The organism is Clostridium thermarum, assembly GCF_006351925.1.
Taxonomy (GTDB): domain Bacteria; phylum Bacillota; class Clostridia; order Clostridiales; family Clostridiaceae; genus Clostridium_AU; species Clostridium_AU thermarum.
Genome location: NZ_CP040924.1, coordinates 3,708,187 through 3,805,212, shown reverse-complemented (window position 1 = coordinate 3,805,212; position 97,026 = coordinate 3,708,187). Strand labels below are relative to the sequence as shown.

Here is a 97,026-nt window from a genome sequence, read left to right as displayed (position 1 = left end):
TTTTTATCCTCCAGTCTAAAAAATAAATATTAACAGATTTATCAACAATTAAATTACATGTTTAAAGTTGTTGACATTTATAAGCAAAACTATTCACATGTGAATAAATTTTGTGTATTAAATATTTATTCACATGTGTTAATAAAAAAATAATAACATTATTCAATTGTGAATAATACTAAGAAATAAGTCAAAAATACTATATGAAATCTGAGAATTCCAAAAGTATTAAACAAGTTATTCACAATATTATCCACAGCTGTGGATAACTTGTACAATATAAAAGTTATTCACAGCTGTATCTTAATAATATCAAAAGGTGCACATGTATTCAAGAAGTTATCCACAAAAAAAGGTTATATTAATAAACATATCAACAGTTAAGGCATCAAACTTAGAAAAATCTTCATTCTTGACATAAATAATGTGTACAGATATAATTATAAGGTAAAACTATAATTATCTAATTTGATAGTAAGATAATTGCTATAAACACCAGCGATAAAGGGGGTGCAGTTAGGATGTTCATGACATATCAACCAAAAAAGAGACAGAGAAAGAAAGAGCATGGTTTCAGAAAGAGAATGAGTACACTATCTGGAAGAAATGTTCTTAAGAGAAGAAGACAAAAAGGTAGAAAAAGATTGACAGCATAAGGGCCGCTTTAGTGGCCTTTTTCTGCAATTGCAGGAAACAAGGAGACGTGAATTCTAGTGAAAATTCAGAAGTTGAAAAAAAATGTGGAGTTCAGGGCAGTATATAGAAGAGGCAAGTCTTTTTCTACAGATATATTGGTTTTATACATATTTAAGAATTATAAAAATGTAATTAATGGAGTACATATAAATAAGGTAGGAATATCCGTTAGTAAAAAGGTAGGTAAAAGTGTTGTTAGAAGTCGTGTCAAAAGACTAATCAGTGAAAGCTATAGGCTAAATAGCGATTCACTAAAGAAAAAATATGACCTGGTATTCGTGGCTAGAACTGCTGCTAAGGATAAGAGTTATTGGGAGATAGAAGCGGCGATGAAAAAGTTATTTAAAAAGGCAGGTCTATATGATGATGAGAAAGATTCTAATTCTAATGATTAGATTTTATAGAAAATACATATCTCCTTTAAAAGGTCCTAGTTGTAGATTTTATCCAACCTGTTCGCAGTACGCCTTAGAGGCAATTGAGCGGTATGGTACTTTCAAAGGTGGTTTTATGGCTATACGTAGAATTTTAAAATGCCATCCATACAACGAGGGAGGATATGACCCGGTTAAATAAATTTCAGGAGGTTTATTAGGTGATAAAGAATTTTTTACTTAGTGTTTTTAATATTGTACTAGGATTTATAGAACTATTTACACAGCAACCAGCATATAAATATGGATTTGCAATAATTTTATTCACTGCTCTAATAAAGTTACTATTACTTCCCATAAATATCAAGCAGACTAAATCTCAAGCTAAGATGCAAGAAATTCAGCCTAAGATGCAAGAGATTCAAAATAAATACAAAAATGACCCCGCTAAAGCTCAGCAGGAGTTATCAAAGTTGTATAAAGAAGCTGGAACCAACCCTTTAGGGGGATGTTTACCATTACTAATACAAATGCCTATATTCTTTGCAATGTATGCTATTATTAGGGAATTACCACTAGCAGATATATCAAAAGAAGGTCATAGATTTTTCTTCATAGATCTAAGCTCAACTGGTAATTATGTATTAGCCATTCTATCAGGTTTATCGTCATATTTTTCAGCGTCTATAATGATGCCCAAAGGAGATAATCCACAAGCCAAGACAACAAATACTACTAATACAGTTATGACTATTTTCTCTGGCTTTATAACCTTGACAGTACCTGCGGGCTTAGGTGTTTATTGGGTAGCCAACAGCTTATTTACTTTATTGCAAAATCTATTAATGAAGAAGCTTGGTTTAATCGGAAAAAGTGCTAAGAAAAATGATGGGGTTGAACATAGCAAGGATATAGTTAAAGAAGTAAGTACCGACAGTTTAGGCTCAAAAGGAAAAAAGAAAGGTAATAAATAAATATACCTTTTAATATAAAAAAGGTGGGTGCGTAGGGTATGAAAACTATTGAAATGACAGGACGAACCGTAGAAGAGGCATTAAAAAATGCTCTAACAGAACTAAAACTATCAGAGGATAAGGTCCAAGTAGAAGTATTAGATGAAGGCAGCAAGGGATTTTTTAAGCTGATTGGTGGAAAGCCTGCTAGGATTAGAGTTAAGGTAAAGCAAGATTATATTTATCAAGCTAAGACCTTTTTAAGGGACGTATTAAATTCCATGGGAATAAAGGCTGAAATAAAAATTAAAGAAGAAGATAACGTTTTAAAAATCAATCTTGTTGGACCGGATATGGGGATAATAATAGGGTATAGAGGAGAGACTTTAGATTCTCTTCAATATCTTGTAAGCTTAGTTGTTAATAAGGATCAAGACACAGAATATAAGAGAGTAGTGCTTGATACTGAGAACTATAGAGCTAAAAGAGAAGAAACACTGAGAAGGCTTGCCAATAAGACTGCTTTTAAAGTAAGAAAAACCGGTAAGAGTTTCAAACTTGAACCGATGAATCCATATGAAAGAAGAATTATACATTCCGCTCTTCAGAATGATCTTTATGTTGAAACCTTCAGCGAAGGTGAAGAGCCTTATAGACGAGTAGTAATTAATTTAAAGAAAGCCTAAAGGGCTTTCTTTTTGAATTATTAAACGATTTAAATTGTATGAACTATGGAAAAATAAAAATACAAGGAACTAGAGTAATGGATAATTGATAATTATGGAGAAATTTTTTTATCTATGAAAAATCAATAAATAGATTTCTATATAACTAGTTATATAGTTGATTAAGTAGAAGAATACTATTATAGAAATTTAACCTTCAGGTTGAATTTGTACCTTAATTATTCATTCTTAATTCTTAAGTATTAAAAAAATAGAGGTGAGTTGATGAAAGAATTTGATACTATTGCTGCTGTAGCAACAGGAATAGGTGAGGGTGGTATTTCTATAATTAGACTTTCTGGGGACAAAGCTTTAAAAATAGCAGACTCTATTTTTCGTGGAAAGAACGGTAGAAGTCTGCTTGATATAAAGACCTATACAATGAGATATGGTCATATTATTGATAAAGATACAGATGAAATTATAGACGAAGTTATCGTAAGTTATATGAAGGGGCCAAAAAGCTTTACGGCGGAGGATACTATAGAAATAAATTGTCATGGTGGAGTTATTGCCACAAATAGAGTTTTAGAGGAAGTAATTAAAGCTGGGGCGAGGGTAGCTGAACCTGGTGAATTCACAAAACGGGCTTTTTTAAACGGAAGAATAGATCTAAGTCAGGCAGAGGCCGTTATAGATATAATCAGAGCAAAAACAGAATTATCAATGAAATCTGCCATAGCACAATCTGAAGGTAGAATTTCCAGGGAAATAACTAATATGAGGAACAGATTATTAGGTGTTATTGCTCATATTGAGGCCACCGTTGATTTTCCAGAAGATGATTTAGAAGAAGCTACCTCTGATAAAATTAAAGTTGATCTTAAAGAAATCATTAGTGATCTAGAGACCTTGATATCTACTGCTAATGAAGGAAAGATTCTTAGAGAAGGTCTAAATGTTGTAATTGTTGGCAAGCCAAATGTGGGAAAATCTTCATTGCTAAATGCTCTGCTTATGGAAAATAGGGCTATTGTTACTGATATCGCAGGAACTACAAGAGATGTTATTGAAGAATATATAAATATAGATGGTATACCAATTAAGATAATCGATACTGCAGGGATCAGAGAAACAGAAGACATAGTAGAAAGGCTTGGGGTTGAAAGATCTAAGCAAAAAATAAATGAAGCAGACTTAATTATTTTAATGCTTGATATCAGCAGCGAGCTTGACAATGAAGATAGGCAAATTATTGAATTTATTAAAGATAAAAAATATATCTTGATACTGAATAAAGTTGATTTAGATGCAAAGCTATCTATGAGTGAAATTGAACAGTTGAATAAAGATCAAATAATAGAAACTTCTGCTTTAAAAGGTACTGGAATAGATAGATTAAAGGATATTATAAAGAATATGTTCTTTAAAGGTGAGGTTGCAGCTAATGGTTTAATGATTACCAATACTAGACATAAGGAGGCTTTAATAAGAGCTAAAGAAAAGTGCACAGCTGCATTAGTTACTTTAGAGTCAGGATTTTCTATTGACTTTGCAAGTATAGATGCCAGAGATGCTTGGACTAGTTTAGGAGAAATCACTGGTGATACTATGGAAGAAGATTTATTGGACAAAATATTCTCAGAATTCTGTATAGGAAAGTAGGTAAGCATATGAAGTACTTTGGTGGAGAATACGATGTTATTGTAATTGGTGCTGGTCATGCCGGTTGCGAGGCTGCTTTAGCATGTGCAAGGATGGGCTGTAAAACCTTAATGTGTACTTTAAATTTAGATAGTATAGCTATGATGCCTTGTAATCCTAATATAGGAGGTACAGCGAAAGGTCATCTTGTAAGGGAAGTGGATGCTTTAGGAGGAGAGATGGGAGTTAATATTGACCATACTTTTCTTCAATCTAGAATGCTTAACACTTCAAAAGGACCGGCTGTACACTCTTTAAGAGCACAGGCAGATAAAAAGAAATATCATGAAAGATTAAAAATGGTATTAGAAAAACAAGAAAATCTATATCTTAGACAACTAGAAGTAATCTCAATTGACGTTGAGAATGGAGAGGTTAAAGGGGTACTTACAAATAATGGAGCTTACTTTATGGCTAAAGCAGTAGTTTTGGCTACTGGTGTATACTTAAAATCTAGGGTTATAATTGGAGAAGTTAGTTATAATAGCGGACCGAATGGCTTATTGCCAGCTAATGAGTTATCAAAGTGTCTAATAGATTTAGGTATATTACTACGAAGATTTAAGACTGGTACTCCTGCAAGAATACATAAAAGATCTGTTGATTTTTCTAAAATGGTAGAGCAAAAAGGTGATGAGAAGATAATTCCATTTTCCTTTATAAGCAAGGAAATTAACAAGGAACAGGTATCGTGCTACCTAACATATACAACTGAGGAAACTCATCAAATAATTCGAGATAACATTGGAAGATCACCTATGTATAATGGAAGTATTGAGGGGGTTGGACCAAGATACTGCCCTTCAATAGAAGATAAGGTAATGAGATTTCCTGATAAGACTCAACATCAGATATTTATAGAACCAGAAGGTGAAAATACAGATGAACTTTATGTTCAAGGTATGTCAAGTTCTTTACCGGAGGAAGTTCAAATACAAATGTTAAGAACTATCCCAGGTTTAGAGAATGTGGAAGTTATGAGAACAGCCTATGCCATTGAGTATGATTGCATAGACCCAACACAATTGAAACTGTCATTAGAATTTAAAAATATAAAGGGATTATTTGGAGCAGGACAAATAAATGGTACCTCAGGTTATGAAGAAGCTGCTGCTCAAGGAATAGTTGCCGGTATAAATGCTGCGTTAAAAATTAAAAATCAAGATCCTTTAATCTTAAAAAGATCTGATGCTTATATAGGAGTTTTAATTGATGACTTAGTAACAAAGGGAACAAACGAACCTTATAGAATTATGACCTCAAGATCAGAATATAGACTATTACTCCGTCAGGATAATGCTGATTTAAGATTGACTGAATATGGATATAAAGTTGGTTTGGTGACTAAAGAGAGATATGATAGATATCTTGAAAGAAAAAATGCTATAGAAAAAGAAATTGAAAGAATTAAGAATGTCCAAGTAACCAACAAAAAGGAAGTTAATGATTTCTTAGCGGGACTTGAATCTGCTGAATTAAAAAAGCCTATTTCTTTATATGAGTTGATAAAGAGACCTGAATTAGATTACTTTAAAGTTAGTAGTTTAGATCCGGAAAGACCTGAACTTGATGAAAGCGTAACCGAACAAGTAAATATTACTGCTAAATATGAAGGTTATATAGAGAAACAGCTAGAGCAGGTAAATCAATTTAAGAAGTTTGAAAATAGAAAATTACCTGAAGATATCAAGTATGAAGAGATAAAAGGATTAAGACTTGAAGCACAGCAAAAACTTTCCAGAATAAGACCTATGAATATAGGTCAGGCATCCAGGATATCAGGGGTTTCTCCAGCAGATATTTCTGTTTTATTAATTTATCTCGAGCAACAACAGAGAAAGGTGAAATAGCATATGGATAAAAACGGAAATTACTATAATATTATGGATAAAGCTTTTGTAAAGGATGGTTTAGAATTTGATCCTGAAAAGTATAGTAAATTTATGACATACATGTCCATGATTAGAGAATGGAATGAAAAGATTAACCTAACTGCTATAACTGAGGAAACCGAAATTGTAAAAAAGCATTTTATAGATAGTATACAGTGCTTCAGATTTTCAGAATTTCGAAATTTTAAAAGTATAATAGACGTTGGAACCGGGGCTGGTTTTCCCGGTATACCGGTTAAGATAGCAGAGCCTAATATAAAAGTTACACTTTTGGATTCTCTAAATAAGCGGATAGTATTTTTAAATGAAGTAATTAAAAATTTAAAGCTACAGAATATTGAGGCTATTCATTCAAGAGCAGAGGATCTGGTACAAAAGGCTGGATATAGAGAAAGTTATGATTGTGTGGTTTCTAGAGCTGTTGCCAATATGGCTGTATTGAGCGAATATTGCTTGCCTTATGCAAAGGTAGGAGGATATTTTATTGCCCTAAAGGGGCCTGCTATTGAAGAAGAAATTTCTGGAGCAAGGAATGCAATTGGAGTCCTCGGAGGGAAGATAGTAGAGATAATTCCTGTAGAAATAGAAGATACAGAGTTAAATCATAATATAGTTATTGTAAAAAAAGTTAAAAATACACCTGTGTCGTATCCTAGAAAAGCAGGTATAATAAGCAAGAAACCAATAACATAATGTAAAAATATGGTAAAAAAATAAGTAATCTGTCTTACGGTTTTATCAACAAAAAAAGAGGATTTGGTTATAAAAAATAGAAGATAATAATGGGAAATAATTTCCTAATGCTAATGTAAAGGGATGGGTTAGTATGCAAAATGAAATAATTTTTATTACTCCTGAGCAAATATTACCAAATATTTATCAGCCTAGAAAAACCTTTGATGATGATACAATTGAAGAGTTAGCTCAATCTATAAAAACATATGGAATTATCCAACCACTTTCAGTTAGAAAAATGGGAAATAATTCTTTTGAGTTAGTGGCAGGGGAGAGAAGGTTGAGGGCTGCTAAAAAAATTGGTTTGGAAAAGGTTCCAGCAATAATCGTAGATATTACCGATAAAGAATCTGCAGCTATTGCATTACTTGAAAATTTACAAAGAGAAGATCTGAATTTTATTGAAGAGGCTGAGGCGTATTTCAACCTAATAAAGGATCACTCCTATACCCAGGAACAATTAGCAGAAGCAATCGGCAAAAAACAGTCAACTATTGCAAATAAGCTTAGACTTCTTAAACTTAGTACAAATATTAGAAGTACATTACTAGAAAATAAGTTGACAGAAAGACATGCTAGAGCACTATTAAAGATATCTGAAGAGGAAAAACAAGTAAAGATATTAAATATAGTTATAGAAAAGAAGTTAAATGTTAAAGAAACTGAAAAATTAATAGAGAGAGAGCTAGCAAAGAATACTTTGAAAGAAGTTGCCGCAGATGGTAGAAAGAAAATAAAAGGAATCTTTTCGCCTAAGCTTTATATAAATACTATCAGAGAGGTTTTTGATAAATTTGGGGTAAATGCTGAATATAAGTCTAAAGAACTTGATGACTTTATTGAAGTAACTATAAAAATACCTAAAAAGTAAATTAATTTGTTTCACGTGAAACAGCTAACAAAATGTTAGCTGTTTTAATTTTATTTTAAAATATTAAATATGTTTAAAAAAGAATATAATGTATCTTTTAAAAATAATAAATAAAATATATAATATTAATGTATGCACAAAGGAGGTGAAGCTCTAAGAAAAAAATTATTCTTATGAGCGCAATAGCATGAAAATTGTTAGTATATTTAATCAAAAAGGTGGAGTTGGAAAAACAACAACAAATATAAATATAAGTTCTTACCTGTCTATGGAAGGATATAAGGTTTTAACAATTGATATAGATCCACAAGGAAATACCACAAGCGGGTTAGGATTCGATAAGAAAAAAATTACTAAATCTATTTATGATGTCATCACAAATAATTCACCTATTGAAACTACAATTAAAGAGTGTGATCTGATAAAAAACTTATATATTGTACCTTCAACAATGGAGTTAGCAGGCGCGGAAGTTGAACTAATAAGTAAGCCAAATAGAGAAATGATCCTTAAGGAACAGTTAGAAAGAATAAGAGGTAAATATGATTATGTATTTATAGATTGCCCACCTTCATTAGGTTTCTTAACTATAAACTCACTATGTGCCTCCGATAGCGTTTTAATACCGATACAATGTGAATTCTATGCATTAGAAGGTGTTGGACAGTTAGTCAATACTATTCAATTAGTAAAGAAGTCCTTAAACAAGGAATTAGAAGTTGAAGGTGTCATAATGAGTATGTATGACAGCAGAACGAACTTATGTAATGATGTAGTTGATGAAGTTAAGAAATATTTTCTTGATAAGGTATATAAGACAACTATACCTAGAAATATAAGATTGGCAGAAGCTCCAAGTTTTGGTTTGCCCATAATGCTTTATGATGATAAATGCAAGGGTGCTGAAGCATATGAGCAACTTACCAGAGAATTTATACAAAGACAAGAGAGGTGATTAGATGGCTGTAAGGAAGCATGGCTTAGGAAAAGGTTTAGGAGCATTAATTCCTGATGAAACAGTTGAAAAGGATGAAGGTATTACTAAAATAGATATAAATATGATTATGGCTAATGAAGAGCAGCCTAGAAAGTATTTTGATGATGAGAAAATAGCCAATTTAGCTCAATCCATAAAGGAACACGGAATAATTCAACCAATTGTATTAAGAAAAGATAAAGATTTTTATACAATAGTTGCCGGAGAGAGAAGATGGCGTGCTGCTAAAAGTATAGGATTAAAAGAAGTGCCGGCTATAGTTATGGATTTGTCCAGTAAACAGGTTTTAGAAATATCATTAATAGAAAATATCCAAAGAGAAGATCTGAATCCAATTGAAGAAGCTATTGCCTATAGAAAGTTAATTGAAGAGTTTGATATTACTCAGGAAGAGTTGGCAATAAAGGTTGGTAAATCTAGAACAGCAATTACTAACTCAATGAGATTATTGAACCTAGATAAAAGAGTACAGGATTATTTAATAGAGGGTATTATAACAGAAGGACACGGCAGAGCAATACTCGGAATATCAGACTATGATAAGCAAAACGAAATAGCTCAGAGAATTATTGATGAGGGGTTAAGTGTAAGACAAGTCGAAGCTTTAATTAAAAGTCTAAATGAAAGTAAAAAAGAAAAGAAAAACATAGTAAAGCAGCAATATGATCCACATATAAATAATGTTAAGGATAAATTAGAGAGTTATTTTGGTACTAAAGTTAATCTATTAAACAACAAAAAGAACAAGGGGAAAATTGAAATAGAGTTTTACTCTACAGAAGACCTAAATAGAATTCTCGAAATTTTAAATATAGATTTATAAGTATTTGTTTCACATGAAACATTAGAAGGAGTGATATTAGTGGGAAACTTATCTTTTAATTTAAATGATTATATGACCTATATTGCTATAGGCCTTGGTATTATAGTACTGATATTAATCATATTAATCTATGTTTTATTTAGAGGTTTAAATAGTCTTGAAAGAAAGTATAAGAAACTTACTAGAGGATTAAATAACAAGAATTTAGAAGAGATTATTCATGGTTATATGGATAAAGTAGATGAATCTCTTGAAATCAGTAATAAAACAAAAGAAGAATTACAGATGGCTGAAAAAAGAATAAATAATTGTATACAAAAGGTTTCTATTGTTAGATATAAGGCTTTTGATGATGTTGGAAGTGATTTGAGCTTTTCAATTGCTTTACTTGACGCAAATAATAATGGAATAATTGTAACAGGTATATTTGGCAGAAATGATAGTACTACTTATGCTAAGCCAATTGATAAGGGAATCTCACGCTATGACTTATCTGAAGAAGAAGAAAGAGTACTAAAAGATGCTATGAATAAATAGTTGAAAGGTAACGATATAATTGTCGTTACCTTTCTTTTTTATGTTTCACATGAAACATTTTTCTGTAAGCATAAAAGTCTAAAAAATGGAGATATTATCATTGAGGGGAGATTATACTATGAATATATATATTGACAATGAATATAAAGACATAAAAATTGCACTACTTGATAGAGGCTATAATGTTATAAATGATAATAGCGTGCCTTGCGATGCTGTTATATGCAATTTAAAAAATTGTGACTTCAGTAATATAAGTGAACAAATAAATTTAAAAAGAGAAGGTGCAATAATTATTGATTGTGGAAGTAAAAATGTAGATGAGATAGATAACATATTAAATAATAGAGCTTATAGTAGCATTTTATAACATAAAAAAATTATAGTAGCAATACTATAATTTTTTAATTACTCATATACTTACGGTTTGATTGTCAGTAACAACTCTTTTGCCACCAACGGTTTTTAGTATAGAATGATAAAGTCCTCTTGAAATAACATCTGCTAATTGCATGACGGTGTATAGACGGGTATTTTGTAGTACCATGAACTCTAATGCACCACTAATATTTACCACTCCGGTAATACTCAGGTTGCCAACCTCAGGTAAGTTTTTGTTCATTGCTGCACCAGGAGTTAAAGGCTTAGTATCAATCATTATTTTACCGACATTATGTATAGAACCCAAGCATGCGTCAACAGCAATTATATATGGATTTACGTGATTAGTATGAATTTTTTCAAGTGTTTCAACTAAATTCTTTGCATGAACAGGAAATTGCAGATTTCCGTATACCGATACTTTATCTCTTGATAGAAATTTTAGCTTTTCTCCTACTAAAGGACCTAGACTATCCCCAGTTGAACGATCTGTACCAATACATAAAAACACTATGTCGCGTCCAATTTTTGCTTCTGGCTTTATATATTCAAAAAGCAAATCTCTCAATAGAAAAGGTGATTTTGGTTCAGATGAATCGATGATTGTTTTGCTAGCTGACATAAAAATACCTCCTCATCTGAATTTTATCCAATTGGGAGGTATTTTATTCTATATAACTTCAACTTTTTTCAAGATATTGTAAAAGACCACGAGGAATAAACAGAATATCATTCCAATTAGTCCATTAGCCTTTAATCCAATAAAGAAGGCTGCTAGAACGGCTACAGGATGAATGCCAAGGGATGAAGATACTATTCTTGGTTCAACGATTTGCCTTACAATAAAAACAAGTACATATAAAACAGTTAGACCCACAGCAAGGAAATAGTTATGCTGTACAAATCCGTATATTAAAATTAATGGGATATACACCATTGGCATTCCTACTACAGGAAGTAAGTCAAGGATTGCACATAATAAGCTGAGAACAAATGCATAATCAACTCCAAGAATTAAGAAGCCTATTAAAGTGATACCAAAGGTAATGGATACTATTAATAAGTAGGATATTAAGTAGTTGGAAAGCATCTTTTTACTTTCATTAAATACATAAATAATCTTTGCAGCATTTTTACTAAAGTGAGATGATAATATTTTCATATTATGGGAAGCTGAAATATCTTTAGTAAAGAAGTAAGTTGAGATTAAAGTAAATATAAATAACATCATTAAGTATGGTATAGATGATAGTATTGAAGTAACAAAGCTCACTGTCCAGTTAACAAGTCCAGTTAACATCTTGCCTGCTTGTGTAGTTATGTTAGATAGATTTTTTTCTAATGCATTTATTATAGTTGGATCTAAGTCATTATAGTACTTTTGCAACTGCTCAAAGGTATCATTAATTGAGAAGTTCTGAGAGTTTATATATTCAGCGATACTTTTACTTAAAGTCACTAATTCGGAAATTAAAGAAGTAACTAAAAGTATTAGTGCTAGAAAGAAGACAAAATAGAAAACTACAGTAGTAATTATAGAAGAGATAGCACTGCTAAGTTTGAACTTATTCATAAGAAATCTTGTTGGCCTTCTCAGCAGTACAGCAAACATTAATGCAATAACGAATGGAATAGTGTAACCTAATGTTTTAAAGAAAACAAAGAAAATAATAGAATAGATTATAAAAAATAAAGCTGTTTTATCTAGCTTTTCAAATATTTTTTCCATAAAAACCTCCAATCAATATTATGTAAACTCGGAAAATATAAGCTATTTATTTAATTATAAATGGAATTTTATTTCATGTCTATTACTAATCAATAAATGTTCACAGTACAAAAAAAATAGTTTATACTATAAATATTAAACAAGCAGGAGGGAAAAATGATAGAATTCTATTTAATAACTTTTCAGAATACAAGTTCTGCTATAAAAGCGGAGGCTTATTTAAAAGAAAAAGGTCATAGCCTTATGATAATGCCAACCCCAACATTCATCACAAAAAGTTGCGGAATTAGCATAAGAGTTCAAGCTGATTCAGCTGAAAAAATTAAAAATATTCTTGTTAATGGTGAAATAGCCTATAAGGCATATTATAAGAAAGAAGATAATAATTATATCCAGGTATTATAATAGCTATGGGGGAAAATGATATGGACTGGTTCAAATTTGATTTTAACTTTGAAGAGGGAGCCATAAGGATAGGAAGGCTAACAATAACATCAGATCAAATAAATGATTTGCTATGGACTATCGCACGGGTAGTACTAATTATTGTCTGTATGTACATTTCAATTAAACTTGGAAGCAAGATTATAGAAAAGACTTTGAATAAGCAAAAAAAACTCAAGTTTTCTTTAGATGAGAAGAAAGCAAGAACTCTTGGAGCCATTCTAAAAAGTATTCTTAGATATTCAGTTTACTTTATTGGAGTCAGTGCAATTCTCAGTATAGTGTTAGGGGGAATAAGTTTAACTCTGGCAGGTATTGGTGGTGTAGCTATAGGTCTTGGAGCACAGAATTTAGTTAAAGATGTGATCAATGGCTTCTTTATATTATTTGAGGACCAATATGCTGTTGGAGATTATATAACGATAGAAGCGAAAAGTGGTATAGTAGAAAGTATAGAATTAAGGATTACAAAGCTTCGAGATTTTAGCGGAGACTTGCACATCATACCCAATGGTTTAATTACAAATGTAACAAACCATTCAAGAGGGAATATGAGAGTTATGGTTGAAGTTGATATTTCATATGAGGAAGATACATATAAGGCAATGGATGTATTGAAAGAAGCATGCAGTCAGTTTGCCAATGAGAATAAAAATATGGTAGAGGGTCCTAAAGTGGTAGGGGTTAGTGCATTGAAGGACAGTGGTGTTACAATAAAAATTGTTGGTAAGGCAAAGGCCATGACTCAATGGGAGTGCGAAAATCAATTGAGGGCAAGGTTGAAAAAGGCCTTGGATGATGCAAATATAGAAATTGCGTATCCTGTAACAAAGATTGTAAACTATAATTTTAGAAAGGAAGTTTAATGTGGAAAAAAACTTTAATTTAGGTGATATAGTTGAACTAAAAAAGCAGCATCCTTGTGGAAGTAAGAATTGGGAAGTTATACGCATGGGTGCTGACATAAAGGTAAAATGCTGTGGCTGCAGCAGAATAGTTATGCTCCCTAGAAGCCAGTTTGAAAAGGACGTAAAAAAAATTGTTAAGAAAGCTGTTACTGAAGAATAGAAATAAAAGACGAAACAAAAGAAATTAAACACGGAAAAAACGGAGTACACTGAAGGATTTTTTATGAGGAGTACCTTCCTTAAACTTAATTCTTGTTTTATTCGTAAGATAGATCTATCAATGTACATGTAGCCAGCCGCAGCAGCGGATTGGCTACATAGTGGAGGTACTATCTAAATTTAAATCAACAAAAAACTTGAAAGTCTTATATTATAGTGTTATAATTATTGCTTGTAGTCCCTGCTGTAGTATATATACTACAGCCGTTAGTCCGGAGGGAGGAGGTGAAATTGATGAGAAAGTATGAAACTATATTCATATTACACCCATCAATGGACGAGGAGAGCGTAAAAGCGAATATCGACAAGTTCAAGGGTGTAATCGAAAATGGTGGAGGTACAGTTGATAACGTTGATTTCTGGGGTAAGAGAAAGCTTGCTTACGAAATAAACAAAATCAATGAAGGCTTCTATACATTAATTAACTTCAGTGCTAGTCCTGAATTACCAAAGGAATTAGACAGAGTATTCAGAATTACTGATGGTGTTATAAGACACATAATCGTTAAGGAAGAAAAATAAGGTGGTGCCATAATTGAATAAAGTTGTTTTAATTGGTAGACTTACAAAGGATCCCGAGTTAAAATTTACTCCAGGCACTGGAACCGCAGTGGCCACCGTTACTTTAGCAGTAGATCGAAGACTTCCTAATAAAGATGGTCAAAGAGAAGCTGACTTCATTCCTGTAGTTATATGGGGAAAAAATGCTGAAAATACAGCTAACTATGTAAGTAAGGGACGTCTTATAGGAGTTAGCGGTAGAATTCAAGTTAGAAGTTATGATGCTAAAGATGGCACTAAGCGTTATGTAACAGAGGTTATTGCTGACGAAGTTCAGTTCCTTGATAGAGGAAATGGAAGTGCTCCTGTTGGCAATAGACCAAGCACTAATAATTCTGAATTTGGTATGGGCGGAGGCTTTGGATCCGACTCATTTGAAACGGATATGACTCCTGTTGATGATGGAGATATCCCATTCTAATAGTAAGGAGGGAAGAGCATGAGTAATGATAGAAAAGATAGAGGAGATGCTAAAAAAGGCGGATCCAGAATGAAAAGAGGCAAGAAGAAAGTTTGTGCTTTCTGTGTAGATAAGGCTGATACTATTGATTACAAGGATATCAATAAGATTAGAAAGTTTGTTACAGAAAGAGGAAAGATTCTTCCAAGAAGAATTTCTGGAAACTGTGCAAAGCACCAGAGAGCTTTAACTGAAGCTGTAAAGAGAGCAAGAAACATAGCATTATTGCCATTTACAACTGAGTAATATATTTAATAAACCACGCAGCCACTGCGTGGTTTAAATTTTTATATAACCATTATTTCTTTTAGAAATTGTACTACAACTTTTTCATACTCAGCTGGATTTTTCCAAACAGACTGCGCGTGGTCAGCTTCTGAAGAAATATATAACTTTTTATATCCCTTTTTAATATTATACATGTCTCTGCTCATGGAATTAGGTATATAGTTATCATTGGCACCATGAATGAATAAAATTGGTGTCTCTACATTTTTTATTGCATTTATAGGACTTGCAGCCTTTAGGGTTGCACCAGTTTTTATTCTATAGAAAAGTCCCGCTAATTGTATAAAGGGGAAAGGGGGCAAATGATAATCTTCTTTGATTCTTATTTTGAGTTCTTCAATGAAGTCTGAGTAAGGACAGTCAGCTATATAAAATGAAATACGATTATCTATTTCAGAATTTTGCAATGCAGTAGCAGCACCCATGGATTCTCCATGCATTCCAACTATTGAGTCTGTACCAATTCTGTTAAATATCCAGTCTGCACAGGCTTTTAAGTCATACTTTTCATAGTATCCGTAAGTACAGTAAGGACCTTCGCTTTTTCCATGAAACCTATGGTCGTATACAAAAACATTAAAGCCCTGTTTATAAAATATGTCCATATATTTAATGGAACCCCAAAGAGAATAGGTCACTCCATGGGCGAAAATAATAGTTTTCTTTGAATCCTTGTTAGGAAAGAAGAAGGCATGAAGTTTGTAGCCATATGGAGAGTCAATAAATAATTCTTCTTTTGGTATGTTATCAAGGTAATCTTCCTTGATACGTTTGGATTGTATTTCATTTATTAAAGTTTCTTCATACTTCCATACCTTTGGATACATAACTATCTTTGCAAACTTATAAGATGCAATGAGCAAAGATAAAATGATAATAAATAGCAAAATAAATAAATAACTCATAACTTTCTCCTTTCAATTAATCTAATATAATTATACTCCTATAAACGGGATAATAAAGCCAGTTATTTGAAATCTAGGTTGCATAATATTCGAAAAATCCTTAAAATAGAGGTATAGGTTTAAAAGGGGTTGGTATCTTGAAGCGAGAGAATTTTAACATAATGTCCGATATAAAAATAATAGAGGACTTAAAGGCTCAGCTTTTATGCGTTATTGGTGAATTTTACAGACTACTGACAAAAGGAAGCAATGTAGCTCAGGAAGCTATATTAGATTCTATTTCCGGGGCAATAATCATACTATACATACTAGCAGACAGGCTTGGATATTCTTATTCTGCAGTAGATGAAAATATACAAAAAAAATTAAAAGTGGGTATAATAGAAGAAGACATAGTGGAAAAGCAAGGGAAAAATCTTAGCAGACTAGCTAGTCATATGGAGGACAGAATGAAATAAAAAGCATTCCACAGTAATGTATTTGGAGGATGAAATGGATAATAGAAATAATACCAGTAAGATTGTTGAAGCAGGATTATTCGCAGCACTAACTATAGTAATATCATTTTTTGTATTTTATGTACCTGTTATTGGCATGGTTGCTTTGGCTGTACTACCAATACCCTTTGCTATATTGTATATAAGGCATGATTTTAAATTGGCTGTGAGTTCATTGGTAGTAAGTATAATATTAGTTGCAGTGACTATGGGGATCCAAATAGCAGTAAGCGTTGGAAGCATATATGGCCCAACGGGCTTAGCATTGGGATATTGCTTTAAAAATAGAGTAAAAATGTCAAGGAGTGTATTCCTATTAGCTATAGTTTATATTATTGGAATGGCATTAAACGTGTCTTTTTATCTGCTCTTTGCAGATAGAAATTTCATTGTAAATACGATAAAAAGTAGTATAGACCTTGTTCGGGAATCCTTTGAACAATCAATCCGCATTACCGGTACTACTGTAGACAGTACTCAGTATGAACAATTGAAGCAGATGATTGAAGCTATAACCCCGGAGATGTTTCTTTATTTACTACCTGGGGGCCTTGTATTATACGGATTTGGTGTAGGTTTTATAAATTTCACAGTAACAAGAAGCATATTAAAGAGATTGAGATATGAGGTTATAGAAATTACACCATTTGAAAGAGTATACATAGATAACAGAATAGGTGCATTAATTATCATAATTACTTGCCTAGGTATAATATTAGATAGGACAAATTTGGATATTGGCAAATACATATTTTCTTCAGCGGTTGTAGTTCTGCAGTTCACTCTATTGCTAATTGGAGCAGCTGTCATATACTATTTTGCTAAAAATAAGTTTAACATGAATAAAACCTCAGCAGTGATAATAACAGTGGCATTGATACTGCCACCTATGAATACTATGGCACTTTATATCGGTTTTGCAGATTTAATTTTTGATTTTAGAAAGGTTGATCCAAACAGATTATTTAAGGGCAGAAATAAAAAATAGGTTTTATAGAGATTTGGAAGGCGGAATTTTATGGATAATAACAGGTATAATTATTTTTCCCCCAGCAACAGGGTATATATGATAATTATAGCTCTATTGACAGCTCTTTTGTTTTACTATGGCCATAATTTTGAAGGAATAGTGGTTTTGATGCTATTTGCTGTATTAGTAGTGTACAATATAAAAAGCTCTGAGGCAAAAAAGGATGAATGGCAGAAATTTATAGAAGACTTCTCTATGAAGCTAGATACTGCTACAAGAAATACCTTGATAAACTTACCCTTTCCATTGATAATAACGGGTAGCCAGGGGAATATTGTTTGGTATAATCAAAATATGTCATCGATTTTGAAGCAAGAGCAAATTCTGGGAAAATCAATAAGTACAATTATTAAGGGCTTAGAAATAAGCGCTATCACAGAATCAAAGGATAATCATTTTGAATATATAAACATCAAAGAAAGATACTATCACGTATATACCAGTATTGTTCATGTTTCAGATAATAAAAATGATAAAGATGATATAATTCTATTTTACTTTTATGATATAACCGAAGCAAAAAAAATATATGACAACAGAGAAAGTGTTATGCTTATAGAAGTAGACAATTTAGATGATATACTAAAGACTGTGGATGATGGGCAAAGACCCCTTTTGGTAGCAGAGATTGAAAGAAATATTAACAACTATGCACAAGGCATTAATGCTCTTGTAAGAAAGTATGCTTCCAATAAATATGTTCTTTCAGTACAAGAAAAATATTTAGAAGAAGAAATTAAGAAAAAGTTTGACATCTTGGATGTAATAAGAGAAATAAGTATGGGTAACAAGCTTTCCGTTACACTTAGTATTGGTGTTGGCCGTGGTGGAAACAGCCCTTTAGAAAATCACAACTTTGCCAACTCTGCTAAAGAATTAGCTCTTGGCAGGGGGGGAGACCAAGTTGTTGTTAAATATGGTGAAAGGCTTTTATTCTTTGGTGGTAAGACTAAGGAAATGGAGAAAAGAACCAGAGTGAGAGCTAGAGTTATAGCTCATGCTCTTAGGGATTTAATAAATGAAAGCAGTACAGTTTTTATTATGGGACATAAAAATCCCGATGTGGATTGTCTTGGTGCGGCTGTAGGTCTAAATAGTATTATAAGAAACCTGAAAAAAGAGAGTTATATAATATTAGAACCTCCTAACAGCGGCGTAAAACAGCTCTTAGAAAAGTTTAAAAAGGACCCTGATTATGAAGATGTATTTATAAACTCTGAGGCTTGCAAAGCAAGGATGGATGAAAACAGTCTGCTTATTATTGTAGACGTTCATAATAAAGGCTACATACTTAATGAAGAATTAGTTAAAGAGATAAAGAGGGTCGTAATAATCGACCATCATAGAAAGTCAGCAGACTACATAGAAAATGCTATACTTAGTTATATGGAACCTTATGCTTCCTCTACCTCCGAACTTATTACGGAGATTATTCAGTATATAATAGATAAGCCAAAGCTAAAGCAGCTGGAGGCCGAATCCTTACTAGCCGGGATTTGTGTGGATACCAAGAACTTTTATTTTAAAACAGGGGTAAGAACCTTTGAAGCTGCCTCATTCTTAAGGAGACTTGGTGCCGACACTGTGGATGTAAAAAAGCTATTCTCAGATGACCTAAATACCTATATACAAAGATCAGAAATTATTAAATCAGCTACTGTGGAAAATAATATTGCAATTGCAGTATGCCCACCTTATATAGAAGATACTGTGTTAGCTGCCCAGGCAGCGGATGAACTGCTAAATATTACAGGTATTCAAGCATCTTTTGTATTTGTTAAAATAGAAAATGATTTATACATTAGTGGAAGATCCCTTGGAGATGTAAATGTGCAGGTAATCATGGAAGCTTTAGGCGGTGGTGGACATATGAATATTGCTGGTACTAAACTTTTTAACACAACGGTTGAAGAAGGTTTAAAGGCTCTCAAAGAAGCCATCGACAAAAACTTAATGGAAGGTGAGAAATAATGAAAGTAATTTTACTGCAAGATATAAAGAACATGGGAAAGAAGGGGGATGTGGTTGAAGCCTCTGACGGATATGCACGTAATTATCTTTTTCCAAGAAAGTTAGCTCAAGAAGCTACAGCAGAAAACCTGCACATAATAAACCAAAAGAAAGAAAATGAAAGAAAAAAGAAATTAGCAGAGATAGAAGAAGCTCAGACTTTAGCTGAGAAGTTAAAAGGTAAAGAAGTAAAAATAGCTGTAAAGTGTGGAGATAACGGAAGACTCTTTGGAGCTATTACAAATAAAGATGTAGCTGATATGATTAAGAAACAATACAACGTTGAAATAGATAAGAAGAAGGTTGTTATAGATACAATAAAACAAACTGGAGTATATGATGTAGAAGTAAAGCTTTATGCTGAAGTTTCTACAAAGATGAAGGTTGTAGTTTCTGAGCAATAGGCACAATACAAGAGGAGGATACACATTGAAATCACAGTTCAAAATATATGAATCCCGACTGGACATAACAGATAAAATGTCATTGGAATCACAGATTAAAGTATTATTTGAGGTAGCAAACAACGTATTAGATCAAGGTGCTGTTAAGGCTAGAACTGTAAAATACAAGCTTCAGAAGTATGTTAATAGTGAAGATATATACAAAAGAATATATGCATTAAATAAAATTGTAAGTGATGGTAAGGGAATTGCCGTCACTGTACCTACAGATGACGAAGTGCATGCTGTGCTTGAAGATATAAATAAATGGCTATCAGAAGCTATAGCTAGAAGATATGTTCAAAATGAAATTGAAGCTCAAGTAGAGCAAGCTCTTATGGATAGACAGGACAAGTATGTGGATGAAGTAAGATTAGGTATTATAAGAAAACAAAAAGGTCCTGAAAATGCAAAGACCTTAAAGAAATATGCTGAGTTAGAGGTATTGGACACTCGAAAGCTTTCAAAAAATGTACAGACACTTTTAAGGCCTGAAAGCTTTTCTGAAATTGTTGGACAAGAAAGAGCTATAAAAGCCTTGTTATCTAAAATAGCATCACCATATCCACAGCATATTATATTATATGGACCTCCAGGGGTTGGAAAAACTACCGCTGCAAGATTAGCCTTAGAGGAAGCAAAGAAACTTTCTTATACACCATTCAGTGATAAAGCTAAATTCGTTGAAGTAGATGGTACAACCCTTAGATGGGACCCAAGAGAAATTACTAATCCATTGTTGGGGTCTGTCCATGATCCAATATATCAGGGAAGCAAGAGAGATTTAGCTGAAATAGGCGTACCTGAACCAAAACCGGGTTTAGTTACAGAAGCACACGGCGGCGTTTTATTCATAGATGAAATAGGAGAACTTGATAGTATTCTTCAAAATAAACTTTTAAAGGTATTAGAGGACAAGCGAGTTGAATTTTCATCCTCATACTATGATCCTGATGATGAGAATACGCCAAAGTATATTAAATATTTGTTTGAAAACGGAGCTCCTGCTGATTTTATTTTAATAGGAGCTACAACAAGAGAACCTGAAGAGATAAATCCGGCTCTAAGGTCAAGATGTACTGAAGTATACTTTGAACCACTTTCTGCAAAAGATATTGAGAATATTGTTTTAAATGCTGCAAAAAAGTTAAATATAGAAATGGAAGATGGTGTAGCAGAGCTTATAAGCAGATATACCATAGAAGGCAGAAAAGCTGTTAATATACTTTCTGATGCCTATGGATATGTTCTATATAATAAGAACCAATTAGCGGAAAATAAGGTTAAGATTACTCTACAAGACATGGAAGAAGTAATATCAATAGGAAGATTAACACCATACGAGCAACTGGATAAAAGCCAAAGCCATGAGGTTGGACATATTTATGGCTTAGGAGTTTCAGGCTACATTGGATCTACCATAGAAATTGAAGCGTCAGTGTTTGAAGCCAGAGAAAAGGGCGCAGGTCAAATGCGATTTAATGATACTGCAGGTTCAATGGCAAAGGACTCTGTATTTAATGCTGCTTCGGTTATAAGAAAAATTACTGATAAGGACATTAAGGACTACGATGTTCATGTCAATGTAATTGGTGGAGGAAGAATAGATGGTCCTTCTGCCGGAGCAGCAATAACAGTATGTATTATAAGCGCACTGTTAAATAAGCCTATAAGGCAAGATGTTGCTATAACCGGAGAAATTTCCCTTAGAGGAAAAATAAAACCTGTAGGCGGAATTTTTGAGAAGGTATATGGTGCTAGGAGAAAGGGAATTAAGCTCGTATTAGTTCCAGAAGATAATTATAAGGAAGTTCCTGTGGGACTTAGAGACATAGAAGTAAAAGCAGTTTCTGATATAGAAGAACTGATGAAATATGTATTTTAAACTATAGTAGTAGGAGAGATTAAGTGTGGAGAATAATCAACAAAATGCCGGCAGTCAGATTAATGCTCAGGTAGCCCCCATACTAAGAAGCCTTCCTCAAAATATAGATGCAGAGCAATCCGTTATTGGCTCAATGATTATTGATAAGGCTTCCATAGCTCAGGCTGTGGAAGTTTTAAAAAGTGAAGATTTTTATAGGGATTCCCACAAGGTTATTTTCTCAGCTATTGTAGAATTGTTCCAAAAGGATACTCCTATAGATTTAGTTACGCTCATTGAACACTTACAAGCTACTGATAGATTAGAGGCAGCAGGGGGAATCACATATATTACGCAAATAAGTGATTCAGTACCAACGACAGCTCATCTACAATCCTATATAAAGATTGTAGAGGAAAAGTCAATGCTAAGAAAATTAATAAGGTCATCTACAGAGATAATAGAGGATTGCTATGCAAGACAGGATGATGTAGAAAGTGTATTAGATCTAGCTGAAAAGAGAATATTTGATATTTCAGAAAAGAGATCTACAAGTGATTTTGAACCTATTAGTGCAGTTTTGGAAAGAGGTTTTTTAGAAATTGAGAGACTGTTCAATAATAAGGGGCAGTTTACAGGAATTGAATCTGGCTTTAGAGATTTAGACAATAAGACCTCTGGTTTCCAAAAGGGCGATATGATTTTGGTAGCAGCAAGACCTTCTATGGGTAAGACAACCTTTTCTCTAAATCTTTGTGAGCATGCAGCTCTTAAGTGCGGAAAAAGTGTGGTTATATTCTCATTAGAAATGTCAAAGGAACAGTTGGCTTATAAATTACTCTGTTCCCAGGCAAATGTTGACTTTCAGAAGCTTAGAACCGGTAACTTAGATGATAAGGACTGGGAAAGCATCGCCAGAGTTTCCGGACCTCTTGCAGCAGCTAAGATATACATTGATGATACTGCCGGAGTTTCTGTTATGGAAATGAGGTCAAAGTGCAGAAGAATAAAGATGGAGCATGGAATTGATCTAATAATGATTGACTACCTTCAGCTTATGTCAGGAAGCCCCGGTAGTGATAACAGACAGCAGGAAGTTTCTGAAATATCCAGATCTATCAAGGCTCTTGCAAAGGAGATGCAGTGTCCCGTTATAGCATTGTCCCAGTTATCCCGTGCTCCTGAACAAAGAGCAGACCACAGACCAATGTTGTCTGACCTTAGAGAATCCGGTTCTATTGAGCAGGATGCTGACGTAGTTATGTTCCTTTATAGAGATGAATATTACAATAAGGAAACTGAGGATAAAAATATTGCTGAAGTCATTATTGCTAAGCAAAGAAATGGCCCGGTAGGTACAGTAAAGCTTGCTTGGCTTGGACAGTATAGTAAATTTGGTAATCTGGATAATGTACACCAAAACTTTTAACCAATAAAAAGTTGCCCAAGAGGGCAACTTTTTTAGAAGTTATCTGCTAATACTTCGAAATAGCCTTGTGGATGTAGGCAAGCTGGGCATGTTTGTGGAGCCGATTCACCAACATGGATGTACCCACAGTTGTTACACTTCCACATTAATTCAGTATCCTTCTTAAACACTTTGTTATTTTCAAGATTTTCTAATAATTTTCTATATCTTTCTTCATGATGCTTTTCAACTTCTGCTATTTTTCTGAAAGCTAGTGCTACTGCAGGGAAGCCTTCTTCATCAGCAACCTTTGCAAATTCTGGGTATAAGTCAACCCATTCTTCATTTTCACCGTTAGCAGCAGCTAACAAATTAGCTTTGGTATCTCCTAGTCCAACTGGATAAGAAGCTGTTATTTCAACCATTTCAGTATTTAAGCTTTCATTTAAGAACTTAAAGAATCTCTTTGCATGTTCCTTTTCATTATCTGCTGTTTCAGTAAAAATGTTTGCTATTTGTACATAGCCTTCCTTCTTTGCTACAGATGCATAATATGTATATCTGTTTCTTGCCTGTGATTCCCCTGCAAATGCCTTCATTAAATTTTCAGCTGTTTTTGTTCCCTTTAAAGATTTCATCACTTAACAACTCCTTCTATGAAATTCTTCCATGTATTAATTCTTCATAAAATCTAAAAGTCCTTCAAAATTTAGATAGAAAATGTTAAAGAATAATCAATGTCAGCATAAATAGAGCACATACACATACATATTAGGATGTGATATAATATTTTTGAAACTATAGAAAGTTCAACTTAGATTGGACATAACTTAGGGGGACAATTAAAAATGCAGCCTAATGGCAATGGATATTTAAAACACATTTATAACAATGAGTACAATAGTAAGTATAGTCATAATATTGTTACATATGAAAGTATGATTTATGACAGATTTAGGACAAAGGAAAAGCTCAATGGTTATTGGAACTTCCTAATCGACCCATATGATACCTTTTTAAGGGCAGAATGGTTCAAAGAAAATTCAAAGGACAAAGAAGGAAGAGAGTTACCTTGTGATTACAGTTTTGATGACTGGGAGAGGGTATATGTACCGGCTTGCTGGAACATGGCTGATGATAAGTATTTTTATTATGAGGGCACAGCGGTTTATACAAGAAAGTTTAAATACTTGAAGAAAAGTGAAGATAGAGTATTCCTAAAGTTTGGTGCAGTGAATTATCAATGCAGGATATTTTTAAATAAAGAATTTATAGCATATCATAAAGGTGGATCTACGCCTTTTTATATAGAAGTAACAGACCGACTTTTAGAGGAAAATAGAATACATGTTGTAGTAAACAATATAAGAAGAAGAGAGAGTATACCTACAGACAACCGAGATTGGTTTAATTATGGTGGTATATACAGGGACGTAGAACTAATAAGATTACCTCAAACCTTTATAAAAACCTTTAGAGCTAATGTGGTAGATGGGACAAACCTTCAAAAAATAAAGATTTCAGTAGAGGTGGATGGTAATAATTTAAACGGGAAGGCATTATTGACTATACCGGATTTGGGAGTAAAAAAGGAGTTTAACGTTAATAACGGTAGAGGTGAAATGGAGCTGAAGGTTCAATTGGAGCCATGGAGTCCGGACAACCCTACCCTCTATACTGTTCAAGTCCAATACGGAGATGACTTTGTAATGGATAAGGTTGGATTTAGAGAAATAAGTGTGAAAGGTACAGAAATTTATCTAAATGGACAAAGTATCTATTTGAAGGGGATATGCTGCCATGAAGACAGTATAGAAAATGGAAAAGCTTTAAGTGAAGAAGAAATAATAGAAAATATAAAATTGGCCAAGGAATTAAACTGCAATTTTGTGCGACTTGCCCACTATCCTCATTCAGAGAAAATAACTGAGGCTGCAGACCAATTTGGAATTATGCTTTGGGAGGAAATTGCGGTTAATTGGGCTGTAGACTTTGATAATTCTGCCACCTTGGAGGATGCAAAGAATCAGTTATGCGAGCTGATGATAAGAGATTATAATAGAGCCAGTGTTATAATATGGTCTATCGGTAATGAAAATATCGATACAGATGCTAGGCTTGTATTCATGAAAGAACTGGTAGATACCGTAAAAAATATGGATGATACAAGACTGGTATCTGCAGGATGCCTAATAAATGCTGAGAAAAATATAATAAGTGACAGGTTGATCCAGTATCTTGATATTATAGGCATAAATGAATATTACGGGTGGTATAATGGTAATTTTAATCTCCTTATAGAAGCCTTTAGGAACAGCAGACCAAACAGACCAGTTATCCTTGCGGAATTTGGAGCAGAAGCATTATCTGGCCACATGGGAACCATAGATGAGTTCTTTACCGAAGATTGTCAGGCAGATGTATATAGAAAGCAGTTGAAAATAATAAAGGATGTTCCCTATATCAGAGGAATTAGTCCATGGATTTTATATGATTTTAGGAGTCCGAGAAGGACAAACCAATATCAAAAGGGATATAATCTGAAAGGTTTGTTATCAGCAGATAAAAAATATAAAAAGTTAGCTTATTATATATTAAAAAAATTTTATAATTACTAAAGGTAGGTCCAGTTTAACTGGACCTTTTGTTTGATAGTAGTAGGTATATCTGATATAATTTAGTTAAAGTTATAAAATAAGGTGGGGTAGTAAAATTATGAAATTCTGCGGGAATTGCGGACAACAATTACAAGAAGGGCAAAGGTTCTGTCAAAGGTGTGGAAAGAATTTAATGGTAGTTGATAATAATGGGCAAGTGCCTCTTTCAGTAGAACCGCAATCAGTACATACAGACAACTTAGGTGATACTCAAAATGTGCCAGTAGAAAATACCTACAACTATCAGCAAAACCCTGTGTCTTTTGGTGGACCTGTACCGGCAATGAACGTTACAAAGATAAAAGCTCCAAGAAAACCTATGGGCCTAGGCCTAAAAATAGCTATATCAGCCATCATTCTAATTTTATTAGGAGGGGGAGCTTTCTTTGGTATAGGTAGATACATAACCAGCGAAGGACAAGTAGTAAAGAAAATTGAAAAAGCCATAAACGAAAATGACGCAAAGGAACTTATAAAATATTTATATTCCTCAGAGGAGGACATGAAAATTGACGAAGCTAGTACAGAGATTCTATTGAAATACATAAATAAAGATGAGTATTTTAAAGAAGAGTTGATAGAAAAATTGTCACAGGGCAGAAAGTTCGAAAACTTTTCCATGACAGAGAATGGAAGAACACTTCTTGTGTTCAAGAAATATGTTATGGAAGTTGAACCGCAATATCTAAAACTGTCTTCAAATTATGAAGGGGTCAATATTAAGTTAAATGGAGTATCTATAGGCAAAAGTCAAAAGGATGGAGTTGTAAAAAAATATGGTCCTTTTATACCTGGAAGTTACAAGTTGGAGTTTGTATATGAAAATGAGTTTGGTAGTTCAGTTATTGAAGAAAAGGTAGAGCTTACGAATAATGAATTTTCCTATTATGCAGACTTTAACCTCAAGACGGTATACTGTTATGCAAGTACAGATAGTTTAAAAGTATCTGTGGATGGTATGGAAACAAACATGGAGATTGGTTTGGAAGGCAGCGAGATAGGACCCTTTCCTGATGATAATAACAGAACAATAGTATTTTCTAAAAAATACCCATGGGGAAACCTCGTTTCAATTGATTATAACTCAGATGACATGTTTTATGATTTTTTCATAGAAGAGTTTAAAATAAAGGATTCAGATTTTATAAAGTCTGCAGCACCCTATATTAAAGATTTTATTGTCTCCTATTATACGGCAAAAAGCTCTCTTAACAAAGACTTATTGGTCAATGCCACAGATAATTGTAAGTATGAGTTTGAAAGGAATAATTATTGGGATATACCAGAGGACTACATCTTTAATAAGGCTTACATAAATGGAGAGGCGTTGTATGTTTATAAGGATAATAACACAGGAAGAGATATGTTTACTATATATGTAGGTGCAGAGTATACTTTTATTGATTATGATAATAGGGATATCCTTACCTTAAATATGTACTATGATGAAGCTACCGGTAAGTGGATGATTGACAGCTACAATACTTATGGGTATTTAGATAATGTGGATTTAATAGACTTACAGTAGTATTAATTTAGAAAAGAGTTGATGATTAGATATTTACTAGTCATTAACTCTTTTTATAGTCTATGATAAAATTCTGTTAAAGCCTAAGTACCTGGTACCTTGAAAAGTAAGGTTACCGAAGTCTCCTTCTACCAACATGCCATATTCATTAGCACTAACTCTAAACTCCATTCTGTCTCCGCTTTGTACTTCAAAGGTAACGTAATATGTGGTGCTGGAGTGATGATGGTGGTGTCCAATGTCATTATGGTTGCTATGATGATAGGTAGAAACATCTGCCCTTTTTGTAACTATTCTTGCCTCAACAGTTAAAACCGGTTGAGAATTATTATAATTCCATTGCTTAGCTCCTTTAATTGCATTGACAATAATCATACCGAAGACAAATATAAAACCTAACATTACAAGTAGGGGCACAATATTAAATATAAACCCAAAGGAAACGGAAAAGACATCATCAGGAAAAAACATAAACAAGCTCCTATCACAATTAATTTATTTACAATACTTTACGGATTAATCATACTTAAAGTTCTATATTTTCAAAAATGGCCTTACCCGTCAATATTATTATACTGATGAATATGATACTATAGGCTATAAAAGAAGAGTATGCTATAATTATATCAATATATTGGAAGATGTACAAGTTAAAGTACTTATAGATAAAATACCTCAGTAGAAGGGGATTGTGAGGATTTTATAACAAGCTTCTTAAAAATATGTTATACTTACATATGTAGATTTAATTTGGTGTTTTTAGTAAAAATGCTTAATTTACTTTTTTCCTACTTATTAATATTGGCATTAAACATTGTAGATAGGGCTAGTATAATTCCTGCTTATGGTGGGAATATTATTTTGTTCATTAATTCATAATTTAGGAGGTAACAAGATGAGTGGAGTTTATGAAAGAAGAAGCATAAGAAGGTATACTGACGAACCGGTATCAGAAGGAGAAATAAAAAAACTGTTGATAGCTGCCATGAGTGCACCTTCCGCATCAAACCAGCAACCTTGGCAGTTTATTGTCATCGACGATAAGAGTATAATGGAGGAAATAATGAAGGTTCATCCATATGCTCAGATGCTTAAGGATGCAAGGTTTGCTATTATTGTTTGCGGAGATTTAGAGAGAGCACCTCTAAAAGAATTCTGGGTACAGGATTGTTCCGCAGCTACAGAAAATATATTAATAGCTGCTCATGAACTGGGCTTAGGAGCTGTATGGGTAGGCATATATCCACAAGAAGAGAGGGTAAAGGCAATACAGCAAATAGAAAACTTACCGGAAAAAATTATACCTTTATGTATCATACCCATAGGCCGTCCCGGAGAGAAAAAGGAGCCTGCCAATAGATACGATGATAATAAAGTACATAGGAATAAGTGGTAATACATATATGAATTTATAAGGAAGAGGCTTGACTTCTATACTGTAGAAGTTAGGCCTTATTAATTTTATTCTGGAATAAATGAGCTAAAGTAGAATAGAATTATAGAACAAGCCTGTATTTATAAGCAATTTATGGGGGGTATTCTTTGAAATTACTAAGTAGACTTCGGGGAAAAGGACAGCAGACTAAAATGCTATTTATAATAGCAATCATTGCAGTACTGGAGATAGGGGTCTATTACTATTTTGTATATTATCTAAACAAGATAGTGAGTATTGATAGCATAAGCATAGAAGTTAAACAACACAGTAACTTTCAACTTCCAAAAACAGTAGAGGCAAGGGTAAAGAGCAGTAAATATAAAAGGATATCAGTAATTTGGGATAAGGAAAATATAGATACAAAGCTGACTGGAAATGTAAACCTAACAGGAAGGGTTAAAGGCTTTAATAAGACAGTAAACTTAAAGGTGAGAATTTCTGAATATATTAAGGCAATAGAGAGACCGCGAAAAGTAATTATAGCCGCTGAAGACGGTAACATCTACAAAGATAAACTAAAGCTTCCGGAATACCTATCAGTTGTATACAGCACCGGCAAAACCGCAAGAACGAAGGTTCAGTGGGATACAAGCACGGTGGATAGAAGCACCATAGGTACCTATGAGATAGAAGGGCAGTTTATTAATGACATGCAGTGTGAACCTAAGATTGTATGCATATTAGAAGTGATAGATAAAGAGGAACTCCTTAAAAGGATTATTGTGCAAAACCGATTTTTGAAAAAACTTGAGGTCAAAGAGGCTTTAGGGAAGATAAAGGAGTTACCTGATTATATATTAGAAACCCTATTAAGTGGTAACATTAAAATAAAATATATTGATGAGAGTATAACAAATATGCCGGAATTTCAAAGCTTAAGGGATAAAGAAGAAAAGAATCTAAAAGTTGTTGGAGTTTTTAGATATCCGCAAATATTAATAGACTACCATACTGCAATTAATTACTTATCTTCAAGTGATATTGATGATCTTTCAACTACAACAATTCATGAGATAGGGCACGCTATTGACTTTCTGTTATCCGGTGGGGAAGGTAAACAACTAGGTATATCTTCTGAAAGTGATTTTTTATCAATTTGGAGCAGTGAAGCTGAGAGCTTATTTAGGCCGGAAGTAACCAATTTGCCGCAGGAGCTTAATGATTATTATAGGGCTTACAGTTATGAATATTTTGCCGAGTGCTTTGCCCTTTATTTTCAAAGTGAAACTTCCAGAAAAATATTAATGGATAATGCGCCAAATACCTATGATTTTATTGCTGTTTTATTTAATTAAAGGCATGATACTTCTTTAAGGGGGATATCATGCCTTTTTACTGAGTTACTTCAAATAATAAAGTTGGTGGTTCCTTTCTCACAACTCTGTCCAGTAAATCAAGCTTCTCCAGTATAGATTTTAGCACCTCTTCAGTTTTTAAAGCTTCATCATAGGAATAGGCAGACATCTCAAGCTCCAATAGTACAGGAAACTCTAAAATTTCACAGTGCATCAGTTTAAGGGAAATTTTAAGTTCTTCATTCCACCCGGTTAGATTATCTCCGGAAAAGGACATAAACCTTTCGTAGCCAAGATCAGACAGAGTGCTGTTTATAGTATGGATATTAACAGAGACATCTTTTCCGGTAAGGGCCTTTAGTATAGTGCTGACTTTCATTTCTGATGTTATTTCTTCATCTAGCTCAGCTCTGATATTACAAATGCTTCCTAAATCCTTATCTTTATAGCCTAGGTAATATTTTTTAGTACCATTATTTATAACTTCTGAAAATCTGAGCAGAATATCAGTTTTAAAAAGCTCTCGGCCGTAGGTATGTGTAGTCCAATCTATTTTTCTGGTTAAATCATTTTTCAAAAAAGGTAATTTTTCAAAGGCTTCCTCAAAACTCTTAAAGTAAACTCTAGTCTCTACCTCGTACACTGTTTCCTTTGACATTTTCAACACTCCATTCTATATATAACCACTATTAACGGCAATTGAAACTTTTATTTGTTATAGCTTCAGGACAATTATTTCCTTAAGGGAAGTTTTATTAATGATAATATAATTATTTATTAGGTACTGGATAAAATCAATGGCTTATTGGAAATTTTATTCGTAAAGTTTTAAAGTATTATATTTTAAAGAAACTTTAATGCATATGAAGTTAGAACAATAAAATAAAGCATAGGCAGGATTATAAACCCTGTCTATGCTTTTACTCCTATTGAATATCAATTCTCTTTCTTCTTCTAACTTCCTTATCAAGCTTTGGGAGATTAACTGTTAGTACGCCATCTTTAAAGTTGGCAGAAATTTTAGATTCATCTATATTGTCAACATAGAAGCTTCTTCTAAACTCACCATAATGACGTTCCCTTCTAACATAGTTATCTTTTTTTTCTTCTACTCTGTCTTCTCGTTTTGCACTTATAGTAAGATAATTTCTTTCATAGTCTATATTAATAGCTTCTTTTGGTACTCCTGGAAGATCAGCTTCTACTATATAGGCATCTTCGGTTTCTCTTAGATCTACCTTAAAGGAGTTTCCCATGAAGGCTGCAGGGGTAAAGAAGTCATCGTCAAAGAAATTGCCTAAGAAGTTATTAAAAAAGTCATCTCCTCTTTTTGATAATCCGTTTCTTTTGAATGGAACCATTTCGAACATAATTAATACCTCCTTTAAAATATATAAATTTTATGTTTGACCATCTTTGACTTTATAATACTACTAAGGTCAAAGAAAGTCAAAGTTAAAACTAATAAAATTTACTTAATAATAAAGAGATATTTTAAGCTAGTATCCTATAATTTAGTCTAATCAAAAATTTTGAGAATATTCTCTATTAATATTGACTTTAGTGGAAAATAAGTGCAAAATAAACTAAAGAATTATTATTAATTAACATGTAATCTCATTCGTTTGGGGCAAATCATAAAAACTGCTAGGGATTTATGCAAAAATTAATAATAAGTACAAATAAGGAGTAAAATATATTTAGGGAAATAATTGGGGTGGCTAAAATGAAGGTCGGATTAATCGGATTGGGTAAAAATGGGCTTCAAATTAGGGTTAAATATGAAGAATCACGGACATGAGCCTGTTGTTTATGATAGAATAGTAGACAAGGTGAAAGAAGTAGAGTCAGAGGGATTAAATGTTGCCTAAAGCCTTGAGGACTTATCCAAAAATTCCAGAGAAAAAGAGAAATATGGTTAATGATATCTTCGGGAAAGGTAGTTGCAGCACTAAGAAATGAATTTGGAGGTCATGATGTTGCAAAGAAAACAGAATAAATATATTGCTTCAGCTATGGAAAGGAGAGACCGTAATGCAGAATAAGTTACAGTTACCAGCCGTCATGGTTATTTTTGGCGGTACAGGTGATTTAACACACAGAAAATTAATGCCTTCATTATATAACTTATTTTATCAGGGATTATTGCCGGATAATTTTGCTGTGGTCTCAGTAGGTAGGAGAGACCTCACTGATGAGGAGTATAGAAACCAAGTAAAAGAATCGATTGAAAAGTTTGCCAGATTCAAGCTGGATGAAGAGCTATGGAACAAAATGAAAGAAGTAATATATTATGTAAGATTCAACTTTGACGATGATGATGGTTATGTGCATTTAAAAGAAATACTATCTGATTTAGATAATAAGTACAATACTGCGGGAAACAGATTATATTATTTGGCGGTATCACCTGAGTACTTTGAGGTTATTGTAGATAAATTAGATGTACACAAAATGGACTTAGAGGAAAATTGTGTTAGAAGAATTGTCATTGAAAAACCTTTTGGAAGGGATTTAGCTTCTGCTGCCTATTTAAATGAGCAGATTACCAGAGTCTTTAAAGAAGAAAACACCTACAGGATAGATCATTACCTTGGAAAAGAAATGATTCAAAATATCATGGTAATGAGGTTTGCTAATTCTGTATTTGAACATCTTTGGAACAACAGATATATAGATAACATTCAGATATCTTCCACAGAAACTGTCGGGGTGGAAAACCGTGGAGGCTATTATGAAAATGCCGGGGCTTTGAAGGATATGGTTCAAAATCATATGTTTCAGCTTTTGACACTAACAGCTATGGAGCCACCGGTAAATCTTGAAACCGAGAGCATAAGAGATGAAAAGGTCAAGGTTCTAAGGTCTCTGCAGCCTGTAACGGAGAAATTTGTCCGTGAGAATATGGTTCGAGGACAATACGGTAGGGGCGAGATAGGAATTCACAATATAAAAGGTTATAGGGAAGAAGATAGAGTCTCACCGGAATCAGATATAGAAACCTTCGTAGCTATGAAGCTTTATATTGAGAATTACCGATGGGCCGGAGTACCTTTCTATATAAGAAGCGGTAAGAGAATGGCAAATAAAACCACTGAAATAGTAGTTCAGTTTAAATCACTGCCCAAAATATTGTATGCAAAGGATATGGATTTACAGCCCAGCCTTTTGGTTATCAAAGTTCAGCCAAAGGAAGGAATAATGTTCCAGTTTAATGCGAAAAAGCCTGGTACTGGAAATCAAATTGTTCCAATCCAGATGGACTTTTGCCAAAACTGTTCTATGGAAAATGATTCACCGGAAGCCTATGAGCGTCTGATCTCTGATTTAATAAAGGGGGATTCTACCCTATTTACAAGATGGGATGAAGTGGAGTTTTCATGGAAGTATGTTGATGATGTAACCCGCATATGGAGAAATGAAAAGACTCAATTTCCTAATTATGCAGCCGGAAGCTGGGGACCAGAAGCAGCCCATGAACTTCTAAGGCGTGATGGAAGGCAATGGTGGCTTGTATAAAGGAGTAGGAAATTTATTAGGAAGACTAATAAGTTCTTTACCAGAGGCTTATTTTTTAACTGGAGGTTTAAATATGAAAATTCATGATATTTCAATGCTGATACATCGGAATATGCCGGTATATAATAATTTAGAAGATAAGAGACCCAGAAGAGAGGTAGTTTCAACTTTTGAAACAGGAAGGTATTACGAGAGTAGAATATATATGGATATCCATACCGGAACTCATTTCGATGCTCCTCTTCACATGGTGGAAGGTGGAGATACCATAGAGAATATTGACCTATATAATTGTATTACGCCTTGTATTGTATTTGATCTTACTCACTTGGAAACTGAAATAACTAAGAAAGACCTAGAAAATTTAGAGTTTGGTCAGGGAGACTTTGTTATATTTAAGACCCGAAACTCATTTGTCGAGGAATTTAACTTTAAATTTGTCTTTATAGAAAAGTCTGCAGCAGAATACCTAAGAGATAAAAAAGTTAAAGGAGCAGGTATTGATGCTCTAGGCGTAGAAAGAGGGCAACCGGGACATGAGACCCATAAGGCACTACTGGGCAGTGGAATTACTGTTTTAGAAGGACTCGCCTTAAAGGATATAGAGCCCGGCAAATATTTGCTCTGTGCACTTCCGCTAAAGATTGAAGGTGCAGAAGGAGCTCCGGCCAGAGCGGTTTTGATTGAAGGATTAATATAATTGATTTAAGAAAAGAAGTTACTATAAAAGAGGTTATAGTAGCTTCTTTCTATATTGAAAACCTTAACTGAAAAGAATATAATATACTCGTGACAATAATTGTATATAGTTTGCTTCCATAGCGCAGCCGGTAGCGCAACTGATTCGTAATCAGTAGGTCGGGGGTTCAAATCCCCCTGGAAGCTTTGTTGAAGTTCAATAGTACCAAGTTAATTAAAACCTGGTATTTATTGGACTATATATTTTTATAGCACTAATTTACAGACTATATTTTGTAAAAATTAATACCATAAGTTAAAAATTTAAGTGTTGATAGTGTATAGAATTAAATGATATTTACAATTTTACTATTAATTTTAATTATGTTATAATATGTGTTGAATTTTATTAAGAAATAGCCATACAATGAATAAAAGGATATCATTATTAATCTGTAAGCACAGAATGACAAAACACTACAACATTCCAGAAGATAAAAAGACTCCAAAGCTTATCCTTTTGTGAAAAGGATCTTTAAGTAAACTAAAAGGCGTGATGAACTATGAAAAATAATCCGATTATTTGGGCTGATTATCCGGATCCTGATATTATACGAGTGGAGGATACTTACTATATGATCAGTACTACCATGCATTTTATGCCTGGCTGTGTAATACTGCGTTCTTTTGATCTCATCCATTGGGAAGTAGCCACGCATGTATATGATATTCTTGACGGAACACCAGAGCAAAGGCTGGAAGGTGAAAAACATATATATGGGAAGGGTATGTGGGCGGCATCACTGCGCTATCATGAGGGCAAGTTCTATGTGTGCTTTGTAGCAAATGATACCCATAAGACCTATCTATATACAGCAACTGACATTAACGGTCCTTGGAGAAAGCAGTATATAGAGGGCTTCTATCATGATAGTTCTCTTCTCTTTGATGATGACGGAAGAATTTATATAATATATGGGAATAATGAGATCTACCTTACGGAATTAAAGAAAGATTTTTCCGGGCCAAAACCCGGAGGTCTGCATCGATTAATAGTAAAAGAGAAGCAGGAGTTTTACCTAGGCTATGAAGGGGCTCATTTATATAAAATTAACGGGAAATATTATGCTTTTTTTATTCACATTACAAAGGCTTCGGGTGGACGAAGGACACAGGCTTGCTTTGTAGCAGATTCGCTGGAAGGTGAGTTTGTTGGCGGAGATGTGTTTAACGATGATATGGGCTATCATAATTCAGGAGTTGCACAAGGAGGAATCGTGAATACACCGAATGGGAAATGGTATGCAGTTTTATTCCAGGACCATGGTGCTGTAGGCCGTATTCCAGTTATTGTACCGCTACATTTTGAAAATGATTTTCCGGTGTTTCAAAAAAGAGCACCACATTTTATTGAGATTACTAGCACAAGACCAGGGTATAAATATAAGTCATTGGTTGGAGATGATGATTTTATATATGAGTTGGATGAAAGTGGACAAGTACACCTAAAGGATTTTTGGCAGTGGAATCATACACCTGATCCTAGATTATGGTCCGTCACTGAAAAGCCTGGAACATACAGAATTAAATCCGGTAAACTAAGTACAAATGTAGTTTATGCTGTAAACACTTTGACTCAACGTGCAATGGGACCAGCAAGTGAAGCAATTGTAACTTTAGATGGAAAGGGTCTTAGAAATGGTGACTATGCCGGTTTATGTTTTTTAATCAGTACTTATGCTTTAATTGCACTTACCAAAGAAAATGATCAATATTATCTAGTAATGTTAGCAAGAGATGCCTATGATAAAAACATGTTTGGAAAAAATGAGATAGATACAAAAGCCGGAAAGGAATATGCAAGAATTCCCGTAGAAGGAAGCCGTATTACCTTGAAGGCATATGGTAATTTTGTAGACAATGCAGACGAATGTGAGTTTTATTATTTGAATGGTAGCCAATGGAGTAAGCTTGGTGTCACATATAAGATGGTATATAAGTTAGATATGTTTGTGGGATGCCGTTTTGGTTTATTCCTGTTCTCTACAAAGGAAATCGGAGGAACCGCCGAGTTTTCAAGGTTTAGATATAATATTTTAGAGTAAAATTTATAAACCAATCTAACATTAACCAAATTAAACTTAATATGTATTCTTACAATTTCTAGAATATCTTTCGTTAGGAGGGATTCCTATAAAGTGGATAAAATCTAGTAAGTTTTTAAACAATTTTTCAATAACACAAAAGATGATGCTCGTATTTGTGGGTTGTGTTATCATGCCTTTATTTATTCAAAATACTTTTTATTACAGTGATGCAGAGAAAAATATTCAGAATGAAATGCTGCAGCGATTAACTCAAAACTTAAGTGAAAAAGCAGGTAAGGTTGAAGGGTGTATTTCGGGAACTATAACACTTTCTGTCCGCTATAACGCTAATGAAGAGTTATACAAATTCTTAGATACAAGCTACACTAATAGTCTCAATTATATTAATAGGTACCAAAATCATGTAAAGAATTTATTGTTTTCTGATTTACCCTATAACCCCCAAGTTAGTCAATTGATAATTTATTCAGATAACCCAACACTGCTTAACGGAGCTATCGTAAGAAAATTGGAATCAGCCCACTTCGATACTTTCGAAGAGAAATTACTTGATTACAGATTGGATCCATTAAATTCATCACCTAACGGTCTCAAAATGAGAATAGCTTTAACTCCGTTAAAATTAATAAGTTCCAACAATAGAAGTTTGAGCATAATCAGACCACTTAAGAATTATCCCACATATTCAAAATATGAGAAGTGTATTCGAATTGATATCAATTTATCATATATTTCCTCAATGCTCAGGGATAGCGATTTATTTGATAACATGGTTTTGGTAGACAAAGATAACAGAATTATTGCCTCTGCAAATACTTACAGTGAATTTGGGGCTTTCGATATATTTTCAGATAAGGATTTAGAGAAGGGAATTGTTGTTTTAAAGCAGCCTCTCAGAGATTTGCCGCTCTCATTGTATGGTTTCTACGATAGTAATATCATTTCAAAGGAATTTACTAAAATGAGATGGAAAACTACTTTAATAGGATTCGGAAGTATGTTGTTGGCCTTCTTTTGCATAATGATAGTGGCAAGTAATATTACCAAGAGAATTAAACTTTTAGTTAGATTGTCAAAGAATATAGCCTTGGGTAATTTTGCTAAGATAAGTGAGGATAATATAGGCAGAGATGAGATAGGTGTCCTTGCAGAAAGTATAAATAAGATGAGTGAACAGCTTCAGATTTTGATTGATGAAAAATATACTGCCCGTATCAATAAAGCACATTTAGAGCGAGAAAATGCGCAAGCGAAACTATTGGCTTTACAAAGTCAAGTTAATCCACATTTTATGTTTAATACTCTGGAATGTATACGACTAAAAGCAATTGTAAAAGAGGAGACTGAAACTGCAAGAATAATAAAATATGTATCAAAGATGTTTAGGCGTTTAATCAATTGGGACGAAGATATTATACTTTTAAGTGAGGACATAAAATTCTTGGAAGAATTTTTGTATATACAGAAATACAGGTTTGAAGACGAATTTGAGTATAGTATTATAGTTGATGAGGCAGCTGAAAACTGTATGTTACCAAAGCTCATTATTCAACCATTAGTAGAAAATGCATGTGTTCATGGGGTGCAGGCCATTTCTTACAATAGGAATGTTGAGATTTGTATAAAGATAATGGACGAACAGATGTTTATTTCTGTTACAGATAATGGTATAGGCATAGATGAGGCTAATCTGTTGAAACTAAAAAACATGCTTAAGGGAGGCGAGAAGCTTACTCATAGCGTAGGAATTTATAACGTGTATCAGCGCCTATGTTTGTACTACGGTAAGGATTTTACTATGGATGTTCAGAGCCAGGAGGGGAAGGGAACAAAAATAAGTATATCCATTCCTGTCCGCCACTCAAAGGAGGAGTTTTAATGTATTCAATTTTACTGGTTGATGATGAAAAAGCTATAAGAGAATATCTACCTAAGGCTATACCATTTGAGGAATACGGCTTTAAGGTAAAGGATACTGCAGTGAATGGACAAGACGCTTTAGATAAACTTCCTCTTGTGAAACCCGATTTAATCCTGTTGGATGTTCAAATGCCAATTATGGATGGGCTCCAATTCTTAAGCCAGCTTAAACAAGGGGATTATTCTCAAACAATGGTAGTTATGCTATCAAGTTATAGTGAATTTTCTTACGCAAAACAGGCTATGAAATATGGGGCGCAAGCTTACTTGAACAAGCCAATTGATGAAGATGAAATTATCCCTTTACTTAAAGAAATTCACAATAAGCTGGATGAATACAATAATAAAATGCGGCTAAGGTTGATACGTGAGCAGGTTAATAAGCTTCGCAATTTATATAATGGTGAAGCAATAGACAGAAAAATCTTCTGTGATTATACACTTATGACCTGTGTTCTTTTACCATGCTCTCAAGATTTGGAGGATAAAAAACCTCACGTTATAATGAAAGAGTGCCTTTCCACCATATTAGATGCGTCAGAAGACCATCTGTTTCATACCAATGGCAGCCAATATAGCTTTCTACTGCCTAATAAAATACTTGCCCCCTTTAATAATAATAAAAGGTCTTTTGGAAATTATCTTTTGGATATGTTTAAGAAGAAAAAAATAAACTGTTCCATATTTTTTGATTCTTATATTTTTAATAACATTGAGAATTCTTTTAAAGAGGATTTTTCAAATCATATGAATAGGATGCTGACTGAGCTTTTTTTCTCACAAATGGAATATATGGAATATAAACCAGACTTGAGAAGAACTTGTGAAAAATTATGTTTTGGATGCAAGCAGCTGGAAGAGATAAAACAGTACTTTTTATCTCATAATAAAGCTGAGTTAATAAAATCTGTTGAGAAACTGATGGGAGAAATTGAAAAAGCTCATTTAGAAATTCAGGAGATACGAGAAATAACTTATAGAATTTATTATATCCTTCTTGATGCTTTAGAAGTAACCTATGTTGAAAATGGAAATGAAGCAATTCTCACTCGTCCTGAATGGTTTGATTATCCTCATTTTATTTCATTTATGAAGTGGAAAGAAATGATTCTTGATTTAGTTCATGATGGTATAAATTTTGTAGAACACAGATGTAAAATGGTTAATATGGGTATTAGCCGGGAGGTTATAGAGTATGTACATCAGCACTATATGGAACAAATCAATTTGAAAGAAATTGCAGATAAGTTTTTTGTGAATGCTACCTATTTGGGAAGAGCTTTTCAAAAGGCTACCGGTGTGAATTTTAAACAATATGTTAACAGCATTAGAATAGCAGAGGCAAAAAATCTTCTGCTTCATACGGATAAGAGGATTTATGAGATAGCGGAAGCCGTTGGTTATTCCGAAAGTAAGTACTTTGTTGTTAAGTTTACACAAGAAATTGGTATAAGTCCTACAGAATACAGAAAAAATTCAGGACTTAGGTAGAAAGTCATTTTGTAAATCCAGTATGTAAAGGTTTTAAAATTGGAGTTTCAGGTATTTTTTTTGGAATGACTAACAATATGCCCCATGTTAAAATTAATTCATAAATAAGGAAAGGGGATTTTCAAGATGAAAAAGTTTACAAAACTAATTGCTTCTGTAATCGTTGCATCTATGGCGGTTTCTTTTACTGCATGTAAAAGTTCAGACAAAAAGACCGAAGACACTGGGAAAAGTGGTACTGAAACTACTGTCGGTGAGGGTAAAATAGAAAGAGATCCAGAGACAGGTTTGCCAATGCTGGCTAGCCGTAACAATCCTATTACTTTTAAAGTTTTTATCCGTGACCCCAATACTGCTCCTTCAAAGGACAACCCCGTTCTAAAGAAAATTACTGAGCTTACAGGAGTTACTATTGAGTATGAATTCCTTGTAGGAGATTTAGCTCAAAAGGTAGGAGTAATGATTGCGGGCGAAGACTATCCAGATGCTATTTTTGCTGAAAATCAAAAGTTTATTGATGCCGGTGCATTTATTCCGCTAGAGGACAAATTGAAGAATTATCCAAACCTTTACGCTCATTATGCTCCATCTTTGGAATATAATACTGCTAAAGATGGACATGTATACATTCTTGAACTTTATGGTGTAAGACAAAAGGCTGCTCCAATGTTTAACAATGGAGGTGCAGGTTTCTATATTCAAAAGGCTGTTATTGAAGAAGGCGGCTATAAAGTTCCAAGAACACTTGAAGAATACTTCCAGCTTATTGAGGATTATAAAGCCAAGCATCCAACAATAGATGGTGCAAAGACTATTGGATTTGAAATACTGTCTGATGGCTGGAGAGATTTCTGCTTACGTAATGCTCCACAGCATTTATTAGGTGATGGTAACAATGGTGATGCCACAGTAGATTACAAGACAGATACTGCATATTTCTATCAGACAACAGAGACTGCTAAAAACTACTATAAAAAGCTGAATGAAGAATTCCACAAGGGTATTATAGAAGGTGAAACTTTTACTCAAAGTTATGACCAATATATATCAAGAATATCCTCAGGTGCTGTACTTGGTATGTTTGACCAGTATTGGGACTTCCTCAGCGCTGAAAATGTACTAAAAGCAGATGGAAAATACAATCGTACTTATGTTGCTGTTCCAATTACAAACCCTGGTGTACAGGATGGCTATCTAGATGCACCAAATGGATCAATCACCGGAAACAACGGTATTGGAATTACAAAGAAATGTAAAGATCCTGACCGTCTACTTGAATTCTATGACTGGATATTGAACAAAGAAGTTCAGGATTACTTACAGTGGGGTGTAGAAGGCAAGGACTGGGTAAAAGTTGGAGATAATGATAAAGCTCTTACACAAGAACGCCGTGACATAAACAACGATACTGCAAAGAAACGTGATTTAACAGGTGATTATCTTTGGAATTATTCTCCAAAGAAGCAAGGTCTTTATGAAGATGGAAGTCCATGTGGACCTGGAGACTCTGTAGCAGAATACATGGCAGCTCAGCAGGATTATGATAAGAACTTCCTAAAAGCTTTAAATATTGAATACCCAGCACAGTTATTATCTGAGCCTGTTAACAGACCTAAGTACTATCCGATATGGTCAATGGCTATTGAAGACGGAAGTGCAGCTAAAGTAGCTAATACTGCATTAAATGATGTTACCAGAAAGTATTATCCACAATTGATTATGGTGGACCCAAGTAAGTTTGACAGCTTGTGGGATGAATTTGTAGATGCTTTCAATGCAAGCAATCCTCAACCTTATTTAGATGAAGTAAACAAGATAATTAAGGAAAAGTTAGGAAAATAAGTGCTTGATATACAATTTAATGGTGGAGGCGGAGGAAAATCCTCTCTCCACCATTTATTATAGCAATAGTTAAATGTAAATATTTATTTCTTCAATCACTGGGAAACAATATTCTAAACATGGGAGAGATGGAGATGAGTGAAAAGAATCTTGCAGTACAAGAAAAAACCACAAAACTATTGAAGCGGGAAAGTAGGCTGAAAAAATTTAAGGCACAAAAAGAGCTCTTAATTATGATCATCCCGTGTATGATTATTACTTTTATATTTAGTTATTGGCCACTGTCAGGCTGGATTATGGCCTTTCAGAATTTCAAGCCTAGCAAGGGATACTTTGGATCAAAATTTGTTGGGCTAGAACAGTTTAGTTTTTTATTTAAGGCACCGGAATTTTGGAATGCCTTTAGAAATACAGTTGCTATGTCTGCTTTAAACTTAATATTTGGGTTTATTTTTTCTATAGGATTTGCATTATTACTGAATGAAGTCCGAAGAATGGGCTTCAAGCGTGTAACACAGACAATATCGTACTTACCTCATTTTTTGAGTTGGGTTATAGTATGTTCAATTATTGCAAATGTTTTGTCCACCTCAGATGGAACATTAAACAATTTATTGATGGCTTTAGGTATAATTGATAAGCCAATTTTGTGGCTTGGGACACCTAAGTATTTCTGGTGGATTAATACATTCTCTAACGTTTGGAAAGAAATGGGATGGAACTCCATTATTTATATAGCTGCCATGTCATCTATTGACCCGGAACTTTATGAATCCTGTGAAATAGATGGAGGAAACCGTTTTAGAAAAATGTGGCATATCACCCTTCCTGGAATTAGGAACACCATTATAGTACTCCTGGTTATGAATATTGGATGGTTATTGAACTCAGGTTTTGAAGTACCGTATTTATTGGGTAACAGAGGTCTTGTGCTTGATGTTTCCCAAACCATTGATATATATGTGCTGAAATACGGTATTAATCTCGGAAATTATTCACTTGCAACAGCAGCTGGTATTTTTAAATCAGTAATATCAATTGGCCTTGTAGCGGGTGCAAATTATTTATCGGGAAAAATTGATGACGAGGCAATACTGTAAAGGAGGGAACAAGATGGCCAGAAAAAAGACTGGAAGAAGAAGTATAGAACCAATAATATTTAACACCATTAACACACTAATTATGTTAACAATAATTGTAGTAATGTTATATCCATTTTGGAATACCATTGCGGTATCATTCAACAATGCACAGGATACATTAAGAGGTGGCATAACCTTATGGCCCAGAGTTTTTTCAACTTATAATTATGAAACTGTATTTAAAAACCAACTATTGGTAATTGGCGCTATGAATTCTGTATTGCGTACAGCAATATCAACAATACTGGGTGTATTTATTTCGGCACTTGTAGGATATGTACTTTCCAGACCTGAATTTGTGCTGCGTAAGTTTGCAACTCGTTATTTTGTACTGACAATGTATGTATCTGCGGGTTTGATTCCTAATTATTTCCTCATTAAGGATTTACACTTGACTAATAATTTCCTGGTTTACATTTTACCTGGAATGGTTAGCGTTTTTAATATTATTGTTGTGAAGTCATTTATACAATCCCTGCCATCAAGTTTAGTTGAAGCAGGATTTATCGATGGTGCCGGTCACTTCAGATGTTTTTTCCAAATAATACTTCCGTGCTGTAAGCCCGTTCTTGCAACTGTGGCTTTATGGTGTGCTGTAGGTGCCTGGAACACTTGGTTTGATACATTTATATACTGTTCCAGTAATAATAATCTGACAACACTTCAGTATGAGATGATGAAGATGCTGTCTTCTGCAATGAATGCAGCCAGCCAAAGATCCCAACAAGCAATATTTGGTCAAGGAACTACCACTGTTGTTAACACTGTTACGCCTGCCTCAATGCAAGCAGCTGTAACCGTTGTTGCCTCCCTTCCTATTATAATGGTATATCCATTTTTACAGAAGTATTTTGTTAAGGGAGTTACCATAGGTGCAGTAAAGGGTTAACAATGAAATTAACAATTGTCAATTATACAGTATCAATTAAAATTAAGGTTTTTGAATTGGATATCTATAGAAATGAGGGAAATTATGCAAAAGGGTGCGTTTTATACTGGGGAATATACCAATCTCTTTGCTGAGATTGGTATTCCTCAGGAAAAGATAGATGAAAAAATAAAAAATACCTTTAATACTATGTTTTTTGACCCTGAAGAGAGAATTTATTTTGAAATGGGCGAAGATATGGGATATATGCTTGATACAGGAAATAACGATGCCCGTACGGAAGGTATGAGTTATGGAATGATGATGGCGGTACAAATGGATAGAAAAGATATCTTTGATAGACTATGGTTATTTTCTAAAACATATATGTATCAAAAGGAAGGCAAATACAAGGGCTATTTTGCTTGGTCCGTCAAACCCGATGGGACCAAAAATGCCGAAGGGCCTGCACCGGATGGTGAGGAATATTTTGCTATGGCTCTTTTCTTTGCCCACAAGAGGTGGGGAGATGGACCGAAACCCTTTGATTATAGTATACAAGCTAGAGATATATTGAGGCATTGTATCCACCAACATGAGCTAGTTGAAGGTGGACAACCAATGTGGGACAATTCAAATTACTATATAAAATTTGTACCGGAAACACCGTTTTCGGATCCTTCCTATCATTTACCACACTTTTATGAGCTCTTTGCCATAATGGCAGATGAAGAGGATAGGGCGTTTTGGAAAAAAGCCGCTGAGGAAAGCCGTAAGTATCTATATCTTTCCTGTGATAAGACTACAGGTATGGCTCCTGAATATGCGGAATTTGATGGAAGGCCAAAATTATTATTTGGTAAGGAATTTGAGTTTTACTCTGATGCATACCGTGTTGCCATGAATATAGGATTGGATGCTTCATGGTTCAATAAAGATGAATCTTTGGGGGAAATAGTTGATAAGCTTCAGGCTTTCTTTAGTGAAAATACCCAATTAGGAGAATATCACGCCTACACTATCAAGGGGGAAGCCTTTGATGAAGAGGCAATGCATCCAACTGCAATAATAGCTACAAATGCTGCAGGGTCACTGGCTGCAAAAGGAAAATACAGACTACAGTGGGTGAAGGATTTCTGGGAACTTCCATTACGAAAAGGAGTACGAAGATACTATGATAACTGCTTGTACTTCTTTAGCCTCCTGATGTTAGCTGGACAATATAGAATTTATTAATTCATTGGGAATAATTTAATAAATTTAAAATGCGGACGCAAATCCATTGGGGCGCGGATTAGATGATATAGAGAATCAGGAAATTGTAAATTGTTTTCTTGATATCTCTTAAAAGAGGATACCGGATATGAGAAGGTCCGGTATCCTCTTATTCTTAATAATGAGAGGAGGATATCAATATGTTGAGAATAGTAAAAGTTGAAAATGGTGTAATTCAGGGATTGCCAGCAGCTGATCCACGTATAACAAGTTTTAAAGGTATTCCATTTGCAGCACCGCCTGTAGGTGAAAACCGCTGGCGTGCTCCACTACCAGCAAAGAATTGGGATGGTGTACTAAAAGCCTTTGAGTTCGCTCCCATATCTATGCAGGCACCTACGGTTATAGATGTAAATAATATATACACAAGAGAATGGGCTGTAGATCCGGATATTCCTATGGATGAGGATTGTCTGTATTTAAACGTATGGACACCGGCATTCAGTGCCCATGAGAAACTTCCGGTTTTTGTATGGTTCTTCGGAGGAGGACTTCAGGTTGGACATACAGCTGAAATGGAGTTTGATGGAGAGCGAATAGCCCGTAGAGGCATAGTGGTGGTAACTGTCAACTACCGCCTAAATGTTTTCGGATTTTTATGTCATCCTGAAATCACAGCTGAAGCTCCTGAGGCTCCTGCAAATTTCGGTCACTTGGACCAGCAGTTTGGTGTACAATGGGTTAAACGCAATATTGCTGCTTTTGGTGGGGACCCTGATAATATTACAATAGGAGGACAGTCTGCTGGTGGAGGAAGTGTTCTAAGCCAACTTACCTCACCACAAAATGAAGGACTTTTTCAAAGAGCTATTATTGAGAGCGGCATGTTTAATTCTCCTTACCCAAATAATTTTTTCCCAAGAGGTGGACGCTGCCTTCAAAATGAGGAAAAGGAAGGAGTAAAATTCTTTGAGTTTCTTGGAGTTTCATCCCTAGATGAAGCTAGAAAGCTGGATGCATTTTATATCCGTGATAAGGCTCTGGAGTATAACAGATTCTGGGGAACGGTGGTTGATAATAAATTCAGCATAGGTGACGCCTATGATCTTTTCATAAAAAACAAGCGTTGGAGGGTACCGGTGCTATTGGGACATACCTCCTCTGAGTTTTTTAGTATACCTAAGGTAAAGACTTTTGAGGAGTTCAGAGATTTAGCTGTACAATTGTTCGGAGACCATGCGGATGAGTATCTTGCACTTTGCAAGGCGGATTCAGCTAGCCTCGATGAAGTATTAAATAGAGCCTCAGTGAGTGGACTTGAATACGCTATCCGTGTTGCTGCAAAGGCCAATGCCGATACAGGGTCAAACACACCACTGTATTACTATAATTTTGATGCTGAAATACCAGGATGGGACAACCCAGGAACCTTCCACTCAGTAGATTTATGGTTCTTTTTTGAGACACTGGCCAAGTGCTGGAGACCTTTTGTGGGCAAACATTATGACCTTGCCCGTCAAATGTGCAATTACTGGGCAAACTTTATACGGTCTGGAGATCCAAACGGAAAGGACTCCACAGGAGAGGATATGCCACAGTGGTATCCCTACACTCCAGAGGAACCATATGGAATGTTGTTCGGACATAAGGCCGAGTTTGTAAGGGAAGAACCCAGCGATATAATGAAGTTTCTTATTAACGAGTATTTCAAGAAAAAATAAACAGAAAGGAATGAACAAAATTATGAAAAAGCAAGGTTTTAATCCATATCTGCCATCATGGGAATATATACCTGATGGAGAACCTTATGTTTTCGGAGATAGAGTATATGTTTATGGCTCCCATGACCGGTTTAATGGACATGCTTATTGTCTAAACGACTATGTGTGTTGGTCAGCGCCCGTTGATAATTTGGGCGACTGGCGTTATGAAGGTGTTATTTATAAAAAAACAGATGATCCACTGAATCCTGACGGAAGTATGTGCCTATATGCACCGGATGTGACAGTGGGACCGGATGGACGCTATTATCTATACTATGTTCTAGATAAAGTTTCAGTTGTGTCAGTAGCAGTCTGTGATACCCCTGCTGGCAAATATGAATTTTATGGCTATGTACATTATCCTGATGGAACTCGATTGGGAGAAAGAGAGGGCGATGAGCCTCAGTTTGATCCGGGAGTATTGACAGAAGGAGACATTACATACCTATATACAGGTTTTTGCCCCATTGGTGACAAATCAAGATCAGGTGCCATGGCAACAGTACTTGGACCGGATATGCTCACTATCAGGGAAGAAACAGTATTTGTGGCCCCCAGTGAACCTTACAGCAAAGGCAGTGGATATGAAGGACATGAGTTCTTTGAGGCTCCTTCCATAAGAAAGAAAGGCGATACCTATTACTTTATCTATTCATCCGTTGTTATGCATGAACTATGCTATGCTACAAGCAAATACCCAACAAAGGGTTTTGTATACCGGGGAGTAATCGTAAGCAATAACGATCTTCATATTGATTCTTACAAACCGGCAGAAAAACCTATGTATTATGGCGGTAATAACCACGGCAGCATTATTGAGATTAATGGAAAATGGTATATTTTTTATCATAGACATACCAATGGAACGAATTTCAGCAGACAGGGCTGTATAGAGGAAATTAAAATTTTAGATGATGGCAGGATACCTCAGGTAGAGATGACATCCTGCGGACCAAACGGAGGCCCTCTTATAGGACGGGGAGAATATCCGGCTTATCTGGCATGTAACCTATTCTGTAAGGATGAATCCATTTATACAGACTGCACCGGAGCCTGGATGGATAGCCAGTTTCCTAAGATAACTCAAGATGGGAGAGACGGAGATGAAGAGCTTGGATATATAGCTAATATGAAGGCTACCGCTACAGCTGGATTTAAATATTTTGATTGCAAAGGCATCAAAAAAGTGAAAATCAAGGTTCGAGGATACTGCCGTGGTGACTTTGAGGTAAAAACATCTTGGAATGGACCTGCGCTGGGAAAGATAACCGTTGAGTTTTCGAATATATGGAAGGAATATTCTGAGGATATAGATATTCCTGATGGTATACAAGCGTTGTATTTTACCTATACAGGTAGTGGAAGTGCCAGTCTGGCTTCATTTACTTTGGAGTAAGTACAGATTATGATAGAAGCATTCTATTTCAATAAAAAATAAAAACAGTAAGAGAGGTAACTAGAAATGGGAAGATATCATTTAGGTGCAATGCCTCCCATGGGATGGAATTCGTGGAACACATTCACATGGGACATAAATGAACAGCTGATTCGTGACGTTGCGGATGTATTCATTTCTGATGGATATAAAGATGCAGGTTACGAGTATATTGTCATAGATGACTGCTGGAGCTTAAAGGAGAGAGACAAGGACGGGAGACTTGTAGCAGACCCGGAAAAGTTTCCAAGCGGAATGAAAGCACTTGCTGATTATATTCATGACAAGGGTCTGAAATTTGGGATGTATTCCTGTGTTGGAACCCATACCTGTGCTGGATTTCCTGGAAGCTTTGAACACGAATTTCAGGATGCGGAGTTATTTGCAGAATGGGGTATAGATTATTTAAAGTACGATTACTGTTTTAAGCCTAGACAAATGTCAGGAGAGTTACTATATAAAAGAATGAGTCTGGCACTAAAAAACTGTGGTAGAGACATCCTATTTTCTGCCTGCAATTGGGGAGAAGATAATGTAAATAAGTGGATTCGGTCATCAGGTGCCCATATGTATCGATCCACAGGTGACATACAGGATAATTGGGATTCTATTAAGAATATCGCTATATCGCAGCTTGATAAAGAATGTTATACAGGATCATATTGTCATAATGATATGGACATGCTGGTTGTTGGCATGTATGGTGGTAGTAATAACGGTTGGATTAGCAGTAAAATTGGTGGCTGCAGTGATAATGAGTATAAAACACATTTTTCATTGTGGAGTCTTATGGGGTCTCCTCTCATGATTGGCTGTGATATCAGAAATGCTAACCAAGTAACAAAGGATATTTTGATGAACCGTGACATAATTGCCATCAATCAGGACATAGAATGCCGTGGTGCTTACCGCATTAAACCTGAGCCACAGTGGTTTCATTCAGATGAAGTTTTTATGTTGGTAAAAGTATTAAGTAATGGAGATCTTGCTATAGGCTTTTTCAATTTGAGCGACACCCAAAGAGAGCTTTCGTTACAGTTTTGGGATATGGGAATTCCCTATGCTTCAGGATGTTCACTGTCCATGTATGACTGCTGGGAACATAAAGAACTAGGAGTCTTTAAAGAAAGGTTTGCTCCTGTAGTACCGGCTCATGATTGTGTAGTAGTGCGGGCAAAACTGGTGAAGTAAATGGGGAACAATAAAACTTGCAAAGAATGCGGAGCAGCACTGAAAGGTGATGACATTGCTATTTATATGAAGCTTATTTCAAGAAATGCTAAAGAATTTTTATGTATAGATTGTCTTGGTATAAAACTAAAGTGTGGACGGAAGCCTATAGAGGAACGCATAAGATATTATAGGGAATCAGGAAATTGCATCTTGTTTCGTTGATATATTGATTAAAAAGTACCAATCATGGAGGTTTTTATATGATAAAGAAGATAGAAGTACCGGTTTCAGGCAAACCCTTTAAAAATAATGCAACCTTTTGTGTGGGTACAGGCCGAATGGGCTTGGCACTTCAAAAGGAATATACCGAACATTTAAAAGTAGTTCAGGAGGCTGTACATTTCCGTTATATTCGAGGTCATGGATTATTTTGTGATGATATGGGGATATATCGGGAAATTACCATGGATGATAAAACAACTGCTTTTTATAATTTCACTTATCTTGACCGGGTTATCGATACTTATTTGGAAAATGGTATACGCCCTTTTCTTGAATTAGGTTTCATGCCGGAAAAATTGAAGAGTGGTGAACAAACTGTATTTTATTGGAAGGGAAATGTAACACCGCCTTCATCCTATGAAAAGTGGGCTGAAATGGTGACAACGACCTTAAATCATCTCATAGAAAGGTATGGAAGAGAAGAGGTTATAACTTGGCCTGTAGAAGTATGGAATGAACCTAATATTGGTTTCTGGGCCGGTACCATGGAGGAATATTTTAAGCTATATGAATACTCTGCTGAGGCGGTAAAGAAAGCTGATCCAAGAATCCAGGTAGGTGGACCGGCAATTTGCGGTGTAGATACGGAAAGGTGGCTGAGATCATTCTTTGAGCACTGTATAAATAATAATTTACCTTTAGATTTTATTACTCGCCACTGTTATACAGCACAAGCTCCAACTAACAAGGGGGAGTATGTATATCATGTTATGCACGACCCAACATTTATGATTGAGGAATTAAAAGAAACCCGTAAAATCATGTCCGACTATCCACGTATTGCAAATATGCCTCTGCACATAACGGAGTTTAACAGTTCATATGTGCCAGTATGCCCGGTACATGATACGGATTTCAATGCTGCCTTTATTGCCCGTATACTAAGTGAAGCCGGAGAATATGCAGATTCCTATTCTTATTGGACCTTCAGCGATGTATTCGAAGAAGCGGATGTCCCGAAGTCAGTTTTTCATGGGGGCTTTGGAATGGTTGCTTTAAATTCCATTAAAAAACCCACTTTCTATACCTTCGAGTTTTTCTCAAAAGCAGGAAGGGAATTACTCTATAGTGATGAACATTTAATTGTTACCAAAGACGGTGATAAGTATGTAATTATTGGATGGAATTGGCATGATATGAGAGATCACAAGCCATCACCTGACGAAAAGTATGTACTTTCACTACCATCAATAGGAAAGCAGGCTCTGCTTATTAAAAAAGAGGTAGGAGGAGCTCATGCTAATCCAATGCAAACCTGGAGCAATATGGGTAAGCCCCGTAATCTAAACAAGGAACAGTTAAAGATATTACAGGCTGCTGCAGAACCACTTCAGACTGATGCAAAATTACTTGAGCAAAATGGAGCTTATGAAGTTGAAGTAACGATCCCTTGTAATCATCTGTGTATGCTGGAAATAACGCCTGTTGATGATAAGACGGAAACCTATCTTGGTTTTGATCCGGAGGAATTTTACGGAATGAAATAGAATATATGTCATATATTGATAGCTATTGATAGAAAATTACTGGATATAATGCAAGGAGGTAGAGTAAGATGACAAACGTTAAAAAAGCAAAAATGATTTTGGACAAGGACTACAAAATAGGAGAGGTAGATAAGAGAATCTACGGGTCCTTCATTGAACATTTAGGACGTGCTGTATATGGTGGTATCTATGAACCTGGACATCCACTGGCTGATAAAACCGGCTTTAGAAAGGATGTTATACAGTTGGTTAACGAATTGAATGTTCCAATTGTAAGATATCCCGGAGGAAATTTTGTGTCCGGATACAACTGGGAAGATGGTGTTGGACCAAAGGAAAAAAGGCCAAGAAGAACAGACCTGGCCTGGAGCACTATAGAAACAAACCAGGTTGGCACAAATGATTTTGCAGATTGGGCAAAACTAGCCGGCACAGAGGTAATGATGGCAGTAAACCTTGGAACCCGTGGAGTAGATGCTGCCCGCAATTTTGTAGAATATTGTAATCATCCTGGAGGAACTTACTGGAGCGATTTGAGAAAGTCCCACGGTTATGCAGAACCGCATAAATTCAAAGTTTGGTGTCTGGGAAATGAAATGGATGGTCCATGGCAAATAGGCCACAAAACTGCTGAAGAATACGGACGCTTAGCTTGTGAAACCGCAAAGGTTATGAAATGGGTAGATCCGTCAATAGAACTGGTGGCCTGCGGAAGCTCAGGTATCGGTATGCCGACCTTTGCTCAGTGGGAGGCCACAGTTTTGGAACATACCTATGAGCATGTGGATTATATTTCTCTTCACCAATATTACGGAAATCGAGAGAAGGATACAGCAGACTTTTTAGCAAATACTATGGCCTTGGATGCCTTTATAAAATCAGTGATTGCAACTGCAGATTATGTGAAGGCAAAAACAAGATCAAAGAAGACAATAAATCTTTCCTTTGATGAATGGAACGTATGGTACCATTCCAATGATGCTGACAGAAAGATTGAAAGATGGTCAATTGCTCCGCCTCAATTGGAAGATGTTTATAATTTTGAAGATGCACTGCTTGTAGGTGGTATGCTGATAACCTTCTTAAAGCATGCTGACAGAGTAAAGATAGCGTGTCTTGCTCAGTTGGTAAATGTCATTGCTCCAATTATGACCTCAAATGGTGGGGGGGCTTGGAGACAAACAATATTCTATCCATTTATGCATGTTTCAAACTATGGAAGAGGATATGCATTAAATCCTATAATATCAACACGTGTGTATGATACAAAAAATTATACTGATGTTCCTGTTCTTGAGGCTACGGCTGTATTTAATGAGGAAAAGGATGAACTGACAATCTTTGCACTAAATAAGGATATGAGTGACACTCTTTACTTAGAATGTGATATAAGAAATTTCGAGGGTTATAGAGTAGTTGAACATATAATTCTGCATAAGGATGATGTAAATGCAGTAAATACTGAAGCCAATCCTTTCAATGTAGTACCTAGCAATAGCGGGGACGCAAAAATTATAAATGGTATAGTAACTGCTAATCTTTCAAACCTTTCTTGGAATGTAATCAGATTAGCTAAATAATGAATATTAACAGCGGCAGTAGAATATTAAATTTTACTGCCGCTGTTTATTATTATAACTGATAAAATTCACCCTTTAATTTTGTCACTAATGACTATGGACTTATAAATATATCTTTGAATTGAATGTAAATGTTTACGGGTATATAATTTAATCAACGGTAATGATATATTTCTGCAGAGATATGGCCATTAGCCAAAATTCTTTAAATTAAGTTTAAAATTAAAGATGGAGGGGAAGTTCATGTCAAATCTTCAGACAAGCTCTCAGACGCGTAAGGCTAGTGTGACACAAGAAAAAATACAGAAATTCGGACGATTTTTAAGCGGCATGGTTATGCCAAACATAGGAGCATTTATAGCATGGGGACTGATAACAGCATTATTTATTCCTGATGGATGGATACCAAGTGAGTTTTTTGCAACACTGGTAGGTCCAATGATAACTTACTTATTGCCACTTCTTATAGGATATACCGGAGGTAAAGCAGTAGGTGGACAAAGAGGAGCGGTACTTGGTGCTGCGGCAACAATGGGTGTTATAGTAGGTTCAGAGGTACCAATGTTTATAGGAGCCATGATAATGGGACCTCTAGGCGGATACGTTATAAAGAAATTTGACCAAGCAGTTGAAGGAAAGATTCCTGCAGGTTTTGAAATGTTAGTAAACAACTTCTCAATAGGTATTATAGGTGCAATATTAGCAATGTTTGCTCGGTGGGGAATAGGTCCGGTTGTTAGTACCTTAAGCCAGCTGCTTGGAAATGGTGTAGATGTAATAGTAGAAGCAGGACTTCTGCCATTGACTTCAATATTTATAGAACCGGCTAAGATCTTATTCTTAAACAATGCTATCAACCATGGAGTATTAGGACCAATAGGAATAGACCAGGCAAAGGAACTTGGAAAGTCAGTTATGTTCTTACTTGAAGCAAACCCAGGCCCAGGCTTAGGAATACTGTTAGCATACTGGTTATTTGCAAAGGGCAAGATAAAGCAATCAGCACCGGGAGCAATGATAATACATTTCTTAGGTGGAATACATGAAATATACTTCCCATACGTTCTTATGAATCCAGCATTAGTGTTAGCAGTAATTGCCGGAGGAGCAAGCGGAATATTGGTATTCAACATATTTGGAATAGGACTTAGAGCAGCAGCATCACCAGGAAGTATATTTGCAGTATTGGCAATGACAGCAAAGGGAGACTTTATCGGAGTAATACTGGGTATCTTAGTAGCAGCAGCAGTATCCTTCTTTGTAGCTTCAATATTTGTAAAGAAAGCTGCAGACAAGATGGATGACAGCGACTTAGAAGATGCAAAGGAAAGAGTTGCAGAGGCTAAGGCAGCTTCAAAGGGACTTGTAAAGAAAGATGTAAAATTAGTTGTGTTTGCTTGTGACGCAGGAATGGGATCCAGCGCAATGGGTGCAACAACACTAAGAAATAAGTTCAAGAAGGCAGGCTTAAACATAGAGGTTGTAAACTATGCTATAGAGGATATTCCTTCAAATGCAGACATTGTTATAACTCATGAAAGCTTGACCGATAGAGCTAGAAGTATAGCACCAAAAGCAGAACACATATCAATACAAAACTTTATGAGCAGCCCTGAATACGATGCACTAGTTAAGAGATTGTCATAAAATTAATAGGATAGAATGGATTATAGGAGCAGTGGAATAATACAGATAGGATTATTCCATTGTTCCTTCAATAAACGTTTCCCCAAACTGTTCAAGTTAATACAGAACTTATAAAAATACAGGAGGGTAGCTTATGAAAGACGTTAGCCTTGATTTAAGAGTTAAAAAAATCCTTCATAAAATGTGTTTAGAGGATAACTATATAACTATTTCAGAAATTGCTAATGCTCTTGGAGTAAGTTCTAGAACTGTATTGAGAGAACTACCTTCTGTAGAGAAGTGGTTGAATAATAAGGGGTTTTATCTTAAAAAGAAGACTGGGGTAGGAATCAAAATAATGGGTACCCGCAGTGAAAAAAATAAATTAATTAATATTCTTAATGATGAAAAGGGAGAGATAAACTATTCACCTGAAGAAAGACAAGTAATTATAATCAGCGAGCTCTTAAAAAATAATGAACCTGCGAAGCTATACAACTTTACTAGAATATTAAAGGTCACTGAAGGAACTGTAAGTAATGATTTGGATAAGGTAGAGGAGTGGCTGGTAAAACACCATATTGAATTAATCAGAAAGCCAGGCTTAGGAGTATATATAAAAGCCAAAGAAGAGGACATAAGAAAAGCAATTGTTGATATAATTTTTGAGAATATAGGAGAAGACAGGCTTTTGGCCCTAATAAGAAATAATTTGCCACAGGCTGTAAGCGTGGCTGGCAAAACTGAAGTTGAAATCAGGAACAGATTATTGAACTTGATGAATGTAGAAGTAATCAGAAATTTGATTACTGTGGTACGTAATTTAGAAAAAAATATAGGCTATAGATTGGCAGATAACGCCTACGTAGGAATTATTGTTCATGTAGCCCTTGTTATACAAAGAATAAAGAAAAATGAAACCATAAAAATTGACGAAAAGTTTTTGGAAGACCTAAAAAAAAATAGAGAGTATTCCATGGCTCGTGAGCTTTGTGAAGAAGTAGCTGATATGTTTAACATAGATATTCCTGAAGAGGAAGTTAGCTACATTGCAATGCATATAAAAGGATCAAAGAATTACGAAGAAAGTCATGTGGATGGCAGGAAGGTTATAGGAAACTTTGAATTAGTGAAGTTATCCAAGGAAGTCATAAAGATAGCAGAGAGCGAAACAGGAAGATTTCTTGGACACAATGAAAGACTTTTGGTAGGACTGGTAAATCATCTAGGACCAGCACTGAGCAGATTAAAAATGAACATGGAAATAAGAAATCCCCTGCTTGACGAGATAAAAACACATTACAGCCACTTATATAAACTGGGTGAAAAATGTTCAGCACCTCTGGAAAAGTTCATAGGAAGCAAGATGCCGGACTCAGAGATTGCATATATAGCAATGCACTTGGGGGCTGCTATCGAGGGCAGTGAAAGTGTGAATAAACACATATATAGGATAGCTATAGCCTGTACCTCAGGAATAGGAACCTCCAGGCTTTTAGCCACAAGAATAGAAAGAGAATATGAAAATATAGAAATTACAGACATTGTATCAACTTTAAACTTGGAAGAAGAATGGCTGAGGGAAAAAGGTATAGATTTTATCGTTTCAACTGTAAATATAGCAAAAGCACCGGTACCTGTGGTTACCGTAAATCCACTTTTATTTGAAGAGGATAAGGCCAAGATAGACAGGCAAATTAAAAACCTTGAAGGCTCAGTGACCTTAACTTCATTAAAAAGAAAGGGTAAACGAGACCTAAAAGAAAGATTGCTTATCTTAAATACTTACAGTGATGCTATTATACAGATATTAGATAACTTTTTCCTCATAACCGATAAAAAATATACAAATATAGATGAAATAATAAATGAAGCAAGCGAAATTATTGTTTCAGAGAAAGAGCAGAGAGAAAAGCTGAAGGAGGCAATAAAGGAAAGAGAAGAAAAAGGCGGCACTTTCATAACGGGGCATGGTATATTGTTACTACACTCCAGAACTGCTGCTGTGGATAGGCTGTATTTTGGCGTGGTGAGGCCAGATAATGGGATCAGTATATATAATGCTAGAAATGAAAAGGAAAAGCTGGAGTTGGCCGTTATTATGGTGGCACCGGAAAATTGTGATAAGCGATTTATTGAAACAATAAGTTTTGTTAGCAGAATGTTGCTTGAAAGGCCGGACTTTACTAAGACACTAAAAAGTAAAACGGAAGAAGTGGCATTCCAAGTACTAAATAATATTTTGGAAGAGTTCTACAAAATTAAACGCAGCAAATACATGGAGGGATAAAATGTCAAATAGTACTCTTAACAGAAAAACAGGCAGTCAAACACAAGAAAAAATACAGAAATTCGGACGATTTTTAAGCGGCATGGTTATGCCAAACATAGGAGCATTTATAGCATGGGGACTGATAACAGCATTATTTATTCCTGATGGATGGATACCAAGTGAGTTTTTTGCAACACTGGTAGGTCCAATGATAACTTACTTATTGCCACTTCTTATAGGATATACCGGAGGTAAAGCAGTAGGTGGACAAAGAGGAGCGGTACTTGGTGCTGCAGCAACAATGGGTGTTATAGTAGGTTCAGAGGTACCAATGTTTATAGGAGCCATGATAATGGGACCTCTAGGGGGATACGTTATAAAGAAATTTGACCAAGCAGTTGAAGGAAAGATTCCTGCAGGTTTTGAAATGTTAGTAAACAACTTCTCAATAGGTATTATAGGTACAATATTAGCAATGTTTGCACGATGGGGAATAGGTCCGGTAGTTAGTACCTTAAGCGATTTACTTGGAAATGGTGTAGATGCAATAGTAGAAGCAGGACTTCTGCCATTGACTTCAATATTTATAGAACCGGCTAAGATCTTATTCTTAAACAATGCTATCAACCATGGAGTATTAGGACCAATAGGAATAGACCAGGCAAAGGAAGTAGGAAAATCAGTTATGTTCTTACTTGAAGCAAACCCAGGCCCAGGCTTAGGAATACTGTTAGCATACTGGGTATTTGCAAAGGGCAAGATAAAGCAATCAGCACCTGGAGCAATTATAATACATTTCTTAGGTGGAATACACGAAATATACTTCCCATACGTTCTTATGAATCCAGCATTAGTGTTAGCAGTAATTGCCGGAGGAGCAAGCGGAATATTGGTATTCAACATATTTGGAATAGGACTTAGAGCAGCAGCATCACCAGGAAGTATATTTGCAGTATTGGCAATGACAGCAAAGGGAGACTTTATCGGAGTAATACTGGGTATCTTAGTAGCAGCAGCAGTATCCTTCTTTGTAGCTTCAATATTTGTAAAGAAAGCTGCAGATAAAATGGATGACAGCGACTTAGAAGATGCAAAGGTAAGAGTTGCAGAGGCTAAGGCAGCTTCAAAGGGACTTGTAAAGAGAGAGATAAAAAAGGTTATTTTTGCTTGTGATGCCGGAATGGGATCCAGTGCAATGGGCGCAACTTCACTAAGAAGCAAGTTTAAGAGTGCCGGCATAAATGTTGGAGTGTATAATAGTGCTATTGAAGACATTCCAGAAGATGCAGATGTAGTAGTTACTCATGAGAAACTTACCGACAGAGCAAAGGCTGTAAAACCGGATGCTTATCATATTTCCGTAAAAGATTTTATAGATAACAATGTTTTCGAAATATTAAAGGCGGAAATTGCTCCATCAGAGCTTAAATCTGACAATACAGATAACGTAGAAGAAAATGAAATACTAAAAAAATCAAATATAAAACTTGGCTTAAAGGCCTCCAGTAAAGATGAAGCAATCAGAATGGCAGGTGAGCTATTGGTTAAAGGCGGCTATGTAGATGAGACCTATATAGACGCAATGTTTGAAAGAGAGAAGGAGTTAACAACTTATATTGGCAATGGATTGGCAATTCCTCATGGAGTAGGTAGTGCAAGAGATACCATAAAGAAATCCGGTATAGTAGTATTACAGTTCCCTGAGGGTGTTAAGTTTGGCGATGAGACTGCATATTTAGTTATTGGTATTGCAGGGGTTGGTAACGAGCACCTTTCCATACTTGGAAATATCGTTACAGCAGTAGATGTAGAAAATAAAGATGTAATGGAAATGTTGAGAACTACAAAAGATGTGGATGCAGTTTATAACCTTCTTACAATAAGTGAGGAAGAATAATTAAGGAAAAAGAGGGATTGCAGAATGATAATAACAGTTACTTTAAATCCTGCAGTGGACAAAACAATTAAGATTGACAATTTCACCCCAGGAAATGTTAATAGAGTGTCAGAGATGAGATTTGATGCAGGCGGCAAGGGTATTAATGTATCCAAGGTTATAGATGTCTTAGGAGGAAAAAGCCTAGCCACAGGAATACTTGCCGGCAGCACAGGAAATTATATCAAAGAATATTTGAATTCATTGAATATAGAAAATCAGTTCATCTTTATTAATGGTGAAACCAGAACCAATACTAAAATAGTAGACAGCGTTAACAAGGCAAACACAGATATTAATGAACCGGGACCAGTGGTAGGAGAGGCAGATATAGAAAAGGTTAGAACTGTGATTCAGGAGAAGCTTCATCCTGGTTCCATAGCGGTATTCTCCGGCAGTGTTCCTGCAGGAGTACCCAAGGATATATACAGGCAATTAATTGCTCTAGCCAAGGAAAAAGGAGCAAAGACTATACTGGATGCCGACGGAGAACTTTTAAAGTATGGTATGGAAGCAGGGCCTTACCTGGTAAAACCCAATATCCATGAGCTTGAGAGGGTATTTGGCTCTAAGATAGAAAGCATGGATGAAGCTATCCTACTATCAAAACAAATAAAGAAGGAGTACGGCATAAAAGTACTGGTTGTATCTCTTGGAGAAAAAGGAGCATTATTTCTAAATGATGATGCAACAATACTGGCAGAAGGCATAAAGGTTCAGCCCATAAGTACTGTTGGGGCTGGTGATTCCATGGTAGCAGCCTTAGCTTATTCCTTGGATAAGGGCTACAGCTTCGAGGATTCTATCAGGCTTGCAGTAGCTTCCGGTACCGCTAATGTGATGACCAGTGGAACACAGCCTGCAGAATTAAGTGCAATCCGGGAATTTGAGAAACAGGTTAAGTTCAAATATGTAGATAATATAGGATAAGAAAGGGGCAAAATAATGAAAACAAGAGCAGTTAGATTATATGGAAAAAGAGATTTGAGATTAGAGGAGTTTGAATTACCGGAAATTAAAGATGATGAAATATTAGTACAAGTTGTTTCTGACAGCATATGTATGTCTAGTTATAAGGCAGCAATACTTGGTCCGGATCATAAGAGAGTGCCAAAGGATTGTCATGTAAATCCAATCATTATAGGACATGAAACTGCAGGTAATATAGTTAAGGTTGGTGCAAAGTGGAAGGATCAGTTTAAAGTAGGAGAAAAGTTTGCTCTACAACCGGCATTAAACTATAAGGGAAGCATGGATTCTCCCGGATATTCCTATAAGTATTGTGGAGGCGCAGCTACCTATGCCATTATGCCACAAGAGGTAATGGAACTTGGATGCCTTCTCCACTATGATGGAGAAGCCTATTATGAAGCTTCATTGGCAGAACCAATGTCTTGTATTATAGGTGCTTACCATGCAAGCTACCATACTACAATGGGAAGCTATGAACACAGAATGGGAATCGTGCCAGGCGGAAAGCTGGCTATACTTGCCGGAGCAGGTCCAATGGGTCTTGGTGCTATAGATTATGCTCTTCACTGTGACAGAAGACCTGGAATGGTAGTTGTTACGGATATAGATGAGAATAGATTAAATCGTGCAGCAACCATATTCCCTCCGGAAGAAGTAAAGAAAAATGAAGGAATTGACCTTATATTTGTAAACACCAGCAAATATGAAGATCCAGTGGCATATTTAAGAAGCTTGACAGATGGTGCAGGGTATGATGATGTTTTTGTATATGCACCGGTTAAAGCTGTAGTAGAACAAGGAGATAGGATCCTTGGAAGAGATGGATGTCTTAACTTCTTTGCAGGACCTACAGATACCAATTTTTCAGCTCTATGTAACTTCTACAACGTTCACTATGGAGCTACTCACATAGTTGGAACCACTGGCGGTAATACCGATGATATGAAAGAGTCCTTAAGAATGACTGAAAAGAAGCTAATAAATCCTGCGGTTATGGTTACTCATGTAGGAGGACTTAACAGTGCAGCTGAGGCAACCCTTACTCTACCGGATGCACCGGCAGGAAAGAAACTTGTTTACACAGGTATAGATATGGAAATGACTGCAATAGCAGACTTTGAGGAAAAGGGAAAAAGCAATCCTCACTTTGCAAAATTAGCTGAAATAACTAAGAGAAATAGAGGCCTTTGGTGTGCTGAAGCAGAAAAGTATCTGCTTGAAAACTGGGGCAAATAGGAGGAATAATCATGGAAGCAAAAAATGTAGTAATTCAAAATAAACTAGGTATGCATGCAAGACCAGCGCAAATATTTGCTAAGGAGGCAGCACAATTCAGCTCTAAAATCACCATTACTAAAGGTGAAAGAAAGGCCTCCGGTAAATCTGTTATAAATATTATTGCACTTGGCTTGGTAAAGGGAACTGAAATTACAGTTTCAGCTGAAGGTGATGATGAAAAAGAAGCAGTAAAAACTCTAGTGGATTTAATAAATTCAAAGTTTGGAGAAGAATAAGCTACGCAACTAAAATACTGGAGGTATGTAATGAAGAAAGGTATTGCAGCATCAAAGGGCTATGCTATAGGTAAAGTAGTACTAATAGCTGCAGAATGTCTGACAGTGGAAAAAAAGGCTTCTGTAGATCCTGCAAATGAAAGATGCAGATTGGAGAATGCTATTTCATGTTCAATACAACAGTTAGAAGAAATAAGAGATAAAACTGCAAAAAATATAGGAGAAAGTGAGGCTGTTGTCTTTGACAGCCACCTATCCTTCTTATTTGATGAAGAGTTTTCCGGGGCAGCAATTGCAAAAACTGAAACTGAAGGGAAAAGTGCAGAAGAGGCAATTAGTGAAGTTGTGGATATGTACATGGAAATGATTTCTCTTATCGATGATGAGTATATGAGGGCAAGGGCTGCTGATATAAAAGATGTAGGTAACAGAGTTTTAAGAAACCTTATGGGGAAAAATAATAATATTTTTGAGAGCTTACAGGAAAATTCTATTATTGTTGCCCATGACTTAACTCCCTCTGATACTGCACAACTGGATAAGGATAAGGTAGCTGCCTTTGTCACTGATGTGGGTAGCCGTACATCTCACAGCGCAATAATGGCAAGAACTCTTGAAATACCTGCAGTAGTAGGCCTTGAAGATATAACTTCTTCTGTAAAGAATGGAGATATAATCATTGTTGATGGTGTGGAAGGGATGGTATTAATCAATCCCGATGAAGCTAATATCAAAGCTTATGAGGAAAAAAGACTTGCTCTTGAAAGAGATAAAGAAAGATTAAAAACACTTATAAATACAAAATCAGTAACCAAATCAGGAAAAGAAGTAATAATAGCAGGGAATATCGGATCACCGGCAGATGTAGATAAGGTAATTGAAAACGGCGGTGACGGTGTAGGACTGTTTAGAACAGAATTTCTTTATATGGATAGGAAAGATATGCCCAGTGAGGAGGAGCAATTTGAGGCCTATAGGATAGTTGCTGAAAAGCTAAAGGGAAAACCTGTAGTGATTCGTACACTGGATATAGGAGGGGACAAGAAACTGGAGTATCTTCCCCTGCCTGAAGAAGAAAATCCTTTCCTTGGCTTTAGGGCAATCCGCCTGTGTCTGAGCAGAACAGATATATTTAAAACCCAGCTTAGGGCAATATTAAGGGCTTCTGCCTATGGAAAAATCCAGATAATGTTCCCTATGATCAGTTCACTGGAAGAATTTTTTAAGGCAAAGGAACTTTTGAAGCTCTGTATGGAAGAACTTAAAGCAGAAGGCAAAGAATTTAATGAAAATATAGAGACAGGTATCATGATTGAGGTGCCAGCTGCAGCCATAATGGCAGATGAGTTTGCGAAGCATGTTGACTTCTTTAGTATTGGTACAAATGATCTCATCCAATATACACTGGCGGCAGATAGGATGAATGAAAATGTGGCCTATCTGTATAACCCAATGCATCCTGCTGTGCTTAGACTGATTAAGATGACCATAGATGCGGCCCATAAGGAAGGAAAGTGGTGCGGCATGTGTGGTGAAATGGCAGGAGACGAAAACGCAATTCCCACTCTTTTGGAGTATGGACTTGATGAATTCTCAATGAGCCCATCTTCAATTCTGTCTGCAAGGCAGATAGTAATTGATTATGTATAAACTCTCCCAAATCAACAGATAAAAAGTGGCCCCTGGGCCACTTTTTATCTTTGGTGATGAGACTCTTGTAAGAAAAGACGGTAAAACTCATCTGGAAAATAAAAATTTTCGTTGTTAATAAATACTTCATGTAACCCTTCTTGTTGATAAGAAACTTCCTTATAATTTGCAACCTCTTTATTTATATGCTCCATCTTTTTATCCAGCTGGGCCACAGTATTTGCAGCCTCCTTTAAATCATCCAGCAGTTTTTGAGGGACTTTTTTATTATACTTATAGTATATTTTGTGCTCAAGGCTTGCCCAAAAATCCATGCCTATAGTACGAATTTGAACTTCTACACAAACGTCCTCTGCCCTATCAGACATAAAAACCGGTACCTGTAGAATTAAATGCAGGCTTTGATAGCCATTGGGTTTTGGATTTTTAATATAATCCTTTATGGCCAATACCTTTATATCCTTTTGATTCTGCAGCATCTCACTTAATCTATATATGTCAGAGACAAAGGAGCATATTATACGTATTCCTGCAATATCCTGAATGTTTTCTTTTATAGAAGCCAGAGAAAGCTCCAAGCCTTTCCTGTGGAGCTTCTGCAATATACTTTCCGGTGTTTTTATCCTGGATTTTACATGTTCAATTGGATTGTAATCATGAATATACTGGAATTCCTGTTTTAAAATATCAATTTTTGTATTAAGCTCGTCCAAACCGAACTTATAGGACATCATAAATCTTGTTAACTCAGTTTTTAAACGTTTTAAGTTATCTGGCGTCTTTATCTCCACCTTATATCTACTCCGTTTCCTATTTATAGTCTAAAAGTGCCTTATTAAAGACCTTTCTTCATAATGTTCATCTCTATAATACAATATATTCGAATTTATCACAACCGCAAGTAAATATATGGTAAAACCTCTATATATGTTGGCACTGTGTGCTTTTAAAGGCCTCCAGGAAATGCCTGGCGGCAGAGGAAATATAACGTTGCTTAGGCCAGATTACAGCAGTACCTGTCATTAGTGAAGGCTCCGCCAGCTCCTTATAGTTTAAGTTGGTATCCGGTATGAGATTTACACAATTTTTAGGGACAATAGCAGTTCCAAGGCCTGTACTTGCCCAAAGCAGAATGGTTCTTACATCGTTGCTTCTGCAGAGTATTCTTGGGTTAAAGCCTGCTTTTAAACAGAGCTCTGTTATAATCTTTTCATTTCGTCTTTGGACGATAAGTGGTTTGTTTATTAAATCCTTCAAAAGTAAAGTAGGCTTATCATCACTCCAGGCTGAGAGGCTAACTGCTGCCATTGGGTCTTTAGGTAGAGCTATAGACTCAAACTTCTCCAAATCAAAGGGGGTTCTTATGATGCCTATATCAATAACTCCGTGGTCCAGTAATTCTATTATTTTGCTTGTATCCTCGTCAAATATTTCAAAATCTATGCACGGATAGGTTTTGTGAAAACTGCGAATTATATCGGGAAGTAAAGTAGCCCCAGCTGAGGATACGGTACCTATAGACAATCGCCCTTGAAGGCCTTCAGCGATGTCTCTTACTTCCTTCAGGGAGGTTTCCAAAAGCTCTAATACTTGCTTTGAACGGTGCTGCAGTGCCTTTCCGGCCTCAGTCAGTTCAAGTTTTCGGGTAGATCTTTCCACCAATCTTATACCAAGCTCCTCTTCAAGAAGCTTTAGCTGCTGACTCAGTGGAGGTTGGGCTATATGAAGCCTTTCTGCTGCTCTTGAAATACTTCCTTCTTCTGCAATTGCTATAAAATAAGTAAGTTGCCTTATGTCCATATATATCCTCCAATTTATATCTATGTCATATAAATTATATACTTTTTAGATATTATTTGTATATATACTTTGTGATATACTGGTGTATATGACTTTAAATATTGGGGGTAAAGCAAATGGTAGAGGTAATTAAAAAGGGGGCATACCTATATAGAGGTAAAACAATATTGGGCTATGAGGATGAAATATCACTGGAGTCCTTGGATAATCAATTAAAGGCCTATGGTGAAGATGTAGACTTAAAGGCTCTTGTTGTAGACAAGGAAGCAGCGAAAAACACAATGGCCTATGAAATCTTAACAAAGCATAATTCTTCAAGAGATACAAATAATCTGAGAATAAAATTTGATGCCATGGCATCCCATGATATAACCTATGTAGGCATAATACAAACAGCTAAGGCCAGCGGACTTAAGGAGTTTCCCATTCCCTATGTACTGACAAACTGCCACAACAGCTTATGTGCCGTTGGTGGAACCATAAATGAGGATGATCATAATTTTGGTCTTTCTGCAGCTAAAAAGTATGGTGGCATATACGTACCAGCTCATCTGGCAGTTATACACCAGTATATGAGAGAAATGATGGCCGGCTGCGGAAAGATGATCTTAGGCTCTGACAGCCATACCCGCTACGGTGCACTTGGAACTATGGCGGTAGGAGAAGGTGGGCCGGAGTTAGTTAAACAGCTGTTAGGAAAGACCTACGATATTGTCAGACCGGAAGTTATTGCTGTGTATTTAGAAGGACAGCCCAAAAGAGGGGTGGGTCCACAGGATGTAGCTCTAAGTATAATTGGAGCTGTATTTAGTAATGGTTTCGTTAAGAATAAAGTTATGGAATTTGTGGGACCGGGAATAGCTAACCTTTCAGTGGATTATAGAAACGGTATAGATGTAATGACTACTGAAACAACCTGTTTGAGCTCCATTTGGATCACCGACGAAAAGGTTCAGGAATACTACATCACTCATGGACGTCCGCAAGACTATGCTGCACTTGAGCCGGGAGTAGTAGCTTATTATGACGGAATAATTAAAGTGGATTTGAGCAAGGTAGAGCCTATGATTGCCCTTCCTTTCCATCCAAGTAATGTATACAGCATTGCAGACCTAAACAAAAATGCTGCAGATATATTAAAAGCTGTAGAAGAAGAATGCCAGAAACAGATAGATAATCCTGCAATTAAGTTTAAGCTTACAGATAAGATAGTAGACGGCAAAATAATGGTGGATCAAGGTATAATAGCAGGCTGCTCAGGTGGAACCTTTGAAAATATAGTAAAGGCAGCAGCCATATTAGACCAGAAATCCGTAGGCAGTGACTATTTTAATTTAAGTGTATATCCTGCCAGCCAGCCAATATATATGGAACTAATTAAGAATGGTGCTATTGGACAACTTATGCAGGCCGGTTCAATTGTCAAAACAGCCTTTTGCGGACCATGCTTTGGAGCAGGAGACGTGCCAGCAAATAATGGCCTAAGCATAAGACATACCACCAGAAACTTCCCCAATAGAGAAGGCTCTAAGCCGGGGGCAGGACAAATTGCTTCTGTGGCATTGATGGATGCCTTATCTATAGCTGCCACTGCGGCAAACGGTGGGGTATTAACTCCTGCAACTGAAGTAGATATTCCTGAGATAGATGTGAAGTATAGCTTTAATTCTAAAGTATACAGCAACAGGGTTTATAACGGCTATAAGGCTCCTAAGGCCCATGAGGAACTGAAATATGGTCCTAATATAGCAGATTGGCCGAAGATGTCTGCTTTGACAGAAAATATCCTATTGAAGATGGTTTCTGTAATAACAGACCCGGTAACTACTACGGACGAACTTATCCCCTCCGGTGAGACTTCTTCCTACAGATCAAACCCATTGAAGCTGGCAGAGTTCGCCCTATCCAGAAAGGATCCTCAGTATGTTGAAAGAGCTAAAGGTGTTCAAGCGGTAGAAAAGTTTAGACAAGCTTTTGCAGAAGGGGGTAATGGAAGTTTTGACGGTATAGAAGAGCTTAAAAATGTATTACTTCAGGCTACAGGAGAAAATAAGTCTGAACGGGAAATAGAAAGCCTTATTAAAAATACTCAGTTTGGCAGCGTAATCTATGCCGTAAAACCTGGGGACGGTTCTGCCAGAGAGCAGGCAGCTTCCTGTCAAAAGGTATTAGGGGGCTTTGCCAATATAGCAGAGGAATACGCAACAAAGAGATATAGAAGCAATCTTATCAACTGGGGGATGATTCCTTTCGTGATACCAGACGGTGAGGATAGAGATTTCCAAGTAGGTGACTATATCTTTGTTAAAGGCATAAGAGAAGTTATATTAAATGGACAAGAAGAGATGGAGGCTGTTGTCATTAGAAGTGGTGGCAAGAAGACTATTAAGCTTCAGGTTAAGGGGCTTACTAAGGACGAGAGAGACATTATTCTGGCAGGTAGCTTAATTAACTATTACGCTAAGTAATAGGAGAGGGATGTTTTGACTTCATCGGAAGGTGACAAGCAAAACGTCCCATTTCATTATCTTGTCTTTATTGGGGTATAAAATAAAATTAACCTCGTTTTGATTAATATTTTCCGTATGGTAAGTATATGAGTAAATTTCATATTTTATAATCATTGATTTTACTAACTTTTTTATTATTCAAAAAGGAAATTCACCCCAAAATGTCGAATATTTAAGTATCACCAAAAATACACAACAAAGAGGAGTGAATACTTATGTATATTCGACAAGAATGCCTATTTTCCTTTGAAGAAATAATAAAATTACAACCTAAAACTAGGCTTGAATTAATTCTAGCCCAACTAGATTTTTCAAATGTATTAAATGGTTTAGCCCAGCTACACGCTACGCGTGGCCCGAAAGGGCATAATGAGCTAGCACTATTGTATGCTTTAGTTGCTATGCAAGTTGAAAAAATTAAATATTTTAATAAGTTAGTCGATAGACTTAAGACTGATCCTATATTTAGGTATAATTGTGGTTTTAACATTTTAGAGAAAACACCTTCAGCATCAACCTTTAGTAGATTTTTAACTAAGCTATCCAAAATACCTTCATTGGAATATGACTTCGATTGTTTAGTTAAAAAGGCCATTAGTATAGGAATTGTTGATGGTTCAAATGTAGCAATCGATTCTACTAAAATTGATTCTTTTGAAAAAGCTAGACCTAAATCCAAACTTAAGAATGATGCTGTTTCTCCAAACTGGGGAGCTAAGAACGATACTGATGGTAATAAAATACGTTGGTTCGGATTTAAGCTTCACATACTGGCAGATTGCAAGAGTGAACTACCCTTAAGCATATTGCTATCTCCCGCTAGTTATAGTGATGGAGATTTAGCTATTCCGCTGATAAAAAAGTTCATCACCAACTACTCTGGAGTTTTGAGTCCTAAGCATTTTATTATGGATAAAGGTTATGATTTTCAAAAGATTTATGATTATGTTACTCACGATGTTAAAGCACAACCAATTATAGCTTACAATCCTAGGGCACAGTATGCTCCACCAGAAGGATTTAATGAGAAGTTTGAACCCATATGCTCAATGGGATATCCATTAACTTACTGGGGAAAAGATGGTGACTACCTTAAATTTAGATGTCCCCAAGCAACCGGTAAGGTTAATTGTCCATTTGGAACAAAGCATTGTAGCAATTCAAACTATGGATTTTGCCTAAAGGTAAACTATAAAGAGAATAATAGGTATTACTCTTATCCTCTTAGGAGCAGTGAAGATTGGCAAAAACTCTATAATCAACGCACCTCTATCGAGAGGTGTAACTCAAGATTGAAAGAGTACCTAAATGTTAATAATCTGCGTTCAGCAGGTATTAGAAAAGCAAAAGTTGTAGCTCTACTAAACTGTATGGCTTTAGTAGCAGGCACTATTGCTGTTAATCAGAAGTCTAACGACTTAAATTTAAAGCAAGCAGGATAAATTTATTAGTTTTAAAAGTTATCCACAGGTGCAATAGCACCTTGGCTTTGCTATTATCTTTTTCTGAACAAAATAGTTAATTATTAACAAAAAGTAATGATTTTTAAATATAATTGAGGAAGTTTAATTGTGCAATTTCCTCATATAATAAAATTTATAAAAGATATTTCTTATCCTATTTTGTTAATATTGATGGTAATTTGTTGCATGGTAGTGGGAGACGTCACTGTAACTTAGGGTTACTGTAAGTCATAATATATAGTAATCAATAATAAGTGTTTAAGCTAAAGAACTAAAAAAACTCCATATAAAAAGGGTGAAACAAAGAAATGTATAAAGGTAGGAAACGGGAAGCAGAAGGTTCATTGGTTACCGAGGTGACTTTAAATGATGGAAGAAGATCGTAAGAAGGTACTGTTGAATAAAGACTTTACATTGATTTCTGATGACTACTGGGGAGGCTATATCTATAAAAAATTTGACTTGAAATACAATTCTCCTTTTATTTGGTTGATAATTAATCCAAAGGATTATTTAAAGCTGCTGAAGAATCTAAAGTTTTATCTTTTAGAGAATGAACTGGTCTTTTTAAGGATAGAAGAGTTAGGGTTTCCTATAGCGGTTTTAGGTGATATACTCATATATTTTAAAGGCTATAAGTCTGCTGAAGAGGCAGATGAAAAGTGGAGAAGAAGGCTCAAAAGGATAAACTGGGATAATTTATTTGTTAAGATGACGGTAAACGATGAGAGTGAAGCTGCAGAATTTGAAAAGCTTGAATATAAAAGAAAAATAGCCATACGGAATAATCAAGAAGAATTCGATGTAGTTAGGTGGCTAAACGCTGGTTAGTAATGCAGGGCAGTGAATGCCCTGCATTACTTTTCGCGTATAATACTTAAGTGAGAATTTTCACCACATTCCAACTAATCAAATTTCTTTAAAAAGTTAAGAAATTCACAAGTATTCGGAGATTATTAGACATATTATGGCATAATAAGCAATATTTCTTTCCATAACTAGTTTGATTATCCTTTGGGAAAGGCATATCATTAATGTGGTTTGTTATAATCGTAGTATTATTAATATTAAAGTTTTGAAAGGTATGAAGGTGATAAAATTGTTGTTAACAGCTTACTTGCTAGTACTATTACCTGTAGTTGTTGGGCTAGTCTTTCTAGTTTCAAAGAAAGGATATTATAAGCCATTAGCCTGTATGTTATCAGTTATTTGCGCTATTCTGGCGGTGATGGTGCTGATAAATGGGCCAACCAGGTTTGAGGTGAATGGAAGCTTATACAAGGCTGTAGAGGCAGGAATAATATTCCTTGAAGCCGCTATTGCCATATTTTTTATTTACGTGAGCTTAAAGCACAAAAGGTTTGCTGTGCTAGTTTTGAGTATTTTGCAACTTCTGGTGCTTACTTATACAGTAGTATTTTCTGAGGGAGAACATTCAGCCTTTATAAACATAGATAAGTTATCTATTGTAATGCTTGCAATAATTAATATAATTGGAACCTTAATAATTGTTTTTGCCAATGGGTATATGGATATATATGAGCACCACAGACATATGAAAAGCAGGCAAAGGTTGTTTTACTTTGTAGTGGCGGAATTTATCGGTGCTATGAATGCATTGGTTATATGTGATTCACTAAGCTGGGTACTATTCTTTTGGGAAGTTACCACTTTGGTTTCCTTTATTTTGATCAGTTATAACCAGGACGAAGAAGCATTTAACAGTGGGTTTAGAGCTCTAGGTTTAAACCTTATAGGAGGTTTGGCCTTTTCAATAGGAAATATTTTATTAGGTAGCCAGTTAGGCATAACCACCCTAACAGGTATAAGCGAAAAAGGAGCTCTATCCGGGCTTAGCCTTATTCCGATTTTTCTGCTTTGCATGGCAGGCTTTGTAAAGAGTGCGCAGTTTCCCTTCCAGAGTTGGCTTTTAGGTGCCATGGTAGCGCCTACACCGGTTTCTGCTCTGTTGCACTCCAGTACCATGGTAAAGGCAGGAGTATTCTTAATTATTAAACTTTCACCGGCCTATGCGGGAACATGGCTTGGAACATCCATAGCTATGTTTGGTGGTTTTTGCTTTTTATTATGTGCCGCTATAGCTATTTCACAAAGCAATGCTAAAAGAGTGCTTGCTTATTCAACTATATCCAATTTAGGTCTTATAATATGTACAGCAGGAATGGGTACGGCCATGGGCGTATCTGCAGCAATAATACTGTTGATATTCCATGCCATATCAAAAGCCCTGCTATTCTTGACAACTGGACAAACAGAGCATGTAATAAACAGCAGAAATATTGATGATATGACAGGGCTTATCAAGGTTGCTCCGGGTCTTACGCTGATTATGGCCTTTGGTATTATATCCATGATATTACCTCCTTTTGGGGTTTTGGTGACAAAGTGGCTTTCTATAGAGGCTTCTGCAGTAAATCCACCATTGGTAATTCTTTTGGCCTTTGGAAGCGCTTTTACTAATGTTTATTATATCCGCTGGATTTCTGCTATTTTATCAGCACCTATAAAGAAATTAAACCTGTCAAAGGATGCTGATAAAACTATATATGTTCCTCTAATAATACTGTGTTTTTCAGTTATTGCTACAAGTATAGGTATGGCTCCCATATACAATGAACTTGTATCTCCGGAAGTAAATTATATACTGCATGAAAAGAGTACCCTGGCAGTGGACGGAGGAAAGGTAATATCAGAGTTCGGTACCTTTAATAATACTTTGGTCCTAGCTTCCATACTGGTGATAATTGTGATATATGCAATAATAAAGTATGTGGTTGCAGCACCGGTAAAGATAAAACCTGTATATATGTGTGGAGAGAACAACAGAGAAGGAAGTAAAAAAGGTTTCAGGACCTTCGATGGAAGCACAGAACACACCGACGTATCAAACCTTTACCTTGAAAGGGTATTTAACGAGCAGAAGTTGAATTATTTTGCATATATAGTTTCTGGACTTGCGCTTATGAGCATGCTGATAGGAGGATTGCTATGAAGAGCTTAATAATAACTATAATTACAGTAATTCTTTCGCCAATTTTAGGATGTATTTTAACGGGCTTGGATAGAAAAATAACTGCCAAGCTTCAGAGCAGAGTAGGTCCTCCATTGCTGCAACCCTTATATGATTTGTTGAAATTACTTAGCAAGGAAAATATAGTGGTTACAAGGTTTCAGAACTTTTATGCGGTGAACTATTTGATTTTTATAGTTGCCGCCGTAGTAATGCTTATGTTGGGTATGGACCTGTTGATGATACTGTTTGTATTTACTATAGGCAATATCGCTCTGATAGTTGGAGCGGCTGCTACAGGCTCACCTTACAGCAAGCTGGGAAGCAAAAGAGAAGTAATAAATATGATCGTATATGAGCCTATACTCATCCTCTTTATTGTTGGAGTTTATATAGTAACCGGCTCCTTCAGAACTTTCAGAGTTATGAGCTTTGATAAGCCGCTTATCATGTATATACCGCTAATATTTATTACAATGCTGGTAATTATGCTGATAAAGTTTAAAAAGTCACCCTTTGACTTCTCAGGTTCACACGAAGCCCACCAGGAGCTTGTAAGAGGAATATATACGGAGTTTTCCGGTATAGGCCTGGCACTCATAGAGCTGGCACACTGGTATGAGTATACCCTCTTATTGGGGATGATGTTTCTGTTCTTTGCCAACAATATTTTTGGTGGTTTAGCAGTTGTATTGGTCACTCTTACGTTTGTAACACTGGCAGATAACATTACTGCAAGGGTTAAATGGCAGTGGATGCTGAAATTAGTTTGGCCGGTATTGAGCGGATTGTGTGTAGTAAATTTAGTATATCTATTTGTAGTTAAATCTTTGTAGGAAAGGCTGTGAGGAGTAACATGGCACTATCTTTGTTTTCAAATATTATGGACAAGTCTCCTTGGGTTGTTCATGTAAATTGTAATAGTTGTAATGGCTGTGATATAGAATATTTGGCCTGCATAACGCCACTTTATGATGCAGAAAGATTCGGAGTTAAGAATATCGGTTCTCCAAAGCACGCTGACATAATGCTAGTTACCGGATCCGTAAACCATAAAAATGTAAGTGTATTAAAGAATATATATGACCAGATACCGGAACCAAAGGCAGTGGTAGCGGTAGGGGCATGTGCCTGCTCAGGAGGGATCTTCCATGACTGCTACAATGTAATTGGCGGTGTAGATAAAATACTACCGGTAGACGTATATGTTTCCGGCTGCTGCCCAAAACCGGAATCAATCATGGATGGAATTTTAGAGGCAGCAGCAATAGTGGAAAAAAGAAGAAGGGAACTAAAGAATAAGGAGGTAGCAGCGACAAAATGATTCAGACCTATGATGTTGTAGAAAAAGTACAGTTATTAGATAGATGCTGGGAGCTTAAGGATAAAGGTTATAGATTTGTAGCCTTGACCTGTGAAAAGGTAGACCAGCAATATGAGCTTACTTATCACTTCGATTTAAATTATGAAATGAGCCATATAAGGCTATTCGCAGAATATAAAGAGGTTATACCTAGTATATCCAATATATTTCCTGCGGCCTTCTTAATAGAAAATGAATACCAAGACCTTTTCGGCCTTACCTTTGAAGGATTAATAATAGACTACAAAGGACATTTGTATCTTACAGCAGATGGTCCTGTGATGCCGCTGGCTTAGAAAGGAGATTTATTATGTCAAAGACGATTATACCCTTTGGACCGCAGCATCCGGTATTGCCGGAACCACTGCAGCTAAAGCTTTCACTAGAGGAGAATGTGGTTAAGGAGGCTATACCTTCAATAGGCTATGTCCATAGGGGTTTGGAAAAAATAGCAGAGCTTAAGGATTTTAACCAATCCGTTTATATAGTTGAAAGAGTTTGCGGAATATGCAGCTTTATGCATTCTATGGCCTATGTTAGAGGTATAGAAGACATAATGAATGTAACTATTCCGGAAAGGGCAGAATATATAAGAGTTATATTTGCAGAGCTATCAAGAGTTCAGAGTCATCTGCTTTGGCTTGGACTACTTGCAGATGCTTTCGGCTTTGAGAGTTTATTCTTAGAAGCCTGGAAGTACAGAGAGCAAGTTATGGATATCCTGGAAATGACCACAGGAAACAGAGTAATAATCTCTGCCAACAAGGTGGGTGGAGTGACAAAAGATTTAACTGAAGATCATTTGAAATTCATCATAGAAACAATAGACAGACTTGATAAAAACTTAAAAAGAATAGAAGATGTATTCTTAAATTCCTATACAGTAAAGCAGAGACTAGCAGGGGTAGGAATTCTGTCTAAGGAAGACGCAGCAGCTTACGGTGCTGTGGGACCAATGGCAAAGGCTTCAGGTATAGCCCTTGATATTAGAACTACCGGTTACAGCGCCTATAAGTATTTAAATTTCGAACCCATTACAGATAATGCTGGTGATAGCTATGCCAGATGCGTTGTAAGATTAAGGGAAGTTTATCAATCCTTTGATCTGATCAGACAAGCTATATCTAAGCTGCCATCCGGTGAAATATCTGTTGCAGTTAAAGGTATGCCAAAGGGGGAGACAATCTCCAGACTCGAACAACCCCGTGGTGAAGCCATATATTATATGAAGGCAAATGGAACCAAAAACTTGGATAGATTAAAGATAAGGACTCCCACCTTTGCAAATATACCGGCATTAACAAGAATACTTCCGGGCTGCAGTTTGCCGGATGTACCTGTATTAATACTGACCATAGATCCTTGTATAAGCTGTACAGAGAGATAGATAAGGCGGTGATATTATGTTAGAGATGCTTAAAGTTGTTTTGACTAACTTCACCTCAAAGGCACCTACAAGGTTGTATCCGGTAGCTGTAAGAGAACCCTTTGAGCGCACTAGAGGTCAAATAGTATTTGATGATACTAACTGTGTATACTGCACTTTATGTGCTAAGAAATGTCCTGCTGATGCCATAGAAGTTGATAGAACTACAAAGAGATGGAGTCTTAATGCTTACCGCTGTGTTATTTGTGGGGAATGCGTTAACTCATGTGCTAAAAAGTGTATTACTATGAAAAACGAGAGACGTAAACCCACCCAGGAAAAACTGTTCTTATCCTATACTAAGGAAGAACAGGAAGAGCTTTGTGTAAATAAATAATAAGTTTTGATAAATAGAGAAATGCTTCCGAACGCGGAGGCATTTTTCATTTATCCGGTTATAAAAATGCCTTACTCATCATAGAAAATATTATGAAATGAAAGTATATGGTTTTCATGATTAATATTATGTGGGGTGGGGCTTATGGATTGGAATAATGAGATAAAAATACTTAATAGGGCGCTAAAACAGTATAAGATGGAGAAAAATAAGTTGGAGATAAGTAGTTCTACAGATAATAGTAACCATGCAAATCAGATACAATATTTAATTTTGCAGAAGGAGCTGCTTATTCAAAATGTTGAGTCCAGAATAAAAATAGCAGAGAAAAAACTATCTGAAGAAGTAAATAAAAAATGATTTGTGTTTAATTTAGTAGGGTTTTATTAAGATAAATTTATCTTAGGCTGTGATGAAAAATTTGCTGTAAGCTCCAAGACAATGTATAATGTTTTATGGAATAGTTGTCCTAATTATAAGAATGATAATTTCATTTACGAAGGAGCAAGAGCATGTTTATCGAAGAAGTAGGATTAAAGGTCATAACAGGACCAATGTTTAGCGAAAAGAGCGGAGAACTTATACATTCTCTAAATATTGCAGAGGCCTATGAGGGGAAGAAGGTCATAGTATTTAAACCTGACAGCGAAACAAGAGATGGTAAATGCAGGGTAATTTCCAGAACTGGGCTTGTTAGGCCGGCAGTGGAATTACCTGAAATGATTACCGATGAAGTTATTGAAAGAACAATAAAACTGTGTGAGGATTATGATGTGATTGGCTTTGATGAAACTCAGTTCTTTAAAGGTAAAATTGTTGAACTTATGCAAGCTTTGATATTTACAAAGAGAGTAATAGTTTCAGGATTAAATATGGATTACGAGGGTATTCCCTTTGGTAAAATGGGTGACATTATAGCTCTTGCAGATGAAATAGAGCACCGTTATCCTGTTTGTGCATGCTGTAAAAAAAGGAGGGCCAACTTCAGCCAAAGGCTTAGCAACGGCAAGCCGGTAACTGTTAAAGGCCAAACCATACAGCAGGGAGACAAAGAAAGTTACGAGCCAAGATGCAGAGTATGCTTTGTACCACCTACAGAATAAAATATTATACATATATAAATTAATGAGAATATAAATGCCCTATGGTGCGACCTTACAGCTATCGGTCACTGGATGTAAGATAGGAATAAGTCCACCCTGTAGGGCAATTTTTATGTGATATTATTGGGTAGAGACATCTGCAAGATAAGAACTGTTGATGTCTCCCACATAGGCCGGCATAAGAATCTTATCTGCAGCATCTACAAATACATTTATATGTCTTTGCTTTCTAAGCACTTGAATAAAACCATTTTCCTGCATCAATTTATAAAGGGAGTCTTTATTTCCTATGGCCTCAATGTAATAAGGGGCCGGGAGTTTGATCTTATCCATAGCTATAAACTGTCCGGAGCAGATAAGTGATGAGTTAGCAGTTAATCTGAAGCCATTTAAGGATATTGCTTTTGCACCAAAGTTGCGAAGAGTCTTAATTATCTCCATCAGGTCTTCAGCATGGATTATATTGGCATCAGTCCACTGCCCCCCCTCTATACTATTACCATAATCATAGCTGTGGTCTTTTATGGATATCTTTATACCTTCACCGGTGGCTTCAGAGGTTCCAAGAAGCAGACGGGTATACTCCAATTCTTTTTCCATTTCCTTTGCCACTACAGAGGAGGTATTATTCTGATATACCGCAACCTTTTTTCTATTATCATTCCGCTGCTGCTTTAGGTTCATCAATTCCTTTTGAAGTTCATATCTGGTACTAACAAGCTTTTGGTACTGTTGAGCATTAACTATAATCGCTGTACTTTTGCTGTTAAAACTCAGGTTCAAAGATATCAGTAAACCAACTATAATTGATGCAATAAAAATAAATATCTTTATTTCATTGGTTTTCATCCTATCTTCCCTCCTTAATTTGCTGACTCCACAATATTCAGGCCATCGGCATTCAGCTTTCCGTTATACCGTCCGATGGTAAGGTTGTCAGACTTTTTTATTGTTACTTTATAGTTCTTTAGGTTTCTGAACTTTAAGGTATCATAGTTAATCAAGTCATCTTCCATCAGATCAGGATTACCAATAGCTTTTATGGTAATCAACTCGTTAGGTCTGATCAGGATATCGTTTATACTTATTTGTTGGTTGGTGGAATCAGCAATAACGGACTGAATTGTCAAGCGAGAATCATTTATAGATATAGCTTGGGCAGAAGCGCTGTATAATTCATTTACCAGAAAATAAAGATCAGTTGAATCCAGAAGGTCTATTTGACTGAAGACCTCAGCCTTTGGAAGCAGATATACAGTAATTCCGGGCCCGCTGACATCTGTTAGTCCCAATATTTTTCTGTTGGTCTCAAGTTCTTCTTTAACCTTAGCGGCATAGCTGTTTCGAGTGGATATACTATCCTCATAGGCTTTGATGTCGTCTAAAATTTCACTGTTTTCTTTTTCAATCAAGGCCTTTTCTTTTTTAAGTAGTTCGATCTCAGAGACAATATCCAACTGATTATGATCGTTAGTTGTAAGGGCCACAGCCTTATGTTCATAATAATATATAAACCTATTGATTAAAAGGAAGCCCAGTAGAGAAAATACAAAGGCATATGCAAGCTTAGATAGTATTTTTTTCATACTCCACACCCATACTAAATGTTTTATTTATATCATAAAAATGCTAATTCATATTCATGATTATAATTATATAGTAATGAGATTAAAAAATATATCAATAATTTTTTATTTTGTGCGAAAATTATTGGTACTTGAATACCTATGACAAAGAAGTATACAATGGAGGTGGAGTATTTGATAAACGTTTTTCAAATTAACTATGCACACATGGAGGTATAAAATGAAAAACAACGTTAATAAAGACGTGCCGCCTCAGGAAACTAAGAGAGCAGTATTGGAAAAAATAAAACTGCTATTTATCAATCCGGCCGAATTCTTCAGGTCTTATGATGATAAGTCTTGGGTACGGACTTTGACCCTTGTAGGGATAATAACAATGGTTTTAACCTTTATAGAACATTTTTTTATCAACCAGCCTCTTGAAATTGAACAGGAATATGCCAATGCAGGTATTGTGGCTACACCTACACTAAGTGGGGCTATAATAGTAACATTGGTTTTGATTTTAACTGCATTTACAATAATCTTTATAAATACTATACAATATTATATTCTGATTAGGATATTAGGCAGCAATATCAAGTTTGCAATGATTACCGCCGTTTATTCTACTGCTTTTGCCGTTACAATGGTAGGGGATAGTATTGTTAGTTTCATTAAGATGATACCTGTTAACTGGCCAGAATTTAATTTAGATCCTTATTTATCAGCAGTACTAGATCAGCTGAACTTATTCAACCTGTTCAGTTTAGTGCTTATGTTCTTTGGAATTAAGGTTTTTTCAAAATTGAGCAATAAGAGAATAATATTAGTTGTGGTACTAATGGTCATCAGCAAAGTTCTCTATAACTTTGGGTTAATATCTCTATCACAGGCCATAGGATAGAGGTTTGTATTAAGGGGGATACAAAATTGATTATTATGCAGGATTGTTCAACTCTCTATTCAGCAGAGGGCAGCTTTATGCTGGAGCTTCAAAATTATTATTTGAGGCAGCCTTACTATAAGACTGAGGGCCATCGACATCATTACCTGGAACTTTCCTGTGTAAAAGGCGGAAGAGGAAAGTACTATGTGGATGATGTAGTCTATGATATTGAAAAGGGCGATGTCTTTGTGTTTAATAACATAGAACATCATGATATAGACGTAGTGGGAGATGCCGACCTCATAAACATGGTAATCCATTTTGAGCCCAGGTTTATTTGGAATGAGGGAGGTAATATGTTTGATTACAGATATCTGTCTATATTCTTTAACAGAAGCAGTAGCTTTACTAACAGGCTTCCAAATGGTAATGAAGCTACCCAAGCAATTTTTAATATGATGCTTCAGATTGAGCAAGAGTTTATAAATAAGAATGTGGGTTATGAATTGATGATAAAGGTGAGGCTGCTGGAGATACTGGTGAGGATTATTAGGGATTTTGACTATGCAGCAGACAGCAGCTTAAAGCTGGAGAGCATAGATCCTCAGTTAGCCACTATCAATAAACTTCTAAAGTATATCGATGAGCATATTGAGGATGAAATAAGGCTTCAAGACCTTTCAGAGGTAGTCCACATGAATGCCTCATACCTTTCCACCCTGTTTAAGAGATACAACGGTATCGGGCCCATAGAATATATTTCCAGAAAGAGAATACATAAGGCAGTACAGTATTTGAAGACAACTGATAAGACTATCACTGAAATTGCCGGCCTATGCGGTTTTAATAACGCAGCAAACTTCAATAAGACCTTTAAGAAGTTTACCGGCAATACATCGTCGGAGTATAGAAATAATAGAGGAGTGGCTTTCTAGCCGCTCCTTTCTTACAGTAAATTTGAAAGTTCCTCTCCCTTAAGTATTTCAGCAATTGCCCTGATCTGAGAGGCACTTAATGGGTGTCTGGCCTTGTATAACACAGATATAGGCTGCTTTTCCTTAATCAATACTTCATCCAGCCATTGCTTGCTGAAACCTTCGTATTTCATATGCCAAATAAGCTTCCTAAGATGGTCGTCTCTTCTGTCCTGCTGTGAAAGCAAGGTAGCATCTTCTGTGATTATGGATACCTGAAGAGTGCTTTTCACATCCAACTCTATATCATTTAAAACCAAGGTTTCTTTAGAAGCATCGTAAAATTTGCTTATCTCTATTTCTTTTCCGTCTATCAGGGCTTTTATGCTGATATTTTCTTTTATTCCTCTAAAGTGAAGGCTGTAAGTTCTGCTCTCAGGTAGAATTTCTCTTGACCCTTCGGCGGATCCGATTGTAAAGATCATCTTATTATCCTGCCAGGCAGTAGACAATGGAGTTATGGCGTAAAGTCCTTTTGTGTAGTCTGTTGATACGCCGTCGTCTTCATAAAGCTTAAAGCTGCCACTTCCACCGGGGAAGATATATATATGAAAATCTGAAGGGTTTTCTGTTCTCTCTAGGCTTTTTTCCGCAGCCATTGGGACAATAGCACCGGCCTTTGCCACTACAGGAATATCAATAAGCTCACCGTAAAGAGCGTGAATTTTACCGCCATCATAGTGTTCTCCGGTAAACAGGTTAAACCAGTGGCCTTCGGGAAGCCATAGCTTTTGTCTGCTGAGGTTTAAATCCCTATCCATGGGCTCAACAAAAGGGGCAGCGATGAGTTCTGTTCCAAAGTAGTACTGATCTGGGCAGTGATAGGCTTCCTCAACCTCCGGATGCTCATGGTACATTGGCACTATTGGAGATAGGTCCTCAGTATGGTTTCTCCACATCATGGAGTATATATAAGGTATCAGTGCATGTCTAAGCTTCATAGCTGCTCTTGTGGACTCCAGTACATCCTTGCCCTTAGTCCAAGGGTGCCTGTCTATATAATAAACGTTGGTGCTGTGAAGTCTAAAAATAGGGCTAAATACGCCATATTGAACCCATCGGGTATATAGTTCCGGGTCTTCATAGCCGCCCATATGCCCTCCAATATCGTGGCTCCACCAACCATAGGCAATATTGGATGCCGTTGAGGTAAAATAGGGCTGGAACTTTAGGGAGTCCCAGGTTACGAAAGTATCGCCGGAGAAGCCTATAGGATATCTGTGGCTGCCTGGTCCCCCGTATCTGGAGAATACAAAACCTCTCTTTTTACCGTCCCTAGCTAAGTCATAGTAGTGAAGATGGTTTAACCAAGGCAGTGGATCAAGACCTTTTAGTTCAGTTTTGGTTCCCTGCTGCCAGTCCATCCACCAAAAGTCTACTCCTTCCTCCTCCCTAGGATGGTGAAGGAGCTCAAAGTAGTTCTGGACAAACTTAGGGTTGGAGATATTAAATTCTACCGGATCCTTTGCAGCGGGATCTTTTCCCATAGCTGACGCCATGGCCTCATACTGGTCTTCATGGGGATATACTCCGTCGGCAGGATGAAGATTCAGTGCCGTTCTCAGGCCATTTTCATGGAGCCAGGAGATAAAACCCTTTGGGTCCGGGAATAGGTCTTTGTTCCAGGTATAACCGGTCCAACCGGTGGTGTAAGAGTTCTTAACTATATGCCAGTCCATGTCTACAATGCAAACGGAAAGGGGAATATCGTAGGTCTTAAACTCCTCCATCAGATTCTTAAGCTCATCCTGGGTATAGGGCCAATATCTGCTCCACCAGTTTCCCAGAGCCCATCTTGGGAACATTGGAGTTTTGCCGCTGAGCTTTACAAAGTCCCTTATACAGTCTTTGTAATCATGGCCATAACCAAAGAAATACAGGTCTTTATAGGCCTCTTCCTGTTCACCTTCAGTAGGTGAGAACCTTCTGCCTACCCAGCAGTTCTCATCAAAAACAACGCTGGAGGAGTCATCAATCAAGCTCCATCCATCCCTGGAAAGCAGTCCATCCTGCAGGTGGGTTTCCCCATCAACGCTGTCCAGGGTCCTGGCAGTACCTTTTAGATTGCCGTGAGGTCTATCAAGATAATGCCAGGTCTTATTCTGATTCAGAAGTTCTATGGATAGACTATCATTGCTAAAGCCCTTTTTATTAAATTTATATTTTAGGTGGAGACACTCTGTAATAATCTCTAGGGAAGTATCGGTTTTTATAACCTCAAACTTCGGGACAGGCTGCTTCCTATACCAAAAGGCCAGGGTAGCCCTGTCCTCAAATTTATTCTCTATACTATATTCCATCCTTATTATTCTGGAGGTCAGAATAGAAAATCGTACAAAGGGTGCAGTTACAACAGCTCTTTCATCGGCCTTAGGCTGAAAGTTAATCTTAAAATGATCAGCAATATAGCTCATAATAATCCTCCCAATGCTTTATATTTATATTTACTATTCTAAATAAATGAGAAAATAAAGCTTCAATATTTTTTGGGATCATTTAAACATTTTTTAGGATATAAGTGGATGAGAGAAATCAATGTATAATGTTATTGTTTTGTGGATAACCTAAGCATAATATAATTCTGCTGTGGATAAAATTTATATTGGGAGGCATATGTTTTGGAGCGGTTTTGGGTTCTGTACTATCGATGACAGCCTTTCTGCTTACAGAGAACCTTATATATTTTTTGAGGAAAAGATAAAAAAACGTCAAGCATTATAAGACAATGCTTGACGCTTTATACTTTTATAAAAATTACTTAAACCTTCCACCTACATATTTTCTCTTCAAGAAGATCTATTGAAATAAATAGGACAAAGCCTAAAATACTCAAAACTACAATTCCCGCATACATTCCTATATAATCGATTCTGGTCCATGCGTCCAGAATATAATAACCTATACCATACTGGGTTCCATAGCCTTCACTGAAAAACAATATGGAAAGAGCAGTTCCTATGGATAGTCTTAAGGTTGTAAGCAAGTCCGGTAAAATAGCAGGTACAGTTATATGGGTGAACACCTGAAGGCTTGAAGCTCCAAGACTTCTTAAAGGGTCATAGAGCACAGGGGGAATGTTAAGTACAGCATCCCTTACCGCCACAGTAATTTGAAAAACTAATATCAAAACCAATAAAGTGACTTTTGAAATATCTCCTAAGCCAGACAGGAGCATTATTATTGGCAGCAGTGCAGTTTTTGGTATTGGGTATGTGAAGTAAACCAAAGGATTTAAAAGCCTACTCCAAAGCTTTGAATAGGCCATCAGTAGCCCTACAGATACACCAAGAACCAGAGAAATGCCAACTCCTGCCGCCACTCTACCTAAACTGACCAGAACGTGGATATAAAGTTTTTCACCATATAGATTATTTAGGTTAAGATATATCTCAGTAGGCTTAGGCAGCACCCGAAGGTCAACTACTACAGCCAGCAGGTACCATAAGAGATTGAACATTATAAAGCCTTGAACAAAAACCTTCAATTTTTTCATTACCATCATATCTTCCATCCTTTTTTTATAATACTTCTAATGTAGGAAGACAACTGAAGAAATTCCTCGTTTTCTCTTAAATTTTCAGTATTGAAGAGCGGATTATCAATTAACTTAACTATACGGCCGGGGCAATGGGACATAATTACAATCTTTTTTCCCATGTAGAGGGCTTCTTCAATACTGTGGGTTACAAATATAGTAGTAATTTTATATTGGTTCCATAGATCGATGAAAAGTTCCTGTGCTTCTTCCCGGGTAAGTGAATCCAAGGCAGAAAAAGGCTCGTCCATTAGCAGCAAATCAGGATTCATGATGAAGGCCCTGGCTATGGAAACTCTTTGCTTTTGGCCTCCGCTTAGTTCATTAGGGTACCTGTTTTTTAAGGATGCAATGTCCAGCTTGTTAAGTATATGGGTAATTCTCTCCATTACTGAAGAGTCAACTGCCTTGCTCTTTATCCTTAGTGAAAGCAGATAATTCTTTTCAACGGTTTTCCATGGAAGAAGTCCAAAGTTCTGTGGTATAAAGCCAATATTATGTTGTTTTGGATTTAAAGGTTCCTTATTTAAGCACACTTCACCTTGGAAATCTTTAATAATACCGCTTAACACATGAAGTAATGTGGATTTGCCGCAGCCGGAGGGACCTATGACAGCATAAATTTCTCCTGCTGCAACATTCATGCTTATTGGTCCCAAGGCATTTATAATGTTCTTTCCGGAATTATAAGTAACAGCAAGACTGTTTATCTCAAGCATAGCACCCTCCATGATATTATTTAACACCTATATCACTGAGCATATCCGCAGGTGTCAGTGTCTTTGTTATAAGTCCGTTGCTTGTAACCCAATCTATAGCTGACTTCACTTCAGCCTCTGAAGGAAGGGCATTTTTTCTGAATTCAGGCAAAGTGATTTTGCCTTTCATATCATCAGGAAAGCCAACAGTCCTTATTATGGTGTCCTCATACTCAGAAATGGGATTGCTATTTATATAATCTACTGCCTTATTATAAGCCCTATAAAAAGCTTTAATTTCATCACCCTTACCATCTATGGCCTTCTGTGTAAAAGCAGTTATGGAAGGATATCCTGCAAGAGTGCTGGCATTTCCTAAAAGAATACCACCATCATTTATTGCTAGACTGGAGAAGGGTTCAGGAAGCAGTGCTGCAGCAACATTATTATTTCTTAACATCTCAAGTCTAGTGGGCATAGCCGGTACGGCAGCTTTACTAACATCCTCAGGCTTCATTGAGTTATTTTCCAATATTTTGTCCAGAGTATATTCTATGGCAGTTTTTTCTGATATAGCTACACTTTTACCCTTAAGGTCTGCCACGGATTTTACCCCTGAATCAGCACCGGCAACCAGCATGAAGTCACCATCTGTAATTCCCGTTATCTTAGCATCAAAATCTGCATTTTGATACAGGCATATAGCCACTTCATCCCCAATTATTCCATCAAGGCTGCCGGCTTGAAAGGCAGCATCTCTGTCCTTGGCACTTTTAAAGGTCTGAAGATTAAATTCAAGACCTTCATCCTTAAAATAGCCTTTTTCTTCGGCTATTATCATTGGTACTACATCAATAGAACTCATTGCTCCAAAATTTAAGGCTTGTTTTGATGAACCTTCTGTTTTTGTTGATGCTGAGCAAGCTGTTATAGCTAAGGTAAAAATTGAAGCTCCAATTATTGCAAATACTTTTTTAAATCTTAACATTTCTTAATCTCCCCATTTTTTAAAAAGTGTATTTTCTATAGATATAGAATCTAAAATCTTTCCTATAACAAAGTTAACCAGATCCTCCATGGTGGCAGGCTTATGATAAAATCCCGGCATAGCAGGAAGGATTGTTACTCCAAGCTTAGATAACTTTAACATATTTTCAAGATGTATTGCGTTAAAAGGCGTTTCCCGAGGAACAATGATGAGACGCCTATTTTCTTTTAATGCCACATCTGCAGCCCTGCACAAAAGATTTTTGGCCAAGCCACTGCTGATTTCTGCAAGTGTTCCCATGGAGCAAGGCAGTACGATCATAGAATCGAATTTGAAAGACCCGCTGGCAACATTAGAAAACAGATTGTTAATATCCTCTAAGTGAATATTATTTGAGCATTTTCTTAAATTCTCTATCCACTCATCTATTGCTATGCCTGTTTCAAACTCCATAACCTTTTTTCCGGTTTCTGTACAAATTATATAGAGGTCTACGTCGTTTTTTAAAAGTTCTTCAATTAATCTTACGGCATATATACTTCCGCTGGCACCGGTTATTCCTATAACTATTTTTTTCATATGTAGTCACCTCTTTTTATATTATAGCGTCAATAACTCCACAAATTAGAAACAAGATACTTACAAGCTGATTTATACTGTAAGAGGCAATTCTCACATTTGATAAGTTATCCGGTGAAACTATCTTATGCTCCATCACAAATAGAATTGATATAACTGTAATTCCTATGTAATAGATCATACCAAGTTCACTGCTTAAAACCCCAACAATTATTAAGCAAACTAAAGCTACTGCATGAAAGGAGGCAGCTATGCGCATGGCATTTTTCACTCCAAACCTGGCTGGTATAGAGTGAATTCCATTGGCAGTATCAAAGGCATAATCCTGTGAACCGTAAATTATATCAAAACCGGCCACCCAAAGAGTATTGGCTGCTCCCATAAAAAGCGGCAGCCAGGAAATTTGTCCGGTAACAGCTAGCCAAGCTCCTACCGGTGCGGCTGCAGAGGTAACCCCTAAAACTAAATGGCATGCCCAGGTAAAGCGCTTTGTATAGGAGTATATGATCATGAGAAAAAGGGCTATGGGAGAAAGCAGGAGGCATAGGGTGTTTAACATAGCAGCTGCTATGACCATTATTAAAAAGCATGCAGCCGAAAAAACTATAACCTCCTTTTTCTTAAGAAGCCCCTGTGGAATCTGTCTTACTGCAGTTCTGGGATTCTTACTGTCTATTTCGGCATCAATAACCCTATTTATTGCATTTGCTCCCGTTCTGGCACCCATGAAGGCTATTAATATCCATAGGATTGTACGTGGAGCAGGCAAGCCTCCGCTTGCCAAAAGCATAGAGATAACCGCAAAGGATAAAGAAAAAATAGTATGAGAGAACATCACCAGGATGCCGTAATCACGGATCTTATTAATAGCCTTATTCAATATCATACTCTTTCCATCTCCTTGTGACCTTCTCTTTGATATTTTCTGTCATTTCGATGTCATCGGGCCATTCTCGGTCATGGCCTTCACTAGGCCATTTCTTGGTGGCATCTATACCCATTCTGTAACCGTAGTGAGGTAGGTTGGAAGCATGATCAAGAGCATCCAGTGGACCTTCTGATATAACCACGTCCCTCTTAGCATCAATGTTATTGAAAACCTTCCAGGCTACAGTAGATATATCCTGAGGTGATATATTTTCATCAACCACTATTATCATCTTGGTATACATCATCTGGCCCATACCCCATAGAGAGTTCATTATTTTCTTTGCATGGCCAGGAAAACGCTTTTTAATGGATACAATAACACAGTTATGAAAAACTCCTTCAAGAGGGAAGTTGATATCAACTATTTCAGGATGCATCATCTTAAGTAAAGGAAGGAATATTCTCTCCGTAGCCTTACCCATGTAGCAGTCCTCCATGGGCGGTTTACCAACTATAGTAGCGGGATAAACCGGGTGTTTCTTATGAGTCATACAGGTTACATGAAAAACAGGGTAATAATCAGCAAGGGAATAGTAGCCTGTATGATCGCCAAAGGGGCCTTCCAATCTTAAATCTTCATTTACATCTACATAACCTTCGATAATAAATTCCGCATCAGCAGGTACATAGAGATCGTTGGTAATAGACTTTACAAGCTTTACGGGAGCTTTTCTCAAAAAGCCTGCGAACATCATTTCATCTATCATCTTTGGAAGAGGTGCAGTGGCGGCATAGGTTATTGCAGGATCGCAGCCAAGAGCAACGGATACAGGCATTTTTCCACCCAACTTTTTATATTTCTCATATATTTCTCTTCCATCTTTATGTAAGTGCCAGTGCATACCGGTAGTATTCTTGTCATATACCTGCAGCCTATACATGCCCATATTTTGAATGTTGCTTTCCGGATCCTTTGTTATCACAAGGGGAAGGGTAATAAATCTTCCGGCATCACCGGGCCAGCATTTTAATATAGGTAATGTATTTAGGTCAGGGTCATGCTCTATGACTTCCTGACATGCTCCCTTAGTAGGTAGCTTTATAGGAAATACTGTGGCCATTCTCGCAAGCCTTGGCAAGGATTGAATTTTCTTCATGAGGCCCAGATAATTTGCCATATCTATAAATTCTTCAATGTCATTGCCGATATCATCCAATTTCTCAACTCCAAGAGCCATACTCATTCTTTCATAAGTACCCATAGCATTTATGAGCACCGGATATGGAGAACCTTTTACCTTTTCAAACAAGAGGGCAGGACCGTACTTCTTTGATACCCTATCTGTTATTTCAGTAATTTCTAGTTCTGCATCTACTTCTACAGATATTCTTTTCAATTGTCCTTTTTCATCCAGATGTTTAATAAAGGCCTGTAAATCTTTATAACTCATATAATCACTCTTCCTCCGTAAGAATATTTTTTAGAACTTTGTCTAGGGCTTCAACCATGGCGTCAATATCCTCCATATTGATGACAAGAGGAGGCTGGAAGGCGAGGACATCTCTGTTTAAGCCGTTTTTACCAATAAGGAATCCTAAGTTTTTCATTTCCTCCAAAATGTAGTCGGTGAGCTCTGCAGAGTTCATACCTTTAAGGTCAGACTGCAGCTGCATTCCTACCATTAGGCCAGTACCCCGTATTTCCTGTATAAAGGGTGATGACAACTGCTGTAATTTTTCTTTCAAGTACTTTCCGAGGCTTTCAGCCCTTTCAACCAAATTATTTTCTTCTATATATTTAAGTACGCTCAGTGCAGTTTGGGCAGCAACAGGATTACCACCAAAAGTAGAGGCGGAAGGCCTGTTGAAGGATTTTGCAATTTCATCGGTAGTGGAGAAGGTAGAAATCGGAATGCCGTTTCCCAAGGCTTTAGCTGTAACTATAATATCCGGTACAACTCCATAATGGTCTATACAGAACATTTTGCCGGTTCTTCCGTATCCGGTCTGGACCTCATCCACTATTAACAAGACATTATATTGCTCTAAAAGGGCTTTTACCTCTTTTATATAATTTAAAGGATACATGATGATTCCACCGTTACCTTGAATGGGCTCCAGAATCATTGCAGCTATGTTACGGCTGTGCTCTTCTAAAACTGCCTTTAACTGCTGAAGAGACTTTTCCATTGCTTCCTCATAGCCCATTTCTGGAGAGTAGGGCCTATCAATGAAAAAAATATTTTCCTTTATAAGATTATCGTCTAATCTCCACATTGGTATACCTGTAACACTTAAGGTTAAATGGGTTCTACCATGTAAGCCGCCATTTAAGGCAATAAAGCCTTCTCTTTTGGTATGCATTCTGGCCAAGGCCATAGCTCCTTCGTTTGCTTCTGAACCGGTTACGCAGAAAAATGTCCTCTTGATATCCCCCGGTAGTATTTCTGCAAGTTTTTCTGCAAGGTCCACCATGGGCTGGGTCAAATAAAGGGTAGTGGTGTGCTGAAGTTTGCTCAACTGCTCAATGGTATGTTGAACAATATCCGGATTTGCGTGGCCGCAGTTGATTACTGACACACCCCCATAGAAATCAACATATTTCTTATTATTGTGGTCATAGAGATATTGCATTGAGCCCATAACAATTTGTGGTGGGTTCTTATAAAAACATGAGGTAGCAGGGAAGAAGTATTCTCTCCTTTTTTCAAGTATGTTCTCAGGACCCATATAATTCATAATACAATTCAACTCCTTTACAATAAAGCTTTAAAAGATAGGGCGCCTAAAGTAAAGCCTGCTCTAGAGGATGTCATATTCTTAAATAAGTCCTTACATCTGGACTTGTCTTCCAAAGCGGATTTATAAACCTCTATTACGGATTTTAATTCTTCCAGGGTATAGGTTTGTCCTTCAATGCGTAAGTTTAGTGGAGTGTCAAAATTCAAAGCATCTAAAATTGGCAACAGACAAAATTCTTTGGCGGTAAATAGATGATTTTTTTCATATTGATCTATGTAAACCGGATTTTCACCCTTGTTGGTCATTAGTACCAGGATGCTATTATCTACATATTCATTGTCGCTGCTTTCAATAGGCTTCAAGGCTGTAGTGTTTTCATATAGGTTATGGTCTAAATACATAACTTTTAAAGGGCCGTGTGCGATCATTTCCAAAGGAGTTCCTGCTGCGGCTATAAACTTTGGCAGTTCGTGGCCTTTTATCTCTATGGATACCGTTGCTTCACTCAAACCTAGCTCTTTATACAGGTCTAGAGCTTTATGGTTATATATATTTAAATTGTAGTTTCCTATCAAATTATACTTCTTGCCATACTTTTTTATGGCACCTAGGTTTGAAACTAATAAACCATCATATAGATGTCCATATTTTCCTAGATAATGGTCGATTATATCAAACTGTAACTCATTCATCATTTGAGGCAGATCAAGATATATTTCTGTATTGCCCTTGGCGTTTACCAAATCCTGCAGCTGATCAGCAGTTATAAAGTCATCGGGAGCAAAAACCTCACATGGCAAGTAAATACGGTTTACGCCTTGTTCTATGCAAAGTTTAGCCTGTCTATAATTATTAACTTTTACTGATAATTTGTGCTTTGAAGGTGTTTTACTTGAATAATTACTCAGTTCAGTTTGAATTTGATTTATAATACTATCAGTTATGGCAGGCTCCTCTGTGGGGGTGGAAAACATCTTTCCGGTGGAATAGAACTTTCCTGTACCTTCATAACGGGTATTTATAAAATTCAATCCAGGCTTTGAAAAGGCATAGGCAGTAGTAAAGTCACGTTTGCGGCTTTCAAACAGGTCATTGGCCTGCTTTCTTCTATCAAAGCTCAATGGATTTTCAATATATCTATCAATGGCTTGTCCATAAATATTCACAAGGTTTACGATGAAATCTGTATCTCTCATTCGGCCTTCAATTTTAAAGGAAGTTATATTTGCTTCAATCAATTCGGGAATATGCTCATACATATACATATCCTTAGCTGCCATAGGATACTTTGTTGGATAAACTAAGCCGTCCTTCTTAATCAGATAGGGCCATCTGCAGGGCTTAAAGCATCTTCCCCGGTTTGAGCTGTTACCTAAAACAATTGAACTGTAATAGCAGTTGGCTCCATTTACAACACACATATCTCCATGAGTAAAGTACTCAGTTTCAATGTTTGTTTGACTTTGAAGATACTTTGCAGTCTTTAAATCCATTTCTCTGGATAATACTACTCTTGATACTCCAAGTTCCTTAAGTTTTTTCACAGACTCTATATTATGTACATTCATCATTACAGAAGAATGAAGCTCCAGGTTATTTAAATTTTGTTCCCTGCAAATCTTAAGAATTGCTAAATCTTGAACTATAATACCGTTAGCTCCAGAATCATTTAAAAAGTGAAGGTATTCGGTGGCTTCATCAAGCTCAGTCTCATTTAACATATTATTAACGGTGATATAAACTTTTTTATCAACATCATGAGCCATTTTTACAGCTTCTAGTATCTCTTCATTGGAAAAGTTATAGCCTTTTCTCATCATTCTCATATTCAATGATTTGCCGCCGAAGTAGATTGCGTCGCAGTTTGCTTTTACCATACTTCTAAAAGTCTCCATAGTACCTGCCGGAGCAAGTAACTCTATTTTTTTACCATTAAAAAATCTTGCCATTGGGTCCTCCTTTTTTATTCCATTGCTTGAAGTTTAACAACCAGGTCTATAAATGAATATTAACACAAACAATGTCATAATTAAATATAATAACTTTACCAATAAGCAAATAAAAACTGCTGACAAAAAGACTTTGCCAGCAGTTTCTGCTACTTATAATTTTTAGATATGTCATCCCAGTTAACTACATTCCACCAAGCATCGATGTAGTCACCGCGTTTATTTTGATACTTTAAATAATAAGCATGTTCCCAAACGTCAAGACCAAGAATAGGTGTAATGCCTTCCATTATAGGACTGTCTTGATTTGGGGTTGAAACTATCTTTAAGGCTCCATCCTTATCCTTTATAAGCCAAGCCCAGCCACTGCCAAAGCGGTTAAGAGCGGCTTCCTTAAAGGCTTTTTTGAAATCCTCAAAGGAGCCGAAGGTTTTATCTATATCTGACCTTAGCTTACCGGTTGGTGCTTTAGCCTTGTTCTTGCCCATAAAGTTCCAGAACAAGGAGTGATTATAGTGCCCACCGCCATTGTTTCTGACAGCTTCTCTTATATCTTGAGGTAATTTGTCTAAGTTCATTAACAGTTCTTCAACAGTTTTTGTCTTGAGTTCCGGATATTTGTTTACAGCTTCATTTAGCTTTGCTACGTAGGCGGCATGGTGACCGTCGTGATGAAGCTTCATGGTTTGAGTGTCTATGTAGGGCTCAAGGGCATCATAGCTGTAAGGTAAGTCCGGCAGCTTAAAGGGCCCATCCGCTTCTGCAGCCTTTACAGGAAAGGGGACAGCAACTGCTGCGGTCATTAGTAGAGTTAATAATAGTTTTGATAATTTTTTCATTTTGCATTCTCCTTTCGGGTTTTGATGTACTTATATAGTTATTCCGAAAGAAGGGTGATTTTATTCTAATAAACTTTATATGATGGTTTATATACCTTCCATAGATAAAGAAAATTTAACAAAATAATAAAGGTAACAATAATACCGCCCTCTGGTCCAAACTGTCCACCATTAATAAGACTGTTACTTCCAATTTCTAAACTGTACATAGATGAAGTGGTTTGTCCACTAACAAGAAAGCCGCATATATTACCTTGGAAGTAGTTCCAGGTTATATGATATCCAATTGCTAACCAAAGATTTTGAGATTTCAAAGTCATGTAAGCTGTAAGTAAACCAAATAAAAATAGATTTATGTAGCTAAAAAGACTCATACCAGGATTTAAGGAATGCATTGCAGAAAATATAAGTGAAGAGACAATGACAACTACATACTTATTACCGGTTTGTTTAAGAACAGTCATGCAATAGCCTCGGGCAAACATTTCTTCATTTATACCAACAAAAATGAAGAGAATAAGACCTGTTAATAAAGAAATATTGAAATTAGGTTTATTTAAAGGCGTTGTAAGGGTAATACATTTAGTTGCAAGTAGTATGAAAAAAACTATCAAAAGAGAAATAGCACCAAAAGCTAGTCCTATAATTAAATCCTTGTAGCCCTTTTTTAAGCTAATCATGCCAATGTCCCTTATTGGTTTCTTATCATATATCTTCCAGAACAGTACAACAAAGAATATTAAAAATAAGCACTGAAGTACATTGATGGTTAATCCCAATGTAGTACTAATATCAGATATTGAGTTGGTTAGATTGTTAACTAAGGTTGTTAATTCATTCTGGGGAACTCTTTTAAAAGCTACTTGATAGTTTGAATAAAGAAAAAATATTAAGAAAGTAATCATATTTACAGCAAAAAAGAAAGAAGCAAAAACGGAAGTGATTTTCCAACCTGAGCGTGTTTGAGAATTTTTGTTTATAAAAATACTTTTCATTATATAAACCTCCAGTGGTGTAGGAATTTTCCTAATAGTAATGATAAAAAATAGAAGCATGTGTATTAGTACTTGCTCCTATTTCTAAAAGGTATTATTAACTTACAGGTAATTTACCGGAAGCAACTAAATATGCTCCTAAAGCAGCGTTTACAATAGTTAATACAAGTGCTATGCTACTCATTATTATTCCAGCAGTAGCTTTTCCTTTACTTTCTGATTTTCGGCCTATTATTCCAAGGATAAGACCAATTATGCTAGTTGGCAATCCAAAGAGTGGAATAAGCCAAGTTATTAAGCTTATTATTCCAAGTATCATGGAAGCTAAAGCTTTACCGTTATGTTGTTTTTCGGTGATAATTGTTCTTGCATGTTATTTAACCCCTCTCATCTCGTTTTGCAAAAAGTTAACAATATTACATGAGATACTATAAAAGTGAAGTATTCCTAATTAGTATATGTATGGTTTTTGGAGATTAGTTACTATTATTAGGTTATTATTAAGACGAGCTATTGGAAGACTCTAATATATCTGTTTTTATCTTAGTGCGTAGAGAAAAATTCATTACACCTAACTAACATATAATTTGCTTTATTAAGCCATTATTATAATTTTATATAGATTGAGTATTTAAATTAATCAAAATATACAAAAATCACTATTCTTTATTTTCAATTGAAAAAATAGTCCATTAAAAGCCTGTGCAAAACAAAATCAGCCCTAATAAACTAATTTCATTTATAAGTGAGCAACAAGTAATTGTAGCACCAATTCCAATAAATATGCGTCTTTGTGTTCTTTTCAAGATAACCAAATCCTTTCTTCTACCAATTTCTAATAGTGAAATAACGCTAGAGTAACCAATAGCCCATATGACGATTCTAAAAAAGGAAATATCATTAATAAAAGAACAAATTGTTAAAGTAAGAGGTACTATAGTGTTATCAATGTATGGAAATTTAGTATTCTTAGTAATCATAGAAAGTCTCCTTATAAAAAGTTATATAATTAACAATGGATCTGATTGGACTTATTTCTTTAAGAAGGATAGAGAACAAACATCATAAATATCATAAATATCATAAGAACAACCATAGAAGAATCTAGGTTGTCCTTATTAATGTATAAAAAAACTTTATTTTAAGTACTGTGTAGCAGAGCCAACTACATAACCGCCAACAGCACCAGCAATAGCGCCACTAACAGCATAGCTTCCACCCATACTTGCTGCTCCTGCTAGAGCTCCAGCAGGACCTCCGATTGAAAAGCCTATAATTGCACCGGGAATAGCACCTTTAACAAAACCACCAACAGCTCCGCCGATAGCTCCCAAAGCGGTTGCCTTGAGAACTGCTCCAAAGTCCCATCCTCCATCAACTGCCATGAGTTCAGAATTGTCTAATATCATAAAGTTTCCATATGTCATATCTAAAGTATTCATTTTATGTAACCCCCCCCTATCACCATATTTGACCAATAATTGATTTAGTAGCTCCACCAATAGCTCCGCCAACTGCACATACTGCTCCAACTGTTACTGTTCCAACGATAGGAAGTACAACAGTACCACATCCAGATCCAGCTATCCCCATAGAGACAGCACCAATACCTGCACCAATGACAGCGCTTTTAGCAACGCTCCACCAATTAATTCCACCAAATGTATCAAAGTATTCACTTGTAGATAATTCAATAAAATTAATGTTTAAATCTAAGGTATAGTCCATTTTACACTAAATACCAAGTACTAGCTCCTATTTTCCTTTCATTTTGATTTGAAATATAAAGAACATGTAATTTATTTATCTAAATCGATATATACAGGCAACTAACTTAATGAATACTTCTTTTTAATAGTGCTAATCTTATTTCGTCTCGTGGATGCAAAGAGAATATGCTAGAAATAAATGAATTATTACTATGTCTTCCTTGTAATTTAAAGAATTTTTCTAAAGAAAAAATATATATATTTATATCTCCACAATTTAATGCTGCAAAGAGATCTGCTTGTACTTCCTGCTTTCGCATGAAGGTAAAGGATAGTATAAATGCAAGTATACATGTTACTGCAAGTATTGGGCTAATATATTTATCCAGTGAAAGAGAGTAAATGTAAAAAAACTTTTCTATAATTGGTAATACTCCAATTAAGTATAGAAACAAACCTCTTTTCAATATGTGATTATATTTTATATGGCCAAGTTCATGTAGTATAAGTGCATTAAGCTCAGACTCATGAAGATTATCAAATAATATTTTTGAAATAAATATATGTGGAGTAATAAATCCTTTAATGGAGATATTTGAAAAACTAGATTTAGAATTACCTACTATATAAATTTTAACATCATTTTCAACTAATTTAAGTGAGTTTATAATGGTAGGGTATCTATCTAAATCTAATTTGAATATATTTTTGTTGGTAAGAACCGTAAGTCTAAGTGATACTTCCATTGTTATACAAACGAATATTATGAGTAAAAGATAAGAAACAGTTAAATAGAGTATAGAGACATTATTAGCTGATAGGGAAGTTATATAATATATTGTAAAAGTAAATGTAAAAACAATGCTGAATAAGAACATTAGTAAAAAGAAAGTTTTATTTTTAATTTTCATTGTACCACCTCAATATCAATATTAAATAGCCTTGAGCATAATTCTAATGCCTTGATATTACTAGCCCGTAAGGGCTAATTTTTTTTTATCACTCAAATATATGTCATAGGATTTCCTCACTTTTTGTCGAATTATACTATATAACCACACATAATATAAAAACAATAAGGAGGAAATCTCTATGTACCAACGTCAAGAAATCTTTAACATAATTGAACTTTTTACTTCTCAAAAGCTTATCAATTTTTATACAAAAATCTTCGATAATCTTGATTTATCTTCATTACCCGATAGGGTACCTTCAAAATATGGTCCTACTGGGTTTTCACGTCATGCTCTTTTTAGAGCTTTCATTGTCATGAAATGTGAAAAATTTGCCCAAATTACTGACCTTAAAGATTTTCTAGAAAATAATCTAATAATTGCTCAGCTTTGCGGTTTCAATATTTTTAAACCTTTACCTTCATACTCGGTTTTTCAGAGATTTATAAAAAATTTATCTAATTCTTATCTTAAAGAAGTCATGAAACACCAAGTTAATATTCTTAAAGAACTTGGTTTTATTGACAACAACTTTATATCAGTTGATGCCACTCCTGTTAAGGCTAATACTAAATTTAATAATCCTAAATGCTTCGCAAATAACAAATTTTCTAAAAATAATCATCCTTCTTCTGATAAAGATTGTAAATTAGGTGTTCATACTGCTAATAACTCTATGAATGTTCAAGTTTTCGAAGATAAACCCAATAATTCAAAGAAAAAATGTGAATTTTACTGGGGATATAAAAATCATGTTATTTGTGATGCTATCTCCGGTCTCCCAATTGCTGAATTTACTACAACCGCTGATGTTAATGAAATTTCTAACTTTACAGAAATACTTTCTGATACCAATGAGTGGTTTCCACTAAAAGGTAGTTATATTATTGCTGATAAAGGTTATGACTCAAAGCAAAATCATGATTTTATTCGTAATACCCTTAAAGGCCATGCCTTCATTGCATTAAATAAACGTGGGTCAAAACCTAAAAACTTAACATCAACAGGCAATGTAATATGCGATGCCGGATTAGCAATGCATAAAGATGGCAAACAATATTTTGATTCATATATTAAACAAAAGTTTTGCTGTCCGTTTAGGACTTCTAAAGATGATTCTTTATGTCCATGTAAACACGAAAAATTCTTTAATGGTAAGAAGAACAGAGGTTGTGTAAAATACATAAGCATCGGAACTGACTATAGATCCTCTATAAATCGTGATTCTATATTTTTTAAAAAAATATACAGCCTTAGAACTGAGTCTGAAAGATACAATTCTAGGTGGAAGAATCTAAATACCGAGCAAGCTTATGTTAGAAATATTAACTCTGTTACTAATTTAAATACAATGGGACATATTTGCCTTTTAACTATTGCAATTGCTGCTATAAAATCTGGTTGTGTTGATAAATACAAATCCCTATCGGGATTAAAAAGAACAGCTTAAACTAAGTTATATCAAAATTTTTAAGCATCCATTTCACCAAGGGGATAGTCTACCCTTTTTTTGTTTCTCTCATTTCAATTTAAGTTCCATTTTAGATAGTTAGGCTACGCTTAGTAAAAATTGTAATAATTTAACTTTTGTTGTTCTATTTTTTATTTAATTATGCTCATATCTAATATTAAATATTAATAGAGAAGCTATAATATAGCTTCTCTATTTGAATACTATTTACGATAAGCATCAACTGTAGCCAATCCTGTAGCTACACCGCCAACTGCTCCTATACCTATAATTGCCCAGCCAACTGGACCACAAGCTGCTAGAGCTCCTACAGCCATAGAACTAACTGAAGCACCGCCAATTAAGGAAGCGGCTCCCACGGTTGTAGCAATACCACCTGCAAATGTTAATACGGCAGTATACCAAGCACCACCATTTAAAGCCTCCATTTCTGAATAATTGAGATCGGTAAG

At 35.8% G+C, this 97,026-nt stretch carries 93 protein-coding genes, 1 tRNA gene and 1 pseudogene (1 of these 95 only partly in view); 67 read left to right on the top strand and 28 right to left on the bottom strand.

From position 1 onward, the window contains the following. Positions 1-521 precede the first annotated feature (521 nt). The 13 genes from rpmH to FHY60_RS17570 all read left to right on the top strand — a co-directional run bounded on the left by rpmH (position 522) and on the right by FHY60_RS17570 (position 10,617). A complete protein-coding gene (gene rpmH / locus FHY60_RS18645) occupies positions 522-656 on the top strand; it encodes a 50S ribosomal protein L34 (protein ID WP_055669988.1) in 135 nt (44 codons plus the stop codon). 57 nt (positions 657-713) lie between these two features. Next, positions 714-1,091, top strand: a complete 378-nt coding sequence (gene rnpA / locus FHY60_RS17625; RefSeq protein ID WP_139906242.1) for a ribonuclease P protein component — start codon at positions 714-716, stop codon at positions 1,089-1,091. Next, complete coding sequence (gene yidD, locus FHY60_RS17620) at positions 1,063-1,272, top strand: membrane protein insertion efficiency factor YidD (protein ID WP_207671470.1); 210 nt, start codon at positions 1,063-1,065, stop codon at positions 1,270-1,272. Before rnpA ends, yidD begins: the two co-directional genes overlap by 29 nt. A 19-nt stretch (positions 1,273-1,291) precedes the next feature. After that, complete coding sequence (locus FHY60_RS17615) at positions 1,292-2,044, top strand: YidC/Oxa1 family membrane protein insertase (RefSeq protein ID WP_139906240.1); 753 nt, start codon at positions 1,292-1,294, stop codon at positions 2,042-2,044. A 38-nt stretch (positions 2,045-2,082) separates the two neighbouring features. Continuing rightward, entirely contained in the window at positions 2,083-2,709 is a 627-nt protein-coding gene (gene jag, locus FHY60_RS17610) for an RNA-binding cell elongation regulator Jag/EloR (protein WP_139906239.1), read from the top strand. A 264-nt stretch (positions 2,710-2,973) separates the two neighbouring features. Further along, positions 2,974-4,353 carry a tRNA uridine-5-carboxymethylaminomethyl(34) synthesis GTPase MnmE gene (gene mnmE / locus FHY60_RS17605; protein ID WP_139906238.1) on the top strand — a complete coding sequence of 460 codons (1,380 nt, stop codon included), beginning with the start codon at positions 2,974-2,976 and terminating at the stop codon, positions 4,351-4,353. A gap of 8 nt (positions 4,354-4,361) precedes the next feature. Next, positions 4,362-6,242 carry a tRNA uridine-5-carboxymethylaminomethyl(34) synthesis enzyme MnmG gene (gene mnmG / locus FHY60_RS17600; RefSeq protein WP_139906237.1) on the top strand — a complete coding sequence of 627 codons (1,881 nt, stop codon included), beginning with the start codon at positions 4,362-4,364 and terminating at the stop codon, positions 6,240-6,242. 3 nt (positions 6,243-6,245) lie between these two features. Then, positions 6,246-6,977 carry a 16S rRNA (guanine(527)-N(7))-methyltransferase RsmG gene (gene rsmG, locus FHY60_RS17595; RefSeq protein WP_139906236.1) on the top strand — a complete coding sequence of 244 codons (732 nt, stop codon included), beginning with the start codon at positions 6,246-6,248 and terminating at the stop codon, positions 6,975-6,977. 133 nt (positions 6,978-7,110) lie between these two features. Then, entirely contained in the window at positions 7,111-7,890 is a 780-nt protein-coding gene (gene noc / locus FHY60_RS17590; protein WP_139906235.1) for a nucleoid occlusion protein, read from the top strand. Between the two features lie 187 nt (positions 7,891-8,077). Continuing rightward, a complete protein-coding gene (locus FHY60_RS17585) occupies positions 8,078-8,845 on the top strand; it encodes a ParA family protein (RefSeq protein ID WP_139906234.1) in 768 nt (255 codons plus the stop codon). A gap of 4 nt (positions 8,846-8,849) precedes the next feature. Then, positions 8,850-9,710, top strand: a complete 861-nt coding sequence (locus FHY60_RS17580; RefSeq protein ID WP_139906233.1) for a ParB/RepB/Spo0J family partition protein — start codon at positions 8,850-8,852, stop codon at positions 9,708-9,710. Between the two features lie 39 nt (positions 9,711-9,749). After that, positions 9,750-10,247 (top strand): DUF4446 family protein, encoded by a 498-nt coding sequence (locus FHY60_RS17575; protein WP_423243572.1) that lies wholly within the window; start codon positions 9,750-9,752, stop codon positions 10,245-10,247. 85 nt (positions 10,248-10,332) lie between these two features. Then, positions 10,333-10,617 (top strand): YkuS family protein, encoded by a 285-nt coding sequence (locus FHY60_RS17570; RefSeq protein WP_139906232.1) that lies wholly within the window; start codon positions 10,333-10,335, stop codon positions 10,615-10,617. 42 nt (positions 10,618-10,659) lie between these two features. On the opposite strand, the gene yyaC is transcribed toward FHY60_RS17570, so the two are convergent. Further along, entirely contained in the window at positions 10,660-11,250 is a 591-nt protein-coding gene (gene yyaC, locus FHY60_RS17565) for a spore protease YyaC (RefSeq protein WP_139906231.1), read from the bottom strand. 48 nt (positions 11,251-11,298) lie between these two features. Continuing rightward, entirely contained in the window at positions 11,299-12,357 is a 1,059-nt protein-coding gene (gene ytvI / locus FHY60_RS17560) for a sporulation integral membrane protein YtvI (RefSeq protein ID WP_139906230.1), read from the bottom strand. Between the two features lie 156 nt (positions 12,358-12,513). Between ytvI and FHY60_RS17555 the strand changes: the two genes are divergently transcribed. From FHY60_RS17555 to rpsR, 6 genes are all read left to right on the top strand, one after another. Beyond that, positions 12,514-12,762, top strand: coding sequence for a putative Se/S carrier protein (locus tag FHY60_RS17555; protein ID WP_243122182.1), 249 nt, complete (start codon positions 12,514-12,516; stop codon positions 12,760-12,762). Positions 12,763-12,782: 20 nt separating this feature from the next. Then, entirely contained in the window at positions 12,783-13,667 is an 885-nt protein-coding gene (locus FHY60_RS17550) for a mechanosensitive ion channel family protein (protein ID WP_139906229.1), read from the top strand. A gap of 1 nt (position 13,668) precedes the next feature. Continuing rightward, positions 13,669-13,869 carry a DUF951 domain-containing protein gene (locus tag FHY60_RS17545; protein ID WP_139906228.1) on the top strand — a complete coding sequence of 67 codons (201 nt, stop codon included), beginning with the start codon at positions 13,669-13,671 and terminating at the stop codon, positions 13,867-13,869. 293 nt (positions 13,870-14,162) lie between these two features. Further along, positions 14,163-14,450, top strand: a complete 288-nt coding sequence (rpsF, locus tag FHY60_RS17540) for a 30S ribosomal protein S6 (protein ID WP_139906227.1) — start codon at positions 14,163-14,165, stop codon at positions 14,448-14,450. Between the two features lie 13 nt (positions 14,451-14,463). Continuing rightward, positions 14,464-14,910 (top strand): single-stranded DNA-binding protein, encoded by a 447-nt coding sequence (locus FHY60_RS17535; RefSeq protein ID WP_139906226.1) that lies wholly within the window; start codon positions 14,464-14,466, stop codon positions 14,908-14,910. Positions 14,911-14,928: 18 nt separating this feature from the next. Continuing rightward, entirely contained in the window at positions 14,929-15,195 is a 267-nt protein-coding gene (gene rpsR / locus FHY60_RS17530; RefSeq protein ID WP_139906225.1) for a 30S ribosomal protein S18, read from the top strand. A gap of 41 nt (positions 15,196-15,236) precedes the next feature. Here the strand turns inward: rpsR and FHY60_RS17525 are convergent, their stop codons facing one another. Further along, positions 15,237-16,142, bottom strand: coding sequence for an alpha/beta hydrolase (locus FHY60_RS17525; RefSeq protein WP_139906224.1), 906 nt, complete (start codon positions 16,140-16,142; stop codon positions 15,237-15,239). Positions 16,143-16,279: 137 nt separating this feature from the next. Between FHY60_RS17525 and FHY60_RS17520 the strand changes: the two genes are divergently transcribed. From FHY60_RS17520 to FHY60_RS17495, 6 genes are all read left to right on the top strand, one after another. Further along, positions 16,280-16,600 (top strand): MazG-like family protein, encoded by a 321-nt coding sequence (locus FHY60_RS17520; RefSeq protein ID WP_139906223.1) that lies wholly within the window; start codon positions 16,280-16,282, stop codon positions 16,598-16,600. 34 nt (positions 16,601-16,634) lie between these two features. Beyond that, positions 16,635-17,627 (top strand): YybS family protein, encoded by a 993-nt coding sequence (locus FHY60_RS17515; RefSeq protein WP_163215950.1) that lies wholly within the window; start codon positions 16,635-16,637, stop codon positions 17,625-17,627. Positions 17,628-17,657: 30 nt separating this feature from the next. Continuing rightward, on the top strand, positions 17,658-19,640 hold the full coding sequence (locus FHY60_RS17510) for a DHH family phosphoesterase (protein WP_139906221.1): 1,983 nt from the start codon (positions 17,658-17,660) through the stop codon (positions 19,638-19,640). Further along, positions 19,640-20,083 (top strand): 50S ribosomal protein L9, encoded by a 444-nt coding sequence (gene rplI, locus FHY60_RS17505; protein ID WP_139906220.1) that lies wholly within the window; start codon positions 19,640-19,642, stop codon positions 20,081-20,083. Before FHY60_RS17510 ends, rplI begins: the two co-directional genes overlap by 1 nt. A gap of 76 nt (positions 20,084-20,159) precedes the next feature. After that, positions 20,160-22,007, top strand: a complete 1,848-nt coding sequence (gene lonC / locus FHY60_RS17500; RefSeq protein WP_163215959.1) for a Lon family ATP-dependent protease — start codon at positions 20,160-20,162, stop codon at positions 22,005-22,007. A gap of 25 nt (positions 22,008-22,032) precedes the next feature. Beyond that, positions 22,033-23,415 carry a replicative DNA helicase gene (locus FHY60_RS17495; protein WP_243122181.1) on the top strand — a complete coding sequence of 461 codons (1,383 nt, stop codon included), beginning with the start codon at positions 22,033-22,035 and terminating at the stop codon, positions 23,413-23,415. A gap of 32 nt (positions 23,416-23,447) precedes the next feature. Here FHY60_RS17495 and rbr read toward each other — a convergent pair whose 3' ends face one another. Continuing rightward, positions 23,448-24,032, bottom strand: a complete 585-nt coding sequence (gene rbr, locus FHY60_RS17490; RefSeq protein WP_139906218.1) for a rubrerythrin — start codon at positions 24,030-24,032, stop codon at positions 23,448-23,450. A gap of 210 nt (positions 24,033-24,242) precedes the next feature. Between rbr and FHY60_RS17485 the strand changes: the two genes are divergently transcribed. The 3 genes and pseudogenes from FHY60_RS17485 to FHY60_RS17480 all read left to right on the top strand — a co-directional run bounded on the left by FHY60_RS17485 (position 24,243) and on the right by FHY60_RS17480 (position 27,579). Further along, entirely contained in the window at positions 24,243-26,012 is a 1,770-nt protein-coding gene (locus FHY60_RS17485) for a glycoside hydrolase family 2 protein (protein WP_139906217.1), read from the top strand. 97 nt (positions 26,013-26,109) lie between these two features. Next, positions 26,110-26,178: pseudogene (locus FHY60_RS18780) on the top strand (zinc-ribbon domain-containing protein); the annotation flags it as partial. 6 nt (positions 26,179-26,184) lie between these two features. Next, the gene (locus FHY60_RS17480) at positions 26,185-27,579 is read left to right on the top strand and encodes a TcaA 3rd/4th domain-containing protein (protein ID WP_243122180.1); all 1,395 of its coding nucleotides are present in this window, start codon (positions 26,185-26,187) and stop codon (positions 27,577-27,579) included. A 60-nt stretch (positions 27,580-27,639) separates the two neighbouring features. Here FHY60_RS17480 and FHY60_RS17475 read toward each other — a convergent pair whose 3' ends face one another. Then, positions 27,640-28,050, bottom strand: a complete 411-nt coding sequence (locus FHY60_RS17475) for a DUF2500 domain-containing protein (RefSeq protein WP_139906215.1) — start codon at positions 28,048-28,050, stop codon at positions 27,640-27,642. Positions 28,051-28,474: 424 nt separating this feature from the next. Here FHY60_RS17475 and FHY60_RS17470 point away from each other — a divergent pair, with 424 nt between their 5' ends. Both FHY60_RS17470 and FHY60_RS17465 read left to right on the top strand, forming a co-directional pair. Then, the gene (locus tag FHY60_RS17470; RefSeq protein ID WP_139906214.1) at positions 28,475-28,975 is read left to right on the top strand and encodes a nitroreductase family protein; all 501 of its coding nucleotides are present in this window, start codon (positions 28,475-28,477) and stop codon (positions 28,973-28,975) included. A gap of 146 nt (positions 28,976-29,121) precedes the next feature. After that, positions 29,122-30,312 carry an anthrax toxin lethal factor-related metalloendopeptidase gene (locus FHY60_RS17465; RefSeq protein WP_139906213.1) on the top strand — a complete coding sequence of 397 codons (1,191 nt, stop codon included), beginning with the start codon at positions 29,122-29,124 and terminating at the stop codon, positions 30,310-30,312. A 37-nt stretch (positions 30,313-30,349) separates the two neighbouring features. On the opposite strand, the gene FHY60_RS17460 is transcribed toward FHY60_RS17465, so the two are convergent. Together FHY60_RS17460 and hsp18 are read right to left on the bottom strand one after the other, a co-directional pair. Beyond that, the gene (locus FHY60_RS17460; protein ID WP_139906212.1) at positions 30,350-30,970 is read right to left on the bottom strand and encodes a hypothetical protein; all 621 of its coding nucleotides are present in this window, start codon (positions 30,968-30,970) and stop codon (positions 30,350-30,352) included. A gap of 268 nt (positions 30,971-31,238) precedes the next feature. Then, positions 31,239-31,682, bottom strand: coding sequence for a heat shock protein Hsp18 (hsp18, locus tag FHY60_RS17455; RefSeq protein WP_139906211.1), 444 nt, complete (start codon positions 31,680-31,682; stop codon positions 31,239-31,241). A gap of 664 nt (positions 31,683-32,346) precedes the next feature. Here hsp18 and zwf point away from each other — a divergent pair. From zwf to ptsP, 23 genes are all read left to right on the top strand, one after another. Then, a complete protein-coding gene (gene zwf, locus FHY60_RS17450; protein WP_139906210.1) occupies positions 32,347-33,831 on the top strand; it encodes a glucose-6-phosphate dehydrogenase in 1,485 nt (494 codons plus the stop codon). 73 nt (positions 33,832-33,904) lie between these two features. After that, a complete protein-coding gene (locus FHY60_RS17445) occupies positions 33,905-34,531 on the top strand; it encodes a cyclase family protein (protein ID WP_139906209.1) in 627 nt (208 codons plus the stop codon). A 112-nt stretch (positions 34,532-34,643) separates the two neighbouring features. Continuing rightward, positions 34,644-34,716, top strand: a tRNA-Thr gene (locus tag FHY60_RS17440). 356 nt (positions 34,717-35,072) lie between these two features. Then, positions 35,073-36,614 carry a glycoside hydrolase family 43 protein gene (locus FHY60_RS17435; protein ID WP_139906208.1) on the top strand — a complete coding sequence of 514 codons (1,542 nt, stop codon included), beginning with the start codon at positions 35,073-35,075 and terminating at the stop codon, positions 36,612-36,614. Positions 36,615-36,786: 172 nt separating this feature from the next. After that, entirely contained in the window at positions 36,787-38,496 is a 1,710-nt protein-coding gene (locus FHY60_RS17430; protein ID WP_163215947.1) for a sensor histidine kinase, read from the top strand. Continuing rightward, positions 38,496-40,028 carry a response regulator transcription factor gene (locus FHY60_RS17425; RefSeq protein WP_139906206.1) on the top strand — a complete coding sequence of 511 codons (1,533 nt, stop codon included), beginning with the start codon at positions 38,496-38,498 and terminating at the stop codon, positions 40,026-40,028. The genes FHY60_RS17430 and FHY60_RS17425 overlap by 1 nt, the downstream gene beginning before the upstream one ends. Positions 40,029-40,154: 126 nt before the next feature. Beyond that, on the top strand, positions 40,155-41,870 hold the full coding sequence (locus FHY60_RS17420; protein ID WP_139906205.1) for an extracellular solute-binding protein: 1,716 nt from the start codon (positions 40,155-40,157) through the stop codon (positions 41,868-41,870). Positions 41,871-41,998: 128 nt separating this feature from the next. Then, positions 41,999-42,970, top strand: a complete 972-nt coding sequence (locus FHY60_RS17415) for an ABC transporter permease (RefSeq protein ID WP_139906204.1) — start codon at positions 41,999-42,001, stop codon at positions 42,968-42,970. 13 nt (positions 42,971-42,983) lie between these two features. Next, the gene (locus FHY60_RS17410) at positions 42,984-43,901 is read left to right on the top strand and encodes a carbohydrate ABC transporter permease (protein WP_139906203.1); all 918 of its coding nucleotides are present in this window, start codon (positions 42,984-42,986) and stop codon (positions 43,899-43,901) included. Between the two features lie 84 nt (positions 43,902-43,985). Then, on the top strand, positions 43,986-45,116 hold the full coding sequence (locus tag FHY60_RS17405; RefSeq protein ID WP_139906202.1) for a family 8 glycosyl hydrolase: 1,131 nt from the start codon (positions 43,986-43,988) through the stop codon (positions 45,114-45,116). A gap of 179 nt (positions 45,117-45,295) precedes the next feature. Continuing rightward, positions 45,296-46,816, top strand: coding sequence for a carboxylesterase/lipase family protein (locus FHY60_RS17400; protein WP_139906201.1), 1,521 nt, complete (start codon positions 45,296-45,298; stop codon positions 46,814-46,816). 22 nt (positions 46,817-46,838) lie between these two features. Continuing rightward, on the top strand, positions 46,839-48,254 hold the full coding sequence (locus FHY60_RS17395; RefSeq protein WP_139906200.1) for a family 43 glycosylhydrolase: 1,416 nt from the start codon (positions 46,839-46,841) through the stop codon (positions 48,252-48,254). A 66-nt stretch (positions 48,255-48,320) separates the two neighbouring features. Next, positions 48,321-49,484, top strand: coding sequence for a glycoside hydrolase family 27 protein (locus FHY60_RS17390; RefSeq protein WP_139906199.1), 1,164 nt, complete (start codon positions 48,321-48,323; stop codon positions 49,482-49,484). Next, positions 49,485-49,688, top strand: coding sequence for a hypothetical protein (locus tag FHY60_RS17385; RefSeq protein WP_139906198.1), 204 nt, complete (start codon positions 49,485-49,487; stop codon positions 49,686-49,688). Positions 49,689-49,726: 38 nt separating this feature from the next. Continuing rightward, the gene (locus tag FHY60_RS17380; protein ID WP_139906197.1) at positions 49,727-51,235 is read left to right on the top strand and encodes a GH39 family glycosyl hydrolase; all 1,509 of its coding nucleotides are present in this window, start codon (positions 49,727-49,729) and stop codon (positions 51,233-51,235) included. A 68-nt stretch (positions 51,236-51,303) separates the two neighbouring features. Next, entirely contained in the window at positions 51,304-52,815 is a 1,512-nt protein-coding gene (gene arfA, locus FHY60_RS17375; protein ID WP_243122179.1) for an arabinosylfuranosidase ArfA, read from the top strand. A 243-nt stretch (positions 52,816-53,058) separates the two neighbouring features. After that, positions 53,059-54,462, top strand: coding sequence for a PTS mannitol transporter subunit IIBC (locus tag FHY60_RS17370; protein WP_139906196.1), 1,404 nt, complete (start codon positions 53,059-53,061; stop codon positions 54,460-54,462). Positions 54,463-54,595: 133 nt separating this feature from the next. Continuing rightward, complete coding sequence (locus FHY60_RS17365) at positions 54,596-56,731, top strand: BglG family transcription antiterminator (RefSeq protein ID WP_139906195.1); 2,136 nt, start codon at positions 54,596-54,598, stop codon at positions 56,729-56,731. 1 nt (position 56,732) lies between these two features. After that, positions 56,733-58,610, top strand: a complete 1,878-nt coding sequence (locus FHY60_RS17360) for a PTS mannitol transporter subunit IICBA (protein ID WP_139906194.1) — start codon at positions 56,733-56,735, stop codon at positions 58,608-58,610. Between the two features lie 24 nt (positions 58,611-58,634). After that, the gene (gene pfkB / locus FHY60_RS17355; protein ID WP_139906193.1) at positions 58,635-59,579 is read left to right on the top strand and encodes a 1-phosphofructokinase; all 945 of its coding nucleotides are present in this window, start codon (positions 58,635-58,637) and stop codon (positions 59,577-59,579) included. Positions 59,580-59,594: 15 nt separating this feature from the next. After that, positions 59,595-60,857, top strand: coding sequence for a zinc-binding dehydrogenase (locus FHY60_RS17350; RefSeq protein ID WP_139906192.1), 1,263 nt, complete (start codon positions 59,595-59,597; stop codon positions 60,855-60,857). An 11-nt stretch (positions 60,858-60,868) separates the two neighbouring features. Next, positions 60,869-61,135, top strand: coding sequence for an HPr family phosphocarrier protein (locus FHY60_RS17345; RefSeq protein ID WP_139906191.1), 267 nt, complete (start codon positions 60,869-60,871; stop codon positions 61,133-61,135). A 30-nt stretch (positions 61,136-61,165) separates the two neighbouring features. Continuing rightward, a complete protein-coding gene (ptsP, locus tag FHY60_RS17340; RefSeq protein WP_139906190.1) occupies positions 61,166-62,785 on the top strand; it encodes a phosphoenolpyruvate--protein phosphotransferase in 1,620 nt (539 codons plus the stop codon). A gap of 44 nt (positions 62,786-62,829) precedes the next feature. Here the strand turns inward: ptsP and FHY60_RS17335 are convergent, their stop codons facing one another. Together FHY60_RS17335 and FHY60_RS17330 are read right to left on the bottom strand one after the other, a co-directional pair. Then, positions 62,830-63,576 (bottom strand): GTP pyrophosphokinase, encoded by a 747-nt coding sequence (locus FHY60_RS17335; protein WP_243122178.1) that lies wholly within the window; start codon positions 63,574-63,576, stop codon positions 62,830-62,832. Between the two features lie 130 nt (positions 63,577-63,706). Further along, positions 63,707-64,585 carry a LysR family transcriptional regulator gene (locus tag FHY60_RS17330; RefSeq protein ID WP_139906189.1) on the bottom strand — a complete coding sequence of 293 codons (879 nt, stop codon included), beginning with the start codon at positions 64,583-64,585 and terminating at the stop codon, positions 63,707-63,709. 116 nt (positions 64,586-64,701) lie between these two features. Between FHY60_RS17330 and FHY60_RS17325 the strand changes: the two genes are divergently transcribed. The 11 genes from FHY60_RS17325 (at position 64,702) to FHY60_RS17275 (ending at position 75,818) form a co-directional block, all read left to right on the top strand. After that, positions 64,702-67,053: a hydratase gene (locus FHY60_RS17325; RefSeq protein ID WP_139906188.1), complete on the top strand. Its 2,352-nt coding sequence runs from the start codon at positions 64,702-64,704 to the stop codon at positions 67,051-67,053. A gap of 257 nt (positions 67,054-67,310) precedes the next feature. Continuing rightward, on the top strand, positions 67,311-68,537 hold the full coding sequence (locus FHY60_RS17320; protein ID WP_139903735.1) for a transposase: 1,227 nt from the start codon (positions 67,311-67,313) through the stop codon (positions 68,535-68,537). 387 nt (positions 68,538-68,924) lie between these two features. Then, positions 68,925-69,389, top strand: a complete 465-nt coding sequence (locus tag FHY60_RS17315; RefSeq protein WP_139906187.1) for a DUF1919 domain-containing protein — start codon at positions 68,925-68,927, stop codon at positions 69,387-69,389. Between the two features lie 286 nt (positions 69,390-69,675). Continuing rightward, entirely contained in the window at positions 69,676-71,571 is a 1,896-nt protein-coding gene (locus FHY60_RS17310; RefSeq protein WP_180375440.1) for an NADH-quinone oxidoreductase subunit 5 family protein, read from the top strand. Continuing rightward, positions 71,568-72,425 carry a complex I subunit 1 family protein gene (locus tag FHY60_RS17305; protein ID WP_139906185.1) on the top strand — a complete coding sequence of 286 codons (858 nt, stop codon included), beginning with the start codon at positions 71,568-71,570 and terminating at the stop codon, positions 72,423-72,425. The genes FHY60_RS17310 and FHY60_RS17305 overlap by 4 nt, the downstream gene beginning before the upstream one ends. A gap of 20 nt (positions 72,426-72,445) precedes the next feature. Beyond that, complete coding sequence (locus FHY60_RS17300) at positions 72,446-72,913, top strand: NADH-quinone oxidoreductase subunit B family protein (protein WP_139906184.1); 468 nt, start codon at positions 72,446-72,448, stop codon at positions 72,911-72,913. After that, complete coding sequence (locus tag FHY60_RS17295) at positions 72,910-73,248, top strand: NADH-quinone oxidoreductase subunit C (RefSeq protein WP_139906183.1); 339 nt, start codon at positions 72,910-72,912, stop codon at positions 73,246-73,248. The genes FHY60_RS17300 and FHY60_RS17295 overlap by 4 nt, the downstream gene beginning before the upstream one ends. A 14-nt stretch (positions 73,249-73,262) precedes the next feature. Continuing rightward, positions 73,263-74,339 (top strand): hydrogenase large subunit, encoded by a 1,077-nt coding sequence (locus FHY60_RS17290; protein WP_139906182.1) that lies wholly within the window; start codon positions 73,263-73,265, stop codon positions 74,337-74,339. 16 nt (positions 74,340-74,355) lie between these two features. Next, positions 74,356-74,715 carry a 4Fe-4S dicluster domain-containing protein gene (locus FHY60_RS17285; protein WP_139906181.1) on the top strand — a complete coding sequence of 120 codons (360 nt, stop codon included), beginning with the start codon at positions 74,356-74,358 and terminating at the stop codon, positions 74,713-74,715. 144 nt (positions 74,716-74,859) lie between these two features. After that, positions 74,860-75,075, top strand: coding sequence for a hypothetical protein (locus FHY60_RS17280; protein ID WP_139906180.1), 216 nt, complete (start codon positions 74,860-74,862; stop codon positions 75,073-75,075). Positions 75,076-75,227: 152 nt separating this feature from the next. Next, complete coding sequence (locus tag FHY60_RS17275) at positions 75,228-75,818, top strand: thymidine kinase (protein WP_139906179.1); 591 nt, start codon at positions 75,228-75,230, stop codon at positions 75,816-75,818. Positions 75,819-75,938: 120 nt separating this feature from the next. Here FHY60_RS17275 and FHY60_RS17270 read toward each other — a convergent pair whose 3' ends face one another. Next, entirely contained in the window at positions 75,939-76,667 is a 729-nt protein-coding gene (locus FHY60_RS17270; protein WP_139906178.1) for a DUF881 domain-containing protein, read from the bottom strand. 14 nt (positions 76,668-76,681) lie between these two features. After that, on the bottom strand, positions 76,682-77,404 hold the full coding sequence (locus FHY60_RS17265) for a DUF881 domain-containing protein (protein WP_139906177.1): 723 nt from the start codon (positions 77,402-77,404) through the stop codon (positions 76,682-76,684). Positions 77,405-77,624: 220 nt separating this feature from the next. Here FHY60_RS17265 and FHY60_RS17260 point away from each other — a divergent pair, with 220 nt between their 5' ends. Together FHY60_RS17260 and FHY60_RS17255 are read left to right on the top strand one after the other, a co-directional pair. Beyond that, positions 77,625-78,290: a YIP1 family protein gene (locus FHY60_RS17260; protein WP_163193631.1), complete on the top strand. Its 666-nt coding sequence runs from the start codon at positions 77,625-77,627 to the stop codon at positions 78,288-78,290. Between the two features lie 35 nt (positions 78,291-78,325). Continuing rightward, positions 78,326-79,207, top strand: a complete 882-nt coding sequence (locus tag FHY60_RS17255) for a helix-turn-helix domain-containing protein (protein ID WP_243122299.1) — start codon at positions 78,326-78,328, stop codon at positions 79,205-79,207. A gap of 11 nt (positions 79,208-79,218) precedes the next feature. Here the strand turns inward: FHY60_RS17255 and FHY60_RS17250 are convergent, their stop codons facing one another. The 16 genes from FHY60_RS17250 to FHY60_RS17175 form a co-directional block, all read right to left on the bottom strand. Next, a complete protein-coding gene (locus FHY60_RS17250) occupies positions 79,219-81,660 on the bottom strand; it encodes a glycoside hydrolase family 31 protein (protein WP_139906174.1) in 2,442 nt (813 codons plus the stop codon). Positions 81,661-82,004: 344 nt separating this feature from the next. Beyond that, positions 82,005-82,739, bottom strand: coding sequence for an ABC transporter permease (locus FHY60_RS17245; RefSeq protein ID WP_243122177.1), 735 nt, complete (start codon positions 82,737-82,739; stop codon positions 82,005-82,007). Positions 82,740-82,744: 5 nt separating this feature from the next. Then, the gene (locus tag FHY60_RS17240) at positions 82,745-83,500 is read right to left on the bottom strand and encodes an ABC transporter ATP-binding protein (protein ID WP_139906172.1); all 756 of its coding nucleotides are present in this window, start codon (positions 83,498-83,500) and stop codon (positions 82,745-82,747) included. A 16-nt stretch (positions 83,501-83,516) separates the two neighbouring features. Continuing rightward, complete coding sequence (locus FHY60_RS17235) at positions 83,517-84,467, bottom strand: ABC transporter substrate-binding protein (protein ID WP_139906171.1); 951 nt, start codon at positions 84,465-84,467, stop codon at positions 83,517-83,519. 3 nt (positions 84,468-84,470) lie between these two features. Continuing rightward, positions 84,471-85,046: a UbiX family flavin prenyltransferase gene (locus tag FHY60_RS17230; protein ID WP_139906170.1), complete on the bottom strand. Its 576-nt coding sequence runs from the start codon at positions 85,044-85,046 to the stop codon at positions 84,471-84,473. Positions 85,047-85,062: 16 nt separating this feature from the next. Beyond that, the gene (locus tag FHY60_RS17225) at positions 85,063-85,932 is read right to left on the bottom strand and encodes a UbiA-like polyprenyltransferase (RefSeq protein WP_139906169.1); all 870 of its coding nucleotides are present in this window, start codon (positions 85,930-85,932) and stop codon (positions 85,063-85,065) included. Continuing rightward, complete coding sequence (locus tag FHY60_RS17220; protein WP_139906168.1) at positions 85,919-87,367, bottom strand: menaquinone biosynthesis decarboxylase; 1,449 nt, start codon at positions 87,365-87,367, stop codon at positions 85,919-85,921. The genes FHY60_RS17225 and FHY60_RS17220 overlap by 14 nt, the downstream gene beginning before the upstream one ends. Positions 87,368-87,371: 4 nt before the next feature. Beyond that, on the bottom strand, positions 87,372-88,655 hold the full coding sequence (locus FHY60_RS17215) for an aspartate aminotransferase family protein (protein WP_180375439.1): 1,284 nt from the start codon (positions 88,653-88,655) through the stop codon (positions 87,372-87,374). Between the two features lie 17 nt (positions 88,656-88,672). Next, entirely contained in the window at positions 88,673-90,607 is a 1,935-nt protein-coding gene (locus tag FHY60_RS17210) for a U32 family peptidase (protein WP_139906167.1), read from the bottom strand. A gap of 149 nt (positions 90,608-90,756) precedes the next feature. Next, positions 90,757-91,446: a superoxide dismutase gene (locus FHY60_RS17205; protein WP_139906166.1), complete on the bottom strand. Its 690-nt coding sequence runs from the start codon at positions 91,444-91,446 to the stop codon at positions 90,757-90,759. Between the two features lie 65 nt (positions 91,447-91,511). Beyond that, positions 91,512-92,441 (bottom strand): CPBP family intramembrane glutamic endopeptidase, encoded by a 930-nt coding sequence (locus tag FHY60_RS17200; protein WP_243122176.1) that lies wholly within the window; start codon positions 92,439-92,441, stop codon positions 91,512-91,514. Positions 92,442-92,538: 97 nt separating this feature from the next. Further along, positions 92,539-92,760, bottom strand: a complete 222-nt coding sequence (locus FHY60_RS17195; RefSeq protein WP_139906165.1) for a hypothetical protein — start codon at positions 92,758-92,760, stop codon at positions 92,539-92,541. 373 nt (positions 92,761-93,133) lie between these two features. Then, on the bottom strand, positions 93,134-93,421 hold the full coding sequence (locus tag FHY60_RS17190; protein WP_139906164.1) for a hypothetical protein: 288 nt from the start codon (positions 93,419-93,421) through the stop codon (positions 93,134-93,136). Positions 93,422-93,577: 156 nt separating this feature from the next. After that, positions 93,578-93,883: a Blp family class II bacteriocin gene (locus tag FHY60_RS17185; protein WP_139906163.1), complete on the bottom strand. Its 306-nt coding sequence runs from the start codon at positions 93,881-93,883 to the stop codon at positions 93,578-93,580. A gap of 19 nt (positions 93,884-93,902) precedes the next feature. Beyond that, positions 93,903-94,169, bottom strand: coding sequence for a hypothetical protein (locus tag FHY60_RS17180; RefSeq protein WP_139906162.1), 267 nt, complete (start codon positions 94,167-94,169; stop codon positions 93,903-93,905). A 106-nt stretch (positions 94,170-94,275) separates the two neighbouring features. Continuing rightward, a complete protein-coding gene (locus tag FHY60_RS17175; protein WP_139906161.1) occupies positions 94,276-95,061 on the bottom strand; it encodes a M48 family metalloprotease in 786 nt (261 codons plus the stop codon). Positions 95,062-95,242: 181 nt separating this feature from the next. On the opposite strand from FHY60_RS17175, the gene FHY60_RS17170 reads away from it, so the two are divergent. After that, the gene (locus FHY60_RS17170; RefSeq protein ID WP_139906160.1) at positions 95,243-96,553 is read left to right on the top strand and encodes a transposase; all 1,311 of its coding nucleotides are present in this window, start codon (positions 95,243-95,245) and stop codon (positions 96,551-96,553) included. Between the two features lie 224 nt (positions 96,554-96,777). On the opposite strand, the gene FHY60_RS17165 is transcribed toward FHY60_RS17170, so the two are convergent. Beyond that, positions 96,778-97,026: the 3' portion of a hypothetical protein gene (locus FHY60_RS17165; protein ID WP_139906159.1), read on the bottom strand. The gene runs 24 nt beyond the window's last position; 249 of the gene's 273 nt are visible here — the last part of the coding sequence; its start codon lies beyond the right edge, outside the window; the stop codon is at positions 96,778-96,780.

What these genes read in the sequence shown, in the direction of transcription:
- rpmH (WP_055669988.1), top strand. Translation starts at nt 522, where the DNA reads ATGTTCATGACATATCAACCAAAAAAGAGACAGAGAAAGAAAGAGCAT.
- yidD (WP_207671470.1), top strand. Translation starts at nt 1,063, where the DNA reads ATGAGAAAGATTCTAATTCTAATGATTAGATTTTATAGAAAATACATA.
- jag (WP_139906239.1), top strand. Translation starts at nt 2,083, where the DNA reads ATGAAAACTATTGAAATGACAGGACGAACCGTAGAAGAGGCATTAAAA.
- mnmE (WP_139906238.1), top strand. Translation starts at nt 2,974, where the DNA reads ATGAAAGAATTTGATACTATTGCTGCTGTAGCAACAGGAATAGGTGAG.
- mnmG (WP_139906237.1), top strand. Translation starts at nt 4,362, where the DNA reads ATGAAGTACTTTGGTGGAGAATACGATGTTATTGTAATTGGTGCTGGT.
- rsmG (WP_139906236.1), top strand. Translation starts at nt 6,246, where the DNA reads ATGGATAAAAACGGAAATTACTATAATATTATGGATAAAGCTTTTGTA.
- noc (WP_139906235.1), top strand. Translation starts at nt 7,111, where the DNA reads ATGCAAAATGAAATAATTTTTATTACTCCTGAGCAAATATTACCAAAT.
- FHY60_RS17585 (WP_139906234.1), top strand. Translation starts at nt 8,078, where the DNA reads ATGAAAATTGTTAGTATATTTAATCAAAAAGGTGGAGTTGGAAAAACA.
- FHY60_RS17580 (WP_139906233.1), top strand. Translation starts at nt 8,850, where the DNA reads ATGGCTGTAAGGAAGCATGGCTTAGGAAAAGGTTTAGGAGCATTAATT.
- FHY60_RS17570 (WP_139906232.1), top strand. Translation starts at nt 10,333, where the DNA reads ATGGAGATATTATCATTGAGGGGAGATTATACTATGAATATATATATT.
- yyaC (WP_139906231.1), bottom strand. Translation starts at nt 11,250, where the DNA reads ATGTCAGCTAGCAAAACAATCATCGATTCATCTGAACCAAAATCACCT.
- ytvI (WP_139906230.1), bottom strand. Translation starts at nt 12,357, where the DNA reads ATGGAAAAAATATTTGAAAAGCTAGATAAAACAGCTTTATTTTTTATA.
- FHY60_RS17555 (WP_243122182.1), top strand. Translation starts at nt 12,514, where the DNA reads ATGATAGAATTCTATTTAATAACTTTTCAGAATACAAGTTCTGCTATA.
- FHY60_RS17550 (WP_139906229.1), top strand. Translation starts at nt 12,783, where the DNA reads ATGGACTGGTTCAAATTTGATTTTAACTTTGAAGAGGGAGCCATAAGG.
- rpsF (WP_139906227.1), top strand. Translation starts at nt 14,163, where the DNA reads ATGAGAAAGTATGAAACTATATTCATATTACACCCATCAATGGACGAG.
- rpsR (WP_139906225.1), top strand. Translation starts at nt 14,929, where the DNA reads ATGAGTAATGATAGAAAAGATAGAGGAGATGCTAAAAAAGGCGGATCC.
- FHY60_RS17525 (WP_139906224.1), bottom strand. Translation starts at nt 16,142, where the DNA reads ATGAGTTATTTATTTATTTTGCTATTTATTATCATTTTATCTTTGCTC.
- FHY60_RS17515 (WP_163215950.1), top strand. Translation starts at nt 16,635, where the DNA reads ATGGATAATAGAAATAATACCAGTAAGATTGTTGAAGCAGGATTATTC.
- FHY60_RS17510 (WP_139906221.1), top strand. Translation starts at nt 17,658, where the DNA reads ATGGATAATAACAGGTATAATTATTTTTCCCCCAGCAACAGGGTATAT.
- rplI (WP_139906220.1), top strand. Translation starts at nt 19,640, where the DNA reads ATGAAAGTAATTTTACTGCAAGATATAAAGAACATGGGAAAGAAGGGG.
- lonC (WP_163215959.1), top strand. Translation starts at nt 20,160, where the DNA reads ATGTCATTGGAATCACAGATTAAAGTATTATTTGAGGTAGCAAACAAC.
- rbr (WP_139906218.1), bottom strand. Translation starts at nt 24,032, where the DNA reads ATGAAATCTTTAAAGGGAACAAAAACAGCTGAAAATTTAATGAAGGCA.
- FHY60_RS17485 (WP_139906217.1), top strand. Translation starts at nt 24,243, where the DNA reads ATGCAGCCTAATGGCAATGGATATTTAAAACACATTTATAACAATGAG.
- FHY60_RS17480 (WP_243122180.1), top strand. Translation starts at nt 26,185, where the DNA reads ATGGTAGTTGATAATAATGGGCAAGTGCCTCTTTCAGTAGAACCGCAA.
- FHY60_RS17475 (WP_139906215.1), bottom strand. Translation starts at nt 28,050, where the DNA reads ATGTTTTTTCCTGATGATGTCTTTTCCGTTTCCTTTGGGTTTATATTT.
- FHY60_RS17470 (WP_139906214.1), top strand. Translation starts at nt 28,475, where the DNA reads ATGAGTGGAGTTTATGAAAGAAGAAGCATAAGAAGGTATACTGACGAA.
- FHY60_RS17460 (WP_139906212.1), bottom strand. Translation starts at nt 30,970, where the DNA reads ATGTCAAAGGAAACAGTGTACGAGGTAGAGACTAGAGTTTACTTTAAG.
- hsp18 (WP_139906211.1), bottom strand. Translation starts at nt 31,682, where the DNA reads ATGTTCGAAATGGTTCCATTCAAAAGAAACGGATTATCAAAAAGAGGA.
- zwf (WP_139906210.1), top strand. Translation starts at nt 32,347, where the DNA reads ATGCAGAATAAGTTACAGTTACCAGCCGTCATGGTTATTTTTGGCGGT.
- FHY60_RS17445 (WP_139906209.1), top strand. Translation starts at nt 33,905, where the DNA reads ATGAAAATTCATGATATTTCAATGCTGATACATCGGAATATGCCGGTA.
- FHY60_RS17435 (WP_139906208.1), top strand. Translation starts at nt 35,073, where the DNA reads ATGAAAAATAATCCGATTATTTGGGCTGATTATCCGGATCCTGATATT.
- FHY60_RS17430 (WP_163215947.1), top strand. Translation starts at nt 36,787, where the DNA reads ATGCCTTTATTTATTCAAAATACTTTTTATTACAGTGATGCAGAGAAA.
- FHY60_RS17425 (WP_139906206.1), top strand. Translation starts at nt 38,496, where the DNA reads ATGTATTCAATTTTACTGGTTGATGATGAAAAAGCTATAAGAGAATAT.
- FHY60_RS17420 (WP_139906205.1), top strand. Translation starts at nt 40,155, where the DNA reads ATGAAAAAGTTTACAAAACTAATTGCTTCTGTAATCGTTGCATCTATG.
- FHY60_RS17415 (WP_139906204.1), top strand. Translation starts at nt 41,999, where the DNA reads ATGGAGATGAGTGAAAAGAATCTTGCAGTACAAGAAAAAACCACAAAA.
- FHY60_RS17410 (WP_139906203.1), top strand. Translation starts at nt 42,984, where the DNA reads ATGGCCAGAAAAAAGACTGGAAGAAGAAGTATAGAACCAATAATATTT.
- FHY60_RS17405 (WP_139906202.1), top strand. Translation starts at nt 43,986, where the DNA reads ATGCAAAAGGGTGCGTTTTATACTGGGGAATATACCAATCTCTTTGCT.
- FHY60_RS17400 (WP_139906201.1), top strand. Translation starts at nt 45,296, where the DNA reads ATGTTGAGAATAGTAAAAGTTGAAAATGGTGTAATTCAGGGATTGCCA.
- FHY60_RS17395 (WP_139906200.1), top strand. Translation starts at nt 46,839, where the DNA reads ATGAAAAAGCAAGGTTTTAATCCATATCTGCCATCATGGGAATATATA.
- FHY60_RS17390 (WP_139906199.1), top strand. Translation starts at nt 48,321, where the DNA reads ATGGGAAGATATCATTTAGGTGCAATGCCTCCCATGGGATGGAATTCG.
- FHY60_RS17385 (WP_139906198.1), top strand. Translation starts at nt 49,485, where the DNA reads ATGGGGAACAATAAAACTTGCAAAGAATGCGGAGCAGCACTGAAAGGT.
- FHY60_RS17380 (WP_139906197.1), top strand. Translation starts at nt 49,727, where the DNA reads ATGATAAAGAAGATAGAAGTACCGGTTTCAGGCAAACCCTTTAAAAAT.
- arfA (WP_243122179.1), top strand. Translation starts at nt 51,304, where the DNA reads ATGACAAACGTTAAAAAAGCAAAAATGATTTTGGACAAGGACTACAAA.
- FHY60_RS17370 (WP_139906196.1), top strand. Translation starts at nt 53,059, where the DNA reads ATGTCAAATCTTCAGACAAGCTCTCAGACGCGTAAGGCTAGTGTGACA.
- FHY60_RS17365 (WP_139906195.1), top strand. Translation starts at nt 54,596, where the DNA reads ATGAAAGACGTTAGCCTTGATTTAAGAGTTAAAAAAATCCTTCATAAA.
- FHY60_RS17360 (WP_139906194.1), top strand. Translation starts at nt 56,733, where the DNA reads ATGTCAAATAGTACTCTTAACAGAAAAACAGGCAGTCAAACACAAGAA.
- pfkB (WP_139906193.1), top strand. Translation starts at nt 58,635, where the DNA reads ATGATAATAACAGTTACTTTAAATCCTGCAGTGGACAAAACAATTAAG.
- FHY60_RS17350 (WP_139906192.1), top strand. Translation starts at nt 59,595, where the DNA reads ATGAAAACAAGAGCAGTTAGATTATATGGAAAAAGAGATTTGAGATTA.
- FHY60_RS17345 (WP_139906191.1), top strand. Translation starts at nt 60,869, where the DNA reads ATGGAAGCAAAAAATGTAGTAATTCAAAATAAACTAGGTATGCATGCA.
- ptsP (WP_139906190.1), top strand. Translation starts at nt 61,166, where the DNA reads ATGAAGAAAGGTATTGCAGCATCAAAGGGCTATGCTATAGGTAAAGTA.
- FHY60_RS17330 (WP_139906189.1), bottom strand. Translation starts at nt 64,585, where the DNA reads ATGGACATAAGGCAACTTACTTATTTTATAGCAATTGCAGAAGAAGGA.
- FHY60_RS17325 (WP_139906188.1), top strand. Translation starts at nt 64,702, where the DNA reads ATGGTAGAGGTAATTAAAAAGGGGGCATACCTATATAGAGGTAAAACA.
- FHY60_RS17320 (WP_139903735.1), top strand. Translation starts at nt 67,311, where the DNA reads ATGTATATTCGACAAGAATGCCTATTTTCCTTTGAAGAAATAATAAAA.
- FHY60_RS17315 (WP_139906187.1), top strand. Translation starts at nt 68,925, where the DNA reads ATGATGGAAGAAGATCGTAAGAAGGTACTGTTGAATAAAGACTTTACA.
- FHY60_RS17305 (WP_139906185.1), top strand. Translation starts at nt 71,568, where the DNA reads ATGAAGAGCTTAATAATAACTATAATTACAGTAATTCTTTCGCCAATT.
- FHY60_RS17300 (WP_139906184.1), top strand. Translation starts at nt 72,446, where the DNA reads ATGGCACTATCTTTGTTTTCAAATATTATGGACAAGTCTCCTTGGGTT.
- FHY60_RS17295 (WP_139906183.1), top strand. Translation starts at nt 72,910, where the DNA reads ATGATTCAGACCTATGATGTTGTAGAAAAAGTACAGTTATTAGATAGA.
- FHY60_RS17290 (WP_139906182.1), top strand. Translation starts at nt 73,263, where the DNA reads ATGTCAAAGACGATTATACCCTTTGGACCGCAGCATCCGGTATTGCCG.
- FHY60_RS17285 (WP_139906181.1), top strand. Translation starts at nt 74,356, where the DNA reads ATGTTAGAGATGCTTAAAGTTGTTTTGACTAACTTCACCTCAAAGGCA.
- FHY60_RS17280 (WP_139906180.1), top strand. Translation starts at nt 74,860, where the DNA reads ATGGATTGGAATAATGAGATAAAAATACTTAATAGGGCGCTAAAACAG.
- FHY60_RS17275 (WP_139906179.1), top strand. Translation starts at nt 75,228, where the DNA reads ATGTTTATCGAAGAAGTAGGATTAAAGGTCATAACAGGACCAATGTTT.
- FHY60_RS17270 (WP_139906178.1), bottom strand. Translation starts at nt 76,667, where the DNA reads ATGAAAACCAATGAAATAAAGATATTTATTTTTATTGCATCAATTATA.
- FHY60_RS17265 (WP_139906177.1), bottom strand. Translation starts at nt 77,404, where the DNA reads ATGAAAAAAATACTATCTAAGCTTGCATATGCCTTTGTATTTTCTCTA.
- FHY60_RS17260 (WP_163193631.1), top strand. Translation starts at nt 77,625, where the DNA reads ATGAAAAACAACGTTAATAAAGACGTGCCGCCTCAGGAAACTAAGAGA.
- FHY60_RS17255 (WP_243122299.1), top strand. Translation starts at nt 78,326, where the DNA reads ATGCAGGATTGTTCAACTCTCTATTCAGCAGAGGGCAGCTTTATGCTG.
- FHY60_RS17250 (WP_139906174.1), bottom strand. Translation starts at nt 81,660, where the DNA reads ATGAGCTATATTGCTGATCATTTTAAGATTAACTTTCAGCCTAAGGCC.
- FHY60_RS17245 (WP_243122177.1), bottom strand. Translation starts at nt 82,739, where the DNA reads ATGAAAAAATTGAAGGTTTTTGTTCAAGGCTTTATAATGTTCAATCTC.
- FHY60_RS17240 (WP_139906172.1), bottom strand. Translation starts at nt 83,500, where the DNA reads ATGCTTGAGATAAACAGTCTTGCTGTTACTTATAATTCCGGAAAGAAC.
- FHY60_RS17235 (WP_139906171.1), bottom strand. Translation starts at nt 84,467, where the DNA reads ATGTTAAGATTTAAAAAAGTATTTGCAATAATTGGAGCTTCAATTTTT.
- FHY60_RS17230 (WP_139906170.1), bottom strand. Translation starts at nt 85,046, where the DNA reads ATGAAAAAAATAGTTATAGGAATAACCGGTGCCAGCGGAAGTATATAT.
- FHY60_RS17225 (WP_139906169.1), bottom strand. Translation starts at nt 85,932, where the DNA reads ATGATATTGAATAAGGCTATTAATAAGATCCGTGATTACGGCATCCTG.
- FHY60_RS17220 (WP_139906168.1), bottom strand. Translation starts at nt 87,367, where the DNA reads ATGAGTTATAAAGATTTACAGGCCTTTATTAAACATCTGGATGAAAAA.
- FHY60_RS17215 (WP_180375439.1), bottom strand. Translation starts at nt 88,655, where the DNA reads ATGAATTATATGGGTCCTGAGAACATACTTGAAAAAAGGAGAGAATAC.
- FHY60_RS17210 (WP_139906167.1), bottom strand. Translation starts at nt 90,607, where the DNA reads ATGGCAAGATTTTTTAATGGTAAAAAAATAGAGTTACTTGCTCCGGCA.
- FHY60_RS17205 (WP_139906166.1), bottom strand. Translation starts at nt 91,446, where the DNA reads ATGAAAAAATTATCAAAACTATTATTAACTCTACTAATGACCGCAGCA.
- FHY60_RS17200 (WP_243122176.1), bottom strand. Translation starts at nt 92,441, where the DNA reads ATGAAAAGTATTTTTATAAACAAAAATTCTCAAACACGCTCAGGTTGG.
- FHY60_RS17195 (WP_139906165.1), bottom strand. Translation starts at nt 92,760, where the DNA reads ATGATACTTGGAATAATAAGCTTAATAACTTGGCTTATTCCACTCTTT.
- FHY60_RS17190 (WP_139906164.1), bottom strand. Translation starts at nt 93,421, where the DNA reads ATGATTACTAAGAATACTAAATTTCCATACATTGATAACACTATAGTA.
- FHY60_RS17185 (WP_139906163.1), bottom strand. Translation starts at nt 93,883, where the DNA reads ATGAATACTTTAGATATGACATATGGAAACTTTATGATATTAGACAAT.
- FHY60_RS17180 (WP_139906162.1), bottom strand. Translation starts at nt 94,169, where the DNA reads ATGGACTATACCTTAGATTTAAACATTAATTTTATTGAATTATCTACA.
- FHY60_RS17175 (WP_139906161.1), bottom strand. Translation starts at nt 95,061, where the DNA reads ATGAAAATTAAAAATAAAACTTTCTTTTTACTAATGTTCTTATTCAGC.
- FHY60_RS17170 (WP_139906160.1), top strand. Translation starts at nt 95,243, where the DNA reads ATGTACCAACGTCAAGAAATCTTTAACATAATTGAACTTTTTACTTCT.